The following is a 115,343-nucleotide window of genomic DNA, read 5'->3' on the forward strand; positions in this document are numbered from 1 at the left end:
ACGAGCCGCTCGTTCAGCGATTTCGCGGAGAAGCCGCCGAACACGACCGAGTGGGTCGCGCCGATGCGCGCGCAGGCCTGCATCGCGACGATGCCCTCGATCGACATCGGCATGTAGATGACGACGCGGTCTCCCTTCGCGATCCCGCGTTTCTTCAGCGCATTCGCGAAGCGCGACACGCGTGCGAGGAGAGCGGCGTAGGTGACGCGCGTGACGGTGCCGTCGTCGGCCTCGAAGATCACCGCGACGCGCTCGCCGTTGCCGGCTTCGACGTGACGGTCGAGGCAGTTGTACGACGCGTTGAGTTCGCCGTCGTCGAACCACTTGTAGAACGGTGCGTCGCTCTCGTCGAGCACCTTCGTGAACGGCTTGTGCCAGCTGAGGCCTTCGCGGGCGAGACGCGCCCAGAAGCCCTCGTAATCGCGCTCGGCTTCGGCGGCCAGCGCCTGGTAGGCCGGCATGCCGGAAATGGTTGCGCGCTCGCGCGTGTCGGCCGTCGGTTCGAAGATTCGGCGTTCCTGAAGGATCGATACGAGGGCGGTCAAGGTGTTCTCCATGGAAATCGTAGTGTGTGGCCTGAGGGTTGAAACGCAACTTGCATGCCAATCGCTTGGATATTCGAACGGAGCGGCGTGTGTGCGCTCTGTCATGCTGTTCCCGTCGATCGATCTGCACTGCAAAGCAATGAAAAAGAGGACGGTCGGTGTACTTGTCGGCTTGCCGCTTGCGTCGAAATGCAGCAGACGTGTTGCAGACGTCAACACGGCGTGCGGTGAGCGCCGCCCGCGATGCCGCCACGTGCTACGCGATGAACGACCGGAGCAGGCCGAGGGTGTCGGACGCACGAAGGCGGGCGAGCGCCGACGCCTCGATCTGCCGCACGCGTTCGGCGGACAGGTTCAGTTGGCGGCCGATGTCGCGCAGCGAGCAGCCTTCGTCCGTGTGCAGCCCATAGCGCAGCTTGAGGACCATCGCCTCGCGCGGCGGCAGCCGATCGATCACCGCAGCGATCGTGCGGCGCAACTGCGTGGCGCCGGCCGCGTCTTCGGGAGAAGGCGTCGACGTGTCCGGCGCGACGTCGGCGAACGTCATGTCGCCTTCCGGCGAGACCGGCACGTCGGCCGAGACCGGTTCCTTCACGATGGCCATCAGGTCGCGCACCTTGTCGACCGGCTCGCCCATGTGGACGGCCAGTTCGGCCGGCGTCGCCGCGGTGCCCGCGCGCTGCCGATGCTCGCGCGCGAGCCGCGACAGCTTGTTCAGCGCGTCGACCGTATGCGTCGGCACGCGGATCGTGCGGCCGAGGTCGGCGAGCGCATGCGTGATCGCCTGCCGGATCCACCAGGTCGCGTAAGTCGAGAACCGGAAGCCGCGCCGGTAGTCGTAGCGCTCGATGGCCTTCAACAGTCCGATGTTGCCTTCCTGGATCAGGTCGGCGAACGGCAGGCCGCGATCCGGATAGCGCTTCGCAATCGACACGACGAGCCGCAGGTTCGCATCGAACAAACCCGTCCTCGCCGGCTGCATCGCGCGTTCGATCGCGCCGAGCCGTGCATCGAGCGACGCGGTCGCGCCGGGCGGCAGTTCCGATGCGGGGGCCGCGCGCGCGATCGCGTCGCGTGCATCGACGAACTCGGCCGCCCGTCTCGTCAGCGTCGGCGCGCAGGCCGGGTGCGCGGCGATGCATGACGCGAGCCAGCCGGCGTGATCGTCGTCGGCCGCCTGCGCGAACGACGGCGGGACGCCGACGTCGGCCAGCATCCGCTCCAGCCGGCCCCGCAACGCGCGGTGCCGGCGTGCGCGGCCGCGCAACGGCTCGCTCATCCGTTCGAGCGCGCGGGCGGACAAGCCCAATGTGCGGAGCAGTGCCGTGGCGTCACGTATGTGCGAGCGATATGCGGCGCAAGCGCTGCCGCCGGACGCGAGCGCCGCGCGCATGCCGTGCGCAAGTGCGTCGATGCGTGCGAGCCGCGCCACGACCGCGTTGCGCCAGGCCGAATCCTCCGTCTGCGTATCGGTCTCCGTATCGTCGTCGCGCGCGGGTTCGCCGCCAGCGGCGGCAGACGTGCCCGCCTCGGCGTGATCGGCCGTCGTGTCGTCGCGCGGGCCGTCGTCGAGAAAGATCACATAGGTCGAGGCGGCGGCCCGGCATTGCGCGATCTCGACGCGGATCGACACGAGCGCGTCGAGCGCATCGGGGTCGCCGCACAGCACCGCGACCGACGCGGCGCGGCCGCGCTCGATCCGCCGAGCATAGGCGAATTCCTCGTCGCGCGTGAGGAGCGGCGTCGTGCCCATCTCGCGCAGATACAACCGGACCGGATCGGTCGTGCGCGGCGCGAGCAGGTCGGCCGCGGCGAGCGTGCCGGCGCCATCGGTCCATGCGCGCGCGGGCGGCGCGGGCCGGAAGTAGCGCTCGAGCGTCCAGCCGCTCGCGGTAGCGGCGCTGTCGCACACCGCGATGCCGAGTTCGCCGAGCACTGCCGCCACCGTATCGACGCCGCTGTCATTCGCATCATCGTCGGGCAGCGCGTCGATGATGTCGCCGCGCGTGACGAAGCCGCGCGACAGGCCGGTCGCGATCAGCGCGTGGAGATGCGCGACGGCGTGCGGCGGTGCGCCGTCGTCGCGGCCGGCCGTGGGCGCCGGTGTGTGCCGCGCCGGCATCCCGTCGCGCGACGCGTCACGCGCGCTTCGCATACACGTTGCACCAACCGTCTGCCGCGACCGACTTGCCGCCGAACATCGGGCACGTGCCGCTCGCATCGGCCGCCTCGCCCTTGTAGAAGCGGCAGTTCGAGCAGCGCTGGCCGGCCTGGTACTTCGGGAACTGCGCGGCGTCGACGCTGGACGCATGCGCGCGATAGCCGAGCGTCTTCGCGGCGGCGTCGTTCTCGTCGACGAGCGGCGCCGCCGCATAAGCGGTGCGCCCCGCGGCGAGCGCGGCGCACAGGCCGAGCGTGTTGACGATGAAGGTTCTGCGGGAGGTCGGGTGCGTCACGGTCGTGTCCTGGTCGAGATGAAATCGTGGGGAAGGGCGCGGCCCGCATCGCGTGGCGAAGCCGCTTGCCCGGTGTTACTGGCTCGCGTTCGCGTCCTTGTGTGCGGCGGGGCCGGCGATGAGCGGCGCGGTCGACGCGCGTGCGGCATCGGCCGTCAGCTTGTTCTTGCTGGCGATATAGCCGTTCGACGCGAGCAGGAAGGCCATCAGGTCCGCGTATTCTTCGTCCTTGAGCTTGCCGGGCTGGTCGGCCGGCATGTTGGTCGCCATGTAGCCGAACACGCCGCCGATCGTCAGGTGCGAATGCGACAGCGGTGCGAACGACGTGCCGCTCAACGCGGGCGCGGTGTTGCCTTCGAGGTCGGCGCCGTGGCATTTCGCACATGCATTGCCGTAGAGTTCCTTGCCGTGCGCGGCTTGTGTGGCGTCGAACGTGGGTGCGGGGTCGCCGGTGCCCGCGGCGACGCGGATGAAGCCGCCGCCGGCAGTCACGTTGCGCGCCCGCAGGAGGCCGCCCGGGTGACGGCCGCCGGCTGCCGTCGCGCCGTCGAGGAAGCGCGTTGGCGTGCGCGACTCGTGCGCTTCGAGTGCGCTGCCGGGCAGCGCCCACTTGCGGGTCAGCGCGGCCAGCCGGCCGTTGTTCTTCATGTGCGTGAGGGCCGAGTCGATACGCTGCTGCAGCGCGGCCGAGCGCGGTGCGAACGCGAACGTGAGCTGCCACTCGGCATACGGCGACGACGTCGCGCCGATGCGGAACGCCTGCTTCGGATGCGCGGCCTGATACGCGACGACCGCCGGATACCAGACGATCGCGCGATGCGCGCGGCCGCGGGCGACCGCATCGACGGTTTGCTCGGACGTGTTCTCGAGATCGAAGCGCGCGTCTTTCTGCTGGACCGCGATCAGCTGCGCGGGGCTCGCGTAAGTGGCCGCGACGATTTCGCGGCCGGCCGTCGGGGTGCCGGCGTCGCGGCGCGTGACGCTCACGTAGCCCGAACGCAGGTAGCCCTGCGAGAACAGCAGCTTCGTATCGGATGCGTCGGCGATCGCCGAGCGCGGGAAGCCGGCGAGCACGTCGCAATCGCGTTCGAGGATGCCGGCGAGCTCGTGCGCGGACACGCCGTCGTCGTCGCTGCCGCCCGCGTCGTGCGCGGAGAAGGTGGCGGCGATGCCGGCCGTGCGGAACACGTCGCGGGCGACGGCCTTGTCGAGCGCGGCCGTCGGCGTGCCGGGCAGCGAGCAGACGCGCACCGGCGTCGCGGCCGTGGACGGCACCGGGAGCAGCACCGTGCCTGCCGCGAGCGCACAGGCCACGGCGAGGCGGGAAAGTGGAAGGTTCATGATCGTCGCTCGGTTGGAAACGGGGGAGGCACCCGCGCCGGCGGCGCGGGCGCAATACGGTCGGCCGGGTGGAGATCAGCCGCGGTCGAGGGCGAATACGTACAGCGTGCCGCCGCGCGGCACGTCGTCCGCCGCCTTGGCCATCGGCCCGCCCCAGATCGGGTTCGCGCCGCCGTAGCCGGCGAGTACCGCTACGTACTCCTTGCCATCGACTTCAAACACCGAAGGCTGCGCGATGATCCCGCTCGCAAGCTTCGGGCTTTCCCACAGCACCTTGCCGGTCGACACGTCGAATGCGTACAGGTGGCCGTCGAGCGAGCCGCTGAACGCGAGGCCGCTCGCGGTCGTCGCGACGCCGCCGTTCCACGGCAGCTTGCTCCAGTGGCTCCATACCTTCTTGCCGGTGTTCACGTCGATCGCCTGGAGTTCGCCGTAGCCTTCGCTGCCCGGCTCGGGCTTGATCTCGAAGCCTTCGCCGAGATACGGCAGCCCTTCCATGTAGTTGACCGACTTGCCCGACAGGCTCATGCACGCATGCAGCGCCGGCACGATCGCAAGATGGCGTTGCGGGTCGTACGACACCGACCACCAGTTCTTGCCGCCGAGGAAGCTCGGGCATGTGTCGATCGTCGTGCCGACCTTCGGATACTTCGCGGGATCCTGGATCGGCGCGCCGTCTTCCGTGTAGCCGGTGACGGATGTCGCTTTCACGAACGGTTCCGCGTAGATCAGCTTGCCGGTGTCGCGATCGATCGCGTGGAAGTAGCCGTTGCGGTCCGCGTGGATGATCGCGTCGTGTTCCTTGCCCTTGTACTTGATCGTCGCGAGCACCGGCGTGTTGACGCCGTCGTAGTCCCAGGTGTCGTGCTTCGTGTACTGGTAGTGCCACTTGAGGTCGCCGTTCTTCGGGTCCAGCGCGAGCAGCGAATCGGAGTACAGGTTGTCGCCCGGGCGCAGATCCGCGAGCCACGGCCCCGGATTGCCGACGCCCCAGTACAGCGTGCGCGTCGCCGCGTCGTAGGTGCCGGTCAGCCAGGCCGGTGCGCCGCCGTGCGCCTGCATGCCGTCGGGCCAGGTATCGGCGTGCTTCTCGCCCTGGCCGGGGATCGTGAAGCGCTTCCACAGCAGTGCGCCGTCGGTCGGGCTCAACGCGGCGATGAAGCCGCGCGCGCCGTATTCGCCGCCCGAGCTGCCGACCACGATCGCGCCGTCGATCGCGAGCGGCGCGAGGGAGAACGCGTAGCCGAGCCCCGGCTCGAACATCTGCTTCTTCCACACGAGCGCGCCGGTCTGCGCATCGAGCGCGGCCACTTCGCCGCTCAGCATCGCGACGTAGACGTTCTTGCCGTACAGCGCGACGCCGCGGTTCACGACGTCGCAGCAGGCCGTCTTGAACGATTCCGCGCCGAGCTTCGGCTCGTATTTCCACAGCTGCGCGCCGGTGGCCGCGTCGAACGCGTACACGTTGTCCTTCGGCGTGGTCACGAACAGGTAGCGGCCGTTGACGATCGGCGTGGCTTCGAAACCCTGCTTCAACTCGACCGGAAACTTGTAGCTCCACGCCTGCGTGAGCTGCTTCACGTTCGACGGGTCGATCTGCTTGAGCGGCGAATGCGACTGGCCGTTGTACGTGCGGTAGTAGGTGAGCCAGCCCGGATCGCGTTGCGCGTCCGTGAGTCGCTGGTACGTGACGGCTGGATAGTCCGCGGCGGCGTCCACGAGGCCGGGATTCAAGACGATGGCGACGGCTGCCGCGATGCCGATCGTTGCCAGTCGGCGCGTCGAAGCCGAGAGTTTTTTCATGGTTGTCTCCTGAGTCATTGTGGTCGCACCGCGGCCAACGCGTGGCCGGGCCGGCAGGGTTGGGATCCGGGTCCAGTGCGCAGCCAGTCATGCAAATCGCATGCCACTGCGGTGAGCGCCTTGCCGCGCAACGCGCAGCGGCCGATTGCGCGCGCGGCGGCGACGCGTGCGACGCAGTGCGGGTGATCCGCGGGTGTTGCGTTCGGGGACAGCCGCGGGCGGAGTGTTGCGAAACATGACAGTGCGTCGATGGCGGTGCGCATCGCATCGCGTGCGATGGCGCGTGTTCGTTCGGTGCGCTCTTTGGAGGCGTGCACGCGCGGCGCAAGACCGGTGATCGGCGTCGAAGGGGAGACCCGATCGTGCTCGGTGACGGGGCGCATGCAATCGGCAGCCACGGGCCGTTCGCCCTTGGCGTGTGACGGCCAGCGCTGCCGCGTCACTGATCCAGATAGAGACAGGTGCGACAGCGGTGACACGAACTGCAACAGGGACGCGCCGCGCGACGCTGCGTGGCGGCGGCCGCATACCGCCGGCTGGGCCGTGCGTGCGTCGGCATGCTTCTTGCCGTTGTCGACCTCAAACGATCGCGTGCGGTGACACAGCGCAATGACCGTTCCGATGCCGTCCGCAGCTCCGGTCGATCAAAGCAACGTCGATTGCCGTCCACGCATCGTTACGGATAACGACATAAATAAACAGAAAGAGGAGACATGGAGATGAAGGAAACCGATGCGTCGACGCGCCGCTTCGTCGCCCGGCGCGCGGGCGTCATGCTGTGCGTCGGCAGCATGCTCGGCGGCTGGTTGACGCCTGCATGCGCGCAGGTCGAGCCGACTGGCAACACCGATGCGCCGATGCTCGCGCCGATCGTCGTCGTCGGTACGACACCGCTGCTCGGGATCGGCACGCCGCTGTCGCGCGTGCCGGCCAACGTCCAGACGATTCGCGGCGACGACATCGCGCGTCAGCACGACAGCGTATTGACCGACTACCTGGAGAGGAACGTCTCGAGCGTCGACGTCAACGAAGCACAGGGCAACCCGTACCAGGCGGACGTGACCTACCGAGGCTTCACGGCGTCGCCGGTCGTCGGCACGCCGCAGGGCTTGTCGGTGTTCGTCGACGGCGTGCGCGTCAACGAGCCGTTCGGCGACGTCGTGAACTGGGATCTCATCCCGCAAGCGGCGATCGACACGATGCAACTGATCCCCGGCTCGAATCCGACCTACGGGCTCAACACGCTGGGCGGCGCGCTCGCGATCACGACGAAGAACGGCAGGACGAGCCCGGGCGGCGCCGTGCAGGTGTCGGTCGGGTCGTGGGGACGCAAGACCGTGCAGATCGAGCAGGGCGGACGCATCGGCAGCCACCTCGACTACTACGTGACGGGTAACGTCGCGAACGACAACGGCTGGGCCGATCACAACGCGAGCCGCGTGCGGCAGGGATTCGGCAAGCTGCGCTACACGGACGCCGATACGACGCTGTCGGTCTCGGCCGGCGGGGCGGACAACGCGCTGCAAGGCACGCAGACGATTCCGCGCTCGTTTCTCGACAATCGCGCGCAGGCCTATACCTATCCCGACCTGAATCGCAACCGCGCCGCGTACGTCACAGTGTCGGGCGATCATTCGTTCAACGACCAGGTGCAGCTCAGCGGCAACGTCTATTACCGCCACTACCGCAACGCCAATACCAGCAGCAACGTGAACGACGATTTCGGCAGCGTCGACGCCGCCGGCCAGACCGACACCGTGCAGACGAGCAACGACCGGTCGGTGATCACGACCGACAGCTACGGCGCGAACCTGCAGCTGACGCTGCTCGGCAAGCTCGCCGGCATGGACAACCAGTTCGTCGTGGGCGTGTCCGCCGATCTCGCGAACTCGGGTTTCGACCAGTCGTCGCAGGATGCGGCGTTCACGGACACGCGCGCGACGCTCGGCATCGGCGACTTCATGCAGACGACGCGCGCGAAGACGCGCAACGCGAACTACGGCGTCTACTTCGACGACACGCTGGCGCTCACGCAGCAATGGTCGCTGACGCTGGCCGGGCGCTACAACGGGTCGCGCTCGGCGATCGAGGACGTGAGTGGCCGGCAGCCGTTGCTCACCGCGCGTCACATGTTCTCGCGGTTCAATCCGGCCGTCGGCGTCACGTGGAATCCGGCGCCGGGGTTCACCGCGTATGCAACGTACAACGAAGGGATGCGCTCGCCGACCGCGATCGAGCTCGCGTGCGCCGATCCGGCCGCGCCGTGCTCGCTGCCGAACGATTTCCTCGCCGATCCGGCGCTCAAGCCCGTGATCGCGAAGACGCTTGAGCTGGGCGCGCGCGGCCGGGCCGGCGACGCGACGACGTGGAGCGCGGCCGTCTACGACACGACGCTCGACGACGACATCCAGTTCATCAGCAGCAACGGCGGCGCGAGCACGCTCGGCTATTTCCAGAACGTCGGCAAGACGCGCCGGCAAGGCTTCGAACTCGCGGGCCATACGCGGCTGGGGCCGGTTGGGATCGGCGTCGGCTACAGCTATGTCGACGCCCGCTACCGTTCGACGTGGACCGAAAGCAGCGCGAGCAATTCGAGCGCCGATGCGCACGGCAACATCGTCGTCCGCTCCGGCGACCGCATTCCCGGGATCGCGTCGAGCACGGTGAAGCTGCGGCTCGACTATGCGGCGACGCCGAAGTGGAACGTCGGCACGCACATCACGTACCGCAGCGGCGTGTTCGCGCGCGGCGACGAGAACAACCAGGACGCGAGCGGCAAGGTCCCCGGCTACTTCCTGATCGACCTCGACACGACCTGGCAGGTCACGAAGCAGCTGCAACTGTTCGCGTCGGTCACCAACCTGCTCGACAAGCGCTACGCGAGCTTCGGGATGCTCGGGCGGAACTTCTTCAACGGCCCGAATCACGCGTTCGACGGGCTCAACCCGGTCAACGAGTTGTTCGTCGGGCCGGGTGCGCCGCGCGGCGGGTGGATCGGCGCGCGCTATGCGTGGGACTGAGCGGGCGATCCGGCCGGCGGTGGTGCGTCCGCGGCGGCGGTCAGCATCTTACGCACCGCGCGCGCGACGCCATGCGCGAGCGCAGCGTCGCTCGCGAGATGCCCGGCCCGCACGCGTTCGACGATGGCGGCCGGCACCGCGCGCGCGAGACGGTCGACGTTGTCGACCGGGCACACGCGGTCGCGCGTGCCGTGCACGGCGTGCAGCGGCACGCCGGCCTGTGCGGCCTGTCGCCCCAGCGCGAGCAGCCGGCGCTCGCCGAGCCAGCACGCACGTTGCAGGTAATGCGCCTGGATCCGGTATTTGTCGATCAGCCGGTCGACGGTGCGTTGGGTCGGGCGCGCACCGCGTGCCGGCCGCCCGGTCAGGATCGCGTCTTCATATGCGCTCCACGCGAGCGCGACCGCGCGTTGCCGCGCCGCCCCGGCGCCCGGCTGCAGACGCCGCGCGCAGCAGCCGATCAGGCGATCGGCACGCGTGGTGCCGGCGGCGGCGGTCAGGCGCTGCCATGCCCGCGGTGCCCGCGCACGCGCGCCGACGAACAGGCCGCGCACTTCGCGCGTCGACGTGAGGAACAACCCGCGCAGCACGACGCCGGTCACGCGCGACGGATGCCGTCCCGCGTATGCGAGCGCGAGCGCCGCGCCCCACGATCCGCCGACAACGCCCCAGCGTGCGATGCCAAGCTGCGCGCGCAACGCGTCGAGGTCGCCGATCAGGCGCATCGTATTGTTGTGACGCAGGCCGCCGCGCGGCGTCGACGCGCCCGCGCCGCGCTGGTCGACCAGCACGACGCGCGTCCGCGTCAGATCGAACACATGCAGCACCGCAGCGGGCCGGCTGCCGCTGCCGGGGCCGCCGTGCAGCACGACGACGGGCTGGCCGAGGGGATTGCCGGCTTCGGTCCACGCGATCCGGCATGCGTCGCGGGACAGGGCGGGCGGGGAGCCGGAAGTAGCGCGGCGCGGTCTGTGTGGTCGGTGCGTCATGTCGTCGAGGCGTTCAGGCGTCGGAGTCAGGGTAATGGCCGATGCGGCGGGGAAGCCCAAACCGGCCGCAGCTTGACCGACGTCAAAGCCAGAATCGCGCCAGCAACGACGATCGGAATCGACCGGTAACGGCGACGGGTGAATTCGCGATGGATCTCACGTCGGCTGTCGTCGCGCCGCTTGCGTCGCGAGCGCCGGGCGGTTGCTTGCATCTTGCTTTCATTGGGCGCTGAGGCCGCGATACACGACGCTCGGCTGGAGCATCGTAGGCAGCGTGGCCCGAAGTTTGCTTGATTCAGGACAAACAGTCCGGCACCGACCGGAAGGATCCCCGGAGGAGACAATGCGCGATGACGTTCATCCGACGGCCAACGCACGGGCCACGCCTGCGCCCGGCTGGCCGACGCCGACGATCCAGAAGTCCCATGAGCGGTCCGAGACGTTCGGTCTGCAGGCGACGGCACGTCCCGACTACGACTTGCTGTCCGGCGCCGCGCTGGCGCTCAAGCGCGAGCAGAACCGCGTGCTGTGCGTGCATGCGATGCCGGTGATGGAGACGCTGCACGAGCAGATCGTCAATACGCAAAGCATGATCGTGCTGACCGATGCGGAAGGGTTGATCCTGCATTCGATCGGCGACGACGATTTCCTGCGGCGCGCGGAACGGGTCGCGCTGCGTCCCGGCGCGAACTGGGCGGAGAACCGGCAGGGCACCAACGCGATCGGCACCGCGCTCGCGGAGCTGTGCCCGATGGTCGTGCACGGCGACCAGCACTTCCTGGCCGCGAACCATTTCCTGACCTGCTCGAGCGTGCCGATCCTCGATCCGTACGGCGACGCGATCGGCGTGCTCGACGTGACGGGCGATCACCGCAGCTATCACCAGCACACGATGGCGCTCGCGAAGATGTCGGTGCAGATGATCGAGAACCACCTGTTCACGACGACCTTCCAGGAGACGCTGCAGGTGTCGTTCCACGGTCGCCCCGAATTCCTCGGCACCTTGATGGAAGGGATCGTCGCGTTCACCGCGGACGGCCGTTTCCTGTCGGCCAACCGCAGCGCGCAGTTCCAGCTCGGGATGCCGCTCGCCGCGCTGCGCGCGCATACGCTCGCGTCGCTGTTCGACGTGACGAGCGCGCAGCTGATCGACCGGATGCGCGCGAGCAATGAGCCGCACGTGTCGCTGAACCTCGGCAACGGCGCGGTGGTCTGCGCGCGCGTGCAGTTCCGGCGCGCGTTGCGGGCCGAGGGCAGCCGGCCCGCCGAAGTGCACGACGGCGCCGCGCCGGCCGCGCGGCCGCCGGCTGCGCAAGGCGCGGCGAACCTGTCGCGGCTCAGCTATCTCGACACCGGCGATCCGCAGGTGGCGGCGGTGATCGCGAAGGTCCGCAAGGTGATCGGCAAGGACATTCCGGTGCTGATCACCGGCGAAACCGGGACCGGCAAGGAACTGCTCGCGCAGGCGATCCACAACGACTCGCCGCGCCGCGACGGGCCGTTCGTCGCCGTCAACTGCGCATCGATTCCCGAGACGCTGATCGAATCCGAGCTGTTCGGCTACGAGGAGGGGGCGTTCACCGGCGCACGCCGCAAGGGCGCGACCGGCAAGCTGCTGCAGGCGAACGGCGGCACGCTGTTTCTCGATGAAATCGGCGACATGCCGTATCCGTTGCAGGTCCGGCTGCTGCGCGTGCTGCAGGAGCGCATCGTCAATCCGCTCGGCTCGACGAAGGCGATCGGCGTCGACATCGCGATCATCTGCGCGACGCACCGCGACCTGCGCGACATGATTGCGCAGAACCGCTTTCGCGAGGACCTGTATTACCGGCTCAACGGCCTCGTCGTGCGCCTGCCGCCGCTGCGCGACCGCACGGATCTCGCGGTGGTCGTCCAGAAGATGCTGCAACGGGAAACGCTGTCGGGGCCCGGGCGCCGGCCGCTGAGCGTCGCGCCCGACGTGATGGCGCTGTTCGAGCGCTGCGCGTGGCCGGGCAACTTCCGGCAGCTCGCGAACCTGCTGCGTACGGCGGCCGCGATGGTCGACGACGACTGCGAGATCCGCTGCGAGCATTTGCCGGACGACTTCTTCGACGACGTGCGGCCCGACGACGGGCCGGCGGCACAAGGCGCCTGCACCCAGCCGCAGGCCGCGCCAACGCCTGCGTTCGCGGCCTGCGATGCGCGCTTGCAGGACGTGGCCGCGTCCGCAATTGCGGCCGCGCTCGCGCGCCATGGCGGCAACGTGTCGGCCGCCGCACGCGCGCTCGGCGTGTCGCGCAACACGATCTACCGCAAGATGCCGGCCGCCGGACCCGATGCGCTGGAGCCCGACGAGCGCTGACGGCGGCGCGACTGTTCCACGGGTGTGTCAGGTTGCAACACACGGTGTTCAAGGATTCAACACCGGCTCAACCGGACACGCATGCCGCGAACCTTCCGTGGAAGGTTGATGAAATACCGATGTATGGAAATAGAAAGAATGTCGGTGGCGTGACCACCCGGCGGCTGCCGCACGTCCTCGCGCGCGGCTGCGCGACACAAATCCGGCCCCGGCACGCTCCTTGCTGAATGGGTATCGGCCGCTCGATCGATGCGGTTGTTATCGACTCACTCACTCAACAAGGAGACACATCATGCAGTGGACCACGCCGGCTTATACCGACCTGCGTTTCGGTTTCGAAATCACGATGTACATCGCCAACCGCTGATCGACGCGCGCAGTGCCGCCCGCATCGACGGACACGATGCGGGCGGCACCGGGAGCACACGCAGATGAAGATCAAGATACTCGGCTCGGGCGCCGGCGGCGGATTGCCGCAATGGAACTGCAACTGCGGCAACTGCCGTCGCGCGCGGGCCGGCACCGACGGCATCGTGCCGCGCACGCAATCGTCGATCGCGGTCAGCGGCGACGGCATCGACTGGGTGCTGGTGAACGCGTCGCCGGACATCCTCGCGCAGCTGCGCGCCGATCCCGACCTGCAGCCGGCCCGCGCGATCCGCGACAGCGCGATCGTCGCCGTCGTGCTGTGCGACGCGCAGATCGATCACGTGACGGGCTTGCTGATGCTGCGCGAGCGCACGTCGCCGTTGCCGCTGTACGCGAGCGCCCCCGTACTCGACGATTTGTCGACGGGGCTGCCGCTCGTGCCGCTGCTCGGCCACTACTGCGGCGTCGACGTACACCCGATCGCGCCGGGCGAACCGTTCGCGATTCCCGGCGCCGGCGGCATCCGCTTCACCGCCGTGCCCGTCGACAGCAAGCCGCCGCCTTATTCGCCGCGGCGTGCGGCAGGCGTGCCTGGCGATAACATCGCACTCCTGATCGAAGATGTGGCCACGGGCCGCCAGGCATTCTACGCACCGGGGCTCGCCGACGTCGACGACGACGTGCGCGCCGCGATGCGCGACGCCGATCTCGTGCTGGTGGACGGCACGTTCTGGACCGGCACGGAAATGATCGACCTCGGCCTGTCGTCGAAGCACGCGGCCGACATGGGCCATCTCGCGCAGTGCGGCGACGCGGCGCAGCCGGGGATGATCGACCGGCTTCGGCCGTTGCCGGCGCATACGCGCAAGGTCCTCACGCACATCAACAACACGAATCCGATTCTCGACCCCGGTTCCGCGCAGCGTGCGCAGTTGCGCGAGCACGGCATCGAGGTCGCCCACGACGGCATGCAATTCGAGATCTGACCTTGACGTCCTCACCCGCCTAAAGGCAGGTGATTCCCACACCTGGCGATGCACGTCCGCATCGGAGAATGTTCACGGCAGCGTTGATATCACGATCATGCTCGACACCACAGTCACTGCAGGCCCATTCTCTTATTCTCAGTCCCGCGATACCTTTCGGCCGCGTCGTGCTGTCTTTCGATCCGCACGACGAACAGGACTGGGTAGAACCGCTTTCGTCGACTTCCTCGAACGTGACTCCGTGCGCGATCGCCTTGTAACGAAGCTTGTCCCGGAAGGACGACCAGGATGCGTCGTAGACGCTCTTCGCCATCCTGGTTCTGGTGAGTTTTACGGCCGATACGTTGCCGACCGCGATGTAATCGAAACGCCGCACCAGATCGAGCGCGAGCTTGTGCTGGAAATCGGCACGGGCATTCGCGACCTTGGCATGCAACTTCGCGATATGCCGCTTGTGCTTTCGCGCCCGTTGAGCTTTCGCCAGTTTCTCCGCCGCGCGTCGGCCGAATCGGTCATTGCGCAGCTTCTCGCCGGTCGAAAGTGTGGCGAAGTCTTTCAAGCCGAGATCGATGCCGACACCGGAATGGATCGGGCGGGCCTGAACATCCGGCATCTCAATCGCGATGTTGAGAAACCAGTTGCCGCGTGCATCCTGCGCAAAGTTGGTCCCGTCCTTGATCTTGCCTTCGGGAAGCGGCCTGCTGTTGAACACTCGAAACGTGTTGCCGGCGAAACGGAACGCGTCACCCTCGCGCTTCAGGTCACGCCCCTTCAGCGGCACCCAGCCCAGCGATTTCCTGCCGCGATAGCGCAGGTAAGGGCGCCGGTGCTGGTTGCGCGACTTCGCATATTGCTCGCACGTCGCGTTGATCGTGCCGGAGTGGATGCCGAGCGCCTTGCTGCTCCCCGTCGTCAGCACGTTCAGATCGAATCCCGTCGGCCATTTCTTGCTCCACTTGAGCGCGTGCTTCTGCGTGTCATTGCAGAAGTTCCAGACGTAGTTCACCGCACGGCTCTGCTTGTTGAGCAGTCCGTTGAGCGACTTCACGCGGTAGCGGTAGACAAGAATCATGCCGGTGATCCTAACCCGTGGAAGAAGCTGCCTGTCAACAGCACTCCTTTCCTTCCCGCCATCCGCCCCGAAGGAAGTCCCCTTGGGGGAAATGGCGGGGTTTCTCGGAGCAAATTCTGATGAACGCACCGATTCCCGCCGCGGCGCTGCACGCGACGCCCTGGCGTGCGCAGGAGTTCGAGGCGCGCCTGCGCGCGCTCGAATCGCGCTACCACATCCATCATCCGTTCAACCGGCGCCTGAATGCCGGCGCGTGCTCGCCGGCGCAGATCCGCGGCTGGGTCGCGAACCGCTTCTACTACCAGATCAGCATTCCGCTGAAGGACGCGGCGATCCTGTCCAATTGCCCGGACCGCGATACGCGCCGGCTGTGGGTCGAGCGGATTCTCGATCACGATGGTCACGGCGGCCAGAAAGGCGGCATCGAGGCATGGGCGCGGCTCGGCGAAGCGGTCGGCATCGAGCGCGCGGAACTGTGGTCGCTCGTGCACGTGCTGCCCGGCGTGCGGTTCGCGGTCGACGCGTACGTCAATTTCGCGCGGCATGCGCCGTGGCAGGAAGCCGTGTGCTCGTCGCTGACCGAGATGTTCGCGCCGCAGATCCACCTCGACCGGCTCGCGGGCTGGCCGTCCCACTATCCGTGGATCGAGGCGGACGGGTTGCAGTATTTCCGCAGCCGCGTGCCGCTCGCGCAGCGCGACGTCGAGCACGGGCTCGCGGTGACGCTGAACCATTTCACGACACCGGACGCGCAACGGCGCGCGCTCGACATCCTGTCGTTCAAGCTCGATGTGCTGTGGTCGATTCTCGACGCGATTGAAAAGGCGTACCCCGCTTGACGTCCTCACCCGCCTAAAGGCAGGTGATTCCCACACCTTGCGATGCACGTCCGCATCGGAGAATGTTCAGCGCAGCGTTGGTATCTCGATCATGCTCGACACCACTGTCACTACAGGCCCACTCTCTCATTCGCAGTCCCGCGATACCTTTCGGCCGCGTCGTGCTGTCTTTCGACCCGCACGCCGAACAGGACTGGGTAGAACCGCTTTCGTCGACCTCCTCGAACGTGGCTCCGTGCGCGATCGCTTTGTAGCGGAGCTTGTTTCGGAAGGACGACCAGGACGCGTCGTAGACGCTCTTCGCCATCCTGGTTCTGGCAAGTTTGACGGCAGACACGTTGCCGATCGCGAGGTAATCGAAACGCCGCACCAGATCGAGCGCGAGCTTATGCTGGAAATCGGCACGGGCATTCGCGACCTTGGCGTGCAACTTCGCGATATGCCGCTTGTGCTTTCGCGCCCGTTGCGCTTTCGCAAGCTTTTCCGCCGCGCGTCGACCGAACTGGTCATTGGGCAGCTTCTCGCCGGTCGAAAGTGTGGCGAAGTCTTTCAGGCCGAGATCGATGCCGACACCGGAACGGATGGGGCGGGCCTGAACATCGGGCATCTCGATCACGATGTTGAGAAACCAGTTGCCGCGGGCGTCCTGTGTAAAGTTGGTCCCGTCCTTGATCTTGCCTTCGGGAAGCGCCCGGCTGTGGAATACCCGAAACGTGTTACCGGCAAAACGAAACGCATCGCCTTCGCGCTTCAGGTCGCGGCCCTTCAGCGGCACCCAGCCCAGCGATTTCCTGCCGCGATAGCGCAGGTAGGGACGTCGATGTTGGCTGCGCGACTTCGCGTATTGCTCGCACGTGGCGTTGATCGTGCCGGAGTGGATATCGAGCGCCTTGCTGCTCCCCGTCGTCAGCACGTTCAGATCGAATCCCGTCGGCCATTTCTTGCTCCACTTGAGCGCGTGCTTCTGCGTGTCATTGCAGAAGTTCCAGACGTAGTTCACCGCACGGCTCTGCTTGTTGAGCAGTCCGTTGAGCGACTTCACGCGGTAGCGGTAGACAAGAATCATGCCGGTGATCCTAACCCGTGGAAGAAGCTGCCTGTCAACAGCACTCCTTTCCTTCCCGCCATCCGCCCCGAAGGAAGTCCCCTTGGGGGAAATGGCGGGGTTTCTCGGAGCAAATTCTGATGAACTCCAACGACGCCGTCAGCGGCGTGCCGCTGCGCCCCTCGCTGAGGGGCATGTACCGCCTGCAGTGGGAGGCGGCCCAGGATGCGTACGTGCTCCTCTATCCGGAAGGCATGGTCCGGCTCAATCCGAGCGCGGGCGAGATCCTTGCGCGCTGCGACGGCACGCGCGAGCTCGACGACATCATCGACGAACTCGAGCGGCTGTTCAGCACGTCGGACCTCGCGTCCGACGTGTACCGCTTCCTCGATCATGCGCGACTGCGCGGCTGGCTCGACTGACATGGACACGACACCTGCACCGACCCAGCCATCCCCGCCGCTGTGGCTGCTCGCCGAGCTCACGTACCGCTGTCCGCTGCACTGCGCGTTCTGCTACAACCCGGTCGATTTCGCGACGCACGGTGCCGAACTCGATACCGACGCATGGCGCACGGTGATCAGCGACGCGCGCGCGCTCGGCGCCGCGCAGATCGGCTTTTCCGGCGGCGAGCCGCTGCAGCGCGGCGACCTGGAGGTGCTGGTCCAGCATGCGCGGTCGCTGGGTTTCTATACCAACCTGATCACGTCGGGCGTGGGCCTGAATGCCGCGCGCATCGACCGGCTCAAGGCGGCCGGGCTCGATCATATCCAGCTGTCGCTGCAGGATTCGACGCGCGAGCTGAACGATTTCCTGACCAGCACGCGCACCTTCGACCTCAAGCGCGACGTCGGACGGTTGATCAAGGCGCACGGCTATCCGATGGTGCTGAACTGCGTGCTGCACCGGTACAACCTGCCGCACGTCGGCCAGATCATCGAGATGGCGCTCGACCTCGGCGCGGATTTTCTCGAGCTCGCGAATACGCAGTACTACGGCTGGGCGATGCTGAATCGCGACCAGTTGATGCCGACCGTCGAACAGCTGCGCGAAGCCGAGGACACGGTCAACCGCTACCGCAAGCTCGTCGGCGAACGGTGCAAGATCCTGTTCGTCGTGCCCGACTACTTCGAGCAGCGGCCGAAGGCCTGCATGAACGGCTGGGGTTCGGTATTCCTCGGCGTCGCACCGGACGGCACCGCGCTGCCGTGTCACGCCGCGCGCGGGTTGCCCGGTCTCGTGCTGCCGAACGTGCGCGACCGGTCGCTGAAGGAGATCTGGTACGACAGCGACGCCTTCAACGCGTTTCGCGGCGACGGCTGGATGCGCGACCCGTGCCGTACCTGCGACGAGCGCAATACGGATCATGGCGGGTGCCGGTGCCAGGCATACATGCTGGCGGGCGATCCGGCGGAGGCCGATCCGGTCTGCGCGAAGTCCGCGCATCACGGCCAGGTCGAGCAGGCCGTGCAATTCGCGCGGCGGGCAGGGCGGCAGGACGAGCGTCCGCTGATCTTTCGCAGTGTCGCCAATTCGATCGGGCGCTGAGCGCTGCATTCCGTCGCGTTGACGCCCGTCATTCAGGCGCGCGTTTGATATGTGCGCGGCGCATTCGTGTGCCGCGCCGCGCGTGGCCGCCCGAGACCGATTTCCCCATTCGACCGCCGCACGACGGTCATGAAAACGTTTCGATCCGGATGCGATTCCGCTCGAGTCCGTGTCGGACGAAATCTCATACGACGAGTGGGTGTCGACAAATCCTCTAAATGACGGGGATTCGCATGGCACACGAGTCTCGAGTAATCCCGAGTAATTCCCCGTAATTCCCTGTATTGGTTCACGGGTAAATCCGTTTCACCGACAACGTTTGCGCGGTGCTATCCCGGCAGATTCGACGATGACACCGGTATTTCATTGTTGAAACGACGCGACACATTCGCGTAATGTCCATTCGTGTTCGATGAAAATTGCCGCATCAGGCGCTTGTCCGAAATTGAAGCGTGTACGATGCAAAAGAGGCATCGCCGATTCACATTCAGCGCTTCCCCGACCGAACTCGCTCAATTCCGTCGACTGCCGCCTGTATGACGTTTAAAGCCGGTGCATCCGGCTTCGACGCTGACATTTCATCGCAATACCCGATCGATCGGAGTGTAGCCCGGATCCGGCCTCGGCGGCACGCCCGCGCGTGTGGTCGTGTGCTCTATTTGCCGGCCGGCTTCACTCACACCGGTATCCGACCATGCACGATTGAAACGAATCCCGGCAGTGGACGCGCATTGACGTCGCGATACTGTCCCTTCGTCCATTCCGGCAGTGCCAGCCGGAATGGATGACGCATTCAACCGATATCGGCTTCTCCTCATTCATCTGGAGATAGACCGGCTCCGTTTTCCCGATTCAAATCGCGGAGGGTTGATGCACGTCAATTGTTCGCGAATCTTCATGAAGATATTTATCTCGGACGTGATGAAACTCAATAAATAGTGCCACACCATAGGCTTGATTGATTCCGACAACAACACGGCGAAAACAGACACTGGGAAATCGGCGGGTGAGGGTCACCCCTATGATGCGGCGCAGAAAACGAGAAATGTAAGAAATTGTTAAAGGGCCGCAATGATGCAAACAGTGTCGAATCATTCATCGACGGGGTTAAGCGTGAATCGTGGTAGAGGCGCCGGCAACGGGCATCAACGAGCAAGCGTAATCGTACTGTTGCTCGAAGGTTTCTCCATCATGCAGATAGGCAAGCTGGCCGCCGTCTTCGAACTCGCGAATCAACTTGGACGCGCCGACGGCGCCTTCACCGACCGTTACGAGTTGCGCTTGTATTCCGTGCATGGCGGCCCGGTTCGTTCGTCGTCGGGCGTCGGCATCTGGACGGAAGCGGCACGCACGCTCGAAGCCAGCACGGTACACGCGATGTTCGTGTTGAGCGGCCAAGACGGGATCGACGCGCTCGACGAGCAGTTGATCGCGTGGCTCAGGCATGCGCACCAACGCGCGCGCGTCGTTCGCGGCAGCCACGGCGGCCGCAAGTTGCTCACGCAGATTCATCTGTCGCAGAAAGAGGTCGAGAAGGCCGCGCCGGACGTTGACGGCAGCAGCGCGTCGTCCGCCGGACGCGATGACGATGAACCGGCCGGTGACGAAGACGACGGGCCGTTCTCCGATGCGTTGTCGATCGTCCGCGTGGACATGGGCTACGAGATCGCGCAGGAAATCGTGATGTGCATGGTGTCCGGCGCGAACCGCAAGCTGACCGATGTGCTGTTCGGCGCACGGGTCGCGCGCGCGAGCACGTTGATCCGGATGGCAGCGCATCACCTGCGCGTGAACAGCGAGAACCGGATCTCCATCGCCGACGCGGCGCAGGCCGCCGCGATGAGCGAGCGCAATTTCCTGCGGCGCTTCAAGAACGAAATCGGCGTCACGCCCACCGAGTTCGTGCTGAGGATCCGCCTCGAAAAGGCGTGCCGCATGCTGATCGAAACCGATCTTCCGGCGGACAAGGTCGCGCGACGCACGGGCCTCGGCAGCGGCGACCGGATGGCGAAGCTGTTTCGCCAGCACTTGCAGACTTCGCCGACCGAATATCGGGCGGCCGCCCGCAAAGGCGGCGACGCGTCGACCGACATGCTGTACGCATCGGACCTCGGTGACTGGATGAATGGCACGCCATCCTAGACGAGCGATTGCAATTCGCCGTGCGCTGCCATTCGGTGGAATGGCATTGCGTGAATTCAATTCGATATCCGAATATTAATGTTTCGTCTGAATGACAGTGCCGTTATTCGCGTGTGAAAGATGCCGGATATAAGCCGGTCTCCATGCGACGAAGGCGGATTCGGCCACAATCGTGGCGCGGTCCGACACCGGTCACTCAAAACCATTTTCCACTGTTTAAATTATCGACTGGCCTTTCGAGGAGGCGGCACCCCGGCACTCCTCGGAATTTTGCCTGCCGTGTCGCCGTGAGCGCACTGTGCAGGCCTTTTTATTCGTTGAGCGAGCATCCGGCCGATCGATCCGGCCGGTGCTCGCTTGCAGGTCGCGGCAGCGCCAGGTGATGCGCGCGCCGTCCGCCGCGCCGGCAATGTCAGGCGAGATGAATTGCGAATCGACATGTAAAGACGTGTCGTCATCCTGATCGAAATTCGAGCATGAATCGTTGTGCGCGCACGTTATTCGTGCGCGGCGGATGCATTGCCTGATTCGTGAAATGGATCGAATAATTCGCGCGCGGAATTGGCCTTGATTTGTTCCGCCATCAACAAGGCGGATTCGGACGCAAGCGATAAAAGCGCGAGTCGCCACGAATATGATGCACTGCGGAAACGTTGAGGCAACGGATCTGCAACGAGCGCCGCGTGGAATGCGCATCGCATCCAGCTGGATCGTGATGCGTCGGAGTCGCGGCAGGCCGCCGCGGCGAGATCGAGTGGACGCCCGGCGCGACACGCGTGGCAGACATGACATGCCGCTGCACCGCGAACGGATGTTGGATCATGAATTAGGAGTTCATATCAATGAATTCGTTGATCAATCGAGCGACCGATATCGGACTGATCGTGCTGGGCGCGTTCATTCCCGCGTTGATCGGTGCCACCGGCGGTGCGCGCGGCACCCTGTTCGACGGTGCGCTGGTCGCCTTTGCCGCCGCGCTGGCGTTGTCGGTATTTCCCGCCTGCGGCATTTACGAGGCGGCGCGCAGGCGCTCGGCGCTGCACGTGCTGGGCCGCACGGTGCTGGCCTGGATCGTCGTGCAGGGCATGAGCACCGCGCTGCTGTACGTGCTGCATCGTGCGCACGTGCTGTCGAGCGAGTGGTTCGTGTACTGGACGCTCGCGAGCGGGATTGGCCTGATCGCGTTCCGCGCGCTGACGCTCGCGATCTTCGGGATGATCGAGCGTGCGGGCGACCAGGTGCGTGCGGCGGCCATCGCGCATGCGGACCTGCGCGGCCAGCGCGAGATCGGCCACCGGACGGTCGGGCGCATCAAGCGGATGGTCAAGCGCAGCTTCGACCTGGTCGGCGCGTCGATGCTGCTCGTCGTGCTCGCGCCGGTATTGCTCGGCATTGCATGGACCGTGCGGCGCGACGGCGGCCCGGCGATCTTCGGGCACGAGCGGGTCGGCCGCAACGGCCGACGGTTCAAGTGCCTGAAATTCCGCTCGATGGTGACGAACGCCGATGCGGTGCTCAAGGCCCTGCTGGAGCGCGACGCCGACGCCCGCGCGGAATGGGATCGCGAATTCAAGCTGAAGAACGATGTCCGCATCACGCCGATCGGCCGTTTGCTGCGCAAGACGAGTCTCGACGAATTGCCGCAGTTGCTGAACGTGCTGAAGGGCGACATGAGCCTGGTCGGGCCGCGCCCGATCGTCGAGGCCGAACTCGAACGCTACGGCGCCGACGTGCGCTACTACCTGATGGCGAAACCCGGCATGACCGGCCTGTGGCAGGTCAGCGGCCGCAACGACACCGACTATTCGACGCGCGTATCGCTCGACGTGTCCTATGTGCGCGAGTGGTCGCTGCGCCGCGACATCGGCATCTTGTTCCGGACGATCAACGTGGTGGTGCGCGGTTCGGGTGCGTATTAGCCGCTGCGACGCGCCCGGATGCCGCGAAGGATGCGCGGCGGCGGCGCGTGACGGCGGCAGGCATGGCGGTGTCCAGCAGCAAGCAGTGGCAGCAAGCATGTCCGGTCTCGACAGGGGTGCTGTACTCGCGGTCGACACGACGCGGGGCGACCGGCGCAATTTCAAATTAAAAAAGTGCGAGGTTGTAATGCAGAGGTTGCGTCAAATGGAGTCGGCGCGTGCGCGCGCACCGCGCCGAGCGTCGCGTGTCGGTCCGCTCGTGATGATCCTGCCGCTGTGTGCATTGCTGGGCGCGTGCGGCATCGCGCCGGGCATGCGCATGCAGCAGCCGGCGTCGATTCCGCTGCAAAGCGGCGCCACGCCGGCCGACAGTGCCGCGTTGCCGGTTCCGGTCACGAACATCGACCTGACGCTGATCCGGCGCATGCGCGATACCGAGCGCGGTACGCGCGGTGAAGCCCGTGATGTCGTCGCGTCGCCGGATGCGTACACCATCGGCCGCGGCGACGTGCTGCAGATCACCGTATGGGACCACCCCGAACTCGCGGCGGCGCTCGGTGCGCCGGCGCAGGCCGCGCCGCGCGCGGCGGATGCGCCGCCGGGTTTCGTCGTCGACCAGGACGGCACGCTGCAGTTTCCCTATGCGGGCCGGCTGGCGGTCGCCGGACTGACGGCCGAGCAGGTGCAGACGCAGCTCACGCGCCGTCTCGACAAGACGTTCAGGAATCCGCAGGTCACCGTGCGCATCGCGTCGTTCCGCGCGAAGCAGGTGTATATCGAAGGCGAGGTGCATACGCCGGGCTCGCAAGCGGTGAATGACATCCCGATGACGCTGTATGACGCGATCGGGCGGGCCGGCGGCTTTTCGGCGGCGGCCGACCAGAGCCGCATCGTGCTGGTGCGCGACGGCGTCGAGCGCCGGATCGACCTGACCGAGATGGCCGAGCAGGGGCGCAATCCGTCGAAGATGGTGCTGCGCAACGGCGACCTCGTGCGTGTGCTGCCGCGCGACGAGAGCGGTGTGTTCGTGATGGGCGAGGTCAACAAGCCCGTGACGGCGTTGCCGATGCGCAATGGCCGGCTGACGCTGAGCGAGGCGATCGCGCAGGCCGGCAGCCTGAACGCGAACACGGCCGATGCCGCGCAACTCTATGTGGTGCGCGGGATGCAGGACGAGCAGCCGCAGGTCTATCACCTCGACGCGCGCTCGCCGGTCGCGATGGTGCTGGCGAATCAGTTCCAGTTGAAGCCGAAGGACATCGTCTATGTCGACGGCAACGGGCTCGTCCGCTTCAGCCGCGTGCTCAGCCTGTTGCTGCCGGCCATCAACGCCGGCCTGACCGCGGCGATTGCGACCAAATGATGGAATCCATCCTGATCGTCTGCGAGGGCAACATCTGCCGCAGCCCGATGGCCGAAGCGATGCTGCGTCAGGCCATGCCCGGGCGGCGCGTCGCATCCGCCGGACTGAACGCGCTGGTCGGCATGCCGGCCGCGCCGTACGCGCAGGACGTGATGCGCATGCGCGGGTTCGACGTGTCGACGCATCGCGCGCAGCAGATCGGCCGCTCGCTGTGCACCGACGCCGACCTGATCCTCGTGATGGACCGTCGCCAGCGCACGTCGCTCGAGAACCAGTTCCCGTTCGTGCGGGGACGCGTGTTCCGTCTCGGCGAGTACACGGATTTCGACGTGCACGACCCTTACCGCCAGCCCAGATTCGTGTTCGAACGCTGCGCGCGCCTGATCGAACTCGGTGTGTCCGAGTGGTCGAAGCGCCTGCGTATCGTCTGAAGCGGCCGTCGGTCGATGCCCCACTGGAACCCAATACGCCTCATATCGTTGCCATGACCCAACCCTCCGCCCCGCCGCAGCAAACCGCCGAAGACGGCAGCGAGACCGATTTCGTCGCGGTGCTCGACATCCTGCTGGAAAGCCGCTGGCTGATCGCGGCCATCACGTGCGTGGTGCTGGCCGCCGGCCTCGCGTACGCGATTCTCGGCAAGCCCGTGTTCGAAGCAAACATCATGGTCCAGGTCGAGGACAGCCCCGACACGTCGGCCGCCAAGTCGTTGCTGGGCGATGTGTCGTCGCTGTTCGACGTGAAGTCGTCGGCCGCCGCCGAACAGCAGATCCTCGCGTCGCGACTGGTCGTCGAACGCGCGGTCGACAAGCTCAACCTGTTCATCGATGCGTCGCCGAAGCGCTTTCCGTTGATCGGCGACTGGATCGCGCGCCACGGCGACGGCCTGTCCGATCCCGGCCTGGCCGGCTTCGGCGGCTACGCCTGGGGCCGCGAGCGCATCGACGTGCCGCGGTTCGACGTGCCGCGCAAGAACGAAGGAGACGCGTTCACGCTGACGAGCCTCGGCGGCAAGCGCTATCGGCTCGAAGGCGGCGATCTCGACGCCGCGGTCGAGGGCACGGTCGGCAGGCTCGAAACGTTCCGCTCGCCGCGCGGCCCGATCACGCTGCAGGTCGCGTCGATCGCCGCGAAGCCCGGCGCCGCGTTCGTGCTGGTGCGCAACTCGCGGCTGAAGACGATCGAGGACATCCGCGACCGCCTCAACGTGCAGGAGCGCGTGAAGCAATCGGACGTCGTCGTCGCCAGCCTTCAGGATACCGATCCGAAATGGGTCAGCGACACGATGAACGAGATCGGTCGCCAGTACGTGCGGCAGAACATCGAGCGGAAATCGGCTGAGGCCGCGCAGTCGCTCGAATTCCTGACCGCGCAGCTGCCGCAGCTCAAGCAGCAACTGACCGATTCCGAAGCGCGCCTGACGAAGCTGCGCAACGAGCACGGCACGGTCGACCTCACCGAGGAAGCAAAACTCGCGCTGGCGCAGACCGCCGACGCGAAGACGCGCCTGCTCGAACTGCAGCAGAAGCGGCAGGAGCTGATGTCGCGCTTCACCGAACGGCACCCGAGCGTGGCCGTGATCGACGAGCAGATCGCCGCGCTGAACGGTTATCGCAGCACCGCCGAGCAGCAGATCCGGCGCCTGCCCGACCTGCAGCAGGAAACCGTGCGGATGATGCTCGACGTGAAGGTCAACACGGACCTCTACACGGCGCTGCTGAACAACATGCAGCAGCTGCAGCTCGTGCAGGCCGGCAAGGTCGGCAACGTGCGTCTCGTCGATACGGCGGCGGTGCCGGAAGTGGCGGTGCGGCCGAAGAAGGTGCTGGTCGCGCTGGCGTCGCTGCTGCTCGGGCTGCTCGCCGGATGCGGCACCGCGATCGTCCGCTCGATGCTGTTCCACGGGATCTCGGATCACAACGAGATCGAGCGCCGTCTCGGCCTCGCGGTGTACGCGACGGTCCCGATCAGCGACCATCAGCGCGACCTGGCCGAGGAGGCCGCGCGCAAGAGCGGCCACAGGTCGATCCTGTCGATCGACTTCCCGAACGAGCCGGCCGTCGAGTGCCTGCGCAGCCTGCGCACCGCGCTGCAGTTCGCGATGCTCGAGGCGAAGAACAACGTCGTGCTGATCGCGGGTCCGGCGCCGGGTGTCGGCAAGACCTTCCTCTCGTCGAATCTCGCAGTCGTGATGGCGAGCGCCGGCAAGCGCGTGCTGCTGATCGACGGCGACATTCGCAAGGGCCGGCTGCACGACTATCTCGGCTTTCCGCGCGGCCGCGGCTTCACCGAGCTGATCGCCGGCAGCGCGCGCGTGGAGGACGTGATTCACCGCGAGGTGGTCGACGGTCTCGACTTCATCTCGACCGGCACGATGCCGAAGAATCCCGCGGAACTGCTGCTGAACCGCAACCTCGCGACGCTCGTCGGCGATCTGTCGTCGCGCTACGACATCGTCGTGATCGACTCGGCGCCGGTGCTCGCGGTGCCCGATACCGGCATTCTCGGCGCGGTCGCCGGCACCGCGCTGCTCGTCACGATGGCAGGCAAGACGAAGCTCGGCGAGATCGGCGAATCCGCGAAGCGCTTCGCGCAGAACGGCGTCCGCCTGAACGGCGTGATCTTCAACGGTGTCAATCCGCGGCTCGGGCAGTACGGGTACGGGTCGAAGTACGGCGGTTACCGCTATGTCGCCTACGAATACGGGGCGCAAGATGCGTGATGCGCGCAGCGCCACCGCCGGCGGCCCGGCCCGCGCATCCGGTCGCGCGCGGCGCACGGAGGCGAGATGATCAATCCGCGGGATTCGATCGTGTCGCTCGCCGGCGTCGTGGTCGGCCAGATCGCGCTGTTCGTCTGCATCTTCGTGATCGGACGGCGCTTCGGACCGGCGTCGCTCGGCCACTTCAACTACCTGCTCGCGCTGGCGACCTTCGCCGGCACGCTGCTCGCGTTCCGCTACGAACTCGCGTGCGTGGATGACGCGCCGGGCGAGTCGTTCAACGCGTTCGTCAACGTGACGGCGCTGAGCCTGGTCGTCGTCGCCGCGTTCGGCATCCTGATCGCCGTCGCCGGCCGCGCGGATCTTTATCTTGTCGCCGTCTATGCGCTGGCGTCGTTCGTGCAGCTGGCCGCCGGATCGTATCTGAACAGTCTCAGGCGCTACGGATGGATTGCGCTGTCGCGCGTGGTGGTCAACGGCGCGTTCCTCGCAGGCCTCGTGCTGTCGCTCGCATGCCCCGCGTGCGGCCAGGTCGACGTGTTCGCGCTGTACGCATGGGTAAGCGCCGGGGTCTCGACCGTGATGGCCGCGGCGATCCTGTTCTCCGGCTATCGGGGCGGGTATTCGTTCAAGCTGTCCCGCGCATTCTTCGTCAGGAATCGCCGTTTCGCGCTGTACATCCTGCCGTCGACGCTGTGCGCGTCGGTGCTGACCTACGCGCTGTCGATCGCGATTCCGCACTGGTTCGACGCGCAGAGCGCCGGCTACTTCGCCGCGGCTTACCGGCTCGGGTTCTTTCCGGTTTCGCTGATCGCGCAGAGCGTCGGCGGCGTGTTTCGCCGCGACGCGATCGGCGCGATGGCGCGACCGGATGCGGGCACGACGGTGCGGCGCGTGTACCGGACCTACGCGCGCGCGCTCGCGGGCCTCGCGGCCGTGTACATGGCAGCCGGGCTGCTGCTGTTCGCGCCGCTCGTCAACCTGTTCTTCGGTGAAAGCTGGCGCGGCTCGGTCGGGTTCTATCACAGCCTGATGCCGCTGTTCGCGCTGCAGCTGCTCTACGTGCCGCTGTCGCAGATCTTCCTCGCGACCCGCGCGCAGCGCATCGATTTCCTGTTTCAGCTGACCTGTGGCGTCTGTCTTGCCGGTGCGCTGGGCATCGCGCGACTGATGAACCTGTCGGCCCCGACGAGCGTGCAGGTCTTTTCGCTGACCGGCGCGGCGCTGATGGCGGCCGGCATCGCGCTGACGTACCGGGTCCTCGACACGAATCTGTCCCGATCCGGGGCGCTGGCGTGAGATCGCCGATACGACGAACGAGCACACCATGATCCTGATAGTCATCGATTCCCTCGAGCGCTACTACTTCGCCACCCGCCTGGTGAACGCGGTCCGGCACGAGTACGCGTTCGCGTTCCTGACGAGCGAGCCGGTCGCGCATCTCGGCCTGCTGCTGAACGGCTACCGGTCGGTGTACCTGAACCGGCTGAAGCCGATCGATGCGTCCGAGGGCCAGCCGGTCGACCGCACGCCGTACCAGCTGTCGATCGAGGTGCTGAACGGGCAGATGACCGAGGCCCGGGCGAAGCGCGAGTCGGCGGCGATCTTCCAGATCGCGTCGGAAGTCCTGCGCGGCCTGCGGGTCGAGCAGTGCGTGATGTGGAACGGGCAGCAGCTGGTGTGTCGCGCGGTGCGGCAAGCCTGCGCGGTGAACGGCGTGGCGACCCGCTTCATCGAGATCTCGAACCTGCCGGGCAAGCTGTTCGTCGATTCGCTGGGCGTCAATGCGCTGTCGACGATCAGCCGCCACCCCGAGGTCATCGATCGGCTGCCGCTGCCCGACGAGGACACGCATGCGCGCTGGCTGTCGGCCTACGAACGCTACAAGCAGATGCCGCTGCCGCAGGCCAGGACGTCGTTCGCGCGCAAGGCGACGTCCGCGACCAACTACCTGCTGAAGGCGGTTAGCGGCGGCGTCGCCCGCCGGCGCCTGGCGAGCGTGCGCGCGCGCAACGGGATGCCCGCGCCGCGACAGGCCACCTGCATGTCGGCCGACACGCTGGCGACCTGTCGCTATGTGTTCCTGCCGCTGCAGGTGTCCGGCGATACGCAGATCAAGCTGCATTCGGACGTCGGCAATCTCGACGCGATCCGCCATGCATTCGAGTTCGCGGCGAACGAGAGCGCCGACCTGTTCGTGAAGCTGCATCCGGCCGAGACCGATGCGGCCGAGATCGATGCGATCGTGCGCCTGCAGGAGACCTATCACTTCGAGATCGTCACGTCGCCGACCACGGAGCTGCTCCGGCACGCGTATGCGGTCGTCACGATCAATTCGACGGTCGGGCTCGAGGCGATGCTGTACGGCAAGCGCGTGGTGTCGCTCGGCCGCTGCTTCTACAAGGAATTCGACCGCGAGCGGCTGCTGAAGTACATCCATTCGTTCCTGGTCGACGGCATCGACTATTTCGGTGCCGCGCGCATTCCCGCCGATGCGGCCCGGCGCGTGTTCGCGAGGCGTCACTGACATGGCCGTCACGTTGCGACAGACCGCCGAGGCGATCGCCGAGGACTGCCGCCGCAATGCGTTCGTGAAGACGCGTGGCGTGGTGATCTTCTATCGCGTCGTGCATTACCTCGCATGCCGGAGCCGGTTCACGCTGCTGGCCGGCGCGCCGCTCATCGTGCTCTACATCGTGCTGTGCGACTGGCTGATGGGCATCGAGATTCCGGTGAAGACGAAGATCGGCAAGGGGCTCGCGATTTATCACGGCACGGGCCTCGTGATCAACGGCTACGCGGTGATCGGCGATTACTGCACGCTGCGGCACGGCGTAACCATCGGCAACACCATCCGGAAGGACGGCACGATCGGCGGCGTGCCGACGATCGGCGACCACGTCGAGTTCGGCGTGCACAGCGTCGTGCTCGGCGCGGTTCGCATCGGCGACCGCGCGCGCATCGGCGCCGGGGCGGTGGTGCTGCGCGACGTGCCCGACGGCCGCGTGGCCGTCGGCATTCCGGCGCGCATTCTCGACAACGGACAGGAGCCGACATGAAAGTGTTCATTCTGCATCCCGGCAAGGCGAACTATCCGGAGATCGCCGCCTACGGCCGCCGGCTGAGAACGCACGGGTTCGAGGTGTTCGACGGCGATCTCGATGCGTATGCGCGGTTTCCCGATCGGGACGCCTGCATCCTGTGGTGCATCATGGGTTTCTATCGCGCGCTGCCGCCGGCGCGGTTCGTGATTCACGACTATCGATCGCTGTCGGTCGGCCGGCTCGCAGCCGTGAAGGACCGCGTGAAGCGCGTGCTGAACGTCCGGCCCGACTTGCGGATCTTCCAGAACGAGCGGATGCGCGACGCGATGGCATTCCGCGACGGCGTGCGCGCGTTGCTGCTGCCGATGGGCGTGCCGGACTGGATCTTCGAACCGGCCGACGCGAACGTCGATGGCGCCGCGCGGGGCGGCGTCCATGCCGGCGCGCATGCCGGTGCCGCGCAGACGCCGTCCGGACGATTCTGCTATATCGGCGAGATGAGCCGCGAACGCGGCTTTCACAAGGTGCTGGCCGCCTACCGCGACGCGCGGCGCGACGAAACGGACACGCTCGTGCTCGTCGGCAACCCGGAGCCCGAGATTCGCGCGGCGTTCGCCGATACGCCGGGCATCCGCTTCGTCGGACGCGTGCCGCAGCCCGAAGCGCTGCGGATCGTTCGCGACAGCGAATACGCGGTGTGCTTCTTCCCGTATCACCGGCCGCATTGCTTCCAGACGCCGACGAAGCTGCTCGAATACGCGTCGCTCGGGAAGAAGATCGTATGCAACGACGCGCCGTCGAACGTGCGCACCGCGCACGAACTCGGCATCCAGTGTCACGTCACCGGTGCAACGATCTTCGACGAACTGTTTCCGCTGTCGCGGATCCGTGCGACGCGTCCCGACCCGGCGGCGATGAAGTCCCTCGAATGGGGACGCGTGATCGAGCGCTCGGGCGTGCTCGCGTATATCGATGCGGTCGCGGGGCGCGGGCCGGGTGTCTGACGACGTCATTCGCCGTCGGTGCGCGACGGCTCATTCCTCATGGAACGGATCCCGATGAAGATCGTCCACATAGTCGAATCCAGCGCGACCGGTACGTTGTCGATGGTGTGCCTGATTGCGAACCGCCTGGCGCGCGAAGGCCACGACGTCCATGTCATCTACTCGGTGCGGCCGGATACGCCGCCCGGTCTTGCCGCGATGTTCGATACGCGCGTGTCGCTGCGTCACGTCCAGATGAAAGGCGCGGGCCTGTTGCGGATAGCGGGCCGGCTGCGCGCGACGCTCAACGAGATCGGCCCGGACGTCGTGCACCTGCATTCGTCGTTCGCCGGCTTTCTCGGGCGGCTGTCGACGCTGTTCGCGTTGCCGAAGGCGGCGTTCTTCTATAGCCCGCACTGTATTTCCTTCATGCGTCGCGATATCTCGGGTGCGAAGCGCGTGGCGTTCGTCGGCCTCGAGTGGATCGCGTGCGTCCGGAAATGCCTTTACGTTGCATGCTCGGAAAGCGAAGGCCGTGCGATCCGCGCATGGCTTCGCCAGCCGGTGGTGGTGGTCGAGAACGCAGTGAGCGACACCCGGTCGGCCGTGCGTTCGGGCGACGCCGAGCGGCCGGCGGACGGCCCACCATGCGTGGTGACCGTCGGTGGTATCCGCGCGCAAAAGAATCCCGAGTTGTTCGCGCGGATCGCGCATGGCATGCGCGCGCGCGGCACCCGCTTCGTGTGGATCGGCGACGGCGACGCAGCAGAAAAGGCGCGGCTGGCCGAGGCCGGTGTCGAGGTCACAGGGTGGCTGCCGCACGACGAGGTCGCGCGGCGGCTCGAACGCGCGGACGTGTACCTGTCGACGTCGTCGTGGGAAGGCATGCCGGTGTCGGTCATCGAGGCGATGCTGGCCGGCCGGCCCGTGATCGTGTCCGACTGCGCCGGCAACGTGGACGTCGTGCGCCATCTGCAGACCGGCGTGATCTACGCGACGGCGTCCGACGCGATCGCGTGGCTCGAGCGCCTCGCCGGCGACGACACGCTACGCCGGGAACTGGCCCGGCGCGCGAGCCGCGAGGCGCGGCAGCGCTTCGGCGAGGAGCGCTTGTTCGGAGAGCTCGCGCCGCTCTATGCTGCATGGGTGGCCCGCTGACGACAGCATCCGGCTGCGACCGACGGGCGCGATCGCGCGGCATCCGCCGCGGCGCATCGCGCACATTGCCGCCCCAATTTGGAGGAGAACTGTTTGACGTCCTCACCCGCCTAAAGGCAGGTGATTCCCACACCTGGCGATGCACGTCCGCATCGGAGAATGTTCACGGCAGCGTTGATATCACGATCATGCTCGACACCACAGTCACTGCAGGCCCATTCTCTTATTCGCAGTCCCGCGATACCTTTCGGCCGCGTCGTGCTGTCTTTCGATCCGCACGCCGAACAGGACTGGGTAGAACCGCTTTCGTCGACTTCCTCGAACGTGGCTCCGTGCGCGATCGCTTTGTAGCGGAGCTTGTTTCGGAAGGACGACCAGGACGCGTCGTAGACGCTCTTCGCCATCCTGGTTCTGGCAAGTTTGACGGCAGGCACGTTGCCGATCGCGATGTAATCGAAACGCCGCACCAGATCGAGCGCGAGCTTATGCTGGAAATCGGCACGGGCATTCGCCACTTTGGCGTGCAGCTTCGCGATATGTCGCTTGTGCTTTCGCGCCCGTTGAGCTTTCGCCAGTTTCTCCGCCGCGCGTCGGCCGAATCGGTCATTGGGCAGCTTCTCGCCCGTCGAAAGTGTGGCGAAGTCTTTCAGGCCGAGATCGATGCCAACACCGGAACGGACCGGGCGGGCCTGAACATCGGGCATCTCGATCACGATGTTGAGAAACCAATTGCCGCGTGCATCCTGCGCAAAGTTGGTCCCATCCTTGATCTTGCCTTCGGGAAGCGCCCGGCTGTTGAACACGCGAAACGTGTTGCCGGCGAAACGGAACGCGTCACCCTCGCGCTTCAGGTCACGCCCCTTCAGCGGCACCCAGCCCAGCGATTTTCTGCCGCGATAGCGCAGGTAAGGGCGCCGGTGCTGGTTGCGCGACTTCGCGTATTGCTCGCACGTAGCGTTGATCGTGCCGGAGTGGATGCCGAGTTCCTTGCTACTGCCGGTGGTCAACACGTTCAGTTCAAAACCCGTCGGCCATTTCTTGCTCCACTTGAGCGCGTGCTTCTGCGTGTCATTGCAGAAGTTCCAGACGTAGTTCACCGCACGGCTCTGCTTGTTGAGCAGTCCGTTGAGCGACTTCACGCGGTAGCGGTAGACAAGAATCATGCCGGTGATCCTAACCCGTGGAAGAAGCTGCCTGTCAACAGCACTGCTTTCCTTCCCGCCATCCGCCCCGAAGGAAGTCCCCTTGGGGGAAATGGCGGGGTTTCTCGGAGCAAATTCTGATGAAAGTAACCATTACGCCGGACGTCACCGTCGGCAACGACTTGCCGTTCGTCCTGTTCGGCGGCCTCAACGTGCTCGAGAGTCTCGACTTCACGCTCGACGTCTGCAACACGTTCGTCGAGGTCACGCGCCGTCTCGGCCTTCCGCTGGTGTTCAAAGCCTCGTTCGACAAGGCCAATCGTTCGTCGATCCACTCGTATCGCGGCGTGGGATTCGACGAAGGGCTTCGCATCTTCGACGAGGTCAAACGCCGGTTCGGCGTGCCCGTGATCACCGACGTGCATGAAGTGTGGCAGGCCGAGCCGGTCTCGAAGGTCGTCGACGTGCTGCAGGTGCCGGCGTTCCTGGCGCGCCAGACGGATCTCGTGGTCGCGATCGCGCAGACCGGCAACGCGGTCAACATCAAGAAGCCGCAGTTCATGAGCCCGACGCAGATCGAGCACGTCGTGTCGAAGTGCCGCGAGGCCGGCAACGACAAGGTGATCCTGTGCGAGCGCGGCGCGTCGTTCGGCTATGACAATCTCGTCGTCGACATGCTGGGCTTTCGCCAGATGCGCGACGCGACGGGCGACTGCCCGGTGATCTTCGACGTCACGCACAGCCTGCAGATGCGCGATCCGCACGGCGCTGCGTCCGGTGGCCGGCGGCGCCAGGTGCTCGATCTCGCGCGTGCCGGGATGGCGGTCGGGCTGGCCGGGCTGTTCCTCGAAGCGCACCCGGATCCCGACCGCGCGCGCTGCGATGGCCCGAGCGCGTTGCCGCTCGCGCTGCTCGCCCCGTTCCTGCAGCAGATGAAGGCGGTGGACGACCTGGTCAAGCGGCTCGCGCCGCTCGATATCCGGTGAGCGCGATGAGCGGCGCGATGTATCGCGGCCCCGTGCGGCTGGTGCTGTTCGATGTCGACGGCGTGCTGACCGACGGCTTGCTGCATGTGACGGCGGAAGGCGAGTTCATGAAGAGCTTTCACGCGCACGACGGCGTCGCGGTCGCGCTGCTGCGCGTGCATGGCATCCGCGCCGGCATCCTGTCGGGCAAGCACAGCGGCGCGCTCGCGTGGCGGGCGAAGCAGCTCGGCATCGACGTGCTCGTGACCGGCTGCGACGACAAGGGCGCCGGCTACGCGGATATCAAGGCGCGACAACAGGTCGACGATCACGAGATCGCGTATGTCGGCGACGACGTGAACGATCTGGCCGTCATCGAACGCGTCGGCGTGTCGTATGCGCCGGCCGATGCGCATCGGCTCGTCCGTGCGCGCGTCGACCATGTCGCGCGCACGGCCGGCGGCCGCGGCGTCGCGCGCGAGGTGGCCGAGCATCTGCTGACCGAGGCGGGGCTGTCGCTTGACGACGCGTACCGGCCGTTGCTCGAACGATGGAGCGGTCATGACATCGTTCAATGACGGGCGGACTGTGCGCGTCGTGATTCCGGCCCGGTACGGGTCGACCCGACTGCCGGGCAAGCCGCTCGTCGATCTGGACGGCGAACCGATGATCGTCCGCGTGCATGCGCGCGTGCGCCGCGCGCTGCCCGATGCCGACATCGTCGTCGCGATCGACGATGCGCGCATTGCCGAGGTACTCGACGCGCGCGGGATCCGCTTCGCGATGACCGATACCGGCCATGCGTCCGGCACCGATCGCGCGGCGGAAGTCGCGCGCGTGTCTGGCTGGTCCGGCACGGATGCGGTGCTCAATGTGCAGGGCGACGAACCGCTCGTGCCGACGGCGCTGCTGCAGGCATTCGCAGGCTTTTGCGGCGCGGCGCCGGACCTCGGTGTAGCGACGGTCGCCTGTCCGATCGACGAAGTCGCGCTGCTCGACGAGCCGGCCATCGTCAAGGTCGTCGTCGATCACCGTGGACGTGCGCTGTACTTCTCGCGCGCGGCGATTCCGTTCTGCCGTGACGGGCGGCCGGCGGACGCAGCCCGTTCGAACGGCCTGTTCCTGCGGCACATCGGTCTCTACGGCTACGCGAACGCGACCTTGCAGGCGCTGGCAAGCGCGGCGCCGTGCGAACTCGAGCAGTTGGAGAAGCTCGAGCAGTTGCGCGCGCTCTGGCTCGGCATGCCGATCGACGTGATGCGCTGGCCCGACGCGCCGCCTGCCGGCATCGATACGCCGGACGACGTCGCCCGTGTCGTCTCCCTTCTCAAACGACAAACTCACGATGCGACAGAACCATATTGAATCCGCCCGGCAGGTCTTCGAGATCGAGTCGCGGGCATTGGCCGGCGTGGCCGCACGGCTCGACGCGAATTTCGAGGAAGCGGTCGAGATCATCCTCGCGTCGAGCGGCCGCGTCGTCGTGTGCGGCATGGGCAAGTCCGGTATCGTCGGCAGGAAGATCGCCGCGACGCTGTCGAGCACGGGCACGCCCGCTTTCTTCATGCATCCGGGCGAGGCCTATCACGGCGATCTCGGCATGGTGACGCCGGACGACGCGTTTCTCGCGATTTCGAATTCCGGGGAAACGGACGAGGTGATCAAGCTGATTCCGTTCCTGCGCAGCAACGGCAACGACCTGATCGCGCTGACCGGCAATCCTGCATCGACGCTCGCGAACGCCGCGCGGGTCCATCTCGACATCGGTGTCGAACGCGAGGCGTGCCCACTGCAGCTCGCGCCGACCGCGTCGACGACGGCGACGCTCGCGATGGGCGATGCGCTGGCGGTGACGCTGATGCGGGCGCGCGGTTTCCAGCCGGAACACTTCGCGCGCTTCCATCCGGGCGGCTCGCTCGGCCGCCGGCTGCTGTCCACGGTCGACGACGAAATGACGCGCCGGAACCTGCCGTTCGTGACGGAGGACACGTCGACGCTCGACGTGCTCGATGCGATGACGCGCGGGCGGCTCGGGCTCGCGATCGTGAAGCGCCTCGCCGGATGGGGCATCGTGACCGATGGCGACATCCGCCGCGCGATCGAGCGGCATGGCGATGGCGTATTGCGGCGCACGGCGGCCGACATGATGTCGATCGAGCCGTCGACGGTGCGGCCCGGCACTCGCGTCGAGGATGCGTTGCTGCTGATGCAGCAGCAGCGGATCGGCGCGTTGCTGGTGGTCGACGGCGGTGACGTCGTCGGTGTGTTCAAGAAGTAAGGCGCCGGCCTCTCCCGCCGCGTCGCTCGACGGGCGGGAGGCGCGGGAGGCGCGGCCGATACCGGCGCGCGCTATTGCAGGCTTTGCGTCAGTGCACTGGACGAGGCATCCTGGCGGAACCGCCGCACGCGCAGGAACGTGATGAAATTCGAGTCGTGCTGGCTTGCAGCCCCGCCTTCCGGGTCGTCGAACGCGACGCGCAGCACCGCGATGAGGTCGCTGCCGTCGAATTGCCAGTCGACGTACTGGAAGCCGTGCCGTTTCGTGTCGGCGTGTTGCAGCAGGACGCGCCGCGCGGCCCACTGCCGCAGATCGGGCGACGACAGCAGCACCAGCGTATTGCGCACCCGCTCGAGGTTCGTCCGCCCGATGCCTTTCGGCACCGCGTTGGTGATCGTCCAGTATTGATTCGACTGCGGGTCGAAGCGAATCGTGAACTTCTTGCCGGCGCCAGGCAGGTCGACGAAATCGCGCGCCGGGTCGAACGACAGCGTGCGGCCGTCGTCGCTCGTCGTCACCAGCGCCGCTTTCTCGGGGCCGTTCGCTGCGTTCACGCGCAGCATGACGGCGGGCGCTGCGCCTGGTTTGGCGACCACGTTGCCTTCTTCCCAGGACTGGAAATTGCCGTCGAGCCAGCGCTTGTCCGACGGCAGATGCGTGGACACGCGCCAGTTGCGTGCATCGAGCAGGTCGCGATCGACGGGCGCGGACATCACCAGCGCGCGCAGGTCGTCGTCCTCGACGCTTTCATAGGCGCGCCACACGCGTCCGCGATCGACGAGGACCGGCACCGGCCCGGTGATGAAGCGCCCCGGATAGGGCAACTGCCCCGTGGACGCGTCGACCGGCGTGGTCCACGACGCGCCGCCGTCGTCGGACCGGCGAATCGACGGCGTGCCCATCGAGCGGTTGGTGCCCATCAGGTATAGCGCGCCGTTCAGCACGAACAGCGACGACCAGTACTGGTCGGGCACGTCGCCGAGCCTGGACCAGGTCGCACCCTTGTCGTGCGACGTGAACACGAACACCCGGTTCTGCGCCGACGCGGCGCCGAACGTGTCGAAGCTCGCGACATAGTCGCCGTTCGGCAGCACGGCGAGCGACGGCGAGCCGAGGTACACGCGCGTGGCGGCCCGGCTGTGCGCAATCACCTCGCCGGGCGGCGCGGGGACGGCTTCCGCATGGGCGACCATCGACGCGCAGCCGATGCATAGCGCCGCGATGAGCGACCGTTTCAGCGCGCGTAACGTCGGCGCATGTCGGTGTGAGGTCATGTCGGGTGCGCGAGCGGCTTGCCGCCGGCCATGTTGGGGAGGGGACGGGCGACCGTGCGCCGGTACGGCGCGTCCTGGTCGGCCAGCACGACGAACAGCAGGATGGTGAGCCAGAGCATGCCATAGAGCACGTGATACTTGAACAGCAGGATCGGCAGCAGATAGAGCAGATACTTGCGCCGGCCCTTGCGGCGGAACAGCATGGCGAGCGTACCGAAAAACACGACGAAGCCGGCGACGCCCGCGGCGAACACGAGGTAGATGTAGAACGAGCTGTCCCGCACCTGATAGCCGCGCAGGTGTGTTTTCCCGACGTTGTTGCGCTCGTCCCAGAACAGGCCGCCGCCGAACACGCCCGCGACCGCGTCGCGTTCGGACAGCTCGGTCAGCACGAGCGTGCGGCTGCCGACCGCATCGTAGTCGACCGACTGGTTCACTCGCTGGTCGTACACGCTGTAGAGCCACGGCATGCAGGCGAGCGCGACGACGATGACGGCGATCCGGGTCCGCAGCCGCCCGCGCCCGGTGAGCACGTGCAGCCCGCACAGAGCCGCACAGACCGCCATCGACGCGACCGAGAAACTGAGCAGCGCGGTTGCGAACCCGACGACGGGCGCGAGCGTGATGCGCCGCTGCGACAGCAGCAGGACCACGGCGCTCGGGACGACCGTCATCGCATAGAACGACGGTTCGGAATACAGGCCCAGCGCGCGGATCGAGATCAGGCTGTCGGACAGCGCCTTGGTCGCGTAGAGCGCTTCGGAGTCGGCTTCGCGCACGTAGCTGTCGAAGTCGACGAAGGTGCCGGTCCCGAGGTAATAGACGAGCTGGAACGTGAAGAACGCGGCGTGGACGTAGATGAGCGTCTTGCATGCGGTGTCGAGCGATTCGCGTGTGAGCACGCCGCCGGCAAACATCCAGTAGCACAGCGCGATATACGTCTGGATCAGCACGAACTTGATGAAGAAGTTCACGTAGAAATCGCCGAACGCGGACAGGATGAACGCGAGACAGGTGCTGATCAGCCAGTACGCGCACACCGGAAACAGGTGCCGCTGCCGGTTCATCAGCGTCGGTGCGCGCAGAAAGGCGAGCGCGCACAGCAGGAAGTACGCGGCGAAGGTCGCACGCACGCTGAACGCGTTGAGAGAGAAGAACAGTACGCTGGCTGAAAAGAGCAAGGTCGACATGCGTGCGCCCGATCGGAGATTCCGGATTCGCCGCGTGCCGGCCGTTCCGGCGTCGCGCGGCGAGATGCGGTGCGACGCGGGCAAGCCGCCTGTCGGGCAGGGCCGGCTTGCGCGGCGGTTCGCACGCGGAACACGCGTCCGTCATGCGGGACGAAGCGATTCCGGCGATCAAGCATAGCGGGTTGGGCGGCCGGGCGAGCAGGGTTGTCCGATTGGCGCGGGATTCTGTCTTTTTTCGGCGGGGTCGGCAGCTGTCACGGCTGCAGCGCGAACCGCCCGCACAAAAACGGCGAATACATCTCGATCGCCGCCTGAATCGGCGCATGACGGCCATACGCTACGGCCGACACGGCCAAGAGCGAGCCGGCGACGAGCGCACGATACCGCGCGTCGACACGTGGCGCGCCATGCCGCCACACGAACGCCAGCGCGACCGCCGAGCCGACGAGCCAGCCGATGACGACTTCCGACGGCGTGTGCGCGTCGTCGAACACGCGTGCGACGCCGATCAGCGCGCCGAGCGCGAGCCCGAGCGACAGCGACGTCCTCGCCCGCAGCGGCACGCCGCAGCCCAGCGCAAGCACGCATGCCATCGGCCAGACCGCCGACGCGAGCATCGTGTGCCCGCTGATCACGCGGAAATCGATCGCACGGATCTGGATCCCGCAGCCGGCATACAGCATCTTGGTGGCGCCGACGAGCGCCATGCCCGCCGCGAGCATCAGCGCCCATGACGCCGCGAGATGCCGGCCGGCCGTCGAGCGCGTGAGCCAGACGATGCACACGACGGCCAGCGGCAACGTCAGCGCCGCGTCGCCGAGATCGCTGACGGCGGTCCACATGACCGGGTTCGTGACGGCCGCCCGGTCAGGCGACCAGCAGCGCCGACATGCGCGTGGCCAGATAGCTTTCGAAATCCGCGGCTACTTCCGGATGCCGCAGCGCGAACTCGACCGTCGCCTTCAAATACCCGAGCTTGCTGCCGCAATCGAAGCGCATGCCTTCGTAGCGATGGGCGAGCACCTGCTCGTCCGCGAGCAGCGACTGGATCGCGTCCGTCAACTGCAGTTCGCCGCCGGCGCCGGGCCGCAGCGCGCGCAGATGTTCGAACACCTTCGGTTTCAGCACGTAGCGGCCCACCACGCCGAAATTCGACGGCGCCTTCGCCGGCTCCGGCTTCTCGACGATCCCGGACAGCTTGAACAGGTTGTCCTCCCAGCGCTTGCCGTCGATCACACCGTACGACTTCGATGCGTCGGGCGCGATTTCCTCCACGCCGATCACCGACGCGTGATAGTGATCGAACACGTCGATCATCTGGCGCAGCACGGGCGTCGGACCGTCGAGCAGGTCGTCGGCGAGCATCACCGCGAACGGCTGGTTGCCGACCAGCTTCTCCGCGCACAGCACGGCATGGCCGAGCCCCAGTGCTTCGGCCTGGCGCACGTAGAAGCAGTCGACATGGCTCGGCTTGATGCTGCGAACCAGCGACAGCAGCTTCTCCTTGCCGCGCGCTTCGAGCTCCGCTTCGATCTCGTAGGACTTGTCGAAGTGATCCTCGATCGCGCGCTTGCTGCGGCCGGTCACGAAAATCATTTCGGTGATGCCGGCGTCGATCGCCTCCTCGACCGCATATTGAATCAGCGGCTTGTCCACGACCGGCAGCATTTCTTTCGGGCTCGCTTTGGTCGCGGGCAGAAACCGTGTGCCGAGACCGGCAACCGGAAATACGGCTTTCGTCACTTTCAACATGGTTATCGGATTCCATCCATTCAGGATCTGGCATCAACGATGCCGAGGAAAGGCGGCGACGCGTACATGCAATCATCGTTCGCCGGTGCCGTATCGTTCGCGCAAACGAATTCGCGCGCCGTCCGAAAAATCGTATGGGCGTTCCGGTTTCGGGGGGTGACCGAATCTAGGCTGAATCCGACAGCGACGAATTACGAATCGCGAATTGCACGCGCCGATTTCAAGAATGTCGGATGCCATCTAGGAATTGTCGGCATGACGCCGATCGCATGACATAGATTCAGGCATTCATTACTGGACGGCCGGTCACGGCGCCGCACACGCGGCACGCACCAACCGCCGTCGGCTCGGGAGCGGTCATGACGGAACAGGGCGATATCTTCGATGCAATCGCGCAATTCAATCGTGCGTATCTCGTGCTGGCGCAGCGCATGCTGCGTATCGACTACGAGCAGGGCAAGCGGCAATTGGGCATTTCGGATGAAATTGCCGCATCGATCGATGCATTGACGCTGGATCAGATCGATGAACTCGCGGCCGGCGGCGAACTGGTGTGTGAATTCCGCATCGAAAACGCGCCGGGCCGCGCGTGATCCGTTTTTCCGGTTTTCCCGAATGAGCGTTCGTCTCACGGCCTTCAAGTGGATTGCATCGCAGCAATCCCGCGCTCATTCGGTCTTTTATAACGTCATATCAATAGGAAGGAATCGCATGTCCGGTTATCGCGAACTGAAGGCGCAAGCCGATGAATTGATGAGGCGCGTCGAGGAAGCACGACTCGCCGAACTCGACGCCGTCATCGAGGAGATTCGCAGCCGGGTCGCCGAATACGGCCTGACCGCCGGACAGATCTTCGGCCGCCACGGCGGCACCGCAAAAGCGACGCCGCGCACGAGCGGATCGGCGCCCCGGTATCGCGATCCGAAAACCGGCGCGACGTGGAGCGGACGCGGTCGCGAGCCGCGCTGGATCAAAGGCGGCCGTCGCGAGCGGTTCCTGATCGAGCGCAATGCCGGTTGATGTGAGCGGGTAACGGGCTGCTTATCGACTCGTCCGTCGTCGATCGCGGCGCGCAGCCTGCTCGAGCAACGCCGCGAATGCCGCTTCGTCCGCGCGCAGCCCTCTCGGCGTGCGGCGCACCTCCAGCGTCGCGAGCAACCCGGCCTCGAACGTATCGAGCACCACCGGGTGGATGTAGCAGCGCCGGCACACCGCCGGCGTGTTGCGCAAGATGTCGGCGACGGTCCGCACCGTTTCGACGATCTGCTTGCGTGCATGCGTGACGCCCTGATGCGGGATGCGCCTCAACAGCGCAAGCGCCTGCACGCTGCCCGCCCACGTCCGGTAATCCTTCGCGGTGAACTCCGCGCCCGCGGCGTCGCGCAGATAGTCGTTTACGTCGGACGAGCCGACGGAATGGCGCACGCCGTCGTCGTCCAGATACTGGAACAACTCGTGCCCCGGCAGCTCCGCGCAGCGCCGCACGATCCGGCCGATGCGCGGGTCCTCGACGGTCACGTCGTGCTCGATGCCGCTCTTGCCCGTAAAGCGCAGGCGTACCTGTCCCGGCCGGATCGTCACGTGGCGCTTGCGCAGCGTCGTCAGCCCGTACGACGCGTTCTCGCGCGCATACTCGGCGTTGCCGATCCGCGCGAGCGTCGTGTCGAGCAGCCGCACGATCGTCGCGACGATCTTGTCGCGCGGCATCCCGGGTAGCGCGAGATCGCGGTCGACACGCGCACGGATGCGCGGCAGCGCGCGGGCGAATGCCGCCATCCGCGCGTACTTGTTCGCGTCGCGCGTCTCGCGCCACAGCGGGTGATAGCGATATTGCTTGCGTCCGCGCGCATCGCGGCCGGTCGCCTGCAAATGGCCGCGCGGGTCCATGCAGATCCAGACGTCGGTGTACGCGGGCGGAATCGCGAGCGCGTTGATGCGGGCGATTTCGTCGGCGTCGCGGATCCGTCCACCGTCCTTCGTGTAGTACGCAAAACCGTTGCGCAGCCGCCGGCGCGTGTAGCCGGGGCGGCGGTCGTCGACGTGGCGCAGCGGCGCGGCCGAACTCGCGACGGCTGCTGCAAGGGCTTCGGCGGCACCGCGGGGCGTACGCTTCTTCATGCTGCGATGCGGCAGTCGACCGGAACATCCGCGCGCAGCGTACTGCGTTCATGCATGGCGGGCATTGTTGTTCTCCTTGTTGCAGGCGGGCCGCCGCGATGCGCGAACGGTCCTGCCAGCGCGGCAGCAAGATTCGTGCGCCGTCGATGGAGTCGCCACCGAGCTGACTTCGCGCGTTCCGCGCTGCCTGCACAACGGGGCCGCTGCCGCGACCGCCAAAACGCGGGCGACGCCGGTCGAGGCCGTGCCTGCCAGCCGTGATGCAGCGGCCCACCAACCGCTTAGGTGTTTATACGTATGCCGATACCGATATCGCTTCAATCCAAGATTTCATTGGAAGGTTATCGGACTTGTTCCTAGACTGATCCGGGGCATGCATACCGGGTTGGCGCGCAAGCGCCGGCCGGGCAGCCCCGCACCGCTTCCGCGCCACGCAGAACCAGAACAGCGCAGCACACACCGCGCAAGGCCGGCGCAGCGGCATACAACGACACCATCGGAGACGGACCATGACATTCATCAGGAAGCTGGCGGTCGGCGCGATCGTCGCCGCGGCGACGGTGCTGGCCACCGGCGCGCACGCGCAGCAAAAGCCGATCACGCTCGGGTTCTCGCAGGTCGGCGCGGAGAGCGCGTGGCGCACGGCGAACACCGTGTCGGTGAAGGGCGCGGCGAAGGACGCCGGCATCAACCTGAAATTCTCGGACGCGCAGCAGAAGCAGGAGAACCAGATCCGCGCGATCCGCTCGTTCATCGCGCAGAAGGTCGACGTGATCGCGTTCTCGCCGGTCGTCGAGTCGGGCTGGGAGCCGGTGCTGACCGAAGCGAAGGCGGCGCATATCCCGGTGATCCTGACCGATCGCGGCGTCGACGTGAAGGATCCGTCGCTGTACGTGACGATGATCGGCTCCGACTTCCTGGAGGAAGGGCGGCGCGCCGGCCACTGGATGGAAGAGCACTACAAGAACGACCCGGGCCCGATCAACATCGTCGAGCTGCAGGGCACGGTCGGCTCCGCGCCGGCCAACGATCGCCGCGCGGGCCTGCTGGAGGTGATCAAGAGCAATCCGAAGTTCAAGGTGATCGCGTCGCAAAGCGGCGACTTCACGCTCGCCGGCGGCAAGCAGGTGATGGAAGCGTTCGCGAAGACCTACGGCAAGCAGATCAACGTCGTCTATGCGCACAACGACGACATGGCGCTCGGCGCGATCCAGGCGATGGAAGAAGCCGGCATCAAGCCCGGCAAGGACGTGAGCGTCGTGTCGTTCGATGCGACCAAGGGCGGCTTCCAGGCGATGGTCGCGGGCAAGATCAACGTCGACGTCGAATGCAGCCCGCTGCTCGGCCCGCAGCTGATGACGGCGGTGAAGGACGTGGTCGCCGGCAAGCAGTTGCCGAAGCGCATCGTCACGAACGAGACGGTGTTCCCGATGAACGTCGCGGCGCAGGTGCTGCCGACCCGCAAGTACTGAGCGCCCCCAAACCTGTCGCTTCGCGACAGGCCCCCCGAGGGGGGCAATCCCCCAAGGGGACTTCGTACCGGGCGGAAAACTTGGGGCGGCCCGGCGTTTTCTTGAGAGTCCCAACGGACGCGGGCGGTAGCGCGGGCTGCCGCCGTCCGGCAACCGCTTCGAAGCGAGGTCGTTCCATGACGAATCCGCCGGTGGTCGAGATGATCGGCATCGACAAGGCGTTTCCCGGTGTCCACGCGCTGCAGCGCGTGAATTTCCGGTTGTTTCCGGGCGAGATCCATGCACTGATGGGCCAGAACGGCGCGGGCAAGTCGACGCTGATCAACGTGCTGACCGGCGTGCATGCGCACGACGCGGGCGAGATTCACGTCGGCGGCGCGCCGGTGCGCTTCGCCGCGCCGCGCGAGGCCGAGGCGGCCGGGATCCAGACGCTGTACCAGGAAGTGAACCTGTGCGCGAACCTGTCGGTGGCCGAGAACATCTTCGCGGGCCGGCAGCCGATGCGGCGTGGTGCGATCGACTGGAAGACGATCCATGCGCGTGCGCGCGACGCGCTCGCCGAGCTCGACCTGTCGCTCGACGTCACGCGCTCGCTCGACGCGTATCCGATCGCGGTGCAGCAGATGGTCGCGATCGCGCGGGCCGTGTCGGTGGACGCGCGCGTGCTGATACTCGACGAGCCGACGTCGAGCCTCGACGACGGCGAGGTCGCGCGGCTCTTCGACGTACTGCGCCGGCTGAAGGCGTCGGGCATCGCGATCCTGTTCGTCACGCATTTTCTTGAACAAACCTATGCGGTGTCCGACCGGATCACGGTGATGCGCAACGGCGAGCGCGAAGGCGAGTATCTCGCGCGCGACCTGCCGGTCGACAGCCTGGTCGCGAAGATGACCGGCCGCGCGCCGATGTCCGGCACGCTGCAGGCCGGCGCGGCGGCCGTGCAGCGCGATGCCGGCGCGGCCGCGCCGTTCCTGTCGATGCAGCAGGTCGGCCGGCGCGGGATGATGAGCCCGCTCGATCTCGACGTGCGGCCCGGCGAAATCGTCGGGCTGGCTGGGCTGCTCGGCTCGGGGCGCACGGAAACCGCGCGGCTTGCATTTGCCGCGGAGCGCACCGACACCGGCGCGATCGAGATCGACGGTGCGCGCAAGCGGCTCGCGTCGCCGCACGACGCGGTGCGCAACGGGATCGCGTATTGCCCGGAGGATCGCAAGAAAGAGGGGATCGTCGCCGCGCTGTCGATCCGCGAGAACATCGTGCTCGCGCTGCAGGCGCGGCGCGGCTGGTGGCGGCTGATCAGCCGCGCGCGCCAGCGCGAACTCGCCGATACCTACATCGCGCGGCTCGGCATCAAGGCGCGCGACGCCGAGCAGCCGATCGGGCTGCTGTCGGGCGGCAACCAGCAGAAGGTGCTGCTCGCGCGCTGGCTCGCGACGGAACCGAAGCTGCTGATTCTCGACGAGCCGACCCGCGGAATCGACGTCGCCGCGAAATTCGACATCATGGAGCGCGTGCTCGCGCTGTGCGCGCAGGGGCTCGCCATCCTGTTCATCTCGTCGGAGATCAGCGAAGTCGTGCGCGTGAGCCACCGGATCGCGGTGTTGCGCGACCGGCGCAAGGTCGCCGAACTGAGCGGCGACGACGCGTCGGAGGAACACGTGTACCAACTGATCGCGGGAGGCCGGTCATGATGCGGCTACGCACGTTGCTTCGTCATCCGCTCGTATGGCCGGTGCTGACACTCGCGCTGCTGTTCGCGCTCGACGTCGCGCATCGGCCGGGCTTCCTGTCGATCTCGCTGCTCGACGGCCACCTGTTCGGCGCGCCGATCGACATCCTCAACCGCGCGGCGCCGCTCGTGATCGTGTCGCTCGGCATGACGCTCGTGATCGCGACGCGCGGGATCGACATCTCGGTCGGCGCGATCGTCGCGATCGCCGGCGCGGCCGCGGCGATCGTGCTCGACGGCGATCCGTCGCGGCTCGGTGTGGCGCTGGCCGCCGCGCTCGGCGTCGGCGTGCTCGCCGGCGCGTGGAACGGCGTGCTCGTCGCGTTCGTCGGGATGCAGCCGATCATCGCGACGCTGATCCTGATGGTCGCCGGACGCGGCATCGCGCAGTTGCTGACCGGCGGGCAAATCATCCCGATCGGTGCGCCCGGCTATCTGGAGATCGGCGGCGGTTATCTCGCGGCCGTGCCGTGCTCGGTCTGGATCGCGATCGCGACGATCGCGGCGACCGCGCTGCTGGTGAACCGCACCGCGCTCGGCCTGTTCATCCGCGCGATCGGCGTGAATCCGGTCGCGACGCGGCTCGTGGGGCTGCGCGCCGGCGCGGTGGTGTTCGGCGTGTATCTGTGTTCCGGCGTGATGTCGGCGCTCGCGGGCATCCTCGCCAGCTCGAACGTGCGCAGCGCCGACGGCAACAACGCGGGGCTGCTGCTCGAGCTCGACGCGATCCTCGCGGTGACACTGGGCGGCACGTCGCTGCTCGGCGGCCGTTTCAGCCTCGCCGGCTCGGTGCTCGGCGCGCTGATCATCCAGACGCTCACCTACACGACCTATTCGATCGGCGTGCCGCCGGAGGCGACGCTCGTCGTGAAGGCGATCGTCGTGATCGTCGTGACGTTGATCCAGTCGGACGCGGCGCGCGCGCTGGTGCTCCGGCACGCGTCGCGGCTGCTGCCTTCCGCGCGTTCGCGCGCCACCACCGGAGCCACGCCCCGATGAACCGATTCCTCGCCCGGCTCGCCGACCCGCGCACGCTGCCGATCGTCGTGACGATCGTGCTGTTCGCCGCGCTGTTCGGCTTCGGATCCGTGATGTACACCGGCTTCTTCTCGATGCAGGTGTTGACCGGGCTGCTCGTCGACAACGCGTTCCTGCTGATCGTCGCGATCGGGATGACGTTCGTGATCGTGTCGGGCGGCATCGACCTGTCGGTCGGCTCGGTCGTTGCGCTGACAACGATCTTCTGCGCGGTCGGCGCCGAGCGGCTGCACTGGCCCGTCTGGGCGATCGTGCCGCTCGTGCTCCTGTTCGGCGCGCTGTACGGCGCGGCGATGGGCGCGCTGATCCATTACTTCCGGCTGCAGCCGTTCATCGTCACGCTGGCCGGGATGTTTCTCGCGCGCGGCGCGTGCTTCCTGATCACGACGCAGTCGATCACGATCAACGAGCCGACGTTCCATGCGCTCGCGGGCATCAGCGTGCCGATCGGCGGCGGGACGCTGAGCGCGGGCGCGCTGATCGCGCTCGCGACGCTGGCCGCGGCGATCTACGTCGCGCATTTCACGCGCTTCGGCCGCAACGTCTATGCGATCGGCGGCAACGAGCGCTCGGCGCTGCTGATGGGGCTGCCGGTCGCGCGCACGAAGGTCGGCGTGTATGCGCTGAGCGGCTTCTGTTCGGCGCTCGGCGGCGTGGTGTTCACGCTGTACGTGCTGTCCGGCTACGGGCTGCAGGCCCAGGGGATGGAGCTCGACGCGATCGCCGCGACGGTGATCGGCGGCACGCTGCTCACGGGCGGCGTGGGCTACGTGATCGGGTCGGTGTTCGGCGTCGGCATTCTCGGCACGATCCAGGTGCTGATCACGTTCGACGGCACGCTGAGCTCGTGGTGGACGCGGATCGTGATCGGCGCGCTGCTGTGCGTGTTCTGCCTGCTGCAGCGGGTCATCGAGCGGCATGCGGCGCGGCGGCGTACCGGCGGCACCGGGCTCGATCCGAAACGCCGCAAGCGCGAGGCCGCGGAGGTCAGGCCCGCTGCGGCGGGCGACGACGCGGCGCTGGTGTCGACGATGCGGCGGTTGTAACGACCGTCGCGTTCGTCTGCACGCACCTGGGATGGCGTGCATGCTCCGCTGTCGGCGGCTTCATCGGCGGCGCGACAGCACGGCGCAGGCGTCGATCACGCCGACCTTGCCATGTCCGGCTCCGCGTCGAACGACGCATCGGCGATACCCATTCGTTTCAGCGACTCGGCCAGCCGCTCGATCGCGTGCAGATCGAGCGCGTCGAGACGCTCGCGCATCGCCTGCACGAACGCGGCATGGCGCGGCGCGTGCGCATGCTGGCCGAGCCATTCCTCGATGTCGGTGAGGCGGCCTTCGCTCGCGAGCACGGCCAGCTCGTCGAGCGCACCGGGCGGCGGGCAGCGCATCGCATGCGCCGCGCTCAGCGGTTCGTCCGGTTCGACGGGCTCGGCCGGCCGCATCAGCGCCGACGCCGGGATCAGCGCATGCCCGAGCGCCGGTGCGACGATCTGGAACGTGAACGTCGTGCCGACACCCGGCTGGCTCGACACGGAGAGCTCGCCGTTCATCGCGCCGACGATCCGCTGCGCGATGAACAGCCCGAGCCCGGTTCCGCCATTCACCGCCTGAACCTGCTGGTATGCGCGGAAGATGTCGGTCGTCTTGCCGATGTCGATCCCGATCCCGGTATCGGCGACCTCGAACACGATGCGCCACGCATGCTCGTGCGGATACGCGCCGACCGACAGCGTGACCGTGCCGTCGCGCGTGAACTTCGACGCATTCGACAACAGGTTGAGCAGCACTTGCTGCAGCCGGATGCCGTCGATCGACAGCTTGCGCGGCAGCGGCGTCAGCGGCCGGTAGTCGAACCGGTTGTCCTGCTGCGAGCACAGCGCGAGCGCATAGTCGCCGATGTCGTTCAGCAGGCCGGGCAGGTCGGTCGCATCCGGCGAGATGCCGAGCGGCTGCAGTTCGGACTTGGTGTACTGCAGCAACTCGTCGATCAGCGTGAGCTGGTAGCGGATGCTGCGGTCGATCGAGCGGATCAGCCGCGCCTGGCTGCGGGTCGCGCTTTGCAGCAGCAGCTTCGCGTAGCCGTTGATCGTCGACAGCGGTGCGCGCAGGTCGTGGCTCACATAGCCGAGCGTTTCGATCTTCTGCTGCATGTGCGTCCTCGCCTGGTGCAGCGCGTCGTTGAGCGCGAACGTGCGTTTCGCGACCTCGTCGCGCAGGCGATCCTGTTCGGTGAGCTGCCACTGCTCGAGCCGCTTGCGCGCCTCGGTGCGTTGACGGCCCACGTGGTGGATCCAGGCGGCCAGCACCACCAGATGCGTGGCGAACCCGAGGATCGAGATCACGGGATTCGGATGGACGTCGGATTTCAGCCAGAACAGCCAGGCCGGTATCGCATCGCGTCCGTCGAGCACGCGCACCAGCATGTTGAAGCTGGCGAACATGACGGCGAGCAGCATCACGCGGCCGGTCGGCGTGCGCCGGATCGCGAAGGTCAGCGCGAGGCCGATGTTCACGACCGCCGTCACGCTGTTCAACCGCAGGCAGAACCACGTGAAGGTGAGCAGGTCGCCGTACGCGGCGCCGACCATGCCGATGCATTCGAGCGCGAAGAACGCCATGTAGACGGCGCGCATCGGCATGCCGGCCTTCTCGCGGTGCGCGACCATCAGGATGAATGCGAAGAAGCACGCGACCGACAGATACGCGAAGATCACCTCGGCGCGTGCCGACCATTCGTACGCGCCGGGCCACAGATACATCACGGTATAGCCGCGGTACGTCGCCTCGAACAGCGTCATGCTCAGGGCCACCACGGCCAGCACGACGAACACGCCGCTGCGCGAAAAGAATCCGATCAGCAGCGCGCACCAGACGAGTGCCAGCAGGCCGCCGAAGAAGGCGAAGTTCCACATTGCGGCGCGCAGTTCGTGCGCATGCCATGCATTGGGGGTGTACACGGACGGCGCGAGTCGCATTTCCTTGCGCGACGTGATGCGGATCAGCACGGGCATCCGCTCGCCCGGGCGCAGCGTCGTGTCGAGCGTCGGATATCGGGAAGCGGGATGGTCCACGTCGCGGAGGTCGGCCGGGAAGCGTCCGGCGAGCGTCCACGCGCCGCCGCGCTCGACATAGAAGTCTGCATGGTCGAGACGGGCGTCGTGAATCTCCAGCACCAGCGGGCGCTCGACGCTGTCGTGATTGACCAGCGTCGTGCCGACCCACCATGCCGAGCGGGAAAACTCGACGTTGAACGACGGGCGCGCCGCGGACGCGCCGCGTGGCGCAGCCGCGAGTCGCGCGGCGACTTGGTCGGCGGACATCTTGGTGCCCGGATCCTCGACGATCGAAACCGCGTCCAGTTGTGCAGCGTTTTCCGTCGCTTCGGCACGGTGGGTCGCGCAGGCGATCAGCGCCACCGCGAGCAGCAGGAAGGTGTGCCAGCCCGACGCGCGGCGCCTAGGCATCGCGCGGGTGATCATGCGATGCGGGCAGTGCGTCGACCGTCGGACGCTGGCGCCGCCAGTCGGACGGCGTGATGCCGAACCGTTCGCGAAACGCCGTCGCGAAATTGCCCGGCGTCGAGAAGCCGATTTCCTCGGCGATGTCGCCGATCCCCATCGACGTCTCCGCGAGAAAGTGCTTCGCGGCGCGCAGCCGTGTGTCGCGCAGGTATTCGAACACGGTCTGGCCGAGATGATCGCGGAACACGCGCGACAGCCGCTTTTCGTGCGTGCCGACCTGCCGCGCGAGCTCCTCGAGCGTCGGCGGATTGCGCAATTCGCGCAGCAGGACGTCGCTCGCCGCGCGCACCAGCGCGGCGTCCGGATGGTCGGGCAGCTCGGGCAGGTGCGCGAACGGCTGGCTGCGCCGCGCGCGCTTCAGATGATTGCGGATCCGCGCAATGACCTCGACCGGTTCGAACGGCTTCACGATGTAGTCGAGCGCACCGGTTTCGAGCCCCGCGATGCGATCGTCGAGATCGGCGGCGGCGGTCAGGATGATGACGGGTATGTTCTGCGTCGACGGCGTTGATGCCAGCAGGCGGCACGCGGCGAAGCCGTCCATGCGCGGCATCCGGACATCCATCAGGATCAGGTCGGGCGAGACTGCCTGCGCGCGGTGATAGGCCTGCAGGCCGTCGAACGCGACACTGATCCGGCACCGCGCCGAACGCAGGATCTCCGTCAGGAGCCGCAGGTCGTTCGGTCGGTCGTCTACGACAAGAATGTGTGCGCCAACGAGATCCGGCGTGGCGCGCAGCGACGCCGGACTGGACGAGCGGGATGACATGGTTGCGAACGCGTTGGGGAGGTAGGCCGGGGTCGGACTCGATGCATCTATGTGCACGATTGTTGCAAAAAATTATATGTCGACAATAGCGCCCGCGGTGGGGATTCCGTGCGTCGCGTGTGGGCATGTTTGACAGCGTGCGCAACCTTCGTGGCAGCGCGGCCGCGCCGGGAAAATGGCCTGGGAAAAAGTGCCGAATTGGATATTAAATACCGGTCGTTATTGCCGATTTCAATTGACGTAAATGGAATTGGCCCGAATGATGAATCGAGTTGAAATATGTCGTGCAGGCAGCCGATTTCGATGCGGATCGCGTCCATCAATTCCGTGTCCCTGTGATTAATTTTTTATTGATCGCTGGTAAAAATGCTTTCACATTTAAGTCGATTGGGAGGCCGGAATGTATGAATGTAAATATCGTCCGGCCGGGAAAACAATTTGTCCGCTCGGGAAAAGGTTCGAGCGCCGGAGTCCCGGCACACTAGGCCCGATGCGGCTGGATCGGTTCTTCGATAGAACGGCGTTCCACGCGAATTTCATTTGTCGCGGCGGCATGTTTGAGTGCGCAATATTCAATGTGACATTGAGTGCTGACAATCTCAAATTCCGGGATTCCGGTGCTGCGACGAGGGTCGGCACGAGGGCAATGCAAGCTTCCCGCCCTTCGAATGGGTTGATATAAGAGACGAAGGGAATGGCGTAGAAGCTGATGAGAGTTTGACATACAAGGCAACCAGAAATAGTCAAAGAAAGTCAGTCGATTAATTCGATGCAGGGGTCGTCCGGCCAATCGTCGGTTTTTCCGGAAATCCGGAATCCGCGGCGCGTGCCTGGATGGAAAGGGGTGAGTGGGTTCGCGTCGACCGCCGGGTCCTTCAGGCGGCGGTCGCGCGGGCGCGCTCTCGAATCAGGCGGCACGAAAAACATGAATATGAAAGGCACGGCAGATCACAGCACCGGTTCGCCCGAACCGGCGGCGGCTGTCAGCGTCCGCGGTCCGGCGGCGCATGCTTCATTCCCCGGGGCCGCACGACGTCATCCTCCCCCTGAATGACCCAGGACGGGCCGCCCGGCGGATTCGGCGCGGCTTCCGTCCCACCGGCGTCTGAACGACGCTTCCACATGAAATTCGAGTTCGCTGCCCACGGGTTGGCGCGACGGCGTGCGCACGCGCTTTCCCGCGCTGCGCCGCCCGGCATGCCGCCTGATCGGCGAGCTCGACTTCCATGATTCGATAACCCGCGATCGTCGCCGTGCAGCGTGTCGTCCGACACGGGCGGCGTGCGGTCGTGTGATCGCGACGTGTGTCGCGCGTGTCGTGCAGAGCCGTTGAGCAGTTAAGTTAGATATCCGAATCAAGTAGCGGGGCGTCGCGAGACGGGAGACAAGGAAGGTGGAGACGGTCAGCTCCCGGCCGCGTTCGCTGTTGCGTCATCCAGCACATGTGAACCGAGGGAAAACAAGATGAACAAGTCGTTCAAGTCGATCTGGAACGAAGCACTGGGGGCGTGGGTTGCGACGTCCGAGCTCGATCGTGCGCGCGGCAAGCGCGTGGCGTCGTCGAGGAGTGCGGGCGAGCAGGCTGCCCACGAAGGCGCCGCCGCGAGCATGGCAACGCCGCCTGGGTTGTCGCCCCGGCGACTGGTCGTGATGATGGCGGCCGCGTACCTCGGACTGTTTCAGACGGGCGCCCACGCGCAGTACTCGGCGGGTGGCGGCTCCGCGACGGGCGGCGCCAGTTCGACCGCGGTCGGCAACGGCGCGCTTGCCTCGCAGACGAATGCGACCGCGTTCGGCAACCTGGCGACGGCGGCGGGCCTGTCGTCCACGGCGATCGGCCCGGGTGCGCACGCGATGGCGGATGGCGGAACGTCCATCGGCATCAACTCGCAGGCGACCGGTGTCAATAGCGTGGCGATGGGCGTGCAGGCGCTCGGTTCAGGGGCTTACGCGGTTGCGCTCGGCAACCTGTCGAGCGCGACGCAAAGCGGCTCGGTGGCGCTCGGTAGCGGTGCGGCGGCGACCGGCGTGTCCGCGATCGGGCTGGGCAACAATGCGCTCGCGTCGGGCCAGTATGCGGCGGCACTCGGGCTCGGGGCGAGCGCGGCGGGGGCGCAAAGCATCGCGCTAGGCTATGCGTCGCATGCCGACCTGACGGGCGCGGTCGCCCTCGGCAACCAGTCGACCAGCTCGGGCGCGGCCGGTGTCGCCGTGGGCAGCGGCGCGCTGGCTTCCGGAAACTCGGCGGTGGCGATGGGCGTCAACAGCGGTGCGAAGGGCACGTCGTCGATCGCCATCGGCTGGGGCGGCACCGCCGGCGTGCCGGGCTCGGGCACGCAGTCTCTCGGCACCAGTTCGATTGCGATGGGCTCGGGGACGACGGCCGGCGCCAACAACGCGGCCGCATTCGGCCTGAACGCGAATGCATCGGGCGTCAGTTCGATCGCGATGGGCGTGCAGTCGACCGCGACGCAGCAGTTCAGTGTTGCGCTCGGCGATCTCGCGCTCGCGACGGGCACGTCGGCCAGCGCGCTTGGCTCCGGCGCGACGGCCTCGGCGCTGAATTCAACCGCGATCGGCATCAACAGTGTGGCGGCGGCGACGTCGACCGTCGCGATCGGCGACAGCAACTCGGTCGCCGCGGGTGCAGGTGCCGGCTCGATCGCCGGCGGCAACTTGTCGAAGGTCCTGGGCGGTACCGGCGCCGTCGCGCTCGGCTTTGGCCAGACCGTCAGCGGCAACGGCGCGGTCGCCATCGGCGACCCGAGCACCGCGATCGGCACCGGCGCGGTCACGGCCGGTTCGAACAACACCGCGAACGGCGACGGCGCGGTGGCGATCGGTAATTCGAACAACGCGCAAGGCACCGGCTCGCTCGCGCTCGGCAATACGTCGACGGCGGCAGCGGCGGGCGCGGTGGCGTTCGGCGCGTCGGCCGTGGCGACCCGTGCAAACGACGTCGCGCTCGGCTCCGGTTCGGTGACGGCCGCGCCGAATCCGACCGCGACCGGAACCATCGGCGGCGTCACGTACACGTTCAACGGCGTCAATCCGGTCAGCGTCGTCAGCGTCGGCGCGGTGGGAACCGAGCGTCAGATCACGAACGTCGCGGCAGGGCGGATCAGTCCGACGAGTACGGATGCGATCAACGGCTCGCAGCTCGATGCGACGAACCAGGCGGTGAATTCGCTGTCGACGTCGACGTTGTCCAGCATCACGTCGTTGTCGACCGGGGTTTCGTCGTTGTCGACGGGGTTGAGCTCGACCAACAGTTCGGTCGCGTCGCTGTCGACTTCGACGTCGACCGGCATCGGTTCGCTGTCCACCGGCCTGAGCGCGACGAACAGTTCGGTGACGTCGCTGTCGACGTCCACGTCGACGGGGCTGTCGTCGGCGAATAGCGCGATCACGTCGCTGTCCACGTCGACGTCGACCGGCATCAATTCGCTGTCCACGGGCCTCAGCTCGACCAACAGTTCGGTGACGTCGCTGTCGACGTCCACGTCGACGGGGCTGTCGTCAGCGAATAGCGCGATTACGTCGCTGTCGACTTCGACGTCGACCGGCATCAACTCGCTGTCCACAGGCCTCAGTTCGACGAACAGCTCGGTGACGTCACTGTCGACGTCCACGTCGACGGGCCTGTCGTCTGCGAACAGCGCGATCACATCGCTGTCGACGTCGACGTCGACCGGCATCAATTCGCTGTCCACGGGCCTGAGCTCGACCAACAGCACGGTTACTTCGCTGTCGACCTCCACGTCGACGGGTCTGTCGTCGGCGAATAGCGCGATCACGTCGCTGTCGACTTCGACGTCCACGGGCATCGGTTCGCTGTCCACCGGCTTGAGCTCGACCAACAGCGCGGTCACGTCGCTGTCGACCTCGACGTCCACGGGCATCAGCTCGCTGTCGACCGGCCTGAGTTCGACGAACAGCACGGTTACGTCGCTGTCCACGTCGACCTCAACGGGCATCAGCTCGTTGTCGACCGGCCTGAGCTCGACGAACAGCACGGTTACGTCGCTGTCCACGTCGACGTCCACGGGCATCAGCTCGTTGTCGACTGGCCTGAGCTCGACGAACAGCACGGTTACGTCGCTGTCGACTTCGACGTCCACGGGCATCGGTTCGTTGTCGACCGGCTTGAGCTCGACGAACAGCGCGGTCACGTCGCTGTCGACGTCGACGTCCACGGGCATCAGCTCGCTGTCGACCGGCCTGAGCTCGACCAACAGCACGGTCACGTCGCTGTCCACGTCGACGTCTACCGGCATCGGCTCGCTGTCCACCGGCCTGAGCGCGACGAACAGCAACCTGACGTCGCTGTCGACCGCCACGTCGACGGGCATCAGTTCGCTGTCGACGGGCCTGAGCTCGATCGTGAACAACAACACCAATCTCGGCAACAGCACGGCCGGCGCGATCGGCGGCGGCTCGACCTACAACCCGACGACCGGCACGATTTCGGCGCCGTCGTACGTGACGTACAACAGCGACGGCTCGACGATCATCAACAACAGCGTCGGCTCGGCGATCGACAACATCAACGCGCACGGCATCAAGTATTTCCACGCGAACTCGACCGCGCCGGACAGCCAGGCGATCGGCGTCGACAGCGTCGCGATCGGCCCGAACGCGATCTCGCTCGTGAACGGCAGCATCGCGCTCGGTTCCGGTTCGGTCGCGGATCGGCCGACGGCGCCGTCGTCGGGCATCATCCGTAACGGCACCGCGGCGATCCCGTTCAACACGACGGACCAGACGCTGCTCGGCGCGGTGTCGGTGGGCGACACGACGAACCGCACGTATCGCCAGATCACCAACGTCGCGGACGGCACCGGGCAGCAGGACGCTGTGACGGTACGGCAGCTTACCGGTGCATTGCAGTCGTTCGCGGTCACGGGCCAGAAGTACTTCCACGCGAATTCGACGGCCGGCGACTCGCTCGCGGTCGGCGCGGAATCGGTCGCGGTCGGGCCGACGACGGTCGTCAACGGCGACAACGGCGTGGGCATCGGCAACGGGGCGATCGTCGACCAGACCGCACCCGGCGGCGTCGCGATCGGGCAGGCCGCGAGTTCCGCGCAGGCCGATGCGATCGCACTCGGCAGCGGTGCGTCGGCCCTCGGCGCGCAGTCGGTCGCGCAGGGTGCCAATGCGTCGGCGGTCAGCGTGGGCAGCGTCGCGCTCGGTTCCGGCGCGCACAGCACCGCGACCGATGCGCTCGCGCTCGGCGCTGGCGCATCGGCGACGTTCGCGAACAGCGTCGCGCTGGGCGCCGGTTCGCTGACCACGGTCGGCGCGCTGACGAACTACGTCGCGTACGGCCTGAGCAGCCCGCAGTCGTCGGCCGGTGAAGTCAATATCGGCAACCGGCAAATCACCGGCCTGGCCGCCGGCAAGAACGGCACGGACGCGGTGAACGTGTCGCAGCTCGACTCGGTCGCGAACCAGCTGACGACGCTGATCGACAAGCGCACGACCAATCTCGGCGGGCAGTACACGACGAACCCGCCCGGCGGCAACGTGCCGCCGGGGGCGAGCGGTTCGAATTCGTCGGCGGGCGGTTCGGGGGCGGTCGCATCGGGCTCGAACAGCACGGCGGTCGGCAACGCGTCGACGGCGTCCGGCAACGGCTCGACGGCGATCGGCGTCGGCTCGACCGCATCGGGCAACAACTCGACGGCGATCGGCACGGGCAGCAACGACGGCGGCCGCTCGAACGTCGTCGCGGTCGGCTCGGCGGATTCGCCGCGACAGGTCGTCAACGTCGCGGCGGGCACGCAGGGCACGGATGCGGTGAACGTGAACCAGCTGAATGCGGTCTCGAACCAGTTCACGCAGTCGCTGAACACGGTCAACAACCAGCTCACGCAGATGCAGCAGCAGATCCAGCAGACGGATTCGATGGCGCGTGAGGGGATCGCCGCGACGGCCGCGTTGGCGTCGATCCCGCACATGGACCGCGACTCGAACTTCGCGATGGGGGTCGGTACGGCGACGTTCCAGGGTCAGAAGGCCATGGCCGTCGGCGTGCAGGCGCGCCTCACGGAGAACCTGAAGGCGACGCTGAACGGCGGCTTCGCCGGCAGCCAGCGCGTCGTCGGCGCGGGCGTGCTGTATCAGTGGAAGTAATCGCGCGCGGCGGTCCGTTCCGGCACGCGTTGCCGGAGCGGACCGCGTCGAACGCAACCGCACGCGGATGCGGCCGCGCCATCGCGCCGCACGCGCTGCGCCCATCGCATTTTCGGAGTAATCAAGTGAAAAACATCCATCTTGCCCTGCTGGCGTCCGTCGTTTCCCTCGCTGCCTGTTCGAGCGCGTCGGGGCCGACGTACAACGCATACGAACTGCAGTCCCGTGACGGCATCCGCACCTTCCGCGTCGACTGTCACGGCATTCTGTCGAGCGCGCAGACCTGCATGAAGGTCGCGACGCGCATGTGCGGCAACGAGGCCGTGCGCGTGGTCGATTCCACGACGCCGTATCGCGACGGCGCCGATCCGCACGCGATGGTGTTCCAGTGCGGCGCGGCACCCGCGCCGGTCGCGGCCGCTGCCGCGCCGGCGCCCGCCGCGGTCGAGAAGGTGAGCCTCACCGGCGATGCCTATTTCGCGACCGACTCGGCCGTGCTGACATCGGCCGCCACCACCGCGCTCGACAAGCTGCTGAACCGGCAAGGCGACAGGCATTTCGCGCGCGTGGAAGTGGACGGTTATACCGACGCGACCGGCTCGGATACGCACAATCAGGCGTTGTCGAAGCGTCGGGCCGATGCTGTCGCGGGGTATCTGCGTGAACACGGGCTGAAGGCGGATTCGTTTGCCGCGACGGGGCATGGAGAAGCCAATCCGGCGGCATCGAACGATACCGTCGAAGGGCGGGCGCGCAATCGCCGGGTGGAAATCTCGCTGCAGAAGTAAGACGTGGCGACCGGGTCGCCGCATGCGTGACCGTCGAAACCGGACGGCTCGCTTGCGGCGGCGGCGGTGCCGTGCGTGGATGCGCGACGTCGACGAAGGCAATGCGTCACGCGGTGCGTGCGCAACGTCGCCGTCGTCGTCGCATGGACAACGCTGCCGCACGGCGACTTGCGTCCGGCACGCGGACCATCTCCGCACCGGGCAGCCGATCAGTGCCTGATCACGCAGACGGCCACGATTTCGTATCCGGGGTCAGCATGCGTGTTTGCCGCTTTTTCGGCTTCCTCATACGAACCGAAGGACGTGGCATTTTCAATCGCCGGTGCCATGCCGATATCGCCGTCCTCGGCGGTGCAGAGGAACTGCTCGCCGGTTTTCACGACGTACACGGACATCATGATTCCCTCCAGGGTTTGCAGGGGGATATTCCAGTCTAGCAGGCAGGAAGGCGGGCGGCGGTGGTCCGACCGTCGGTCGGCGCGAATCGGTGAGCAACGCGGCGCGGAGGCCGTCGCGCTCAAAGCCGTGCACAATACCGGCATGCGCGCCCCCGACCTTGAATGCCTTGTCACCGTTACCATGCCCTTCGGAAAATACAAGGGCCGACTCCTTGCCGACCTGCCCGGGCCTTACCTCAACTGGCTGGCACGCGAAGGATTCCCGCGCGGCGAACTCGGCCGACAGCTCGCGCTGATGCACGAGATCGACCACAACGGTCTGAGGGAACTCCTGGCGCCCCTGCGCAAACCCGGCTATCCAGCCGCCGATGCTGACATAAAATAACAAAAGGCTCTGTCGCGGATAAGCCGCTGGCAAAAGAGGGGTGCCAACATGAGACGCCTTTATTTTCTCGTACCCGATACGCAGATGGCGAAGGCGATCGTCGATGACCTGCTGCGCGCTCGCATCATCTGGCGCCATATTCACGTTCTCGCCGATCACAGCGTCACGCTCGATCAGTTGCCCGAAGCATCTCTGCTGCAAAGCAGCGATGTCGTGCACGCGCTCGAGCGAGGCGTCGCACTCGGCGGCGCGACAGGCGCGCTTATCGGTCTCGTCGCGCTGGTATTTCCTCCAGCGCAGCTCGTGATCGCGGGGGGCGCCGTCGTCGGATTGACGGTGGCGGGCGCGGGCTTCGGCGCGTGGACGGCCGCGATGATCGGCATTGCCGAACCGAATGGGCGACTCGCGCGCTTTCGCGAGGCCATCCGCGAAGGCCAGATCCTGATCATGGCCGACGTGCCGCCGCTGCGAGAGGAGGAAATCTCGCAGATGGTCGCCCAGCATTTTCCCCAGGCGGACATGGAAGGCGGCGAGCCCACGACGCCGATCTTCCCCTGACAGCGAAAGCCGGCACACGCGAACACCTGCGCTCATCGACGCGATTCGTCGGACGCGTGTTCGCGTTACCGCGACCGTGGGCGGCATGGCGTTGCGTTTTGACGCGGCCGCCCGTGGCGTTACCGAATCGCGGGGCGAACGTGTCGCGGTGCGTTGCGCCGGCTCCGGCTCCGGGGCCGGCGATTCCGAATCGCACACGGAACACACTTTTTGACGCGAAGGGCGCGTTCTGAACCTGAGTGCTGAAGCTGAACCATCAGCAAGGAGGTCATATGGAACTGCACATGCAATCGCACCATTGGGAACGGCGCACGCCGGACTGGGTCTCCGCGGCGGTGGCCGGCCTGGCGGGCGGTGCGCTGGTGATCGCGCTGGAATTCTTCTGGTCGACGCTGGTGCTCCATGAAAGCCCGTGGCGACCGACCCACAAGATCGCGGCGATGGTGATGGGCCGCGGTGCGCTCAGCCAGTTGTCGCAATTCAGCCTTGAAATCGTCGCGATGGCGCTGCTGCTGCACTACGTGCTCGGCGCAATCATGGGGATGATGCTCGCCGCGATCATGGCGCCTTTCCGGTTCGATTCGAGCGTGGGCATGGAGGCGGTGATCGGGCTGGCCTTCGGGCTCGTCGCGTACCTGTGGAACTTTTATGTGATGACGGCCGTGTTCCCGTGGTTCATCTCGGAGCGCGGTTCCGGCCCCTTGCTGGCGAACCTGCTGTTCGGCGTGGTTGCCGCCGTCGCCTATGGCCAACTGGAGCGATGGCGCAGGCCGAGCAGGATGGAGTGACGCGGCGCTTTTGTTGACGCCGCGCCGGCCTGAACACCCGTCGGCCCCGATAGACGGCCGCGTCGGCAATTCCTGCCGGCGGCGGCCGTTTTTGCATCGCATCGCCGCATGCGACGCCGCCGTTCGCGCGGTTCGTGCGCGGCGTGCGCTTCCGGGTTGCGCCGCCTTGCACGATGCAGGGCCGAGGACTACCTTTTCTTAAGAGCCGTCGTGGGCAGGCGTCGCGAAGCGGTCCCGGCACAGGTGCCGGCGCAGACGATACGACGAATGCGACATGCGCCGACGCGGCGCGACGACGCCAGCAGCGTCGTGTCGGCGGCTCGGGTGCGTGACACGCAGCGAGGCGGCCTATGGCCCTTGCGATTGCTCTGGTCCTGATCATCGCAGTGGCGGTGGGGTTTCACTTTGCCAGTCCGTGGTGGATCACGCCGATCGCGTCGAACTGGGTGCGCATGGACGACATGCTGACGATCACGCTCGTGATCACCGGCGCGTTCTTCATCGCGATCAACCTGTTCATCGTGCTCGCCCTGGTGCGCTATCGCCATCGCAGCGGTCGTCGCGCCGCCTACGAGCCGCACAACAGGCGGCTGGAATGGTGGCTGATCGGCCTGACCTCGGTCGGCGTGGCCGCATTGCTGGCACCGGGGCTCTTCGTCTATGCGGACTACGTACGACCGCCGCACAAGGTGCTGCAGATGGAAGTGCTCGGCCAGCAATGGCAATGGCGCTTCCGCTTCGCCGGCCCCGGCGGCAAGCTGGGCACGACGGACGTGCGCTACATCAGCAACGACAACCCGTTCGGCCTGAACCCCGGCGACCCCAACGGCCGCGACAATTACCTGATCGACGCGTCCGAAGTGCACTTGCCGCTCAACCGGCCGGTCCAGGTGCTGGCACGGTCGCGCGACGTGCTGCACGACTTCTACGTGCCGCCGTTCCGCGCGCGGATGAACATGGTGCCGGGCATGGTGACCACCTTCTGGTTCACGCCGACCAAGGCCGGGCGTTACGACATCCTGTGCGCGCAGCTCTGCGGCATCGGGCACTCGAACATGCGCGGCGTGGTGGTGGTGGAAGACGAAGCATCGTTCGCGCGCTGGCTCGCGCGGCAGCCCACATTCACGCAGCGGCAGCAGGCGAACGTGCAGGCCGCACCGGCCGCCGCGGGCGGTAGCGCCCAGGCGCTGGCCGACCAGGGCAAGGCGCTCGCGGCGGCCAAGGGCTGCGTCGCCTGCCATACCGTGGACGGCACGCCGCGCGTGGGCCCCACGTGGAAGGGCCTGTACGGCAAGACCGAAACGATGGCCGACGGCAGCACCGCGAAGGTGGACGACGCCTATCTGCGCGCGTTCATCAGCAACCCGACGGCCCGCGTCGTGAAGGGTTTCTCGCCGATCATGCCGCACTTCGACCTGAGCGATCAGGAACTGGCCGCCTTGGTGGCCTATATCAAGGCGCAAGCCGGGCCGGACGCCAGCAGCGCGGCGCAGCGCTAGCGGAGCACACCCCATGACCTACGCGCACTCCGATCACGGCCCGCAGAGCTTCTGGACCCGCTACGTCTGGAGCCAGGACCACAAGGTCATCGCCGTGCAGTACGCGCTGACGGCCATCGCCATCGGCCTCGTCGGCCTGGTGTTGTCGAACCTGATGCGGCTGCAGCTCGGCTTTCCGGGCAAGTTCGCGTTCATCGACGCGAACCACTACTACCAGTTCGTCACGATGCACGGGATGATCATGGTGATCTACCTGCTGACGGCGCTGTTCCTGGGCGGCTTCGGCAACTACCTGATCCCGCTGATGCTGGGCGCGCGCGACATGGTGTTCCCGTTTCTCAACATGCTGAGCTACTGGGTCTACCTGCTGGCCGTGCTGGTGCTGACCGCGAGCTTCTTCGTGCCGGGCGGGCCGACCGGCGCGGGCTGGACGCTGTATCCGCCGCAGGCCATCCTGCCGGGCACGCCGGGCGTGGAATGGGGCATCGTGCTGATGCTGGTGTCGCTGGCGATCTTCATCGTCGCGGCGACGATGGGCGGCCTGAACTACGTCACCACTACGCTGCAGGCGCGCACGCGCGGCATGACGCTGATGCGCATGCCGCTCACGGTGTGGGGCATCTTCACCGCGACCATCATGGCGCTGCTGGCGTTTCCGGCGCTGTTCGTGTCGGCGGTGATGATGCTGTTCGACAAGACGCTCGGCACGAGTTTCTTCGTGCCGGCCGTGGTGTCGATGGGGCAGACGCTCAACCATGCCGGCGGCAGCCCGCTGCTGTTCCAGCACCTGTTCTGGTTCTTCGGGCATCCGGAGGTCTACATCGTCGCGCTGCCGGCGTTCGGCATCGCGTCGGACCTGATCAGCACGCACGCGCGCAAGAGCATCTTCGGCTACCGGATGATGGTGTGGGCGATCGTCATGATCGGCGCGCTGAGCTTCGTGGTCTGGGCCCACCACATGTTCATCGCCGGCATGAATCCGTACTTCGGCTTCTTCTTCGCCACCACCACGCTGATCATCGCCGTGCCGACCGCGCTGAAGGTCTACAACTGGGTGCTGACGCTGTGGCGCGGCGATATCCACCTGACCGTGCCGATGCTGTTCGCGATCGGCTTCATCAGCACCTTCGTCCTCGGCGGGCTGACCGGGCTCTTCCTCGGCAACGTGAGCGTGGACATTCCGCTGTCGAACACGTACTTCGTGGTCGCGCACTTCCATATGGTGATGGCCGTGTCGCCGATCCTGGTGGTGTTTGGCGGCCTCTACCACTGGTATCCGCTGGTGACGGGCCGCATGCTGAACGACACGCTCGGGCGCCTGCACTTCTGGTTCACCTTCGTCGGCACCTATGCGATCTACTTCCCGATGCATTATCTCGGCGTGCTCGGCATGCCGCGGCGCTATTACGCGTATGAAGGCTACAGCTTCATTCCGCATTCGGCGCAGACGCTCAACGCGTTCATCACCGTCGTGGCGCTGATCGTCGGGGTGGCGCAGCTGCTGTTCCTGTTCAACCTGGCGTGGAGCCTCACGCACGGCAAGCGGGCCGACGGCAACCCGTGGCGGGCCACCACGCTGGAATGGCAGACGCCGCAATCGCCGCCCGCGCACGGCAACTGGGGCGCGGCGCTGCCGGTCGTCTATCGCTGGGCCTACGAATACAGTCCGGCGGGGCAGGAGGAAGACTTCGTCCCGCAGAACCGGCCGCCCGCGACGGCGCCCGAGCCCGCGCCGGCCCGGCCGACGCTTCACTCCGGCGAGGCACACGAATGACCACGCTGCCGCGCCCCTTCGGTCCCGACGCGCAACCGGTCTTGCCGAATGCGGGCCGCACGGGCCTGATCGTCTTCATGGCGGTGGCCACGACGTTGTTTTCCCTGCTGCTGCTCGCCTATGGGATGCGCATGCGCGAGCCCGACTGGCAGCCGATCCCGCATCCGGCGCTGCTGTGGTGGAACACCGGTGCGCTGGTGCTGGCCAGCATCGCGATGCAGCGCGCCCGGCGGATGACCTTGCGCCGCGCGGCGTGGCTGGTATCCGGCGGCGTGCTGGCGGCGCTGTTCGTGATCGGGCAACTGACCGCCTGGCGCGTGCTGTCCGCCGCCGGGCAGACCGTCAACGTCAATCCTTCCAACAGCTTCCTGTACCTGCTCACCGGCCTGCACGCGTTGCATGTGCTGGGCGGACTGGTGGCCTGGGTCGTCACGATCGCGCTTGTGCGGCGCGCGGACCCGTTCCGGGCCCAGCGCGCCATTGCGCTGTGCGCGACCTACTGGCATTTCCTGCTGGCTGTCTGGCTCGTGCTGCTGGCGGCGATGTGGTGGATGACCCCCGCGATCGTCGCCGCCATCTGCGGGCCGCTGTATGGAGCCGCGCCATGACCGTGCCCACGCTCCCCACCGAATCATCCGTCGGCGAATCGGCCGACATCGCCCCCGCCGACACCGGGCCCGACGGCTGGCGCGGCATCGTCACCGACTGGGCGGGCGACCGCGAAGCCTTCAAGGTGCCGTGGGGCAAGGCGATGATGTGGATCTTCCTGCTGTCGGACACCTTCGTCTTCAGCAGCTTCCTGATCGGCTACATGTCGGTGCGCATCTCGACCACGGCGCCGTGGCCCGACACGTCCAAGGTATTCGGGCTCACGGTGGGCGGCGTGGATGTGCCGTTGCTGCTGATCGCCATCATGACGTTCATCCTGATCAGCAGCAGCGGCACGATGGCGATGGCCGTCAACTTCGGCTACCGACGCAACGCCAAACGCGCCGCCGTGCTGTTGCTGGCGACCGCGCTGCTGGGCGCGGCCTTCGTGTCGATGCAGGCGCTCGAATGGACCAAGCTGATCGTCCATGAAGGGATCCGCCCGTGGGGCAACCCGCTGGGCGCGGCGCAGTTCGGCGCGTGCTTCTTCACGATCACCGGATTCCACGGCTTTCACGTGACCTGCGGCGTGATCTACCTGCTGCTGATCGCACGCAAGGTGCTGCAGCCGGGGTTCACCGAGCACGGCAACTTCCAGATCGTCGAGATTGCCGGCCTGTACTGGCACTTCGTCGACCTGGTGTGGGTGTTCATCTTCGCGCTGTTCTATTTGTGGTGAGGCAGGCCATGGACCATACCGATCCCGCCGATCGACCCGAGGCCGCGCACGGCCAGCAGCATCCGATCGGCGTCTACCTGAAAATCTGGGGCTTGCTGTTCGTTCTGAGCACGTTGTCGTACCTGGTGGACTACTTCCACGTGCAGGGCCTGCTGCGCTGGGTGCTGATCGTCGTGCTCATGATCGCCAAGGCCGGGCTGATCGTGTCGATTTTCATGCACATGATGTGGGAGCGGCTGGCGCTGGTGTACGCGATCCTGATACCGCCGCTGTGCCTGCTGGTGCTCATGGTGCTGATGGCCGCCGAAGCGCATCACACGTTCAGCATGCGGGAACTCTTCTTTCACTGATCCCAGCGCATCCGTTCAAGGGAGACTCTCATGAAATTTTCGCGCCGACGTTTCCTTACAGCCACCACCGTGCTGGCTTCCGTGCTGGCCGTGGGCCGTCGCGCGGCGGCGGCGGATGCCGTTGCCGTGCAGGAATCCGATGCCAACGCGCAGGCCCTCGGCTACAAGACCGACGCCAGCCGGGTCGACCGTAAGAAGTTCCCGAAATTTCAGCCGGGCGAGGCCTGTGCGAATTGCCAGTTCTACCAGGGCAAGGCCGATGCCGCGATGGCGCCGTGCGCCATTTTCGGCGGCAAGCAGGTCAATGCAAAAGGCTGGTGCAGCGCCTATGCGAAAAAGGCGTAACGAGCAGGGCTGCCCGCGCGGCGCACCGGATCGAGCACATACAATGTGAGCGTCCGTCGGCCTGCGCTTCGCCATGACCTGGGTGACGCGCGGGCCGCTCCGCCCGCGACCCGCCAAGGCCAACATGGAAATCAAATGGATCGAGGACTTCCTCGCGCTCGCTCAATATCAAAGCTTTTCCCGCGCGGCTGAATTTCGCAACGTCACGCAGTCGGGCTTCAGCCGTCGCATCCAGTCGCTCGAGCAGTGGATCGGCGCGGAGCTGATCGACCGCAGCAGCTTTCCGCCGGTGCTGACGCCGGCGGGCCGGCTGTTTCGCGAGACGGCCGAAGACGTGCTCAGCCGCCTGTTCGACACGCGGGCCATCATCCGCACCGAGCAACGGATTGCCGGCAAGAGCCTGCAGATCGCCGCGGGCCACACGATCGCGCTGAGTTTCCTGCCCGGCTGGCTCAAGGCGCTCGCCCCGCATTTCGGCGAAGTGCGGGCGCGCGTCATTCCGACCAACGTCCATGACTCGATCCTGATGCTCGTCAACGGCAACTGCGAGCTGATGTTTGCCTATCACCATCCCGAGCTGCCGCTCCATCTCGACCCGGCGAAGTACGAGCACCTGACGGTCGGCCTCGACACGTTGATGCCGGCATGCCGGCCGAACCGGCGCTCGGCGCCCGCGTTTCGCCTGCCCGGCACGAAGCAGAGCCCGCTGCCGCTGATCTCCTATACGGAAACCAGCTACTTCGGCCGCTGTCTCGCGCTGCTGCTCGGCCGTGCCCCCGATACGCCGGCCTTGCAGCTGCACTACGAGTCGGACATGGCCGAGGTGCTGAAGAAACTCGTGATGGAAGGCGAGGGCGTCGCGTGGCTGCCCCGTAGCGCAATCGTCGCCGAGCTGGCGGCCGGCGAACTCGTCCCGGCCGGGCCCGCGGCGTGGAACCTGGAAGTCGAATTGCGCGTGTATCGCGACGTGTCCAACCGCAGTGAATTCCTCGACACGCTGTGGCAGCACCTGCGCGCGGCGCCTTCCCGGCTCGGCTGAGTCAGGGTTTTCCCGCCTTATGCGGGACTCGCATACCGCCATGTTGCACCGGCATCACGGTTTTATCGACCGTCCCTACCATTCGTTCCAACGGCAATCGTGACGCGTGACCGGCGTCGCGCGGCCTTCTTCGCAGCGCTCGTCCGCCTCCGGCGGCAGGGCGCCACCCAAGGACGAATGGACATGAAAAATCGCCTTACCTTCAGCATTGCAGTCGGCATGATCCTCGGTGTCGTCGCCGGTTATGCGTGCCACACCCACATCGCGGATCCGGGCACCCTCAAAACCGTTGCCGGCTATTTCTCGATCGTCACCGACATCTTCCTGCGCCTGATCAAGATGATCATCGCGCCGCTGGTGTTCGTCACGCTCGTGTCCGGCCTGGCCGGCATGGACAGTGGCGAGGACGTCGGCCGCATCGGCCTGCGCTCGATCGGGTGGTTCGTCTGCGCGTCGCTGATTTCGTTGAGCCTGGGCCTCGTCATGGCCAATGCGCTGCAGCCGGGCGCGGGCCTGAACCTCGCGGCATCCGCCGGCGAGGTCGACACCGGACTGAATACCGCCGCACTGAACGCGCGGGACGTGATCACGCATGCGTTCCCGACCAGCCTGCTCGACGCGATGGCGCGCAACGACATCCTGCAGATCCTGGTGTTCTCGGTCTTTCTCGGCATCGGGCTGAGCGCGCTGAAGCACGACAAGCGGGTCGGCGTCGTGATCCAGTCGATCGACGGCATGGTGCCGGTGATGCTGCGTCTGACCAACTACGTGATGCGCGCGGCGCCGCTCGGCGTATTCGGTGCGATCGCCGCATCGGTCACGTTGCGCGGGCTCGACGTGATCTATACGTATGGCAAGCTGATCGGCGCGTTCTACCTCGGCTTGCTCGTCCTCTGGACGCTGCTGATCGGCGCCGGCTACGTGTTTCTCGGGCGGCGCGTCGGCAGCCTGCTGAAGGCCGTACGCGAACCCGCGCTGATCGCATTCTCGACCGCGAGCAGCGAGGCCGCCTATCCGCGCCTGACCGAGCAGCTCGAGCAGTTCGGCGTGGACAAGAAGGTGGTGGGCTTCACGCTGCCGCTCGGTTACGCGTTCAACCTGGACGGTTCGATGATGTATCAGGCGTTTGCCGCGATCTTCATCGCGCAGGCGTTCGGCGTGCACATGCCGGTGTCGGAGCAGGTCTTCATGTTGCTGGTGCTGATGTTGAGCAGCAAGGGGATGGCGAGCGTGCCGCGCGGCTCGGTGGTCGTGGTCGCGGCGGTCGCGCCGATGTTCCATCTGCCGGTGGCCGGCGTCGCGATGATTCTGGCGATCGACCAGATTCTCGACATGGGCCGCACGATGACGAACGTGATCGGCAACAGCGTGGCGACGGCGGTGATCGCGAAGTGGGAGAGCCGGCGCGCTGCGAAGTCGCAAGCCGCCGTATTCGATCAGCCGGAGCTGAACACATGATGCACACGAATGGCGTGAATGCCCGGCGCAAGTTCGGCGTGGTCGGCGGCCTCGGACCGCTGGGCAGTGCCGACGTGTTCTTCAAGATGGTGAAGGCGACGCCTGCGTCGTCCGACGAGGAGCACGCCGAGATGCTCTTCGAGCAATACCCGTTCAAGGGCTCGGGGTCGGGCAGCGCGGCGACCATCGAACGCAAGCTGTACGTGTTCGACATGATCCGGGCGTTCGAGAAGCGTGGCGTGACGACGGTCGTGCTGCCGTGCTTCCTGAGCCACACGTTCATCGACGAGCTGAAGGCGAACACGCGCCTGCCGATCGTGGATATCGTCGAAGCGGTGCGCAGCCATGTGCGGCGCAAGTATCCCGACGCGACGCGCATCGGCGTGCTGGCGTCCGACTACGTGCGGGCCAAGCGACTCTTCGAAGCGTATTTCCCGGCGCCGCAATTCGACATCGTCCATCCGCGGTCGCCCGACGGGATCGACCTCGTGACCGAAGCGATCTACGGCCGCGACGGCATCAAGCGCGGCAATCTCCGAGGCCGTCCGGTCGAACTGCTGCGCCGCGCGTGCGAGGACCTTGCCGATCAGGGCGTGCAGGTCATCGTCCCGGGGCTGACCGAGATCGCGCTGGTCGCCGATGAAATCGGCCCGCAGCGCGTGCCGCTCGTGGATGCGAACCTCGCGTATGCGCAGTACGCGGTGGCCGGGCAACCGGGTTCGCGCGCGGCGACGTTCAAGATCGGCGTGGTCGGCGGCGTCGGCCCGGCCGCGACGGTCGATTTTCTGGACAAGATCGTGCGCAACACGCCGGCATCGCGCGATCAGGACCATATCAAGCTGCTGGTCGAACAGAATCCGCAGATTCCCGATCGAACCGAGAACCTGGTGGGCGCCGGCGCGGATCCGACGATCTCCCTGTACGCGACCTGCAAGAAACTCGAGGATGGCGATGCCGACGTCATCGCGATTCCGTGCAACACCGCGCATGCGTTCGTCGAGCGGATTCAGCCCTGGCTCGGCATTCCGATCGTCAACATGCTGACCGTCACGGTCGCCCACCTGCGCGACGCCTATCCGGCGCTGCGGGAGGTCGGTGTGCTGGCCACGTCCGGCACGATCGAAAGCGGGGTCTACCAGAAGGCGCTGGAATCGCAGGGACTCCGGCAAGTGGCGCCGGGGCCGGCGTTGCAGGCGCGCGTGATGGAAGCGATCTACGGCAGGCAGGGTGTCAAGGCCGGCTTCACGACCGGACGGTGCGAGGAAGATATCGGCGCGGCCATCGACGCGTTGATGGACGAAGGCGTGAGCGTGATCGTGCTCGGATGCACCGAACTGCCGATCCTGCTGCCGGGTGGGGAATATGTGGCGCGGAACGGGCGCCGGGCGACGCTCGTCGATCCGACCGACGTGCTTGCCCGCACGTGCATTGCGTATGCGACGGCGGCGAGGTAACACACGCGGGTCCGTTCCAATGCGCGGCAACGCGACTGATCCGTTTCCCTCGGTTGCCGCGCTCCGCTCCGACGAACCGGATCGCGCAGAACCCGACCGCCCCGCAGTCGCAGGCTGGCGACGAGAGCGTCACTGCCGGATCACCGGCACCCCTTGCGATGTTCTTCGCGAGCCGGACGGCGGCCGAACGACTGCAGAGCGATAGTCAAACCTCCTGACCTTGCAGGTTTTCCGCTTCCTTGCTGCGCTCCGCCGCGGTCGTGGGCATGACGACCGCGGTACCTTCCACCACGATGAGCCCGTTCACTTCGCATCGGGTTTCCAGCACGACGCGCCGCCGGTTCGCGACGATCTCCTTGACGGTCACGGTCGCACAAACCGTTTCGCCGAGCTTCACCGGGCGCCGGAATTGCAGATCCTGCGACAGATAGATCGAGCCGGGGCCGGGCAGGCGCGTGGCAATGGCTGCCGATATCACGGACGCCGACAACATGCCGTGCGCGATACGGCCGCCGAATCGTGTGCGACTTGCGTAGGCCTCGTCGAGGTGCACGGGATTCCGGTCGCCGGAGGCGCTCGCGAACAGGAAGATGTCGCGCTCGGATAACGTCTTCGTGAAGCTCGCGCTCATGCCGGGTATCAAGTCTTCGAGATCGTATCCACCTTCGTCGTTCATCGTCTGCTCCTGTGTCGTTCGTACTGCGTGGCGTTGACGGGCATCGCGCGCCGTCATCTGTCATGCCGCCGCGTTCTCCTGTGTTGAAGCAGCGTGCAAATCTGTCGATGCGAACAACCGGTTTGCCTCTGCCAGTGCGGATTGTGTAGCGAGCACGCCCGCGTATGGCAGTGCGCCGGTGATTGCGTCGACGATCTCGTGCCGCGACGCACCGAGCAAGCGCGCGTCGCGTATATGCATGACGAGCGCTTCGGTATCCGCATTTCGAGCCAGGCAGGTCAGACAGGCGATGGCCGTCAGGTGCCGCGCCTTCGCGTGTTCGACCGAGTCGATGCTCGAGGTCGACACACCTGGCTCATCGAGGTGCCGAGCGAGTTCGGGCGAAATGTCGGTGGCGCATAGCGGCGCTCCGTGCGCAGATCGATCGCGTTCCGGCGTTGCTTGTATCGGGGAGACGTTCGCCTGCTCCGCGGCGCCGAATACGTCGAGCGCAATGCGCGATACGGGAAGCACGAGTGGCCAGCCGATATAGCCGGTGAGCTGAATCAGTACTTCGGTCAGTTCGCGACGCGTCCAGCCGACATTCAGGCAAGCATTCAAGTGCTGCCGAACGGCCGCGTGCTGGTTTTCGAGCGCGATGACGATCGCAAGCGTTGCGAGTCCGCGCTCCTTGGGTGTCAGTGCATCGAGATGTTGTTGCCGCAGCTGACGCGTGCATGCGATCGCCGATTCGTAGGGTTCGAACGGGTTCGCGGCATGACCGGTATCGATGCCACGCTCGCGTAGCACCGTCACGACGTGTCGTACGCCGGCCATGGCCACCGGCACCCCCACGTACTCGAGCGTCTGCAGGACCGTGGCGAGCACGGCGTCCGGCGTCCAGCCCGTATTCAACATACCGGCTGCATGGTACTTGAGCGTGGAATCGGCATTGCCCATCGTCGTCAGGACCGCGACGGTCACGAGTTCGCGATGCTTCAGCGAGAGATTGGGCCGGGCGATGATATCCGCATAAGCGCCCTCGATCAGCAATCGCCTGACGTCGGGGTCGAGCGCATCAAGCGCTGCGCTGAGGTCCGTGAAACCCTGGCTGCCGATTGCATGAATGACGGACATACCAAGTTCATGCCTGGATATCGTTTTTGCGTGCATGGTGCACCAGATTGGCTAATTGCCGAAAATGTTGATGTTTCCGATGATATTCGTCCGCCCGGGAAGTAATTCTGAACTTTTATGAACTGTCATGGATGGACGTTTTTTGACGTTTAGAATCCAGTCCAATACGAGAAGGCGAACGTTTTCATCCGAGCCGAATGAATCGTTCGAAAGCGGCAGGGGATCGGTCATATCAACGTAACCGGGAGAGCGCAATGCTGAAGCTTCAAGACAAGGTGGCCCTCGTCACGGGCGGGAATTCGGGCATTGGCCGGACCACGGCGCTGTTGTTTGCACGGGAAGGCGCCCGCGTCGCGATTGCATCGCGCCGTATCGAGGAAGGCCTGGCCGTCGTCGAGGAAATTCGTCGCGCCGGCGGCGACGCCATGTTCGTGAAGACCGATGTTTCCAAGGCCGAGGATTGCGCAAATGCGGTGGCGCAGGCCGTAAAAAAATTCGGCAGGCTGGATATCGCATTCAATAACGCAGGCGTTGAAGCGTTCGGCAATGCCGTGGCCGACACCGACGAGGCGACTTGGGATTTTGTCGTGGACATCAATCTGAAAGGGGTGTTCCTTGCGATGAAATATGAAATTCCGGAAATGCTTAAAACAGGTGGCGGATCGATCGTCAATATGTCATCGACCTATGGCCTGGTGGCATCGGCATTCGGAGGCTGCGCGTATCACGCTTCGAAGGCAGGCATTCTCGGATTGACTAAAGCGGCCGCGCTTGAATACGCGAAGCAGAAGATCCGCGTCAATGCGATTTGTCCGGCATTCGTCGCAACGGCGATGGTCGAAAAATTCCTCGACGAAACCCATATGACCGACCAGATCAAGAGCTTTCATCCGCTCGGCCGCCTGGGTACCGAAGAGGAGATCGCGCAGGCCGTCGTGTTCCTCGCGAGCGATGCGTCGTCGTTCATGACAGGCACCGCGCTTTCCGTGGACGGCGGCATGACCGCGGCTTGACGCGCACGTCGTCTTCACGCATGTCGTAGCGCCAGCGCTACGTTCGATCAATCAGATTTCGTACGGGTATAAATATGGATTCCGAACTGATGGAAGTAGTGGAGAAAACGGAGAACGGGCAACCGGAACTGTTCGAGATCGGTTGTGCCATTCCGTTGGGCGTCGTGCCGAGAACGATGCATGCGTGGACGATTCGCCGGGAGAACCACGGCGAGCCGCAGCACGCATTCACGAAGGAAATCGTCGACGTGCCGACGCTCGGCCCGAACGACGTGCTGATTCTCGTCATGGCTGCCGGCGTCAACTACAACGGCGTGTGGGCCGCCCTCGGCCAGCCGTTTTCCGTGCTCGACCTGCATGACGATCCCTATCACATCACGGGCTCGGACGCGGCCGGCATCGTGTGGGCCGTCGGCGCGAACGTGAAGAAATGGAAGGTGGGCGACGAGGTGGTCGCGCATTGCTCGCAGGTCGATGGCGACGACGAGGAATGCAACGGCGGCGATCCGATGCTGTCTCCATCACAGCGCATCTGGGGCTACGAAACCTCCCACGGTTCGTTCGCACAGTTCGCACGCGTACAGGCCACGCAGCTGATGCCGCGGCCGAAGCACCTCACGTGGGCCGCAAGCGCCTGCTACACGCTCACGCTCGCCACCGCGTATCGGATGCTGTTCGGCCACAAGCCCCATGTGCTTTCGCCGGGACAATCGGTGCTCGTATGGGGGGCGGCGGGCGGCTTGGGAACGATGGCGATTCAGCTTGCGGCGCTGGCCGGCGCCCGTCCGGTCGCCGTGGTCTCCGACGATTCGAAGGCTGAATTCGTCAAGCGCCTTGGCGCGGTGGGCGTGATCAACCGCTCGCATTTTTCATGCTGGGGCGCGCCGCCACCTGTCGATGCAACGGATGAATACGCGGCCTATGTCGACGCCGTGAAGAAGTTCGGAAAGTCGATCTGGGATGCACTCGGCGAACGGCGCGATGTCGACATGGTATTCGAACACCCGGGCCGCAACACGTTCGCGCCGTCCTGCTACGTCGTGAAGCGCGGCGGCATGGTCGTCTTCTGCGCCGCGACGAGCGGCTACGACCTGACCTGCGATGCGCGCTACGTCTGGATGCGGCAAAAGCGTATCCAGGGCAGCCACTTCGCGAGTCTCAAGGAAGCCGCGCAGGCAAACCGGCTCGTGATGAGCGGCAAGATCGATCCGTGCCTGTCGGAAGTGTTTCCGTGGAACCGCCTGCCGGACGCGCACGCGAAGATTCGCGCGAATCAGCACCTGCCGGGCAACATGGCCGTGCTGGTGCAGGCCAGCAGTCGCGACGATCTCGACGCGGCGCGTCGCCACTAGCCATGAAGCATTCTTCTTGTAGCGAGAACGGTATGGACAGGTCAAATACACACGCGGAACGGATCGCCATCATCGGCATGTCGTGCCGCTTTCCGGGTGGCGCGTCCTGTGCGTCGAGCTATTGGGCGCTTCTGAATTCCGGGCGTACGGCGATTCGGGAAACCCCGCGCGAGCGGTTCGATATCGACGCGTTCTACTCGCCGGATCCCGCTGAACCCGGCACCACCTATTCACGCGTGGCCGGCTACGTCGAGGATCCGTTCTTCTTCGACCGCGGGCTGTTCCGTACCTCGGCGGCCGAGGCGATCGAGATGGATCCGCAGCAGCGCTGGATGCTCGAACTGGCCTGGGAAGCGCTCGAGAACGCGGGGTTTGCGCCCGGTCAATTGCGCGGCAAGAACGTCGGCGTCTTCATGACGACCGGCGAAGCCGATTATGGCCGGCGTACCGTGTGGTCTGGCGATCCCGAAAAAATAACCACCTATTCGAAGCTCGGCAACCTGCGCGCGATGGCGCCCGGGCGCGTCGCGCACATACTGGGCTTGAGCGGGCCGGCGATCTTCGTCGACACGACCTGCTCGTCGTCGCTTGTCGCGATCCATCTTGCCGCACAGAGCCTTCAGGCCGGCGAGTGCGACGTGGCGATCGCCGGCGGTGTGAACCTGATCCTCGGGCCGGAGGAAACGATCGGCGTCGCGCGGCTTCAGGCGATGTCCGTGTCCGGTCAGTGTCGCCCGTTCGACGCGAACGCCGACGGCTACATTCGCGGCGAAGGCGGCGGCGCGCTCGTCATGAAGCGGCTTGGCGACGCACGCTCGCACGGCGATCGTATCGACGCGGTGCTGGTCGGTTCCGCCGTCAACAGCGACGGCGCGAGCAATGGCCTCACCGCGCCCAACGGCGCGGCGCAGGAAGCCGTGATTCGTCGCGCGATGGCACGGGCGGGCGTCCGCCCGGAAGCGGTCGCCTACGTGGAAGCGCATGGCACGGGTACGGCACTGGGAGACCCGATCGAGCTCTCCGCGCTGCGCAACGTATATGCGCGCGCCGTCACGCGCGACAAGCCGATTCTCGTCGGCTCCGTGAAGTCCCAACTGGGACATCTGGAAGGCGCCGCGGGCATGGCGGGTTTCATCAAGGCGATGCTGGTTCTGCGTCATCGCCATGTGCCGGCACAGGTGAATTTCGCGACGCCGAATCCGCGCTTTCACTGGGAAGGCGCGCAGCTCGAGATTCCGCGTGACGGCATGCCGCTGGGCGATGGCAATGCGTTCGTCGGCGTGAGTGGTTTCGGCATCACCGGCACCAACGTCCATATGATTCTTGCCGAGCCGGACCCGGTGCCGGATGCCGTCGCGCAGGTCGCTCGCGAACGCGTGCTGACGCTCTCGGGACGCTCGCCGCAAGCGCGCCAGCGTGCCGCCTCTGCATGGCGCGCGTGGCTCGCGGAAACCCACGCGCCGATGCGCGATGCGTGCCACACGGCCAGCGTGCGGCGTGATCATTTCGATCATCGCGTCGCGCTGGTCGGTACGACGAAGGCGGATTTCGTTGCCGCGCTCGATGCCTTTCTCGCCGCGGACCCGACGGGACACTGGCATGCGGGCGAGCACCCGCGAAAGTCGCGTCTCGCGTTTCTCATACCCGGTCAAGGGGCATGGCAGCCCGGTGTCGGGCGAAATCTCTACGACGAAAACGGCCTGTTCCGCAAACACGCGGATGCGTGCCTGGGCCAGCTCGATGCGGATACGGCACGCGAGGTTCTCGATGCGATCGTCGGCCGGACCGTCGAAGCGGTGCGTCATCATCCGGGGCAACTCGCGCATTTCGTCGTTTGCTATGCGCTGGCGCGTATGTGGATGGATCTGGGTGTGCAGCCCGATCTGCTGATCGGGCATTCGCTGGGTGAGCATGTGGCCGCCGTGATCGGCGGCGTGATGTCGCTCGCCGAGGGCCTGAAGGCCGTCGACGCGCGTGGCCGCCTTTTCGATACGGCGACGCCGGCGGGCGCGATGCTCGCGGTCGCCGCGAGCGTGAATGAACTCGCCGCACGCTTCGAGTTCGGCACGGGTTTGTTCGTGGCAGGCATCAACGGGCCGGAGCAAACCGTCGTGAGCGGCACGCAGGCGGCGATCACGCAGGTCCAGGACGCGATGGTCGCGGCCGGCAAGCGCGTCTCGTTGCTCAAGACCTACGGCACGCCGGGCCATTCGCCGATGTTGCGTTCGATGCGCGACGCGTTCCGGCAGGCGCTCGAACCGCTGACGCTGGCGGCGCCCGCGATCCCGATCGTCTCCACACTTACGGGCGCGTTCGCGACAGAGGCGATCGCGAGTGTCGAGCATTGGCTGGATCTCGTTGAGCAGCCGGTGCGCTTTCATGAAGCGTTGCTCGCGGCGTTCGACGGCAAGACGATCTTCGTCGAAGTGGGGCCCGGCGCGGCGCTGTCGAAGCTCGCGCGCGCGGCCGCGGGCGGCGACTGGCAATGTGCGGTCTCCTCGCTTGCCGATGGGCCGGACGGCGATGAAGAAACGGAGTCGACCGGCTTCGCGCATGCATGCGCACGCCTCTACGGCATCGGGCAGAAGATCGCGTGGCGCAAGCTCTACGGCAACGCGCCGCGGCCCGCCGAAGCGCCGGGCTATCCGTTCGACCGCGATCGCTTCGAATTGCCGTTCCCGAGCCATGTGCTTGCTCCTTCCGGGCACGGCGGCGCGCAGCATCGGCGCGACATCGCCTCGGGCGAGGTATCCCGGCAACCGGTTTCGCCCGTGGCGGACATCGGCACGGAGACAGCGAGCGCCACCGCCCACGCTGACGTCGAGCAGGTGCTCGCGATACTCCGCACCATCGCGGCGGCAGTCACGCCGGATAGCGTCACGCTGGCCGACGATCTTTCACTCGTCAGTCAGGGCCTCGATTCGTTGGCGTTGACGGAATTGCGCGTGCGCCTGCATCAGCACTTCGGCAGGATGCCGCCGATCTCCATGCTCGCACGCGGTGCGTCGCTGTCGACGCTGGCCCGGTGGTTCGGCGCGTCGCCCGGCAAGACACCGATTCAGGAAACCGTACCGAGCGACGGGCAGCAAGCCCCCGATGCACGGGGCGACGACGGGCTGGTCGTCACGCTGCGCAATGGCACCGGGCCGCTGGTCGCACTCGTGCATCCGGTCGGCGGCAACGTGCTCTGTTATCAGGATCTGGCCGATGTCTGGCCGGGCGATCCGACCATCGTCGCGATTCGCCATCCGTACGCGGACCAGGACCGCCCGCCGACATATCTGTCGATCGCGCAATTGGCGTCGCGCTATCGCGCGGCGTTGCTTGCAGCACATGGCACGCTGCCCGATGTGCTCGGCGGCTGGTCGTTCGGTGGCATCGTCGCGCACGAAATGGCGGCGCAGTGGGAAGCGGAGGGCATGACCGCGCCGCCGCTGGTGATCGTCGACAGTCCGCTCCATGAAGGCGCATTCGCGACGCGGCTGCGCGCGCTTGCCGGCGATTTCGTCACGGAGGACGCCACGCAGGTCGTCGAATCGTGGCTCACCGACCCGCGCTTCGACGCGATGCTCGATCACGACTTCTACCTGGCCGACGTGCGGCGCCGCGCGCATCCCGCCACGTTCGCCCACATCTCGCGGCTGCACGCCGTGAGCGCGGTGGCGCTCGCGCGTCACCGGCCGCAACAGGTGCGCGCGCGGATCGACTACGCGCTCGCCGATCGTAATGCGGGCGGCATGTCCGGTACGCAGGTGACGCAGTATCTGCGGCGGCTCACGGGCGGCAGCGTCGCGGTGAGCGTGTTCGACGACGATCACAACTCCATCGTGCGTGAACCCTCTGCGCGCCGCGTCGCGGCTTTCCTCGGCGGCAGTCCGGACACCACGCGTGTCGGGGTTGAGCCGCATGCGCAGGTGACGACCGCATAGGCTGGCGTGTTTCGATTCAACCGTACGACGCACGGCGCTTCGTGCCGTGCCTTTCTTCGTCAATCCGACTTCAGGAAATCAATGCCATGAGCGACCAACTTCAAGCCGCAACGTTGAACGGTTCCGCGGTGACCGCCCAGACCATTCTCGGCTGGATCCAGGAATGGGCCGAAGCGAACAATCTGCAGGTGCCGACCGATCTCGAGCAGACCTTCGCCGACGCCGGCTTCGATTCCATGCATTCCGTGGAGCTCGCGTTCTTTCTCGAAGAGCGGCTCAAGATCAAGATCGACGATACGGTGCTCTACGATTACCCGACGTTCATCGCGTTGGCGGAGCATCTCGTGTCGCTCACTCCCAGGGACACAGCCGCTGATACGGAAACGGGCGAAGGGGCAAGCGCAGGAAACTGGTAACTCGCGTGCGCCGGTTCAGTGCCTGTCGGGCGCCGGCGCGCCTCATCGATCTTCACCGGAGTACGGAAGATGGCGGAAATTTCTCGCTCGGGAAACTGGACCTCGCGCGTCGTCGGCTGCGGCTCGGCACTGCCCGAGCGGCGTGTGACGAATCATGACATCGCCCGCATGGTCGATACCACGGACGAATGGATCACGCAGCGCACCGGCATCAAGGAGCGCCGTATCGCGGCGGACGGCGAGCACACGTCCGATCTCGCGATCGGCGCGGCCACCGCCGCGCTGAAGCAAGCCGGCATCAGCGGCGCCGATGTCGATCTGATCGTGCTCGCCACCTGCACGCCCGATCGCACGATGCCCGCGACGGCCGTGCGCGTCCAGGAGGCAATCGGCATGCAGGGCGGCGTGGCGTTCGACGTGCAGGCCGTCTGCTCGGGCTTCGTATTCGCGCTTTCGGTCGCGGACAACATGATCCGGCTGGGTCAGGCCCGCACCGCGATCGTGATCGGAGCGGAAACGATGTCGCGCATCGTGGACTGGCAGGATCGCAATACCTGCGTGCTGTTCGGCGACGGCGCCGGAGCGGTGGTGCTGCGCGGTGAGCGAGCCGACGGTGACAAGCCGCGCGGTGTCCTGTCCACGCACTTGCATTCCGACGGCCGGCATCACGACAAGATTCATACGGACGGCGGCGTCTCATCGACGCAAAGCGCGGGGAAGATGCATCTGGAAGGGCGCGAGGTGTTCCTGCATGCCGTGGTCAATCTCGCCGAGGCTTCGCAGGAAGCGCTCGCGTCACACGGCCTGACCCAGGACGATCTCGACTGGGTCGTGCCGCATCAGGCGAACCAGCGCATCGTGCAGACGCTCGGCGTGAAGTTGAACCTGCCGATGGAGAAAGTCGTGCTTACTGTCGGCAAACACGGCAACACGTCGGCGGCGTCGATTCCGCTCGCGCTCAGCGAAGCGGTGTCCGATGGACGCATCAAGGAGAACGATCTCGTTCTGATGCCGGCGATGGGATCGGGCTTTACGTGGGGATCGGCATTGATCCGCTGGTAGGGCGCTGAACGTACGTGACAGTGACAAATGTTCACTTTGCGTACTGGAGGCGCTGTTCTATGCTGGCCGCACTTCGCATGCAACGCGCGCTATGCCGGGCGAAGCGGACACCTCGGCTCCGGTGCCTGTCTAGGGATGCGTTCTGCGCTGGCTGTCCGCGATGAAGGCTTCGATATCGGCCTCGCAAAGCGGCTCGCCGAGGTAGAAGCCCTGACCTTCGACGCCGGGCAACGCGCACGCCCATTCGAACTGTTCCGCGGTCTCGATGCCCGTCATCACGATCTGCTTGCCATGGCCTTTTGCAAGCTGCACCAGCGTTTCGACGACGCGCATGGATTCGCTGTTCTGCACCACATCACGGATCAACGACCGATCGAACTTGACGATGTCCACCGGCAATTGTTGCAGCAGCGTCAGCGAGTTGAAGCCGGCGCCGAAGTCGTCGAGCGCAACCCGCACGCCGACAGCCTGCACCGCATGAATGGCTTCCACCAGCCAATCGAGCTCGGCGGGAGGAACGACATCGGTCAATTCGATCTGGAATCGGTTCGGATCGAGGTCGAGCGATTCGAGCAGCGCGGACAGTTGACCGGGAAAGTCCGCATGCCCCAATTCCAGCGAGGACAAGTTGATGGAGAGCGACAACGTGTCATATCCGGGCGCCATCCACCGCGCGAGCATGCGCGTCGCCCGGTGGGTGAGCAGATCCGTGAATCGACCGGCCAGGAACGAATCCTCGACCACGCTGATGAACGAGGCCGGTTCCAGGACGCCGCGCTGCGGATGTCGCCAGCGGATCAGGTATTCGAAGCCGCACAGGCGGAATTCCTGCAACGCGAATTTGGGTTGGAGCAGGAAAAAGAACTCATCCTCGTGAAGCCCCCGTTCGGCGTCGTCGAGTGGATGGTTCGTCAATAAGGTAGGTTTCATGAATATTCCGGAATGCCGGATCGGGAGGTCTGCTGCTTTTTCGATCACTCGATTCTATGGACACGATCCCGAATTTTCAACTTCGAAAAACAAACAAATGTAAATTTGTTTTGCGGTGCTGAATGTTTGGGGTGGATCGGCGTCGGGCGTCTGATTTCGAGCGGGGTATGGGTTCGATAATTGCCTTGCGGCCTTGCGATGGAGGGCATGAAAACGATTCAACGTCGAGTCGAACATGTGACCTTTGTTTTTTGAGATGGCGACGGGTGATGAATTTCAGGGGCGTGCGGGGGCGTGGCGGGTGGTTGAATGATTGAATCTGGCGGGTGTCGTCAATATGAATTTTCAATACGATATTCACCTTCAATTTTGAATTTATATCGTGTATAATTATTGTAATTATTTGCGATTTTATATATGTGTTTTGATGGCTATTAAGCTCAGCGGGTTGGGGGTGTGATGGCCGAATTGTCGTGGATATGTGGTTGCATAAAACTATAATTTATTAGAATGGGTGTTGCATAAGTTATTGGTAATTGTTCGGGGAAGATCTCGGAATTTGATGGCGTCATTTCGAGTGTCGTTTAGTGCGATATCGTGAAGCATCATCGAATTGACATGGTTGGAAGAATTTTTTCATCGAGATTGCGCCGCTCGTGCTACAAGCGCGAGGACTTGGCGGAGGATCCCCGCTTCGATCTTGCAGGAGAGTGGGTATGCATGACGTTCACACTGATGCTCGTGTGTCTGGTGTTGACGACGACCCATCTGCTGCATCGCGTCGACCGCGCCTTTTTCGATCTTGCGTCGCAATCTGCCCATGACAGTGCAGGCAAATCACTGATCGTCATCGTGGTCGATGCTCGTACGATCGAGCAGCTGGGTGGCTGGCCGTTCAGTCGCGAAACGCGCGAGCGGATGATGAACCGGCTCGCCGACAGCGGCGTCGCCGCGATCGGTATCGACCTGACGAGCTTGCGTGACGCAAGCCGCGGCCGCGCCGTCGACAAGGCTACCGACAAGGCAGCCGCCGAGACGACTGGCCGAGACAACGGGCGAACGGCCTCTGGAACTCCCGCGGCCGGCGCCCATGGCCGCAGGAGTGCCTGTGCCGGAGCCGCCTCGCTTCAATGCCATCCGCCCTATGAACTCTATTCGTATATCAATGTGCTGGACGGCCGCGTGCCGTCCGGTAGCCTGAGTGGCCGACCCGTCCTGATTCGAGCGTCGATCGACGCGGCGGCCACGTGGCCGGCCGCATCCCTGGACGGCGGGTTGCCGCTGGCGAGCGTTGCAGCGGCAGGAAGTGCGAGCGAAGCACCGATCAAGACTTCGGTCCCGCGCGAAATCGATTTTGCAATCGAACTGCTGTTCAACGAGTGGGTCGTGTGCATGGCCTGCGCATTGCTCTATCGGCTGACGCCGCGCGCCGGCATGGTTGCCTCCTTCGGCCTGACGATCGCGATCGCGGCGGGCGCTTTCGCGCTGTTCCGGTTTGGCGGCCGCATTCTGCCGCCGTCCACCGGCATGCTCATCTGCGTGCTCGCCTGTGTGCTGTGGTCGTGGCGACGTCTGGAAGCGCTGTTGCGCTTCATCGTCCGGCTCGCGGATCGATTGACGACCGAGCCTTCGCTGCACGCGGAGCCCGCCGTCGTCCCGCATTGCATGGATCCGGTCTCGCGAGAACTGAGCAGGGCAGGCGCACTGGACGCGCAGGTGCGAAGGTATCGCGCGCTGATCGACGCATGGGTCGACAGCCTTCCGGAAGCGACACTGATCGCGTCGGCATCGGGCGTCGTTTTGCTGGCGAACGAGCGGGTTGCCGCCTTGTGCGGGGATCTCGACGCGAATTCGGTGTCGCGCCATTCGCCGGCCGGGCGCTCGGTCTCCGATGTGTTGTTTCAGATCACGGCGTCGCATCGGGCCAATGAATTCGCCGCACAGGCGCTGACATGGCTCAATCACTCGCCGCACGGCGACGATCTGTCGGCGCAGACGAAATCGCAGCTTGACCAGGGCGTCGAGATTGCCAATGCGCGCGGCGGACTCTCGCTGCTGATCAAGTGCGCGCCGATCCGGCCGTCCGCCTTCGGCGAGCGTGCACTGGTGTTCCATGTGGCGGACGTGTCGTCCGTACGGCTCGCCGAGCGGCAGCGCGACATGGTCCTGCGTTTCCTGTCGCATGACATGCGGTCTCCGCAGGCGTCGATCCTCGCGCTTGCTTCGCAGATAAAGCGCGATCCGTCGCGGTACACGCCGCAACGGTTCGCCGAACTGATTTCGCAGTATGCGACGCGGGCGCTCAACCTGTCCGACGATTTTCTGTTTCTGGCCAAGGCTGAAAGCCTGCCGCCGAAGCTCGCCGCAGTGGACCCTGCGCTGGTGCTGGGCGATGCGGTCGACGATCTGCTGCCGCAGGCGAGTGCGAAGTCCACGATCGTCAACCTGATGGCAGAGCCGGGGCTGAGCACGATCGCCGACGTGCAACTGCTGCGCCGGGCGTTCGTCAATCTGATCGGCAATGCGATCAAGTTTGGCCGCGAAGCCTCCACGGTCGACGTGGAGCTGTCCGCCACGGAACGGCATGTGAAGATCGCCGTGACCGATTACGGGGCGGGCATATCGGAGCGGGACCAGGAAAAGCTGTTTCGGGAATTCACGCAGCTGGACGGCACCTCGCCATTGTCCGGGCATGGCCTCGGTCTGGCATTCGTCAAGACGGTCGTGGATTCACTCGGCGGCAAGCTTCAGGTGCGATCGACGCTCGGAGAAGGGACGACCTTCCTGATGTTCCTGTCGAGGCACGATCACGACGCGGCGCTGGGAAACTGACCGCGGTGCCGAGCGGATGACGATGTGATGCGGCCCGCCGAGCGGGGCCCGCGCTACACGCCGGAAACGACTTGAATCCGGCGCGCTTCGGCTGCACCGTTCTGCTTCGCCGGCGTTGCGAGTTCGAATTCGAGCACCGTGTTTCTCGACGGCAAACGATGGAGTATCGAGGCATCCTGAACACTGCTGCTTCTGAAATAGGCCGGACTGGTCTCGGCGGCCGCGAGCAGCGGCGTATCGGGCAACGAAGGCCAGAACGCGATGAAGCCATACCCGTCGTCCGGCTCGAAACGGTTGCACACGCCACGCACGCGCGAACCCACTTGACCCCATGCGGGCAGGCCGGGGGCCGAATCTCGAACCGGCAGAAGGCCGGGGACGAGATAGCCGCTGATGAACTGATCGGCGGCTTCCCGCAACTCGAGGGGGACGTTATCGAAACCCAGGACTTCGACCCGACAACCTTTTTTCTGCAGGGCGCGGACGACTTCGACGAAGTCTCCGTCGCTGGTCGCGATCAGGACGGTATCCAGCCGGTCCGATTCCGATAGCGCGTCGATCGCCATCCCGAGATCCGAATTGGATTTGACGGTCTCCGTTCCGTCTTCGTCCGCGTAGTGCCTGAGCGGCTTGATCGTGACGCGAAATCCCTTGTCTCGCAGCGCCGCCTGGTTGCCCTTGATGCGTGCGTCGTAGTCGGGCGAACGCGCGGCGCGGCGCTCGTCGAAGCTCAGATACGCATGCAGTCGCTGGATCGTGGCTCCGGCACGGCCGGCGAGCGAGCGCAATACCTCGTACCGCATCGTGTGGCCGCCGTTCGCGTCCATGCTGCTTCCGTCCACATAAACCCCGACCCTTCTCATCATCGTCATCCGGAGGTGCGCTATCCCTTCCAACCGTCGGCTCGGCCGGTCGCGCCATGCACGCCCCGCGGGCGAAGCGTGCGTGGCGCGACCGGCTCGCCACGTTTCAGTTGCGGCCGCTTACGCTGATCGACACCCGGCGATCGGGCTGCAGGCATGCGATCACGGCGCGGCTGCGACCCTCCGGGCAATGCGTGACCGGCCGACTCGATCCCACGCCTTCCGCTTCGATGATGCTGCCGTTCAGCCCGTGCGAGATCAGATAACCGCGCACGGTTTGCGCACGCGCTCGCGACAATGGCTCGTTCACCGTGCTCGGGCCGATACGATCCGTGTGTCCGACGACGACGATGCGCGTGATCTCCTTATGCCGCTTGATCCGCTCGATGGCGTCGTCGAGCTGCGCCTTGCCGGCCGGCAGCATCGAATCGAGGCTCGATTTCCCGAATGCGAACAGCGCGTCGCTCTGAAGCGTGAATTGCTCGAGCGTCGACACCGGCGGCTCGGCCGCGGCCACCGGCGCGGCCGACGGCGTACGTACGAAGTCGGCGCAGGCGGGTTCGCGCCAGTAGGTATCGGTGACCTTCATGTGCTGGTCGTAGCGCACCTGATACTGGCAGCTGACGACCTCATTGCCGCGACGGAAATCGAACAGATAGTTCCACACATGGCTGCCGACGAACCACTCGTTGAAATGCGGCGGCCCGAGAAGGTCGTACATCTGATCCTTGTTCAGACCTGGCCCGACGTTACGAAGATTGTCCACGTTCACGAACGTGCCGCCCTTCGGGCTGGCCGACTGCGGATCCGGGAATTTGGGCGGACCGCTGACGGCACAGCCTTCGAGGGTTGCAACGGAAAGCAGGCTGATAGACAGCGCAAGTGCCCATTGGATTTTCATGATCTGTTTCTCTCATCGTATTGGGAGCAGCGCATCCGACAGCCGTGCAACGCGCGATGGAGGCGTTGCACGGCCGCGGACGAGCCCGGTTGGATATCGGGTTCTCGCGATCACCACTGATAGCCCGCACCGATCACGGCACCGTAGTCGTTGCGCGTATTTGTCGTGATGGCGGCCTTGTAGATCCAGTGGTTGTTTTCCGAGATCGTGGAGATGCCGACGGCCTGTCCGGACTGGCTTCGATAGACGCTGCCGGCGATGGCGACCATGCTCTTGCCCGGCCCGGAAGGCTGGGGCAGCCCCGCGACGGCCATTGCACTGGCGGCTCCCGCATCCGCGTCTCGCCGCAGGCCTTGAATCTTCGCGTCGGTGTACGCGTTCGCGTTGCCGACCGCGGCATTCAACTGCTGGACGTTGACGCCATCGGTGGGCGCGGTGCCTGCCGCGACGTTCGTGAGCTGCCGCGGCGAGTTGGCCGTACCGATCGACACGACGTTGTTTCGTCCGCCGTCGTTGCTGCCCGCACCGATCGCCACCGAGCCGTTGCCCGACGACGTCGAGCCTGCACCGATCGTGGTCGAGCCGGTGCCCGACGCGGTCGAGCCGTTGCCGACCGCGGTACTGTTCGAACCGGACGCGACCGCGCCGTTGCCGCCGGCCGACGAGTTCGAGCCGGTCGACGCAGGGGGCGTCGAAGAGCCCGGCGTCGACGGGAAACCGCCGTTGCCGTTGGTATTGCTGATGTTCTGGATCAGCGTCGTCAGGTTCTGGTTGACTGCGTCGAGCTGGCTGACGTTGACCGCATCGGTGCCGGCGGACCCGGCGGCGACACCGGTGATCTTGCGGTTACCGATGTTGACCTCGCCGGCCGACGATTGCGGGCTGCTCAGGCCGTACGCAATGTAGTTCGACTGCGCGCCGACCGTCGTGACCGATCCGGCGCCGATCGCGATGCTGTTCGCGACGTTCGCACTGGCGCCGGAACCCAGCGCGAGGGCGTCGGCGGCGCTGCTGTTCGCGCCGGAGCCGATCGCGATGCCGCCCGACGAAGTCGCGACGGCATTGGCGCCTTGCGCGATCGATTGAGGCCCGGTCGCATTCGCGCCGCTGCCCAGTGCGATCGCATCGGCCTGACCCGAATTCGCCGCCTGACCGATCGCTACCCCGCCAGGCGCCGTCTGCTGGACGATCGCGCCATTGCCGATCCCCACGCCGTTGTCGCCGTTGACGACGGTCGTCGGCCCCACCGCGATCGACTCCGCGCCCACGGCGAGCGAATCGGCCGCGGTCGAATTGGCATGGAAGTACATCGTCGGCGTCACGGCGAACGATTGCAGCGCGCCGGTCAACTGCCTGACCGTCACCGCGTCGTGCGCGTCCGTGCCGTCGGCGACATTGATGAGCTGCCGGTAGGTGTTCCCCGAAGCACTGCCGAACGACACCGCGCCGAGCAGCGTCGCGTCGGACGTGTTGAACGGCACCGTGTGGCTGCCGGCCGGGATGGTACCGCTTCCCGCCGCGATGGCGCGATCCGACGCGGAGCCCGAGCCGATCGCTACACCGCCGACGATCGAAGCGGTCGTCTGCGCGCCGAGCGCCATGCCGTTTGCGGCGGTCGATTGCGCGCCGACGCCGGCTGCGAAGCTGTCAGCCGCGCTGGCGACTGCCTGAGGGCCGACGGCAATGCTGTCCGTGCCCGTTGCCTGGCTGTCGGCCAGCGTCGAGTTTGCATGGAAGTATTTGATCCCCGCGCCGTTGCTGATGTTCGAGATCGCCGTCGTGTTGGCCGTCACCTGCTGGTTGGTCGCGAACAGCTGCGAGCCGTTCACGGCGTCGGTGCTGGCGCCGTTCAACTGGCCGGCGGCGACGTTCTGGATCTGCCGCTCGGCGCCCGGGGCGCCGACGCTCACCACGCCTACGGGTGCTGCACCCGCGAAGTTGTAGGTCACGCCGCCGATCACCGCGCTGGATGTCGGTGTCGCGGCGGTCGTCGTTGCGTTTGCACCGAGTGCCACCGAATTCGCGACCGTAGCCTGCGCGTTGCCGCCGATCGCCACCGCATCGGCGCCGGTCGCCGACGAGTCGGGGGCCGTCGAGTTCGCGTGGAAGTACTTGATGCCCGCGCCGTTGTTGATGTTCGAGATCGCCGTCGTGTTGGCGGTCACCTGCTGGTTGGTCGCGAACAGCTGCGAGCCGTTCACGGCGTCGGTGCTGGCGCCGTTCAACTGGCCGGCGGCGACGTTCTGGATCTGCCGCTCGGCGCCCGGCGCGCCGACGCTCACCACGCCGGCCGGCGCCGTGCCCGCGAAGTTATAGGTCACGCCGCCGATCACCGCGCTGGATGTCGGTGTCGCCGCGGTCGTCGTCGAGCCGGCACCGAGTGCCATGCTGTTGGCGACGCTGGCAATCGCGCCTGAGCCGAGCGCGACGCCGTTGGTCGAGGCGGCCTGCACGACGGCACTGTCGCCGATCGCGACCGCGCCCGCGACATTGGCCTGCGACGCGTTGCCGAGCGCCACGGACCCTTGTCCGGTCGCGACGTTCGTATTGCCCAGCGCGATCGCGCCGTTGCCGTTCGCGGTGTTGTTGGCGCCCATTGCCACCGCGCCGTTGCCGATCGCGGTGTTCGGATCGCCGATCGCCACGGCGCCGTTGCCGTTCGCGGTCTGGCCTTCGCCGAGCGCCACGGCGCCCGTGCCGCCGGCCACTTGCGAGTTGTGACCGCCCGCGATCGAACCGGTGCCCGCGCCCGCGGCAACCGTGCTGGTGTCGCCGAATGCGACGGTCGATGCGGCGAGCGCCTGCGAAGTGGGGCCGACTGCAACGGCCGATGCGCCGGACGCGTTGGACAGGTTACCGATGGCGATCGAACTCGTTCCGCTCGCCGTCGCCTGGCTGCCGAATGCTTGCGCACCGGTATTGCTGGCGAGCGCGTTGAAGCCGATGGAGACCGCCTGGTTGCCCGTCGCCTGGGTGCCGGAACCGGGGACGCCGGCCGTGCCGCCCGGGCCGAGCGCGATCGCGTTGACGCCCGACACGCCGCTATTGACGCCGATCGCGATGCCGGACGCGCCGCTGGCCGAGGCGCCCGATCCCAATGCGAGACCGGCGGCGGCGGTGTTGGTGGTGATCGCATCGAAACCCATCGCGATTGAATAGCCGCCGGCTGCCGTCGACATTGTCGCCAACGCGGTCGAATGGTCACCCGATGCGGTGCTGCCGGCGCCGAGCCCTGTCGCGGAATTGTTCGAGGCTACCGATGAATTGCCTAAGGAAATCGATGAAATGCCGCTGGCGGCTGCGTTCAAGCCGCCGGCTAAAGTGTTGTCGGCGCTCGCTCGGGCACCCGCGCCCAATGCCGTGCTGCCGACGCCGGACGCCGTCGAGAAATCGCCCAATGCGCTGGCGTTTTCGCCGGTCGCGGCTGCCGACGCACCGAGCGCGGAAGCGTTGGTGCCGGTCGCCAGTGCCTGATGTCCTATAGCACTCGCACCAATGCCGCTCGCCGTGGTGTTGCCGCCGATGGCGGTCGAACTGCTGTTGGATGCCGTCGCGGCCTGGCCGAATGCGCTTGCGCCCGTGCTGGCCGCAACGGCGCTGGTTCCGACCGCTGTCGTGGCGGTGTCGGTGGCAGAGGCCAAGCGGCCCACGGCGACGGCATTGGCGCCGGTGGACTGTGAGTTGGGGCCGACCGCCGTCGACATAAGGCCCGACGCAAAAGCAGCGGGACCGATTGCGGCGCTGGTCTGCCCGGACGCAGTCGTGTTCACGCCTATCGCCAGCGCATTCCCGCCCGCAGCCAGCGCGTTTGCCCCCATCGAGATTGCCCCGGCGGCGGACGAATGGGCATTCGTGCCCAGCGCCATCGCGTTCAGTCCCGACGTCGATGCACCGCCACCGATGGCGACGCCCAGCCCGCCGCTTGCGGTTGCGGCCGCTCCACCGGCGCCCGAGATCGCGACATCCCCGGTCCCCGTGGCGCTGCCGTTACCTGCGGCATACTGGGCGTGTGCGATCTGACCGGCGGCACTGAGGCAAACGGGAATCGCAAAGCCGAGAAGAATCCGAATTTTCCGTTGCTGCCCGATCGCGGCATGTTGTTCCGTACGTCGATCGTCGCATACGGCACCCGACGTGCCGGCGCCTCCCTTGCCGCGCGCCTTGCCAAGCTCCGATGCGGCGACGAACGCCCCGCGCGCCTTGCTCCATATGACCTTGTGCACTCTGTTCATCTTGATGCTCCGTATGAAATGAAAACTCTCTCTCAGAGTAAATTTCGTAGTAGTGCGAAGTTGAATTGACAAATGAAAATCAAGTTATCATCGATCTGATCGAGACCTGGATGGCGCCATGTACGTCGGTGATTTGTGCGGCCCTTTTCTTGTGATTGGCGTGGCCGTTCGTCTCGACCGTGATCGATGCTGAGGGGAATGTCATGTCACATCGAATCGGCGACACGCATTGCATGTCGATGGAGCCCGCATTCCCGAATCGATCGCATGACGCGAGTTCCGCGGAAGCGGGCATTTCGCCGGTCGTGGCATGGCCGGGCGGGGTGACATTGAGGGTTGCCGTCGATGACGAAGGGCTATCGTCGCGTTGAAATGAATGTATCTGGCGCAGCCGGGAATAGGGGGCGAGTCGGGCGGCGTGGAGCCCGGTTGCGGTTGCGCGAATGCGGCACGTCGTCGTCGTGGGTCGGCAATATGCGGTGTGGCCGGATGCAGTGTCGACGACGATGAATCGTCTCGGGAGATTTGACATCTCTTAATCTCGATATAGATACGTCACGATTGGCGATATATCGCCGTTACTTTATTAAATTCCCGATGCTCTATATGAATCTGTGTTGAATGGTCCGAACTGGAAACCACTCAATGTCGCGATGCGATAAGCATGGCTACGTCCCGAGATGATCGAGTCGACTCTCGGCGGCGCGGGCCATGTGACGTGTTCGTGAAACGCTCTTTCGGTGGTATTTCTTTGTTATCGCATCGATGGTTGCGTGCTGTATCGAAAATATAAAAATGCTTAATTTAATGAGCCTTGTGATGGCTAGATGTTAGGAGAGTATCGGGGAATTAAAAAGTGAACATTTGTGACCTTTGGCGTAACTTTGGAACTACGACGACACTGATGTGCGGTGGGGAATTTCATCGGCTCGTACACGGGTTGATGAATACAATCTTGCGCGGAAATAACGCGTCGAGAAGAAGGCGGTCGAGTTGCCGGCGAGCCCGGATCAATCGCTGATCGTTTGACAACAAAGGAATCCGAAACATTCGTGGGAAAAGTGCGAGCCGAAGTTGCGTGGAAGAATGCAGGACGTATCGGTCGACGGGGGAGGCGGTCGCTGCCTGACACCAGCGGCGGCAGGCGGCGCGAACTTGGGGGAGCGTGACGTCATTCGTATCCGGCAGTGGTTTGCCCGGATTTGTCGCTGCAGGATCGTATACGCGACGCGGCTCGGGCTAACCGATTCGCTTGCGGGCGCGGTACGGGCGGCGAGCCGTTCGCTCGACGAGAATCGTCGGCGCGCAGGCGACGCGTGTTGCCGGCGACGCCGCCACCGGCATCCAACGAAAACTCACACGCGACTTTCCATCATCACCTCGGCGCTGCAATGCAGCTCGGCTGTCGCCTTGGTCTGATCCAGTCGATAGCCCAACGTATAAATCGCGGACAGGCGCAAACCATTCTCGATGCCGAGCTTCAGCTTTTGCCGGATTCGGTAGATGTGTGTATCGAGCGAACGCGATTCCGTTCCCAGTTCTCGTCCCCACGCCGTCGTTGCGAGCTGCTCGCGAGACATGATCTTGCCGATGTTGTTGAACAGGCACGCAACGAGCTGAAATTCCTTCGTTGTCAATTCGATCGTGCTGCCGCGCAGCTTCACGGCCCGATGCACGGGGTCCAGCAGATACTCGCCGGCCCGAATCGGCTCGTCGCGCTTCACGTTCCGTGCGACGCGGCGCAGCAACGCATTGACCCGCGCAGCCAGTTCTTCCGCGCGGAACGGTTTGCTCAGGTAGTCGTCGGCGCCGGCTTCCAGCGCTCTGACGACATCGAGCTCCTGGACGCGGCTGGTCAGGAACAGAACGCCGTATTCGACGTCGGCGCGCGTACGAATCCAGTTCAGCACTTCGATGCCGGTCAGGCACGGCAAGTGCCAGTCGAGGACGACCGCGTCGACCGACTCGGATCGCAGGTAACGCAGCGCCTGCTCTCCATCGACGACGACCTTGATCGTGTGGCAGAACGGAGCGAGTGCGTTCTGCACTTCCTCCGCCTGAACGGGATCGTCCTCCACAACCAAAATGCGCATTCGTGCCCCCGAATATCGTGGTTGGCCTTCTCGATTTGACATGGCAAAACATGGCTTTGCGAACACGCAAACGTTTGCCTTTTGATGCGTGCGGAACAAACGGTTAGGGAATATAAATCATCGCCAATGAACGCGATTGTGACATTTTGTGAATTCGTCGTATGAATGTCGAAGCCGGTAAAAAGCGCCGGAACGCGTGCATTTTTCGAGGAATTCTTACTTGCCCGCGCGACGCTTCGCTATCCGGAACGACGGTTTCGGGCCAACGCGACACACGGCTGTCGCAATCGTGCGAACGTTCCCGGCAGGATGCAGCCTTCGTTGGAAAACTGTATGAATATACAGTATAGTATCCGTCGAACTCGAGCGGCGCGGGCATGACCCGTGCGGCACGTGCGCCGCGTCTGCGGGCATCCGCCGCAGCGTTCCGGCACCGTGATTCCGGCTAACTCATTCAGACGGGCAGGCAAATTGTCATCCAGCAATCTGATCCGCATTCGCGGAGCACGTCAGCACAACCTCAAGAACCTCGATCTCGATCTGCGCACCGGCGAAATGACGGTCGTCACCGGGCCGTCGGGCTCCGGCAAGTCGAGCCTCGTGTTCGACACGCTGTACGCGGAAGGCCAGCGGCGCTACGTCGAGACGTTCAGCGCGTATGCGCGGCAGTTCCTCGACCGAATGGACCGCCCGCAGGTCGAGCGCGTCGACGGCGTGCCGCCCGCGATCGCGATCGACCAGACCAACCCGGTCCGCAGCTCGCGCTCGACGGTCGGCACGATGACCGAGCTCAACGATCACCTGAAGCTGCTGTACGCGCGCGCGGCCGAGCTGTTCGACCGCCAGACCGCGCGGCAGGTGCGGCATGACACCCCCGAGACGATCTACGCGGAACTCGTCGAGCGCACGCGCGCCGACGATCCGCGCGTCGTCGTCACGTTTCCGGTGGAGCTGCCGGAAAGCGCGTCCGAGGACGAAGTCGCGCAGTGGCTGTCCGCGAGCGGCTACACGCGCGTGCAGGCGCAGCGCGAAGTCGCGTCGCCCACCGGCCCGCGCAAGCTGCTCGACGTGGTGGCCGACCGCTTCCGCGTGCAGCAGGCCGACAAGGTGCGCGTGGTCGAGGCAATCGAGGCGTCGCTGAAGCGCGGCGGCGGCCGCGTGAACGTCTACGTGCTGGCGCCGGACGCGGACAACGCGCTCGCCGCAACCGCCGAGCCGCAGGTGTGGCGCTTCTCCACCGGGCTGCACGATCCCGACAGCGACCTGCGCTACGCGGAGCCGCAGGCGGCGCTGTTCTCGTTCAACTCGGCCTACGGCGCGTGCGAAACCTGCCGTGGCTTCGGCCGCGTGATCGGCGTCGATCTCGGCCTCGTGATCCCCGACGCGCGCAAGACGCTGCGCGGCGGCGCGATCAAGCCGATGCAGACGCCCGCCTGGAAGGAATGCCAGGACGACCTGATGCGCTACGCGGCGAAAGCCGGCATCCCGCGCGACACGCCGTGGTCCGACCTGACGGACGCCCAGCGCGAATGGGTGATCAACGGCTCGCCGGACTGGAACGGCAAGTGGCAGAGCCAGTGGTACGGCGTCAAACGCTTCTTCGGCTATCTCGAATCGAAAGCCTACAAGATGCATATCCGCGTGCTGCTGTCGAAGTACCGCAGCTACACGCCGTGCGACGTGTGCGGCGGCGCGCGCCTGAAGACGGAATCGCTGCAGTGGCGGCTCGGCTCGAAGGCGAACGCCGACGCGGTGCTCGCGCCCGCCAATCGCTTCCTGCCGCGCGGCGTCGACTGGACGCGCGCGCAGCTCGAGGCGCTGCCGGGCCTGACGGTGCACGACCTGATGCTGCTGCCGATCGAGCGCATCCGCCGCTTCTTCGACGACGTGAGCCTGCCGAGCGCGCTGCTCGACGACGCGCTGAAGCTGCTGCTCGCCGAGGTGCGCACGCGCCTGAAATACCTGTGCGACGTCGGCCTCGGCTACCTGACGCTCGACCGGCAGAGCCGCACGCTGTCCGGCGGCGAGGTCCAGCGGATCAACCTGACCACGGCGCTCGGCACGTCGCTCACGAAAACGCTGTTCGTGCTCGACGAACCGAGCATCGGGCTGCATCCGCGCGACCTCACGCGAATCGTCGAGGCGATGCAGCGGCTGCGCGACGCGGGCAATACGCTGGTCGTCGTCGAGCACGATCCGTCGGTGATGCTCGCGGCCGACCGGCTGATCGACATGGGCCCGGGGCCGGGCGAGCGCGGCGGCACGATCGTCTACGACGGCACGCCGGGCGACATCCGTTCCGCGCACACGCTGACGGGCGAGTATCTCGGCGGCCGCAAGCACGTCGCGCATGCGTCGAACTGGGCGCGCCGTCCGGTGGACGCGAACACGCCGCGCATCGTGCTCGCAGGCGCGACCGAGCACAATCTGCGCGACGTGACGGTCGAGATTCCGCTGCAGCGGCTCGTGTGCGTGACGGGGGTATCGGGTTCCGGCAAGTCGACGCTGCTGCAGGACGTGCTCTATCCGGCGATGGCGCGCCAACACGGCAAGGCGACCGAGTCGCCGGGCGCGTTCCGCGACCTGACGGGCGCCGACCAGGTCGGCGACGTCGTGTTCGTCGATCAGTCGCCGATCGGCAAGACCACGCGGTCGAACCCGGCCAGCTATGTCGGCGCGTTCGACGAGATCCGCAAGCTGTTCGCGAAGGCGCCGCTCGCGCTGCAACGCGGCTACGGCGCCGGCACGTTCAGCTTCAACTCGGGCGACGGCCGTTGCCCGACGTGCGGCGGCTCGGGCTTCGAGCACATCGAGATGCAGTTCCTGAGCGACGTGTACCTGCGTTGTCCGGACTGCGACGGTAGCCGCTACCGCGCCGAGATTCTCGAAGTACGCATCGAGCGCGACGGCCGTGCGCTGAACATCGCCGACGTGCTCGACCTGACCGTCAGCGAGGCAACCGCGTTCTTCGCGACCGACGCCGAGGTGCTGCGCGTGCTGCAGCCGATCGTCGACGTCGGTCTCGAATACGTGAAGCTCGGCCAGCCGGTGCCGACGTTGTCCGGCGGCGAAGCGCAGCGGCTGAAGCTGGCCGGCTTCCTCGCCGAATCGGCGGCGGCGGCCGGCGGGCGCCGCGTCGCCAGCGAGGAGGCGCGCGTCGCGCGGGCGAAGCTGTTCATGTTCGACGAGCCGACCACCGGGCTGCACTTCGACGACATCGCGAAGCTGATGCAGGCGTTCGGCAAGCTGCTCGCGGCCGGCCATTCGCTGATCGTGATCGAGCACAACCTCGACGTGATCCGCGCGGCCGACTGGCTGATCGATCTCGGCCCGGAAGGCGGCGACGGCGGCGGCCGCGTGCTGTGCGCGGGCACGCCCGACGACGTGAAGGCCTGCGCGGAATCGCATACCGGCGTCGCGCTGCTGCAGTACGACCGCGCGATGGATGGCGAAACGGCGCTGGCCGACGAAGGCGTGCCGCTGCAGGCCGTGCTGAACGCCGCCCGCGAGCGGCGCGCGATCGAGGGCGAGGACGTCGTGCGGATCGTCAATGCACGCGAGCACAACCTGAAGGCGCTCGACGTCGACATCCCGCACGGCAAGTTCAACGTGATCACCGGCGTGTCGGGTTCCGGCAAGTCGACGCTCGCGTTCGACATCCTGTTCCACGAAGGCCAGCGTCGCTACCTCGAATCGCTGAACGCGTATGCACGCTCGATCGTGCAGCCGGCCGGGCGGCCGGAAGTCGACGCGGTGTACGGCATTCCGCCGACGGTGGCGATCGAGCAGCGCCTGTCGCGCGGCGGCCGCAAGAGCACGGTCGCGACCACGTCCGAAGTCTGGCACTTCCTGCGGCTGCTGTATGTGAAGCTCGGCCTCCAGCATTGCATCCACGACGGCACGCCGGTCACGTCGCAAACCGTCGAGTCGATCGCCGCGCAGCTGCTGCGCGATCATCGCGGCGAGCACGTCGGGCTGCTCGCGCCGCTCGTCGTCAACCGCAAGGGCGTGTATACCGATCTCGCGAAATGGGCGAAGGCGCGCGGCAGCACGCATCTGCGCGTGGACGGCGAATTCGTGACGGTCGATCCGTGGCCGAAGCTCGATCGCTTCCGCGAGCACACGATCGAGCTGCCGGTGGCCGATATCGTCGTGTCGCCGGACGACGAGGCCGAATTGCGGCGGGTGCTCGACGAGACGCTCGAACTCGGCAAGGGCGTGATGCACCTGCTCGCGCCGCTCGACGGGCTGCACCACGCGATGCAGAACGATCATTCGACCGCGCGCGTCGGCGAGGTCAAGGTGCTGTCGGTCAAGCGCGCGTGCCCGGTGTGCGGCACGAGCTATCCGGAACTCGATCCGCGGATGTTCTCGTACAACAGCAAGCATGGCTGGTGCACGACCTGCGTCGGCACGGGCGTCACGCTCACGCGCGAACAGCGCGCGGCGTACGACGATACGGTGCGCGCCGGGGACGATCGCGGCCGCGAGCAGACGCTGCCGTCGGACGAGCAGGAACCGGAAGGCGTCGGCAACGAGCCGTGCCCGGATTGCGGCGGCACGCGCCTGAACCCGTCCGCGCGCGCGGTCACGTTCGACGCGCATCCGATCGTCGAGGTCGCGCAGTGGACGGTGTCCGATACGCGCCGCTGGATCGACGCGCTGGAACTGACCGGCCGCGACGCGCAGATCGCGCGCGACATCGTCAGCGAGATCGGCAGCCGCCTCGCGTTTCTCGAGGAGGTCGGGCTCGGCTACCTGAGCCTCGATCGCGCGGCGCCGAGCCTGTCGGGCGGCGAAGCCCAGCGTATCCGGCTCGCGGCGCAGCTCGGCAGCAACCTGCAGGGCGTGTGCTACGTGCTCGACGAGCCGACGATCGGCCTGCATCCGCGCGACAACCGGATCCTGCTGGACGCGCTGCGCAAGCTCGGCGACAAGGGCAACACGCTCGTCGTCGTCGAGCATGACGAGGACACGATTCGCCGCGCCGATCACATCATCGACGTCGGCCCGGGCGCCGGCAAGCGCGGCGGCACGCTGGTCGCCGAGGGCGCGGTCGCCGATCTGGCCGCGCAGCCGGATTCGGTGACGGGGCGCCTGCTCGCGCAGCCGATGACGCACCCGCTGCAACCGCGCCGCGCGGTGAGCCTGGCGGGCAAGAAGGGCGCACCGGCGGTGCCGGAAGCCTGGCTGACCGTGCACGGCGCGACGCTGCACAACCTGCGCGACGTCACCGTCGGCATTCCGCTCGCGCGGCTCGTCGCGGTGACGGGCGTGAGCGGCTCGGGCAAGTCGACGCTCGCGCGCGACGTGCTGATGACGAACCTGCTCGATGCGGTTGGCCGCTCGGTGCTGTCGTCGCCGGCCACGCGGCGCGCGCGCAAGGCCGCGCAGCAGGACGCGCCGGCCGCCAACCGCCGCTCGAGCGTGCTCGCGCGCAGCGCGCCGCGGCCGTCGCTGAACGTCACGCATGCGTGGCAGGGTTGCGCGTCGCTGAGCGGCTGGGAGCGGATCGACCGCGTGCTCGAAGTCGACCAGACGCCGATCGGCAAGACGCCGCGCTCGTGTCCGGCCACCTACATCGGCGTGTGGGACACGATCCGCAAGCTGTTCGCCGATACGCTGGAAGCGCGTGCGCGCGGCTACACGGCGTCGCGTTTCTCGTTCAACACCGGCGACGGGCGCTGCCCCGCCTGCGAAGGGCAGGGCGTGCGCACGATCGGCATGAGCTTCCTGCCCGACGTGAAGGTGCCGTGCGACGTGTGCCACGGGCAGCGCTTCAATCCGGAGACGCTCGCGGTCACGTGGCGCGGCCGGAACATCGGCGACGTGCTGACGATGGAGATCGACGAAGCGGTGGAGTTCTTCGCACCGATTTCGAACATCGCGCATCCGCTGCAGCTGATGAAGGACGTCGGCCTCGGCTACCTGACGCTCGGCCAGCCGTCGCCAACATTGTCCGGCGGCGAGGCGCAGCGCATCAAGCTCGTCACCGAGCTCACGAAGGTGCGCGACGACATCACGCGACGCGGCCAGAAGGCGCCGCACACGCTGTACGTGCTCGACGAGCCGACGGTCGGCCTGCACATGGCCGACGTCGCGAAGCTGATCCGCGTGCTGCACCGGCTGGTCGACGGCGGGCATAGCGTCGTCGTGATCGAGCACGATCTCGACGTGATCGCGGAAGCCGACTGGATCATCGATCTCGGTCCGGAAGGCGGCGTGGGCGGCGGCACGATCGTCGCGGCGGCGCCGCCGGAAGGGCTCGTGCAGGTGAGCGCGAGCCATACCGGGCAGGCGTTGAAGCCCGTGCTGGCGCGAACGGCTGCGGATGGCGGTGAAGCGGAGCGGCAGGACGAAGCGCGGGTCGGTTGAACGCGGTGCTTGCGGTGAGCGGCCCCGGTGTCTGGCAAGACACCGGGGCCGTTGTCATTTCGTCATTCGCGCCGCCGTGCTCAATCGCTCTTGACGCCGATCGCGTCGATGATGGTCTGCAGTTGCTGGCTCATCGGCAGGTTCAGACTCACGCCTGACGGAAGCGGACGCAGGAACCAGCGCTTGTACTGACGCGTGATCTCGCCGTCGACGGCCAGCTCCTCGAACGTGCTCTTAACGACCTGCGCGAGCTGCGGATCGTCCTTGCGGAACATGATTCCGTACGGGTCGTATGACAGGAAATCGCCCACCACGTCGTACTGGCCGCCCTTGCCCGCATTCTCGGCAATCAGGCCGTACAGCAGCACGTCGTCCGTCGCGAATGCATCGGCGCGGCCGTTCGCGACGAGCGCGAAGCCCTGCGCATGATCCGGCACCACCTGCAACTGGATCCCGAGCTTGAACCGTGCGTCCAGGTCGCGCAGCGCCTTCTCGTTGGTCGTGCCGGCCGTCACCGCGACCTTCTTGCCCGCGAGATCGCGGAACGAGCGGATCGGCGAGCCTCGCTTCACCATCACCTTCGTGCCGGCCACGAAGATGATCGGCGAGAACGCCACGCGCTGCTGGCGCTCCAGGTTGCTCGTCGTGGAGCCGCACTCCAGATCGACGTTGCCGCTGACCACCGCGTCGATGCGGTTGTCGGACGTGACCGGCACCCAGCGGATCGTCAGGCTCTTGTTGACCGCATCCTCGATCGACGACACGAGCGCCTTGCAGAGCTCGATCGAATAGCCGATCGGCTGGTTGCGCGCATTCAGGTACGAGAACGGTATCGACGCGTCGCGGTAGCCGAGCGCGATCGTGCCGCTGCTGCGCACCTTCGCGAGCGTGCCGGTCAGTTGGGCCGGCGCGAGCGGCTCGACGCGCGGCGGCGGTGACGGCGCATCGTCCGCGCGCGCGGTTGCGCCCGCGGCAAGCAGGCCTGCGAGCGCGAGCGCACGCCAGAATTGCTGCATCTTCATCGCCGGGCCTCCGTCAGACGTCCGCCGGATGCGCGATCGTGCCTTCCTGCTCCGCCTCGATGCGCGCCAGGTTGGCCTCGGCTTCCGCCTCCGACATGAGCTGGCCTTCCCATTTCGCGACCACGGCGCTCGCGATCGAGTTGCCCACCGCGTTGGTGGCCGAGCGGCCCATGTCGAGGAACGTGTCGACGCCGAGGATCAGCAGCAGCCCGGCCTCCGGCAGCCCGAACTGGTGCAGCGTGGCGGCGATCACGACGAGCGATGCGCGCGGTACGCCGGCCATGCCCTTCGACGTGAGCATCAGCACCAGCAGCATCGTGATCTGCGTGCCGAGCGACAAGTGGACGTTGTACGCCTGCGCGATGAACAGCGACGCGAACGTGCAGTACATCATCGAGCCGTCGAGGTTGAACGAATAGCCCATCGGCATCACGAAGCTCGAGATCTTGCGCCGCACGCCGAACCGGTCGAGCGCGTCGAGGATCTTCGGGTACGCGGCTTCGGAGCTGGCGGTCGCGAACGACAGCATGAACGCTTCCTTGATCAGCGCCAGCAGCTTGAACACGCGTCGCCCGAGGAACGCCATCCCCGCACAGACGAGCAGCGCCCAGAGCAGGAACAGGCTGAGGTAGAAGTCGCCCATGAAGACCGCGAACTTCAGCAACACCGACAGCCCGTTGACCGCGACGGTCGCGGCCATCGCGGCCAGCACGGCGAGCGGCGCGAGCTTCATCACGTAGCCGGTGATCTTGAGCATCACGTGCGACAGCTGGTCGATCGCGGCCACGAGGATCTTGCCGCGCTCGCCGAGCGCGGCGAGCGCCACGCCGAAGAACATCGAGAACACGACGATCTGCAGAATCTCGTTGTTGCTCATCGCCTCGGCGAACGACTTCGGCACCATGTGGCCGACGAAATCCTTGAGCGTGAACTTGGAGGTCGCGAGGTTCGCCGAGGCGCCGATGTCCGGCAGCGGCAAGCCGAGGTTGTCGCCGGGCCGCAGCAGGTTCGCCATGAACAGGCCGAGCAGCAGCGAGATCAGCGACGCGGTGACGAACCAGCCGAACGCCTTCACGAACACGCGCCCGACCGATGCCGCGTCGCCCATGTGCGCAATGCCGACGACCAGCGTGGAGAACACGAGCGGGCCGATCACCATCTTGATCAGGCGCAGGAACACGTCGGACACGAGCGAGATGTAACCGGCGATTTCGGTGGTGGCTTTTTTGTCGGGAAAGCTCGTGTAGATCATGTAGCCGATCACGATGCCCGCCACCATCGCGATCAGGATCCAGACGGCTGCAGCATTCTTTTTCTGCATCGTGAGCCTCCCATGCACCGGTTCGGCAACCGGGGATGGAAGGACAATACAGGACACGAACGGCGATGAACAGTGCAACCGGGGTCGGGGTTTGCGCTAGCGCCGGGTCGCGACGGATGGCCCGGCGGCGATTGCGTCGGTAGCGCCCCGATGCCCGGAAGCGGTGCAACCCGATGCCCGATTTGTGTGGCGCAGCGCGGTGGCCGTTTGACCGCGCCGTGATCGCCGTGATCGCCGTAAGCGGATGCCGGAGCCTCCCAATGAGGGCGCGAGTCATGCAGGCATGCATCGCGTGATGGCCCGCGGCGGGACGTCGTGCCTTAGTCATGGGCGCCAGGGTCCAGCAGGCTCGTGCTGAAATCGCACGCCTGCGCCGCGAGCCGAACGATGTCGGCGGTCAGCGAATGCGCGCGCTCGGCCCGGTGCAGCGCGACATAGCGAACCGGGGGCAGCGCAGGCCGCGTGCGCACGATGTCCAGCGCCTCGCACGCGACCAGATGCGCGACGCACGCCTTCGGCAGATAGCTGACACCGAGCCCCGACAGCGTCAGGCCAATCTGCGCGATCAGGCTATTGCTCGTCAGCACGCGCTGCATCGCGACGCCATGTTCCTGCAGAAAGCGCGTGTACAGATGACCCGTGCCCGACAGCGTGCCTTGCAGGATCAGCGGAAACCGCGCGATGTCCGTCAACGAAATGGCCGTCTTGCGCTTCGGCATGAACCCGGGCGCGCACATCCACGCATTGTCGACCTCACCGACCACCGTCGCCGCGAACGACTCCGCCGCATGAATCTGCGGGACGACGATCAGGTCGATCGTGTCGGCCGCCAGACGCTCGCGCAACGTGGCGGTGAGGTCCACCTCGGCCTCGACGTGCACCCGCGGATACGCGGCCTGGATCGCCGCGATCAGGCGCGGCAGCCAGGTCAGTGCGGTCAGTTCGGTCACGCCGATCCGGACATGCCGCACCAGCGCTTCCTTCGAACTCATCCGCTCGACGACGCGGTCGCGTTGCTCGAGCAATTCCTTCGCGTGGTCGAACAGTTCGGCGCCCTTGTCTGTGAGCCGGGCGCTGCGATGCGCGCGGTCGAACACGGTCAGGTCGAACGCACGTTCGAGCTCCTGGATCCGTTTCGAGACGGCCGATTGCGTCGTGTTGAGGCGCGTGGCCGCCGCGTCGAAGGAGCCGAGCTGCACGATCCAGTACAGCGCTTCCATCTGCTTGAACGTGAGCATCGCGTCGCCCTCGATAGATGAGAAAAAGCGATATTTTCACATATCAAAAAATCGCTTTTTTTACATATATCGGCTGTTTAAGGTTCAGCCATTGCATTGCTTGCCGAGTGCGTTCGCCCAGAAAGCGCGTCGCATCACCGCCAGCGTTCAATCGAACCCCTTTACTTGGAGACAGCATGGACACCGTCATCGAATCCCCGCCCGTGGGCGACGCGGCGCGCAAGCCGCGCATCGGCCTCGCATGGCAGATCGTCATCGGGCTCGTCATCGGCATCGCGACCGGGTTCGTGTTGAACCGGTTCCCGTCATTGCGCGACACGGCCGTGTCCGGGTTGCTGCAGCCGGCCGGCGACATCTTCATCAAGCTGGTGCGGATGATCGTCGTGCCGATCGTGTTCACGAGCATGGTGATCGGCATCGCCGGCGTGGGCGACGGCAAGTCGCTCGGCCGCATCGGCATCAAGACGCTCCTCTATTTCGAGGTGATCACGACGATCGCGATCGTCCTCGGGCTCGTGATCGGCAACGTGCTGCAGCCGGGCGTCGGCACCGACATGTCGCAACTCGGGCACACGGACATCTCCCGCTACCAGCAAGCGACGCAACAGGTGCAGCAGGCGCACCACGGGCTGATGGCGCTGGTGCTCGGCATCATCCCGGACAACATCGTCGCGTCGATGGCGAAGGGCGACCTGCTGCCGGTGATCTTCTTCTCGCTGCTGTTCGGGCTCGGGTTGCAATCGGTGCCGGACGAACATCGCAAGCCGGTGATCGCGATGCTCAAGGGCGTTGCCGACACCATGTTCAAGGTGACGAACATGGTGATGCGCTATGCGCCCGTCGGCGTGTGCGCGCTGATCGCGGTGACGGTCGCGAGCTTCGGCTTCGGGTCGCTGCTGCCGTTGCTGAAGCTGGTCGCGGTGACTTACTTCGCCATCCTGCTGTTTGCGATCGCCGTGCTCGGCGTGACCGCGCGGCTGTTCGGGTTCCGCATCCTGACGCTGCTGCGCGTGATCAAGGACGAGTTGATCATCGCGTTTTCGACCTGCAGTTCGGCGACCGTGCTGCCGCAACTGATGAAGAAGATGGAGGACTACGGCGTGCCGAAGAGCATCACGACGTTCGTGGTGCCGACCGGCTACACGTTCAACCTGGACGGCGCGTCGATCTATCTCGGCATCGGCACGCTGTTCGTCGCGCAGCTCTACGGCGTGCATCTCGACTGGCAGCAGCAGATCCTGCTGACGCTGACCATGGTCGTCACGTCGAAGGGAGCCGCGGGCGTGCCGGGCTTCATGTTCGTGATCATGCTCGCGACGCTCGCGAGCGCCGGGCTGCCGCTCGAAGGGCTGGCCTTCATCGCCGGTGTCGACCGGATCATGGACATGGGCCGCACCGCGCTGAACGTCGTCGGCAACGCGCTCGCGCCGCTCGTCATCGCGAAATGGGAAGGCCAGTACGACGCCGGCAAGGGCCGCGCGTACCTGGAATCGCTGCGCGGGTGAACGCCGCCATGCCTGGATCGCACAACATTCCGAAGCAAACAGGAGCATCGAAGATGAGCAGTACCCATGGAGCATTTTTTCCCGACGCATTGATGCAGCAGGTCAAGGCGCGCTTTCATCACGTCGATCACGATCTCGACGGTCGCGCGCGGTTGTTCTTCGACAACGCGGGCGGATCGTTCCGGCTCAAGGCCGCGGTCGACGCATACGCGCGGATCGATGCGCTGCCCGATTGCCCGGAGCGCATCCATGAGCGTGCGCTCGACCTTCAGGCGATCCAGTCGCGCGGCGAGGACGACGTTCGAACGATCCTGAACGCGCAGGGCGGCACGGTATACGCGTCGCTGACGGCATCGGGCGCGATGTTCGACATGGTGCGCGCGATCATGGAAAACGTGCCGGGCACCAATGCGGTGACGACCGTTCTCGAGCATCCGTCGTCCTACGACGCGATGACGTACTACGCGGAACGTACCGGCAAGACGCTGCGCATCGCGCCGAGCAATCCGGAGACCGGCGGCGTGGACGTCGACGCGATCGTGTCGCTGATCGACGCCGATACCGCGCTGCTCAGCGTGATGTTCGCGTCGAATATCTCGGGCGCGAAATTCGACATCGAGGCGATCGTCGCGCGTGCGCGGGAGAAGAAGCCCGGCCTGTTCATCGTCGTCGACGCGGTCCAGCATGCGCCGCACGGCATCATCGACCTGCAGCGTACGCCGGTCGACGGGATCAATTTCGCGCCGTACAAGTTCTTCGGGTGCCGCGGCTCGGGCATTTCGTGGTTGTCGCCGCGTGCGGCCGCGTTGCCGCATCACCGGCTCGCCGCGAAGGAGCGCGGCGTTTGGGAACTGGGCAGCCCGGCGCCCGCGCAGTTCGCGGTCGTGACGTCGATCGTCGATTACGTCACGTGGATCGGCAGGTATTTCGTCGATTCGGACGATCGCCGCACGCTGTTCTTCGAGGGCATGCACCGGATCGAACTGCATGAGCGCGCGCTGCTGGCCGCGTTGCTCGACGGGTGCGGCGGCCGCCGCGGGTTGCGCTCGATCGACGGCGTCGAGGTCTACTGGGATCACGACGACCTGACGAAGCGCGACCTGATCGTCGGGATCGGCTTCGCGCACCTCGAACCGACGCAAGCGGTGCGGGAATACGAGAAGCACGGCGTGATCGTCTATGAACGCGTCGCGTCGAGCCTGTATTCGGGCCGGATGTTGAAATCGTTCCGGCTTGGCGGCGCGGTGCGGATCTCACCGCTCCATTGTCATGCGCCGGACGATATCGCGCGATTCCTGGCGATTACCGGGGCGCTGGCGGCGAACCGCTGATTGACGACACGGCCCGGATCTTCCGGGCCGTGTCGCATCCGGCGCCGGAAAACGGCCGCGCAATAGGTTCGGGCTATGACCGGCAGAGCGAATCGATAGTTGTCGCCATGCGGGATTGCGCGTGTAATGGCTCGCGATACCGGATGAGGCCAATGACCCGATGGAGGAGCAGCGCGTGAAGATCGTAGTGGCGGTGAAGAGGGTGGTCGATTACAACGTGAAGGTCCGCGTGAAGTCGGACAACACGGGCGTCGACATCGCAAACGTGAAGATGTCGATGAACCCGTTCGACGAAATCGCGGTGGAAGAAGCGGTGCGCCTGAAGGAAGCGGGTGTGGCGACCGAAGTGATCGCCGTGTCGGTCGGTGTCACGCAAGCGCAGGAAACGCTGCGTACGGCGCTGGCGATCGGCGCGGATCGAGCAATCCTGGTCGAGTCGAACGACAGCGTCGAGCCGCTGGCCGTCGCGAAGATCCTGAAGGCGCTGGTCGACAAGGAGCAGCCGCAACTGGTGATCCTCGGCAAGCAGGCAATCGACGACGATTCGAACCAGACGGGCCAGATGCTGGCCGCGCTGGCAGGTCTGCCGCAAGCGACGTTCGCGTCGAAGGTGACGATCGCCGACGGCAAGGCAACCGTTGCACGTGAAGTCGACGGCGGCGCGGAAACGCTGTCGCTGACGCTGCCGGCGGTGGTTACGACCGACCTGCGCCTGAACGAGCCGCGCTACGTGACGCTGCCGAACATCATGAAGGCGAAGAAGAAGCCGCTGGAAACCGTGAAGCCGGAAGACCTCGGCGTGGATGTCGCGCCGCGTCTGAAGACGCTGAAGGTGGTCGAGCCGCCGAAGCGCGCGGCCGGCGTGAAGGTGCCGGACGTGAAGACGCTGGTCGAGAAGCTGAAGACCGAAGCCAAGGTGCTGTAAGAGGGAGCGGAAAGAAATGACGATTCTGGTGATTGCAGAACATGACAACGCGTCGATCAAGGCCGCGACGCTGAACACGGTGGCGGCGGCAGCCGAGGTTGGCAAATTCGTTGGCGGCGACATTCACGTGCTGGTCGCGGGCCACAACGCGCAAGGCGCAGCCGACGCGGCAGCGAAGATCGCAGGCGTGTCGAAGGTGCTGCTGGCCGACGCGCCGCAGCTCGAAGCAGGTCTGGCGGAAAACGTCGAAGCGACCGCGCTGAACATCGCGAAGGATTACTCGCACATCCTCGCGCCGGCCACGGCCTACGGCAAGAACATCGCGCCGCGCATCGCCGCGAAGCTGGACGTCGCACAGATCTCGGACATCACGGCGGTCGATTCGGCCGACACGTTCGAGCGCCCGATCTACGCAGGCAATGCGATCGCGACGGTGCAGTCGAGCGACCCGATCAAGGTGATCACGGTGCGTGCGACGGGTTTTGATCCGGTTGCGGCCGAAGGTGGCAGCGCATCGGTCGAGAAGATCGAAGCGGCAGCCGACGCAGGCAAGTCGCAATTCGTGAGCCGTGAAGTGACGAAGCTGGACCGTCCGGAACTGACGTCGGCGAAGATCATCGTGTCGGGCGGCCGCGGTCTGGGCAGCGGCGAGAACTACACGAAAGTGCTGGAGCCGCTGGCCGACAAGCTGTCGGCGGCACTCGGCGCTTCGCGCGCGGCAGTCGATGCGGGCTTCGTGCCGAACGACTACCAGGTCGGCCAGACCGGCAAGATCGTCGCACCGCAGCTGTACATCGCGGTTGGCATCTCGGGTGCGATCCAGCATCTGGCCGGCATGAAGGATTCGAAGGTGATCGTCGCGATCAACAAGGATCCCGAAGCACCGATCTTCAGCGTGGCCGACTACGGCCTCGTCGGCGATCTGTTCGCGCTGGTTCCGGAGGTGGTCGATGCCGTCTGATGCCGCGGTGCGCGCGAGCGTCGGACGCTCGGCGCCTGCCCAGTCATACCTGTTCGTGCCGGGGAACAAGCCCGAGCGGTTCGACAAGGCGCTCGCAAGCGGCGCCGACGCGGTCATCATCGATCTCGAAGATGCTGTCGAACCGGACGCGAAAGCGGCGGCGCGCGACGCGATCGCACGGTGGGTTTCGCCCGAGCATCCGGTGCTGGTGCGGATCAATGCGCGGAACACGCCGTGGTTCGACGCCGACGCCGCGCTTGGCGCGTTGAAGGGTGTGGCGGGTATCGTGCTGCCGAAGGCCGCGTGTGCGGACGATGTGTGCGCGGCCGTTGCGCTTGCGCGCCGGCGTGTACCCATCTATCCGTTGATCGAAAGCGCGCACGGCATGTGGAACGCGCTCGACGTCGCGAAAGCGCCGTATGTCGCGCGGCTGATGTTCGGCACGCTCGATTTCATCGCGGACATGGGCATGTCGGACGATGGTGTTTCGCTCAATCACTTTCGATCGCAACTGACGTTGATTTCGCGGGTGGCCGGAATCGAGTCGCCGGTCGACGGCGTGACGCCGGACATCCACGACGGGGAACGGATCGCGCGTGACGCGTTCAACGGGAAGCAACTGGGATTCGGCGCGAAGCTGTGCATTCACCCGAAACAGATCGCATTCGTGCACAAGTGCTTTCGGCCGAGCGAGGATGAGGTGCGCTGGGCGCGGCAGGTGCTCGACGCGATGCGCGAGTCGAATGGCGGCGTGGTGACGGTCGACGGGAAGATGGTCGATCGGCCCGTGTTGCTGCGTGCGACGCGAATCGACGAGCTGGCTGCATCCGCCGGCGCGGCAGCGGAGGGGGCGGCTCGCGCATGATCCGACGCGGATGCCGCCGCACCCCGGACGAAGCGCGCGGCCCGCGCATGACGCACGTAACGTGCTCATTACGGCTCCACGGGAGCAGGGGCGTTCATCAACTCGACGACCCAGTCGATGAACGCACGCAGTTTGGCACTGACGTGGCGATTCGGCGGATACGCGATGTATAGCGGCATCGGATCGAGTTGCCAGTCGTCGAACAGCGTGACGAGTTCGCCGCGCTCCAGATGCGCTTTCGCCATATATCGCGGCAGCCACATGATGCCGAGGCCGGCCACGCCGGCCGCGAGATAGGCATTGCCGTCATCGACGGCGAGCGCGTAGCGGCCTTGCACCGCGACGGTCTCGTCGCGGCGATGCATGACGAGCGGATAGAGTTTGCCCGCGCGTCCCCACGAGAACCCGACGATGCGGTGATGCGAGTTTTCGAGTTCCGCCGGATGCGAAGGGGTGCCAGCGAGCGTGAGATAGCCGGGCGACGCAACGATGCCGAGCGACAGGTCCGCCACGCGCCGGGCGACCATCGACTGATCGTTCGGCTCGCCGCCGCGCACGACGCAATCCACGTTCTCGCCGATGATGTCGACGGTGCGGTCGCTCACGCCCATGTCGAGCTGAATGTCCGGATAGCGGGCGAGGAATGCCGGCAGCGCGGGGATCAGGATCAGGCGCGCGAACGGGCTTGGCACGTCCACGCGCAGGCGCCCTCGTGGCACCGCCGCTGCGCTCGACAGGCTCGTTTCGGCGTCGTCCATATCGGCGAGCAGCCGGGTCACGCGCTCGTAGTACGCGATGCCGTCCGGCGTGACGTTGATCCTGCGCGTCGTCCGGTTCAGCAGCCGGACCCGCAAGCGCGCCTCGAGCTGCTGGACCAGCTGCGTGACCGTGGTCTTGCTCATATGCAGCGTCTCGGCGGCCTTCGTGAAGCTGCCCGCCTCGACGACCCGGACGAAAGCGCGCATCGCATCGAAGCGATCCATGAGTGTGTGCCTCGCGTTTGAATTGTTTGCATTTTACAAACGGTCATGGACAGGGATGGTCGTTTATCGCGCGGGTGTCGGTCGGTACAGTGGGCCGATCGAAACCAGTGATCCATGGAGGTGAAGGTGGGCAAGCGCGATGTGGTGTTTGCGCCGGGACGTCGGGCGTTGTACGAGCGCAACCGGTACTCGCCGGCCGTACGGGCGGGCGGGTTGCTGTTCGTCTCCGGTCAGGTGGGCAGTCGTGAGGACGGGACGCCCGAGCCGGATCTGCAGAAACAGGTGCGGCTCGCCTTTCGAAACCTGAATGCGATCCTGCACGCGGCCGGGTGCACGTTCGACGACGTGGTCGACGTCACGGTGTTCATGGTCGATCCGCAATCGACCTTCGAGCGCATCTGGCAGGTCGTGCCGGAGTTCTGGGGCGACGCGCCGCATCCGGCGCTCACCGCGGTCGGCGTGACCTGGCTTTACGGCTTCGATTTCGAGATCAAGGTCGTGGCGAAGCTTCCGGTTGCCGAATGACGCAATTCGAGGGTTCCCGGTAAAATTGGCCTTTCTTGAGTTTTCGGTAACCGCTTGTCATGCATCGAATCGGATTCTTCGTTTGCCGTGGCTACGATGCGCTTGATCTGGGCGGCCCACTGGCGGCCTTCAATCAGGTGGCCACGGCCGCGGGCCATACGCCCTACGATCTTCATGTCATCTCGCAATCCGGCGGCCCGGTTCATGGCAATACGGGCCTGTCGATCGAGACGAAGCCGAGCGGAAGGCGCACGTTCGACACCGTCGTTTTCGTGGGCGGCGATATCGAGCCGATGCAGACATCGGAGAATATCGCCGCCGCCAGAAAATTGGCCGCCAAGGCATCGCGGGTGGCGAGCGTGTGTACGGGCGCATTTTTGCTCGCGGAAACGGGCTTGCTGGATGGCTTGAGAGCCGCGACGCACTGGCGGTACGCCGCGTTATTGCAGGCGCGCTTTCCTCGCACCCGGGTCGACGGCGACAGCATCTACGTGGTGGACGGGCGCGTCTGGACGTCGGCGGGCATCGCGTCCGGAATAGACCTGGCGCTCGGCATGATTGAAAGAGACATGAGCGCGGAGACCGCGCGCGCTGTCTCGAGGCTGTTGGTCGTTCCGTATCGTCGGCCGGGAGGGCAGTCGCAATTCTCGGCCATGTCGCAGATGGAACCGGAATCGGATCGCATCCGCATCGCGCTGAATTTTGCCAGGGAGCATCTGGCTGAAGCATTGCCGGTCGAACGGCTTGCCGAAGCCGCAAGATTGAGTTTGCGACAGTTCGGCCGCGCCTTTCGCCGGGAAACCGGAGAAACACCGGCCAAGGCAGTCGAGCGTTTGCGCGTCGAAGCTGCGAGGCTGCGCCTGCAGAGCGGCAGCGAACCGATCGAACAGATCGCGTTGGCGGTGGGGTTCACCGATCCGGAGCGGATGCGACGGGCCTTCATCAAACTGCACGGACATCCACCGCAAGCGATTCGACGCGAAAGCAGATCGAACGGCGCGCGCTGATCGACCGACGGCTGATCGGCGCGCTGCGTGGTCAACGCCCGTCTGACGGGCGATTTCGCCGGCCGCTCAATGGTCGGCGGTTTTGACCGGTGGGTAGTCGTTCCACATGTCGCGATGCAGCTTCCACTCGCCGGCCTGCTTCACAAACACGAGGATCTGCTTGCCGCGGATCTGGAGCTTTCCATCGTGGTCGCGCACCTCCGCATCCGACACCTCCGTCACCATCCGGTCGTCACCGTAGAACTCGTAATGGCTGAACGATACGGTGCCCGGTTTCGTTCCGGCATAGCCCTTGGTTAAGTACTCGGCGATCGCGCGGCCCCCGGTGACTTTGTCGCCTCCGGGCGGCAAGAGGGTGCCGTCGTCGGTGTAGAGGCGGCCGATCGCCTCATAGTCCCCTCGCGCAAAAGCATTCGCCCATCGTGCGTTTTCGGCCTTGATGGCCGCTTCGGGCGGACGTTGCGTGCCACCGGCCGTGGCCGGCGCCGTGAATGCGAAAAAGGAGACGCAGGCTGCCAGCGCAGCGGTACAAAAACGGATCTGTTGCATCGTGTAATTCCCGAACGGGCTTGAATTGAAAGGGCGGCGCCAAATGGGCCGGTAGAGCGGGCAGGTGGCCGCGGCCTTCATCGAGGCCGGCGGCGGCCTGCACCTGTTGCAGACGAGCGTTTCAGCGAACGCCAGGGATGCGTGCGAGCCCCCGGGATGCGCCGGGCAGTTTCTTGTCGACCATCGCGATGACTTCCGGCCGTGCGTCCCTCGGATGACCGGAGTGGAACGGCGGCGCGGGATCGTATTCGATCGCGAGCTGAGTGAATTCGGCGGCCTGTCGACCGCGCAGCTTCGCCGCCACGCGAAGTGCGAAGTCGATGCCCGCCGTCACGCCGCCGCCGCTCATGAACCGGCCGTTGTCGTCTTCGACGAAGCGCTCGGGAACGGGAATGGCGCCATATTCGGACAGCTTGTTGACGAAGGCCCAATGGCAGGCGCTTCGCTTGCCGTTGAGCACGCCGGTTGCGGCGAGCACGAGCGATCCGTTGCATACCGACGTAACGTGCTTGGCGCTCTCCGCCAGACGCCGGATCTGCGCCTGATACGCCGGCCGCATCGGCACCGACAAATCGGATCCGCCGGGGACGAGAATCACGTCGGTCTGCTCGATATCGGCCAGTCGTTCGGTGTTGCCATACACGACGCCAAATTCGAGCGTCACGTTGCCTCCATCGAGGCTCGCGTAGCGAACGTTCGTATTGGGTAGCCGGTGGAAAATCTCGCTGGGGCCGGCGAAGTCGAGCAGCGTACCGCCGTCGTAATTGACGATCAAAATGTTGAGCGGGGCAGTCGGGGCAAGTAACCCCTCGCCGCTTGCTTGGGCGCTAACCGGTGTGGCGTGCCCGAGCAACGCGCTGCCGCCCAGCACGGCGCCGAGCGTGGCGGCGCTTCCAAGCTTGAGCACATCGCGGCGCGAGCGACCTGCTCGGGTGAGTGGCTTTACGAAAGCATTGTTGTCGCTACTGTCGGTCAAGATGATTTCTCCTTGCACTTCGGCCGCTCGGCGAGTGCCACCGGGCTGGGCCGGATTGAATAACCGCCACGACGAACCGCGTGGCGGACGTGAACCGCCGGCTCAAAGCTGCGACGCACCGCCATCGACGACCAGCTCGGTGCCGACGACGTAGGCGGACTCGTCGCTGGCGAGATAGAGCGCCGCATAGGCAATGTCCTCGGCCTTGCCCAAGTGGCCCACCGGAATCGTCGCGGCGAACTCGGCCCGACGATCGTTAACCCATTCGTCGGACATGCCCCACTTGGTGATCAACGGCGTGTTCATCACGCCGGGCGCGATCGCGTTGAAGCGGATTTTCCGATCGAGAAACTCGTAGGACCAGCTGCGCGCAAGCGAACGCACGGCGGCCTTCGCCGCGGCGGTCAACGAGATGCCGTGCTTGCCGGTCTGCGCAACGAACGATGTGTTGAGGATCACTGAGGAACCTTCCCGCAAGTACGGCAGCGCCGCTTGAAGCGTGAACACCACGCCCTTGACGTTGACGTCCATGATCTCGTCGTAGAGTTTGCCGTCGATGTCGTCGACCGCGGACGGGAAAGCCCAGCCGGCGTTGGCGAACACGACATCCAGGCCGCCGAATTGTTCGTTTACGTCGGCGGCAATCGCTCGCATGTCCTGGAGCGAACGCACGTCGCCCTTGAGAACGAGCGCGTGCTCGCCAAGCTCGGCCTTCACCCGCTCAAATACGGAATCGTCGCGACCCGTAACCGCTACTCGCGCGCCTTCCGCAATGAACAGCTTCGCGGTTGCAAGACCGATGCCGCTGGTTCCGCCCGTGATCAACGCGGACTTGTTCTTGAGCCTCATCTTCCATTCCTTTCCATATCGTGATTGATCCGGGCGAACGCTCGAAACGCACTCGCGTTCGTGCGCCTTTCCCGGCGTGATCTTCGATGTGAAGTATGGAATGTGAGACAAATGGCGCAAAGGTCGTATAACCCTCAAAAAGCGCCATACAAGCCGCACGTCGGCCGGAAGCACGAGTCGCCCCGCGCGGCCGTGACAGGCCGACGGTACCTGCCAATCTCGACAGGTTGTTCCGCCGTACCGCGCGCGCGATGATTTGCGTGCTCATTGCGAGCCTGCCCCGCTTGCGTTCCGTGCAATCAAGCCCCATTCCGATCCGCTGCGGCGCAACAGGGGGTGATCGGCTTGTTCGCAATGACGACCTTCCGCAGCGCAACGACGAGGCGAACCATGACATCCAGCAGACTCGAGCAAATGCAGGCCAATCTCACGTTGGCCTATGTTCTTAACAACGCAGCAGTCGACGGAGTCGGGAGGGAACTCAAGCATCCGACTGCGTCGCAGGTCAAAAAGATCATCGTGGATCGCCTGAACGGATCGAAGATGACCCGGAACGATCGGTTCGAAATTGCCTGGGGGCCGGCGATCGTATCGGATCCGAATGGCGAAGCTGCCAATGTCACCGTCGTCTTGCAATTGGCCGGCACCGGCGAATATACAGTGGTGACGAGCGGCACCAATTTCGCGTCCCCGCTTGATGTTCTGAGCGATTTTTCCTATGACACCCTCGAGCCGTTCAGCGCGTATGTGCCGAACTGCCCGTCGGACGCACGCATATCGGCGGGTACGAACGGAGCGTTGTACCAGGTACTGAAGACGCCTGATGAAAGTCATCTGACGCTCGTCGAATTCCTGAGAACCGTGCCACCGTCATCGGTAGTCAACGTTGTCGGGCACAGCCTCGGAGGCGCGCTGGCATCCGCGATCGTGTTGTACCTGAAGAATCAGAGCGGCTTGCAGTCTCTGACGTACCACTGCCAGACGTTTGCCGCGCCGACAGCAGGCAACGATGTGTTCGCCGGCTATTTCGACGAGCAGATGCGAGGCAATGCGGTACGCATATTCACGACGCGGGATATCGTGCCGATGGCATGGAATGCGGACAGCCTCCAGAAGGTGAAACACGTCTACAGCGACGTTCCCTACCATGACACCCCTGACAACGTGAAAATTGCTGTCGATATGGTCAGCATTGCGACAAATTCGCTGAAGTACACCCAATGGGGAACGTCTGAACCATCAGGGCCCGTGGCGACGGCGATGGAGTATCCGCTGAAGGCGGACGTCAATGTAGCCATTCTGGATTTCCAGGCGCAGGTTGGCTTTCAGCATATCGACGGATACATTGCCTGCCTGGGTATGGCCCGCAGCGACATTGATCTCCCCCCGCTGCCACAGGTCAACCCCAAGGTCGGTAAAACGCCGGTGTGAAGCAGTACGAAGCAAAACCCATGAGAACACTGGCACGCAGTGAGAAAACCCGCTTCGGCGGGTTTTTTCATGGCCGGTTTATGCCCGGCCGTAATGGCCTGGGTTGCCGCCGTCGATATGTCGTGGGATCGACGCTTGGCAAAGATCAAGCGCACGTCGCGGCTTTGCATTGTTCACTCCGGAAGTAACAGAACGTTCAATCGGCCGTCATTTATCACCCGGTTGCGACTCAGTAGAGTGCTTTCCCACGTCGTCGGCCGACGACAACCTGAATGAAAGGAAGCCAATCATGACGCAACACACTTTGTCGCCCGGGGATCTCGAGACGGCACGCCGGTATGGCGCACGCGTCGCAACGAGTGTCGGCCCATTTCGGGCAGCACACGCTCGAATCCGCTGAAATCCGGGTGTGCGAGGCGCGCCGCACCGGACGCCGCCGCATTCTTTCCAGCCGATCCACAAGGAAACGCTCATGCAATACAAGCAACTGGGCCGCACCGGCCTGTATGTCTCCGAGCTGTGTCTCGGCACGATGACGCTGGGCGGCAATGCCGATGCCGGCATGTGGGCGGCGATCGGCGCGGTCGGTCAGGACGACGCGACCCGACTGATCGCCCGCGCACTGGCCGCCGGAATCAACTTCATCGATACCGCCGATATTTACTCGTTTGGCCACGCCGAACGCCTCGTCGGACAAGCGCTCCGGGACCTCGGCGTCCCGCGCGGCGAGATCGTGCTGGCGACCAAGACGGCCGGCGTGATGGGCCCGAAGCCCAACGATCAGGGCGCGTCGCGCGGCCACATCATGGATTCGGTGCAGAGAAGCCTGGAACGGCTGCAGGTCGACCATATCGACCTTTACCAAATCCACGCGAACGATTCCGTCACACCGATTGAGGAGACGCTGCGGGCGCTCGACGATCTGACGCGCCAGGGGCTGGTGCGCTATGTCGGCGTCTCGAACTGGCGCGCGGGAAAGATCGGCAAGGCGCTCGGGCTCAGCGAAGCGCTCCGCGCGACGCGCTTCGAGACGCTCCAGGCCTATTATTCGATCGCCGGACGTGACGTGGAGCGCGAACTGGTGCCGCTCGCGATCGAGGAGCGGATGGGGCTGCTCGTCTGGTCGCCACTCGCCGGCGGATTGCTGTCGGGGAAGTTTGGTCCCGGGGCGCCCACGGAAGAAGGCTCGCGGCGCAGCCATTTCGATTTTCCGCCGGTCGATCTTGACCGGGCGTGGCCGTGTGTCGCGGCGATGCGCGCCATCGCCGACGCGCGAGGGGTGTCGGTCGCCCGGATCGCGCTCGCGTGGTTACTCGCCAAGCCGCATGTCACGAGCGTCATCATCGGTGCCAAACGGGTCGAACAGCTCGAAGACAATCTCGGCGCGGTCGATGTCGTCCTGACCGATGACGAGTTGGCGCGTCTTGACGCCGTGAGTGCCTTGCCCCCGTGTTATCCGGGCTGGATGATCGATCGTCAGGAGTCGGGCAGGCGGCCGAAGCCGTTCTCGCGCGTCGTATCGAATTAGGATCGGCGACGCCGGGTCCATCCCTGCGCGTTAAAGCGACGCGCCACCACACATGACGATCTGCTGCCCCGTGATCGCGCTCGCATCCGCGCTCAACAGGAAGCCGGTCAGCGCGGCGACTTCCTCGGGCGTGATGAATCGCCCGATTGGCGGAAGGCGGGGAGGCGTTGCCGCGCGCGCCGGATCGCGCAGAAACGGCGTGTCCGTCGCGCCGGGCGCGACGACATTGACGGTGATGCCCTGCGGTGCGAGTTCCGCGGCCCAGGACCGCGCCAGGCCGACCAGCGCGGATTTGGTCGCCGCATACTGGCTGCGCGTGGCCGCGCCGTTGGCGGTGCGGCTGCCCAGCAGCACGATGCGTCCGCCGGCGGGCATCCGGGGCACCAGACGATCGGCGAGAAAGGTGGCGGACTCAACGTGCAGGCGCCACATGGCCGCGCCGTCCTCGTGTGAAAGCTGACCGAGCGGCGCGGTACGCATGAAGCCGGCCGCATGCACCAGCGCGTCCACCGCACCCAATGCATCGCACACGGGCCCGAGCGCCGCGAAGTCGGTGACGTCGACCGGCACGATGTTCAGGGAACCATGCGTCGTTTCAATGCGCGAGCGGCACAGTCCCGTGACGCGCCAGCCGTCGGCGAGCAGACGGTCGACGATCGCTCGTCCAATTCCCGACGACGCGCCCGTCACGACTGCATGGCGCGAAACCGAACCCGAACCCGACTGCTCCCGTTGACCCACGATCGCTCCTGCTACGTTTGAACCTGCGATGAACCGCCGGATGTCGCCGCAGTCTTCGTGCTGACCGCGTGCACGGTGATCCGCGCTTGCGAGTGGAACGGCTCGAGCTGCTCGGGCAGGGCCGCGTCGTCCGTCACGAGCGTCCAGTCGCGCTCGAGCGGCGTCCAGTGCTGCTGGCTCGCGCGTCCGAGCTTGTCCGCGGTCACGAGCACGAACACCTCGGCTGCCTGCCGCATCACGCACTCCTTCAGATACGACTGTTCGCTGCTCGCCTCGCACAAGCCCAGTTCCGCGACCACGCCATCCGCGCCGAGGAACGCCTTGTCGACGCTCAGGCGGCTCAGCGCGATCTGCGCAAGCGGCCCGAGCGTGCTCATGCTGGACGACCGGACGTCGCCGCCGATCACCGTCACCTGCACGCCCGACGCGGCGAGCGGGCTCACGACCAGCAGGTTGTTGGTGACGACGTGAACGGCTGTCCGCCCGGCAAGCAGGCGCGCCAGCGCCGCGGTCGTGGTGCCGCCGTCGAGGAATACGGTGTCGCCGTCCTCGAC

Annotated in this window: 91 protein-coding genes (1 of these 91 running past the window's edge); 57 read left to right on the forward strand and 34 right to left on the reverse strand. The window is 65.8% G+C overall.

The features are described 5' to 3' along the window. The 5 genes from ACVK00_RS25625 to ACVK00_RS25645 all read right to left on the reverse strand — a co-directional run. A partial coding sequence (locus tag ACVK00_RS25625; RefSeq protein WP_456826964.1) for an acetyl-coenzyme A synthetase N-terminal domain-containing protein occupies positions 1-557 on the reverse strand: 557 nt, incomplete at its 3' end. Positions 558-801: 244 nt separating this feature from the next. Further along, the gene (locus ACVK00_RS25630; RefSeq protein ID WP_284901739.1) at positions 802-2,667 is read right to left on the reverse strand and encodes a sigma-70 family RNA polymerase sigma factor; all 1,866 of its coding nucleotides are present in this window, start codon (positions 2,665-2,667) and stop codon (positions 802-804) included. Between the two features lie 16 nt (positions 2,668-2,683). Next, on the reverse strand, positions 2,684-3,001 hold the full coding sequence (locus ACVK00_RS25635) for a high-potential iron-sulfur protein (RefSeq protein WP_284901729.1): 318 nt from the start codon (positions 2,999-3,001) through the stop codon (positions 2,684-2,686). Positions 3,002-3,076: 75 nt separating this feature from the next. Continuing rightward, positions 3,077-4,342 carry a c-type cytochrome gene (locus tag ACVK00_RS25640; protein ID WP_284901731.1) on the reverse strand — a complete coding sequence of 422 codons (1,266 nt, stop codon included), beginning with the start codon at positions 4,340-4,342 and terminating at the stop codon, positions 3,077-3,079. Between the two features lie 75 nt (positions 4,343-4,417). After that, positions 4,418-6,145 (reverse strand): methanol/ethanol family PQQ-dependent dehydrogenase, encoded by a 1,728-nt coding sequence (locus ACVK00_RS25645; protein ID WP_284901733.1) that lies wholly within the window; start codon positions 6,143-6,145, stop codon positions 4,418-4,420. Between the two features lie 719 nt (positions 6,146-6,864). Between ACVK00_RS25645 and ACVK00_RS25650 the strand changes: the two genes are divergently transcribed. After that, entirely contained in the window at positions 6,865-9,165 is a 2,301-nt protein-coding gene (locus tag ACVK00_RS25650; RefSeq protein ID WP_354123368.1) for a TonB-dependent receptor, read from the forward strand. Here the strand turns inward: ACVK00_RS25650 and ACVK00_RS25655 are convergent. Together ACVK00_RS25655 and ACVK00_RS25660 are read right to left on the reverse strand one after the other, a co-directional pair. Continuing rightward, complete coding sequence (locus ACVK00_RS25655) at positions 9,150-10,154, reverse strand: alpha/beta fold hydrolase (protein ID WP_284901735.1); 1,005 nt, start codon at positions 10,152-10,154, stop codon at positions 9,150-9,152. The two genes, ACVK00_RS25650 and ACVK00_RS25655, sit on opposite strands and share 16 nt — an antisense overlap. A 26-nt stretch (positions 10,155-10,180) precedes the next feature. Then, positions 10,181-10,366, reverse strand: coding sequence for a hypothetical protein (locus ACVK00_RS25660; protein ID WP_228910300.1), 186 nt, complete (start codon positions 10,364-10,366; stop codon positions 10,181-10,183). Between the two features lie 131 nt (positions 10,367-10,497). Here ACVK00_RS25660 and ACVK00_RS25665 point away from each other — a divergent pair, with 131 nt between their 5' ends. The 3 genes from ACVK00_RS25665 (at position 10,498) to pqqB (ending at position 13,853) form a co-directional block, all read left to right on the forward strand. Continuing rightward, the gene (locus ACVK00_RS25665; protein WP_284901737.1) at positions 10,498-12,498 is read left to right on the forward strand and encodes a sigma-54-dependent Fis family transcriptional regulator; all 2,001 of its coding nucleotides are present in this window, start codon (positions 10,498-10,500) and stop codon (positions 12,496-12,498) included. Positions 12,499-12,790: 292 nt separating this feature from the next. Continuing rightward, positions 12,791-12,865 carry a pyrroloquinoline quinone precursor peptide PqqA gene (pqqA, locus tag ACVK00_RS25670; RefSeq protein WP_006410019.1) on the forward strand — a complete coding sequence of 25 codons (75 nt, stop codon included), beginning with the start codon at positions 12,791-12,793 and terminating at the stop codon, positions 12,863-12,865. Between the two features lie 64 nt (positions 12,866-12,929). Then, a complete protein-coding gene (gene pqqB / locus ACVK00_RS25675; RefSeq protein WP_228910298.1) occupies positions 12,930-13,853 on the forward strand; it encodes a pyrroloquinoline quinone biosynthesis protein PqqB in 924 nt (307 codons plus the stop codon). Positions 13,854-13,872: 19 nt separating this feature from the next. Here the strand turns inward: pqqB and ACVK00_RS25680 are convergent, their stop codons facing one another. Beyond that, positions 13,873-14,925: an RNA-guided endonuclease InsQ/TnpB family protein gene (locus ACVK00_RS25680; RefSeq protein ID WP_354123410.1), complete on the reverse strand. Its 1,053-nt coding sequence runs from the start codon at positions 14,923-14,925 to the stop codon at positions 13,873-13,875. A gap of 119 nt (positions 14,926-15,044) precedes the next feature. Here ACVK00_RS25680 and pqqC point away from each other — a divergent pair, with 119 nt between their 5' ends. Beyond that, complete coding sequence (gene pqqC, locus ACVK00_RS25685) at positions 15,045-15,764, forward strand: pyrroloquinoline-quinone synthase PqqC (protein ID WP_354123367.1); 720 nt, start codon at positions 15,045-15,047, stop codon at positions 15,762-15,764. Positions 15,765-15,777: 13 nt separating this feature from the next. Here the strand turns inward: pqqC and ACVK00_RS25690 are convergent, their stop codons facing one another. After that, positions 15,778-16,830 carry an RNA-guided endonuclease InsQ/TnpB family protein gene (locus ACVK00_RS25690; RefSeq protein WP_354123366.1) on the reverse strand — a complete coding sequence of 351 codons (1,053 nt, stop codon included), beginning with the start codon at positions 16,828-16,830 and terminating at the stop codon, positions 15,778-15,780. Positions 16,831-16,949: 119 nt separating this feature from the next. On the opposite strand from ACVK00_RS25690, the gene pqqD reads away from it, so the two are divergent. From pqqD to ACVK00_RS25750, 12 genes are all read left to right on the forward strand, one after another. After that, a complete protein-coding gene (pqqD, locus tag ACVK00_RS25695) occupies positions 16,950-17,231 on the forward strand; it encodes a pyrroloquinoline quinone biosynthesis peptide chaperone PqqD (protein ID WP_006751646.1) in 282 nt (93 codons plus the stop codon). A 1-nt stretch (position 17,232) separates the two neighbouring features. After that, positions 17,233-18,357 carry a pyrroloquinoline quinone biosynthesis protein PqqE gene (gene pqqE, locus ACVK00_RS25700; protein ID WP_354123365.1) on the forward strand — a complete coding sequence of 375 codons (1,125 nt, stop codon included), beginning with the start codon at positions 17,233-17,235 and terminating at the stop codon, positions 18,355-18,357. A gap of 1,191 nt (positions 18,358-19,548) precedes the next feature. Continuing rightward, a complete protein-coding gene (locus ACVK00_RS25705) occupies positions 19,549-20,499 on the forward strand; it encodes a helix-turn-helix domain-containing protein (protein ID WP_228910293.1) in 951 nt (316 codons plus the stop codon). Between the two features lie 842 nt (positions 20,500-21,341). After that, positions 21,342-22,418: a sugar transferase gene (locus tag ACVK00_RS25710; protein ID WP_105830897.1), complete on the forward strand. Its 1,077-nt coding sequence runs from the start codon at positions 21,342-21,344 to the stop codon at positions 22,416-22,418. A gap of 187 nt (positions 22,419-22,605) precedes the next feature. Next, positions 22,606-23,781: a polysaccharide biosynthesis/export family protein gene (locus ACVK00_RS25715; protein WP_284890891.1), complete on the forward strand. Its 1,176-nt coding sequence runs from the start codon at positions 22,606-22,608 to the stop codon at positions 23,779-23,781. Continuing rightward, positions 23,778-24,212, forward strand: a complete 435-nt coding sequence (locus ACVK00_RS25720) for a low molecular weight protein-tyrosine-phosphatase (protein ID WP_228910290.1) — start codon at positions 23,778-23,780, stop codon at positions 24,210-24,212. Before ACVK00_RS25715 ends, ACVK00_RS25720 begins: the two co-directional genes overlap by 4 nt. A 53-nt stretch (positions 24,213-24,265) precedes the next feature. After that, on the forward strand, positions 24,266-26,503 hold the full coding sequence (locus ACVK00_RS25725) for a polysaccharide biosynthesis tyrosine autokinase (protein WP_228910289.1): 2,238 nt from the start codon (positions 24,266-24,268) through the stop codon (positions 26,501-26,503). Between the two features lie 66 nt (positions 26,504-26,569). Next, a complete protein-coding gene (locus ACVK00_RS25730; protein WP_284890892.1) occupies positions 26,570-27,802 on the forward strand; it encodes a lipopolysaccharide biosynthesis protein in 1,233 nt (410 codons plus the stop codon). A 28-nt stretch (positions 27,803-27,830) separates the two neighbouring features. After that, positions 27,831-29,030 (forward strand): capsular polysaccharide export protein, LipB/KpsS family, encoded by a 1,200-nt coding sequence (locus ACVK00_RS25735; RefSeq protein ID WP_284890893.1) that lies wholly within the window; start codon positions 27,831-27,833, stop codon positions 29,028-29,030. Between the two features lies 1 nt (position 29,031). Then, positions 29,032-29,562 (forward strand): serine O-acetyltransferase, encoded by a 531-nt coding sequence (locus ACVK00_RS25740; protein WP_175700300.1) that lies wholly within the window; start codon positions 29,032-29,034, stop codon positions 29,560-29,562. Then, positions 29,559-30,551 carry a glycosyltransferase gene (locus tag ACVK00_RS25745; RefSeq protein WP_284890894.1) on the forward strand — a complete coding sequence of 331 codons (993 nt, stop codon included), beginning with the start codon at positions 29,559-29,561 and terminating at the stop codon, positions 30,549-30,551. Before ACVK00_RS25740 ends, ACVK00_RS25745 begins: the two co-directional genes overlap by 4 nt. A gap of 54 nt (positions 30,552-30,605) precedes the next feature. Beyond that, complete coding sequence (locus tag ACVK00_RS25750) at positions 30,606-31,688, forward strand: glycosyltransferase family 4 protein (protein WP_228910285.1); 1,083 nt, start codon at positions 30,606-30,608, stop codon at positions 31,686-31,688. Positions 31,689-31,798: 110 nt separating this feature from the next. On the opposite strand, the gene ACVK00_RS25755 is transcribed toward ACVK00_RS25750, so the two are convergent. Further along, positions 31,799-32,851, reverse strand: a complete 1,053-nt coding sequence (locus ACVK00_RS25755) for an RNA-guided endonuclease InsQ/TnpB family protein (RefSeq protein ID WP_284890895.1) — start codon at positions 32,849-32,851, stop codon at positions 31,799-31,801. A gap of 119 nt (positions 32,852-32,970) precedes the next feature. Here ACVK00_RS25755 and kdsA point away from each other — a divergent pair, with 119 nt between their 5' ends. From kdsA to ACVK00_RS25775, 4 genes are read left to right on the forward strand one after another with little or no spacing between them, the layout of a single operon-like run. Then, a complete protein-coding gene (gene kdsA, locus ACVK00_RS25760; RefSeq protein ID WP_284890896.1) occupies positions 32,971-33,816 on the forward strand; it encodes a 3-deoxy-8-phosphooctulonate synthase in 846 nt (281 codons plus the stop codon). 5 nt (positions 33,817-33,821) lie between these two features. Next, the gene (locus ACVK00_RS25765) at positions 33,822-34,373 is read left to right on the forward strand and encodes a KdsC family phosphatase (protein WP_284890928.1); all 552 of its coding nucleotides are present in this window, start codon (positions 33,822-33,824) and stop codon (positions 34,371-34,373) included. Then, on the forward strand, positions 34,357-35,160 hold the full coding sequence (kdsB, locus tag ACVK00_RS25770) for a 3-deoxy-manno-octulosonate cytidylyltransferase (protein ID WP_284890897.1): 804 nt from the start codon (positions 34,357-34,359) through the stop codon (positions 35,158-35,160). Before ACVK00_RS25765 ends, kdsB begins: the two co-directional genes overlap by 17 nt. Further along, on the forward strand, positions 35,141-36,073 hold the full coding sequence (locus ACVK00_RS25775) for a KpsF/GutQ family sugar-phosphate isomerase (RefSeq protein WP_284890898.1): 933 nt from the start codon (positions 35,141-35,143) through the stop codon (positions 36,071-36,073). The genes kdsB and ACVK00_RS25775 overlap by 20 nt, the downstream gene beginning before the upstream one ends. Before the next feature lie 71 nt (positions 36,074-36,144). Here the strand turns inward: ACVK00_RS25775 and ACVK00_RS25780 are convergent, their stop codons facing one another. From ACVK00_RS25780 to galU, 4 genes are all read right to left on the reverse strand, one after another. Beyond that, complete coding sequence (locus ACVK00_RS25780) at positions 36,145-37,347, reverse strand: sialidase family protein (RefSeq protein ID WP_284890899.1); 1,203 nt, start codon at positions 37,345-37,347, stop codon at positions 36,145-36,147. Further along, complete coding sequence (locus ACVK00_RS25785; RefSeq protein ID WP_284890900.1) at positions 37,344-38,537, reverse strand: hypothetical protein; 1,194 nt, start codon at positions 38,535-38,537, stop codon at positions 37,344-37,346. Before ACVK00_RS25785 ends, ACVK00_RS25780 begins: the two co-directional genes overlap by 4 nt. A gap of 254 nt (positions 38,538-38,791) precedes the next feature. Beyond that, complete coding sequence (locus ACVK00_RS25790; protein WP_228910278.1) at positions 38,792-39,379, reverse strand: phosphatase PAP2 family protein; 588 nt, start codon at positions 39,377-39,379, stop codon at positions 38,792-38,794. 25 nt (positions 39,380-39,404) lie between these two features. After that, the gene (galU, locus tag ACVK00_RS25795) at positions 39,405-40,289 is read right to left on the reverse strand and encodes a UTP--glucose-1-phosphate uridylyltransferase GalU (RefSeq protein ID WP_228910277.1); all 885 of its coding nucleotides are present in this window, start codon (positions 40,287-40,289) and stop codon (positions 39,405-39,407) included. A 359-nt stretch (positions 40,290-40,648) separates the two neighbouring features. Here galU and ACVK00_RS25800 point away from each other — a divergent pair, with 359 nt between their 5' ends. After that, positions 40,649-40,882: a flagellar transcriptional regulator FlhD gene (locus ACVK00_RS25800; RefSeq protein WP_284890901.1), complete on the forward strand. Its 234-nt coding sequence runs from the start codon at positions 40,649-40,651 to the stop codon at positions 40,880-40,882. 118 nt (positions 40,883-41,000) lie between these two features. Then, the gene (locus ACVK00_RS25805; RefSeq protein ID WP_011661066.1) at positions 41,001-41,309 is read left to right on the forward strand and encodes an H-NS histone family protein; all 309 of its coding nucleotides are present in this window, start codon (positions 41,001-41,003) and stop codon (positions 41,307-41,309) included. 21 nt (positions 41,310-41,330) lie between these two features. On the opposite strand, the gene ACVK00_RS25810 is transcribed toward ACVK00_RS25805, so the two are convergent. Then, complete coding sequence (locus tag ACVK00_RS25810) at positions 41,331-42,407, reverse strand: DNA topoisomerase IB (RefSeq protein WP_284890902.1); 1,077 nt, start codon at positions 42,405-42,407, stop codon at positions 41,331-41,333. 509 nt (positions 42,408-42,916) lie between these two features. Here ACVK00_RS25810 and ACVK00_RS25815 point away from each other — a divergent pair. The 4 genes from ACVK00_RS25815 to yjfF all read left to right on the forward strand — a co-directional run bounded on the left by ACVK00_RS25815 (position 42,917) and on the right by yjfF (position 47,692). Continuing rightward, positions 42,917-43,879, forward strand: coding sequence for an ABC transporter substrate-binding protein (locus tag ACVK00_RS25815; protein WP_228910274.1), 963 nt, complete (start codon positions 42,917-42,919; stop codon positions 43,877-43,879). 176 nt (positions 43,880-44,055) lie between these two features. Further along, positions 44,056-45,570 carry a sugar ABC transporter ATP-binding protein gene (locus tag ACVK00_RS25820; protein WP_228910273.1) on the forward strand — a complete coding sequence of 505 codons (1,515 nt, stop codon included), beginning with the start codon at positions 44,056-44,058 and terminating at the stop codon, positions 45,568-45,570. Then, entirely contained in the window at positions 45,567-46,607 is a 1,041-nt protein-coding gene (locus ACVK00_RS25825; protein ID WP_228910272.1) for an ABC transporter permease, read from the forward strand. The genes ACVK00_RS25820 and ACVK00_RS25825 overlap by 4 nt, the downstream gene beginning before the upstream one ends. Further along, positions 46,604-47,692, forward strand: a complete 1,089-nt coding sequence (yjfF, locus tag ACVK00_RS25830; RefSeq protein ID WP_284890903.1) for a galactofuranose ABC transporter, permease protein YjfF — start codon at positions 46,604-46,606, stop codon at positions 47,690-47,692. The genes ACVK00_RS25825 and yjfF overlap by 4 nt, the downstream gene beginning before the upstream one ends. 95 nt (positions 47,693-47,787) lie before the next feature. Here the strand turns inward: yjfF and ACVK00_RS25835 are convergent, their stop codons facing one another. Together ACVK00_RS25835 and ACVK00_RS25840 are read right to left on the reverse strand one after the other, a co-directional pair. After that, entirely contained in the window at positions 47,788-50,115 is a 2,328-nt protein-coding gene (locus ACVK00_RS25835) for a sensor histidine kinase (protein ID WP_354123364.1), read from the reverse strand. Next, positions 50,108-50,941 carry a response regulator transcription factor gene (locus ACVK00_RS25840; protein ID WP_228910270.1) on the reverse strand — a complete coding sequence of 278 codons (834 nt, stop codon included), beginning with the start codon at positions 50,939-50,941 and terminating at the stop codon, positions 50,108-50,110. Before ACVK00_RS25840 ends, ACVK00_RS25835 begins: the two co-directional genes overlap by 8 nt. 1,464 nt (positions 50,942-52,405) lie before the next feature. Between ACVK00_RS25840 and ACVK00_RS25845 the strand changes: the two genes are divergently transcribed. Together ACVK00_RS25845 and ACVK00_RS25850 are read left to right on the forward strand one after the other, a co-directional pair. Continuing rightward, the gene (locus tag ACVK00_RS25845) at positions 52,406-57,079 is read left to right on the forward strand and encodes a YadA-like family protein (protein WP_284890905.1); all 4,674 of its coding nucleotides are present in this window, start codon (positions 52,406-52,408) and stop codon (positions 57,077-57,079) included. A gap of 125 nt (positions 57,080-57,204) precedes the next feature. Further along, entirely contained in the window at positions 57,205-57,867 is a 663-nt protein-coding gene (locus ACVK00_RS25850; protein ID WP_354123363.1) for an OmpA family protein, read from the forward strand. Positions 57,868-58,076: 209 nt separating this feature from the next. Here the strand turns inward: ACVK00_RS25850 and ACVK00_RS25855 are convergent, their stop codons facing one another. Next, a complete protein-coding gene (locus tag ACVK00_RS25855; RefSeq protein ID WP_006756519.1) occupies positions 58,077-58,265 on the reverse strand; it encodes a hypothetical protein in 189 nt (62 codons plus the stop codon). 142 nt (positions 58,266-58,407) lie between these two features. On the opposite strand from ACVK00_RS25855, the gene ACVK00_RS25860 reads away from it, so the two are divergent. From ACVK00_RS25860 to cuyB, 12 genes are all read left to right on the forward strand, one after another. Next, positions 58,408-58,650 (forward strand): DUF3820 family protein, encoded by a 243-nt coding sequence (locus tag ACVK00_RS25860; RefSeq protein WP_105786177.1) that lies wholly within the window; start codon positions 58,408-58,410, stop codon positions 58,648-58,650. A gap of 48 nt (positions 58,651-58,698) precedes the next feature. Then, on the forward strand, positions 58,699-59,208 hold the full coding sequence (locus tag ACVK00_RS25865; protein ID WP_228910267.1) for a DUF1269 domain-containing protein: 510 nt from the start codon (positions 58,699-58,701) through the stop codon (positions 59,206-59,208). Positions 59,209-59,480: 272 nt separating this feature from the next. Next, positions 59,481-59,996, forward strand: coding sequence for a hypothetical protein (locus ACVK00_RS25870; RefSeq protein ID WP_166724107.1), 516 nt, complete (start codon positions 59,481-59,483; stop codon positions 59,994-59,996). A 350-nt stretch (positions 59,997-60,346) separates the two neighbouring features. Next, positions 60,347-61,495 (forward strand): c-type cytochrome, encoded by a 1,149-nt coding sequence (locus ACVK00_RS25875; protein WP_228910265.1) that lies wholly within the window; start codon positions 60,347-60,349, stop codon positions 61,493-61,495. Positions 61,496-61,508: 13 nt separating this feature from the next. Next, positions 61,509-63,269, forward strand: a complete 1,761-nt coding sequence (gene ctaD, locus ACVK00_RS25880; RefSeq protein WP_284890907.1) for a cytochrome c oxidase subunit I — start codon at positions 61,509-61,511, stop codon at positions 63,267-63,269. Further along, positions 63,266-63,877, forward strand: a complete 612-nt coding sequence (locus ACVK00_RS25885) for a cytochrome c oxidase subunit 3 (RefSeq protein ID WP_284890908.1) — start codon at positions 63,266-63,268, stop codon at positions 63,875-63,877. Before ctaD ends, ACVK00_RS25885 begins: the two co-directional genes overlap by 4 nt. Then, positions 63,874-64,596, forward strand: a complete 723-nt coding sequence (locus ACVK00_RS25890) for a heme-copper oxidase subunit III family protein (RefSeq protein ID WP_284890909.1) — start codon at positions 63,874-63,876, stop codon at positions 64,594-64,596. Before ACVK00_RS25885 ends, ACVK00_RS25890 begins: the two co-directional genes overlap by 4 nt. 8 nt (positions 64,597-64,604) lie before the next feature. Continuing rightward, positions 64,605-64,946 (forward strand): cytochrome C oxidase subunit IV family protein, encoded by a 342-nt coding sequence (locus ACVK00_RS25895; RefSeq protein ID WP_284890910.1) that lies wholly within the window; start codon positions 64,605-64,607, stop codon positions 64,944-64,946. 30 nt (positions 64,947-64,976) lie between these two features. Next, positions 64,977-65,291, forward strand: coding sequence for a high-potential iron-sulfur protein (locus ACVK00_RS25900; RefSeq protein WP_284890911.1), 315 nt, complete (start codon positions 64,977-64,979; stop codon positions 65,289-65,291). A 124-nt stretch (positions 65,292-65,415) separates the two neighbouring features. After that, positions 65,416-66,330 carry a LysR substrate-binding domain-containing protein gene (locus tag ACVK00_RS25905; RefSeq protein ID WP_284890912.1) on the forward strand — a complete coding sequence of 305 codons (915 nt, stop codon included), beginning with the start codon at positions 65,416-65,418 and terminating at the stop codon, positions 66,328-66,330. A gap of 183 nt (positions 66,331-66,513) precedes the next feature. Beyond that, positions 66,514-67,788: a dicarboxylate/amino acid:cation symporter gene (locus ACVK00_RS25910; RefSeq protein WP_284890913.1), complete on the forward strand. Its 1,275-nt coding sequence runs from the start codon at positions 66,514-66,516 to the stop codon at positions 67,786-67,788. Then, complete coding sequence (gene cuyB, locus ACVK00_RS25915; RefSeq protein WP_284890914.1) at positions 67,785-69,242, forward strand: cysteate racemase; 1,458 nt, start codon at positions 67,785-67,787, stop codon at positions 69,240-69,242. The genes ACVK00_RS25910 and cuyB overlap by 4 nt, the downstream gene beginning before the upstream one ends. Before the next feature lie 205 nt (positions 69,243-69,447). On the opposite strand, the gene ACVK00_RS25920 is transcribed toward cuyB, so the two are convergent. Continuing rightward, the gene (locus ACVK00_RS25920; protein ID WP_284890929.1) at positions 69,448-69,918 is read right to left on the reverse strand and encodes a MaoC family dehydratase; all 471 of its coding nucleotides are present in this window, start codon (positions 69,916-69,918) and stop codon (positions 69,448-69,450) included. A gap of 60 nt (positions 69,919-69,978) precedes the next feature. Further along, a complete protein-coding gene (locus tag ACVK00_RS25925) occupies positions 69,979-71,034 on the reverse strand; it encodes a carboxymuconolactone decarboxylase family protein (RefSeq protein WP_354123362.1) in 1,056 nt (351 codons plus the stop codon). 254 nt (positions 71,035-71,288) lie between these two features. Between ACVK00_RS25925 and ACVK00_RS25930 the strand changes: the two genes are divergently transcribed. The 5 genes from ACVK00_RS25930 to ACVK00_RS25950 all read left to right on the forward strand — a co-directional run bounded on the left by ACVK00_RS25930 (position 71,289) and on the right by ACVK00_RS25950 (position 78,806). Beyond that, complete coding sequence (locus ACVK00_RS25930) at positions 71,289-72,047, forward strand: SDR family NAD(P)-dependent oxidoreductase (protein WP_284890916.1); 759 nt, start codon at positions 71,289-71,291, stop codon at positions 72,045-72,047. 74 nt (positions 72,048-72,121) lie between these two features. After that, complete coding sequence (gene ccrA, locus ACVK00_RS25935) at positions 72,122-73,399, forward strand: crotonyl-CoA carboxylase/reductase (protein ID WP_284890917.1); 1,278 nt, start codon at positions 72,122-72,124, stop codon at positions 73,397-73,399. A 32-nt stretch (positions 73,400-73,431) separates the two neighbouring features. Beyond that, entirely contained in the window at positions 73,432-77,328 is a 3,897-nt protein-coding gene (locus ACVK00_RS25940) for a type I polyketide synthase (RefSeq protein ID WP_284890930.1), read from the forward strand. Positions 77,329-77,414: 86 nt separating this feature from the next. Further along, entirely contained in the window at positions 77,415-77,744 is a 330-nt protein-coding gene (locus tag ACVK00_RS25945; RefSeq protein ID WP_284890918.1) for an acyl carrier protein, read from the forward strand. 69 nt (positions 77,745-77,813) lie between these two features. After that, a complete protein-coding gene (locus ACVK00_RS25950) occupies positions 77,814-78,806 on the forward strand; it encodes a beta-ketoacyl-ACP synthase III (protein WP_284890919.1) in 993 nt (330 codons plus the stop codon). Positions 78,807-78,935: 129 nt separating this feature from the next. On the opposite strand, the gene ACVK00_RS25955 is transcribed toward ACVK00_RS25950, so the two are convergent. Further along, on the reverse strand, positions 78,936-79,736 hold the full coding sequence (locus ACVK00_RS25955) for an EAL domain-containing protein (protein WP_284890920.1): 801 nt from the start codon (positions 79,734-79,736) through the stop codon (positions 78,936-78,938). A 720-nt stretch (positions 79,737-80,456) separates the two neighbouring features. Between ACVK00_RS25955 and ACVK00_RS25960 the strand changes: the two genes are divergently transcribed. Continuing rightward, positions 80,457-82,568, forward strand: coding sequence for an ATP-binding protein (locus ACVK00_RS25960; protein WP_284890921.1), 2,112 nt, complete (start codon positions 80,457-80,459; stop codon positions 82,566-82,568). Between the two features lie 53 nt (positions 82,569-82,621). Here the strand turns inward: ACVK00_RS25960 and ACVK00_RS25965 are convergent, their stop codons facing one another. From ACVK00_RS25965 to ACVK00_RS25980, 4 genes are all read right to left on the reverse strand, one after another. Then, a complete protein-coding gene (locus ACVK00_RS25965) occupies positions 82,622-83,440 on the reverse strand; it encodes a LabA-like NYN domain-containing protein (protein WP_456826965.1) in 819 nt (272 codons plus the stop codon). 97 nt (positions 83,441-83,537) lie between these two features. After that, the gene (locus tag ACVK00_RS25970) at positions 83,538-84,332 is read right to left on the reverse strand and encodes an OmpA family protein (protein WP_284890922.1); all 795 of its coding nucleotides are present in this window, start codon (positions 84,330-84,332) and stop codon (positions 83,538-83,540) included. Positions 84,333-84,442: 110 nt separating this feature from the next. After that, positions 84,443-88,564, reverse strand: a complete 4,122-nt coding sequence (locus ACVK00_RS25975; RefSeq protein ID WP_284890923.1) for a YadA-like family protein — start codon at positions 88,562-88,564, stop codon at positions 84,443-84,445. Between the two features lie 1,355 nt (positions 88,565-89,919). Further along, a complete protein-coding gene (locus ACVK00_RS25980) occupies positions 89,920-90,657 on the reverse strand; it encodes a response regulator (protein WP_435521305.1) in 738 nt (245 codons plus the stop codon). A 471-nt stretch (positions 90,658-91,128) separates the two neighbouring features. Here ACVK00_RS25980 and uvrA point away from each other — a divergent pair, with 471 nt between their 5' ends. Further along, complete coding sequence (gene uvrA, locus ACVK00_RS25985) at positions 91,129-97,032, forward strand: excinuclease ABC subunit UvrA (RefSeq protein ID WP_284890925.1); 5,904 nt, start codon at positions 91,129-91,131, stop codon at positions 97,030-97,032. An 80-nt stretch (positions 97,033-97,112) separates the two neighbouring features. Here uvrA and ACVK00_RS25990 read toward each other — a convergent pair whose 3' ends face one another. From ACVK00_RS25990 to ACVK00_RS26000, 3 genes are all read right to left on the reverse strand, one after another. Continuing rightward, positions 97,113-98,054 carry an amino acid ABC transporter substrate-binding protein gene (locus ACVK00_RS25990; RefSeq protein WP_284890926.1) on the reverse strand — a complete coding sequence of 314 codons (942 nt, stop codon included), beginning with the start codon at positions 98,052-98,054 and terminating at the stop codon, positions 97,113-97,115. Between the two features lie 13 nt (positions 98,055-98,067). Beyond that, positions 98,068-99,375, reverse strand: a complete 1,308-nt coding sequence (locus ACVK00_RS25995) for a dicarboxylate/amino acid:cation symporter (RefSeq protein ID WP_175734489.1) — start codon at positions 99,373-99,375, stop codon at positions 98,068-98,070. Between the two features lie 320 nt (positions 99,376-99,695). Further along, positions 99,696-100,613, reverse strand: coding sequence for a LysR family transcriptional regulator (locus ACVK00_RS26000; protein ID WP_228910256.1), 918 nt, complete (start codon positions 100,611-100,613; stop codon positions 99,696-99,698). A 176-nt stretch (positions 100,614-100,789) separates the two neighbouring features. Here ACVK00_RS26000 and gltP point away from each other — a divergent pair, with 176 nt between their 5' ends. From gltP to ACVK00_RS26025, 5 genes are all read left to right on the forward strand, one after another. Continuing rightward, a complete protein-coding gene (gene gltP / locus ACVK00_RS26005; protein ID WP_006762250.1) occupies positions 100,790-102,118 on the forward strand; it encodes a glutamate/aspartate:proton symporter GltP in 1,329 nt (442 codons plus the stop codon). Positions 102,119-102,171: 53 nt separating this feature from the next. Continuing rightward, complete coding sequence (locus tag ACVK00_RS26010; protein ID WP_284890927.1) at positions 102,172-103,449, forward strand: aminotransferase class V-fold PLP-dependent enzyme; 1,278 nt, start codon at positions 102,172-102,174, stop codon at positions 103,447-103,449. A gap of 175 nt (positions 103,450-103,624) precedes the next feature. Then, on the forward strand, positions 103,625-104,374 hold the full coding sequence (locus tag ACVK00_RS26015; RefSeq protein ID WP_354123360.1) for an electron transfer flavoprotein subunit beta/FixA family protein: 750 nt from the start codon (positions 103,625-103,627) through the stop codon (positions 104,372-104,374). A 16-nt stretch (positions 104,375-104,390) separates the two neighbouring features. After that, positions 104,391-105,335, forward strand: a complete 945-nt coding sequence (locus ACVK00_RS26020) for an electron transfer flavoprotein subunit alpha/FixB family protein (RefSeq protein ID WP_354123359.1) — start codon at positions 104,391-104,393, stop codon at positions 105,333-105,335. Beyond that, positions 105,325-106,200 carry an HpcH/HpaI aldolase/citrate lyase family protein gene (locus tag ACVK00_RS26025; protein ID WP_284894062.1) on the forward strand — a complete coding sequence of 292 codons (876 nt, stop codon included), beginning with the start codon at positions 105,325-105,327 and terminating at the stop codon, positions 106,198-106,200. Before ACVK00_RS26020 ends, ACVK00_RS26025 begins: the two co-directional genes overlap by 11 nt. Positions 106,201-106,268: 68 nt before the next feature. On the opposite strand, the gene ACVK00_RS26030 is transcribed toward ACVK00_RS26025, so the two are convergent. Further along, positions 106,269-107,183 (reverse strand): LysR family transcriptional regulator, encoded by a 915-nt coding sequence (locus tag ACVK00_RS26030; protein ID WP_284894063.1) that lies wholly within the window; start codon positions 107,181-107,183, stop codon positions 106,269-106,271. A 126-nt stretch (positions 107,184-107,309) separates the two neighbouring features. On the opposite strand from ACVK00_RS26030, the gene ACVK00_RS26035 reads away from it, so the two are divergent. Further along, positions 107,310-107,708, forward strand: a complete 399-nt coding sequence (locus ACVK00_RS26035) for a RidA family protein (protein WP_284894173.1) — start codon at positions 107,310-107,312, stop codon at positions 107,706-107,708. A 59-nt stretch (positions 107,709-107,767) separates the two neighbouring features. Next, the gene (locus ACVK00_RS26040) at positions 107,768-108,715 is read left to right on the forward strand and encodes a GlxA family transcriptional regulator (RefSeq protein WP_284894064.1); all 948 of its coding nucleotides are present in this window, start codon (positions 107,768-107,770) and stop codon (positions 108,713-108,715) included. Positions 108,716-108,781: 66 nt separating this feature from the next. On the opposite strand, the gene ACVK00_RS26045 is transcribed toward ACVK00_RS26040, so the two are convergent. From ACVK00_RS26045 to ACVK00_RS26055, 3 genes are all read right to left on the reverse strand, one after another. Next, positions 108,782-109,264: a YybH family protein gene (locus ACVK00_RS26045; RefSeq protein ID WP_284894065.1), complete on the reverse strand. Its 483-nt coding sequence runs from the start codon at positions 109,262-109,264 to the stop codon at positions 108,782-108,784. A 121-nt stretch (positions 109,265-109,385) separates the two neighbouring features. Then, complete coding sequence (locus tag ACVK00_RS26050; RefSeq protein WP_284894066.1) at positions 109,386-110,240, reverse strand: DJ-1/PfpI family protein; 855 nt, start codon at positions 110,238-110,240, stop codon at positions 109,386-109,388. Positions 110,241-110,342: 102 nt separating this feature from the next. After that, complete coding sequence (locus ACVK00_RS26055) at positions 110,343-111,089, reverse strand: SDR family oxidoreductase (protein ID WP_284894067.1); 747 nt, start codon at positions 111,087-111,089, stop codon at positions 110,343-110,345. A gap of 390 nt (positions 111,090-111,479) precedes the next feature. Here ACVK00_RS26055 and ACVK00_RS26060 point away from each other — a divergent pair, with 390 nt between their 5' ends. Together ACVK00_RS26060 and ACVK00_RS26065 are read left to right on the forward strand one after the other, a co-directional pair. After that, the gene (locus ACVK00_RS26060; protein ID WP_284894068.1) at positions 111,480-112,520 is read left to right on the forward strand and encodes a lipase family protein; all 1,041 of its coding nucleotides are present in this window, start codon (positions 111,480-111,482) and stop codon (positions 112,518-112,520) included. A gap of 472 nt (positions 112,521-112,992) precedes the next feature. Continuing rightward, entirely contained in the window at positions 112,993-114,048 is a 1,056-nt protein-coding gene (locus tag ACVK00_RS26065; RefSeq protein ID WP_284894069.1) for an aldo/keto reductase, read from the forward strand. Between the two features lie 30 nt (positions 114,049-114,078). Here the strand turns inward: ACVK00_RS26065 and ACVK00_RS26070 are convergent, their stop codons facing one another. Both ACVK00_RS26070 and ACVK00_RS26075 read right to left on the reverse strand, forming a co-directional pair. Continuing rightward, entirely contained in the window at positions 114,079-114,789 is a 711-nt protein-coding gene (locus ACVK00_RS26070) for an SDR family NAD(P)-dependent oxidoreductase (RefSeq protein WP_284894070.1), read from the reverse strand. 11 nt (positions 114,790-114,800) lie between these two features. Further along, positions 114,801-115,343, reverse strand: the 3' portion of a protein-coding gene (locus ACVK00_RS26075; protein ID WP_166724513.1) for a DeoR/GlpR family DNA-binding transcription regulator. Its footprint extends 264 nt past the window's final position; the window shows 543 of its 807 coding nt (coding positions 265-807); its start codon lies off the right edge, out of view — the gene reads right to left on this strand; its stop codon occupies positions 114,801-114,803.

The organism is Burkholderia sp. PvR073 (assembly GCF_054055695.1).

Excerpts from the sequence above, each read along its gene's own strand:
- ACVK00_RS25630 (WP_284901739.1), bottom strand. The coding sequence starts at position 2,667 with ATGCCGGCGCGGCACACACCGGCGCCCACGGCCGGCCGCGACGACGGC.
- ACVK00_RS25640 (WP_284901731.1), bottom strand. The coding sequence starts at position 4,342 with ATGAACCTTCCACTTTCCCGCCTCGCCGTGGCCTGTGCGCTCGCGGCA.
- ACVK00_RS25645 (WP_284901733.1), bottom strand. The coding sequence starts at position 6,145 with ATGAAAAAACTCTCGGCTTCGACGCGCCGACTGGCAACGATCGGCATC.
- ACVK00_RS25650 (WP_354123368.1), top strand. The coding sequence starts at position 6,865 with ATGAAGGAAACCGATGCGTCGACGCGCCGCTTCGTCGCCCGGCGCGCG.
- ACVK00_RS25655 (WP_284901735.1), bottom strand. The coding sequence starts at position 10,154 with ATGACGCACCGACCACACAGACCGCGCCGCGCTACTTCCGGCTCCCCG.
- ACVK00_RS25660 (WP_228910300.1), bottom strand. The coding sequence starts at position 10,366 with ATGCAAGCAACCGCCCGGCGCTCGCGACGCAAGCGGCGCGACGACAGC.
- ACVK00_RS25665 (WP_284901737.1), top strand. The coding sequence starts at position 10,498 with ATGCGCGATGACGTTCATCCGACGGCCAACGCACGGGCCACGCCTGCG.
- pqqB (WP_228910298.1), top strand. The coding sequence starts at position 12,930 with ATGAAGATCAAGATACTCGGCTCGGGCGCCGGCGGCGGATTGCCGCAA.
- ACVK00_RS25680 (WP_354123410.1), bottom strand. The coding sequence starts at position 14,925 with ATGATTCTTGTCTACCGCTACCGCGTGAAGTCGCTCAACGGACTGCTC.
- pqqC (WP_354123367.1), top strand. The coding sequence starts at position 15,045 with ATGAACGCACCGATTCCCGCCGCGGCGCTGCACGCGACGCCCTGGCGT.
- ACVK00_RS25690 (WP_354123366.1), bottom strand. The coding sequence starts at position 16,830 with ATGATTCTTGTCTACCGCTACCGCGTGAAGTCGCTCAACGGACTGCTC.
- pqqD (WP_006751646.1), top strand. The coding sequence starts at position 16,950 with ATGAACTCCAACGACGCCGTCAGCGGCGTGCCGCTGCGCCCCTCGCTG.
- pqqE (WP_354123365.1), top strand. The coding sequence starts at position 17,233 with ATGGACACGACACCTGCACCGACCCAGCCATCCCCGCCGCTGTGGCTG.
- ACVK00_RS25705 (WP_228910293.1), top strand. The coding sequence starts at position 19,549 with ATGCAGATAGGCAAGCTGGCCGCCGTCTTCGAACTCGCGAATCAACTT.
- ACVK00_RS25710 (WP_105830897.1), top strand. The coding sequence starts at position 21,342 with ATGAATTCGTTGATCAATCGAGCGACCGATATCGGACTGATCGTGCTG.
- ACVK00_RS25715 (WP_284890891.1), top strand. The coding sequence starts at position 22,606 with ATGCAGAGGTTGCGTCAAATGGAGTCGGCGCGTGCGCGCGCACCGCGC.
- ACVK00_RS25720 (WP_228910290.1), top strand. The coding sequence starts at position 23,778 with ATGATGGAATCCATCCTGATCGTCTGCGAGGGCAACATCTGCCGCAGC.
- ACVK00_RS25725 (WP_228910289.1), top strand. The coding sequence starts at position 24,266 with ATGACCCAACCCTCCGCCCCGCCGCAGCAAACCGCCGAAGACGGCAGC.
- ACVK00_RS25730 (WP_284890892.1), top strand. The coding sequence starts at position 26,570 with ATGATCAATCCGCGGGATTCGATCGTGTCGCTCGCCGGCGTCGTGGTC.
- ACVK00_RS25735 (WP_284890893.1), top strand. The coding sequence starts at position 27,831 with ATGATCCTGATAGTCATCGATTCCCTCGAGCGCTACTACTTCGCCACC.
- ACVK00_RS25740 (WP_175700300.1), top strand. The coding sequence starts at position 29,032 with ATGGCCGTCACGTTGCGACAGACCGCCGAGGCGATCGCCGAGGACTGC.
- ACVK00_RS25745 (WP_284890894.1), top strand. The coding sequence starts at position 29,559 with ATGAAAGTGTTCATTCTGCATCCCGGCAAGGCGAACTATCCGGAGATC.
- ACVK00_RS25750 (WP_228910285.1), top strand. The coding sequence starts at position 30,606 with ATGAAGATCGTCCACATAGTCGAATCCAGCGCGACCGGTACGTTGTCG.
- ACVK00_RS25755 (WP_284890895.1), bottom strand. The coding sequence starts at position 32,851 with ATGATTCTTGTCTACCGCTACCGCGTGAAGTCGCTCAACGGACTGCTC.
- kdsA (WP_284890896.1), top strand. The coding sequence starts at position 32,971 with ATGAAAGTAACCATTACGCCGGACGTCACCGTCGGCAACGACTTGCCG.
- ACVK00_RS25765 (WP_284890928.1), top strand. The coding sequence starts at position 33,822 with ATGAGCGGCGCGATGTATCGCGGCCCCGTGCGGCTGGTGCTGTTCGAT.
- kdsB (WP_284890897.1), top strand. The coding sequence starts at position 34,357 with ATGACATCGTTCAATGACGGGCGGACTGTGCGCGTCGTGATTCCGGCC.
- ACVK00_RS25775 (WP_284890898.1), top strand. The coding sequence starts at position 35,141 with ATGCGACAGAACCATATTGAATCCGCCCGGCAGGTCTTCGAGATCGAG.
- ACVK00_RS25780 (WP_284890899.1), bottom strand. The coding sequence starts at position 37,347 with ATGACCTCACACCGACATGCGCCGACGTTACGCGCGCTGAAACGGTCG.
- ACVK00_RS25785 (WP_284890900.1), bottom strand. The coding sequence starts at position 38,537 with ATGTCGACCTTGCTCTTTTCAGCCAGCGTACTGTTCTTCTCTCTCAAC.
- ACVK00_RS25790 (WP_228910278.1), bottom strand. The coding sequence starts at position 39,379 with ATGTGGACCGCCGTCAGCGATCTCGGCGACGCGGCGCTGACGTTGCCG.
- galU (WP_228910277.1), bottom strand. The coding sequence starts at position 40,289 with ATGTTGAAAGTGACGAAAGCCGTATTTCCGGTTGCCGGTCTCGGCACA.
- ACVK00_RS25800 (WP_284890901.1), top strand. The coding sequence starts at position 40,649 with ATGACGGAACAGGGCGATATCTTCGATGCAATCGCGCAATTCAATCGT.
- ACVK00_RS25805 (WP_011661066.1), top strand. The coding sequence starts at position 41,001 with ATGTCCGGTTATCGCGAACTGAAGGCGCAAGCCGATGAATTGATGAGG.
- ACVK00_RS25810 (WP_284890902.1), bottom strand. The coding sequence starts at position 42,407 with ATGAAGAAGCGTACGCCCCGCGGTGCCGCCGAAGCCCTTGCAGCAGCC.
- ACVK00_RS25815 (WP_228910274.1), top strand. The coding sequence starts at position 42,917 with ATGACATTCATCAGGAAGCTGGCGGTCGGCGCGATCGTCGCCGCGGCG.
- ACVK00_RS25820 (WP_228910273.1), top strand. The coding sequence starts at position 44,056 with ATGACGAATCCGCCGGTGGTCGAGATGATCGGCATCGACAAGGCGTTT.
- ACVK00_RS25825 (WP_228910272.1), top strand. The coding sequence starts at position 45,567 with ATGATGCGGCTACGCACGTTGCTTCGTCATCCGCTCGTATGGCCGGTG.
- yjfF (WP_284890903.1), top strand. The coding sequence starts at position 46,604 with ATGAACCGATTCCTCGCCCGGCTCGCCGACCCGCGCACGCTGCCGATC.
- ACVK00_RS25835 (WP_354123364.1), bottom strand. The coding sequence starts at position 50,115 with ATGCCTAGGCGCCGCGCGTCGGGCTGGCACACCTTCCTGCTGCTCGCG.
- ACVK00_RS25840 (WP_228910270.1), bottom strand. The coding sequence starts at position 50,941 with ATGTCATCCCGCTCGTCCAGTCCGGCGTCGCTGCGCGCCACGCCGGAT.
- ACVK00_RS25845 (WP_284890905.1), top strand. The coding sequence starts at position 52,406 with ATGAACAAGTCGTTCAAGTCGATCTGGAACGAAGCACTGGGGGCGTGG.
- ACVK00_RS25855 (WP_006756519.1), bottom strand. The coding sequence starts at position 58,265 with ATGATGTCCGTGTACGTCGTGAAAACCGGCGAGCAGTTCCTCTGCACC.
- ACVK00_RS25860 (WP_105786177.1), top strand. The coding sequence starts at position 58,408 with ATGCGCGCCCCCGACCTTGAATGCCTTGTCACCGTTACCATGCCCTTC.
- ACVK00_RS25865 (WP_228910267.1), top strand. The coding sequence starts at position 58,699 with ATGAGACGCCTTTATTTTCTCGTACCCGATACGCAGATGGCGAAGGCG.
- ACVK00_RS25870 (WP_166724107.1), top strand. The coding sequence starts at position 59,481 with ATGGAACTGCACATGCAATCGCACCATTGGGAACGGCGCACGCCGGAC.
- ACVK00_RS25875 (WP_228910265.1), top strand. The coding sequence starts at position 60,347 with ATGGCCCTTGCGATTGCTCTGGTCCTGATCATCGCAGTGGCGGTGGGG.
- ctaD (WP_284890907.1), top strand. The coding sequence starts at position 61,509 with ATGACCTACGCGCACTCCGATCACGGCCCGCAGAGCTTCTGGACCCGC.
- ACVK00_RS25885 (WP_284890908.1), top strand. The coding sequence starts at position 63,266 with ATGACCACGCTGCCGCGCCCCTTCGGTCCCGACGCGCAACCGGTCTTG.
- ACVK00_RS25890 (WP_284890909.1), top strand. The coding sequence starts at position 63,874 with ATGACCGTGCCCACGCTCCCCACCGAATCATCCGTCGGCGAATCGGCC.
- ACVK00_RS25895 (WP_284890910.1), top strand. The coding sequence starts at position 64,605 with ATGGACCATACCGATCCCGCCGATCGACCCGAGGCCGCGCACGGCCAG.
- ACVK00_RS25900 (WP_284890911.1), top strand. The coding sequence starts at position 64,977 with ATGAAATTTTCGCGCCGACGTTTCCTTACAGCCACCACCGTGCTGGCT.
- ACVK00_RS25905 (WP_284890912.1), top strand. The coding sequence starts at position 65,416 with ATGGAAATCAAATGGATCGAGGACTTCCTCGCGCTCGCTCAATATCAA.
- ACVK00_RS25910 (WP_284890913.1), top strand. The coding sequence starts at position 66,514 with ATGAAAAATCGCCTTACCTTCAGCATTGCAGTCGGCATGATCCTCGGT.
- cuyB (WP_284890914.1), top strand. The coding sequence starts at position 67,785 with ATGATGCACACGAATGGCGTGAATGCCCGGCGCAAGTTCGGCGTGGTC.
- ACVK00_RS25920 (WP_284890929.1), bottom strand. The coding sequence starts at position 69,918 with ATGAACGACGAAGGTGGATACGATCTCGAAGACTTGATACCCGGCATG.
- ACVK00_RS25925 (WP_354123362.1), bottom strand. The coding sequence starts at position 71,034 with ATGTCCGTCATTCATGCAATCGGCAGCCAGGGTTTCACGGACCTCAGC.
- ACVK00_RS25930 (WP_284890916.1), top strand. The coding sequence starts at position 71,289 with ATGCTGAAGCTTCAAGACAAGGTGGCCCTCGTCACGGGCGGGAATTCG.
- ccrA (WP_284890917.1), top strand. The coding sequence starts at position 72,122 with ATGGATTCCGAACTGATGGAAGTAGTGGAGAAAACGGAGAACGGGCAA.
- ACVK00_RS25940 (WP_284890930.1), top strand. The coding sequence starts at position 73,432 with ATGGACAGGTCAAATACACACGCGGAACGGATCGCCATCATCGGCATG.
- ACVK00_RS25945 (WP_284890918.1), top strand. The coding sequence starts at position 77,415 with ATGAGCGACCAACTTCAAGCCGCAACGTTGAACGGTTCCGCGGTGACC.
- ACVK00_RS25950 (WP_284890919.1), top strand. The coding sequence starts at position 77,814 with ATGGCGGAAATTTCTCGCTCGGGAAACTGGACCTCGCGCGTCGTCGGC.
- ACVK00_RS25955 (WP_284890920.1), bottom strand. The coding sequence starts at position 79,736 with ATGAAACCTACCTTATTGACGAACCATCCACTCGACGACGCCGAACGG.
- ACVK00_RS25960 (WP_284890921.1), top strand. The coding sequence starts at position 80,457 with ATGACGTTCACACTGATGCTCGTGTGTCTGGTGTTGACGACGACCCAT.
- ACVK00_RS25965 (WP_456826965.1), bottom strand. The coding sequence starts at position 83,440 with ATGACGATGATGAGAAGGGTCGGGGTTTATGTGGACGGAAGCAGCATG.
- ACVK00_RS25970 (WP_284890922.1), bottom strand. The coding sequence starts at position 84,332 with ATGAAAATCCAATGGGCACTTGCGCTGTCTATCAGCCTGCTTTCCGTT.
- ACVK00_RS25975 (WP_284890923.1), bottom strand. The coding sequence starts at position 88,564 with ATGAACAGAGTGCACAAGGTCATATGGAGCAAGGCGCGCGGGGCGTTC.
- ACVK00_RS25980 (WP_435521305.1), bottom strand. The coding sequence starts at position 90,657 with ATGCGCATTTTGGTTGTGGAGGACGATCCCGTTCAGGCGGAGGAAGTG.
- ACVK00_RS25990 (WP_284890926.1), bottom strand. The coding sequence starts at position 98,054 with ATGAAGATGCAGCAATTCTGGCGTGCGCTCGCGCTCGCAGGCCTGCTT.
- ACVK00_RS25995 (WP_175734489.1), bottom strand. The coding sequence starts at position 99,375 with ATGCAGAAAAAGAATGCTGCAGCCGTCTGGATCCTGATCGCGATGGTG.
- ACVK00_RS26000 (WP_228910256.1), bottom strand. The coding sequence starts at position 100,613 with ATGCTCACGTTCAAGCAGATGGAAGCGCTGTACTGGATCGTGCAGCTC.
- gltP (WP_006762250.1), top strand. The coding sequence starts at position 100,790 with ATGGACACCGTCATCGAATCCCCGCCCGTGGGCGACGCGGCGCGCAAG.
- ACVK00_RS26010 (WP_284890927.1), top strand. The coding sequence starts at position 102,172 with ATGAGCAGTACCCATGGAGCATTTTTTCCCGACGCATTGATGCAGCAG.
- ACVK00_RS26020 (WP_354123359.1), top strand. The coding sequence starts at position 104,391 with ATGACGATTCTGGTGATTGCAGAACATGACAACGCGTCGATCAAGGCC.
- ACVK00_RS26025 (WP_284894062.1), top strand. The coding sequence starts at position 105,325 with ATGCCGTCTGATGCCGCGGTGCGCGCGAGCGTCGGACGCTCGGCGCCT.
- ACVK00_RS26030 (WP_284894063.1), bottom strand. The coding sequence starts at position 107,183 with ATGGATCGCTTCGATGCGATGCGCGCTTTCGTCCGGGTCGTCGAGGCG.
- ACVK00_RS26040 (WP_284894064.1), top strand. The coding sequence starts at position 107,768 with ATGCATCGAATCGGATTCTTCGTTTGCCGTGGCTACGATGCGCTTGAT.
- ACVK00_RS26045 (WP_284894065.1), bottom strand. The coding sequence starts at position 109,264 with ATGCAACAGATCCGTTTTTGTACCGCTGCGCTGGCAGCCTGCGTCTCC.
- ACVK00_RS26055 (WP_284894067.1), bottom strand. The coding sequence starts at position 111,089 with ATGAGGCTCAAGAACAAGTCCGCGTTGATCACGGGCGGAACCAGCGGC.
- ACVK00_RS26060 (WP_284894068.1), top strand. The coding sequence starts at position 111,480 with ATGACATCCAGCAGACTCGAGCAAATGCAGGCCAATCTCACGTTGGCC.
- ACVK00_RS26065 (WP_284894069.1), top strand. The coding sequence starts at position 112,993 with ATGCAATACAAGCAACTGGGCCGCACCGGCCTGTATGTCTCCGAGCTG.